This is a genomic window from Alteromonas sp. 5E99-2, assembly GCF_017368475.1.
In the GTDB taxonomy this organism is placed as follows: Bacteria; Pseudomonadota; Gammaproteobacteria; order Enterobacterales; family Alteromonadaceae; genus Alteromonas_F.
On record NZ_JAFNJE010000008.1, the window covers coordinates 1 to 115,343 of the forward strand.

Here is a 115,343-nt window from a genome sequence, read left to right on the forward strand (position 1 = left end):
ACGTTAGCGGCGATGGTAGTGTGGGGTTTCCCCATGTGAGAGTAGCACATCGCCAGACTTCTATTCAGCTCATTTGAGCTACGAGAAAGCCATCCTAAAGGGTGGCTTTTTTTATGCCTGAAATAAACTCCGATATCCAATGAGAGAGCAGAACAGTCTCCTGTGCTGTTCACCAAAACTCCTATTTGCCCTGAAAGGTAAGCTTAAACACCTCAGCTAACGCCGGGGCTTTTTGTTTGTATTGGAAAATAATCCTACCGTTGGGACAATGTTGACACTATTAATTTGTGTCGCTTTCCTTTACCATTCGCTGTCCTAAATTAGTAGAGTGCCCCTGTTAAGGGTAACCAAATAAGCCAACAGATCGCTTATTTGTATTTATAGATATAAAAGGGTTAATCGTTGAGAGCTGAATATATCAAGTCGGTCATTAAGTGTGTGCCGGACTATCCCAAACCAGGTGTAATGTTTCGGGATGTGACCAGTGTTTTGGAAGATCATAAAGCCTTTAGTGGTGCTATTGAGCTTTTATTGGAGCACTATGGCCCAATGGGGTTCGATAAAATAGCGGGAACTGAAGCACGAGGTTTTATCTTTGGTGCACCTTTGGCTATTCAAATGGGTGTAGGATTTATTCCCGTTCGTAAGCCCAGAAAATTGCCTAGAGAAGTGATAAGCGAAGATTATCAACTTGAATACGGTACTGATACATTAGAAATTCATAAAGATTCAGTGAGTGAAGGTAATAAAGTATTACTTATTGATGATTTACTTGCCACTGGTGGAACGATAACCGCTACGGCTAAATTAATTAGAAAACTCGGTGGTGTGGTTGAACATGCCGGATTTGTCATTGATTTACCAGACTTAGGTGGCGCAGATAAAATGAAATTGAACGGAATTACTCCGTTCTCTATTTGTGAATTCGAAGGCGATTAAATTCCTATGGGTTATCAAGTTCTAGCGAGAAAATGGCGGCCAAATAAATTTGCAGAGTTGGTAGGGCAGGAGCATGTGGTTACCGCAATTTCCCATGCGTTAGATAATGACCGCCTACACCATGCTTATTTATTTACCGGTACACGAGGTGTGGGTAAAACCACGATCGCTAGAATTTTCTCTAAGAGCTTAAACTGCGATCAAGGACAAAGTGCTGAACCTTGCGGTGTATGTGATACATGTGTATCCATAGAACAAGGTAACTTTGTCGATCTGCTGGAAATAGATGCGGCATCGAGAACAAAGGTAGAAGATACTCGAGAATTGCTCGACAATGTGCAATATAAACCTACTCGCGGTCGTTTTAAGGTTTATCTCATAGACGAAGTGCACATGCTGTCAAAGCACAGTTTTAATGCATTACTTAAAACCTTAGAAGAGCCACCGCCTCACGTTAAGTTTTTATTGGCTACGACGGATCCACAAAAGCTACCCATCACTATTTTATCTCGTTGTTTGCAATTCAATTTAAAAGCGCTTTCCCGTGAACAAATAGGGAAACAGCTTTCGTTTATTCTAGAGCAAGAATCTATTCCCTTTGAAGCGCCTGCACTATCGTTGTTATCTCGTGCAGCGCAAGGGAGCATGCGTGACGCATTAAGTTTAACCGATCAAGCCATAGCCCAAGGTGACAACAAGGTTATTCAAAGTGTTGTTACAGATATGCTTGGCTTAATGGACAAGCAACTTTTACTGAAGTTACTTAATGGTGTAATTGAAAAGCAAAAAGGTCAAATACTTGAGCTTGTAGATCAACTCGCCCAGCAAGCACCTGATTATAGCCAAGTACTATCTGAGCTAAGTAGCTTACTTCATCAAATTGCACTGACTCAGTGGGAACCAGAAGCCTGTAAATTAGAAACAACCAGTGCTCGTGCTATTTTTACTATGGCGAAACGCTTGCAGCCAGAACATGTTCAACTCTTATACAAACTGACCTTAGAGGGAATTAAAGAGCTTCCTTTATCCGTTGATGGAAGAACCTGTTTGGAAATGACCTTGTTAAGAATGACAAGTTTTGCTCCTAGGGTGCAAACATTAAGCGGAAATCAGGTACAAGAGATTATTGAGAATCCGCCAACGGCCACTGATTCCAGCGACAACCTACCGACTCCTGATACGAGCTCTACTGGGATCCATCACGGTTCTGAACAACAAAGAACTGAACAACACGGGAGTGAACAAAATGTAGCTGAATTACAAGCTTCAGAACATCAAGCGCTTGTTCAAGAAAACCCTGTTCAAGAAAGTGATGTTCAAACAAGCTCAGTTCAGGAAGACTCTGCTCAAGAAAGCGCAGATCAAACAAGCACAGCTCAAGTAAACACAGTTCAGCATAGTTTTGTTGAAGAAGCGTCAGCAGCTATTGAGGAAAATCTAGAAAAAAGCCCTGAGCAAACTCTAGAGCAACCCCCAGAGCAATTCACTGAACAATTCATTGAAAAGAGTTCAGCACCGGAAATACAAAGCGATGTTCATTTAGGACATTCAGTTCAAAGTGAGCCAGTTGAAGTCGCTCGCGATACACAGCCTATGATGGAACAACAAAGTCCTTCTGCTGTGGGTGACCACGCTATGAATGAGCATTTCGCAGCTGAAATTCCCATGGGGTTTGAAGATATAGATGGGGAGAATCATCACAGATTGGATATGGAGCAGGCTCAGCTAGAAGATGAGCGTAATGCGACTTTTTTCCCGCAACAAGACAATGAGTATCAAAACCATGAACACTCTCAAGTTAATGTGGATACTCAGCAATCTGACAGTTCAGCATTAGAAAAGACGCAAGCATTATTAGCGCTACGTGAATCTTTAAGTGCGGCAACAGAAGCCGCAAAAGCGTCTGCACAAGCGGAGAAAAAAAATAGCGTAAAAAAGCCTTTAGAGATTAGCCGGCCGTCAAGACCTGCCCAACCTGTTGAACCTTCGCCCAAATCTTCATCCGAGATTTCATTGGAAGTGCCTCCTGAGCCTGTGAAGGAATTGTCTCCGCCTTGGGAAACTAACGATAGCCAAATTGAAGAAACAGTCAGCGTTAACGAGAATTTTGATTCCGCGCCTATAACACCTGTTGATGAATTACCAGATTTTGACGATGCGCCATACCCCAAAGAGCCTGACATCAAACCCAGTGATGTACCAGTAGGTATTGAGACCGGCGATACGTTGGCCGCTTTTTTAGATAATGGCGATAAGCTAGTTCACGCTAGCCAGATAAATGAGTGGAGTCACATTATCGAGCAAACCTCTTTATCTGGGCTGGATAAACAAATAGCATTAAATGGCACCTTTGAACGAGAAGGTAACCTTGTGAGGTTACTGGTGGATACGTCACAAGAACACTTGATTTCTGATTCATCCAAAGCGCACTTAGCTCAGGCATTACAGGCGGTATTAGGTGATCAGACTAAAACAGAAATTACGCTTGGTTCCCCTGAAGGCACACCGAGTCATATTCAAGAAAAGATTAGAAAGGTGCGTCATGCTCATGCCCATCATGTAGTAGAAACGGATCCTTGTATACAAAACTTAATTAGCGTTTTTGAAGCCAACATTGATGGTGAATCGATAAAAGCGCGGTAACACTTAAACGATTAAACAAAGAGGTAGATTATGTTTAAAGGTGGTATGGGTAATATCATGAAGCAAGCGCAGCAAATGCAAGAGCGCATGCAAAAAACACAAGAAGAATTAGCCAACATTGAAGTTACTGGCGAGTCTGGTGCGGGCATGGTGAAAGTGACGATGACATGTAACCACAATGTGCGTCGTGTCGATATTGACGATAGTCTAATGGACGACGACAAAGACATGCTTGAAGACCTTGTTGCTGCGGCAATGAACGACGCTGTACGTCGTGTTCAAGAAACCAGTAAAGAGAAAATGGGCGACGTAACAGGCGGAATGCCGCTTCCTCCTGGTTTTAAAATGCCGTTCTAGTCACGACGTGTAAAAATACGAATAGGCACCTCAATGTATTTTTTGGTGCCTTTTTATTAAATAGAAGAGTTTTATGCAATACAGTCCGTTACTTTCAGAACTTATCCAAGCCCTTACCTGCTTACCCGGTGTGGGTAAAAAGAGTGCTACCCGTATGGCATTTCAGCTGCTTGAAAGAAACAGAGACGGCGCTTTATCTCTTAGCCATGCGTTGCACAACGCAATGGAACATATTCATCACTGTGAACAATGTAGAACCTTCACGGAATCGAAACTCTGTGATATCTGCGCTCATCCAGCTCGTTCTGAAAGTGGTTTGTTGTGTGTTGTTGAATCGCCACAAGATATCAACGCAATAGAACAAACCGGATCATACAAAGGGTTGTACTTTGTACTCATGGGGCATTTATCTCCTATTGACGGTATAGGTCCTGATGACTTGGGGTTAAATATACTGGCTGATATGCTTACTAATAAAACTTTTACTGAAGTGATTTTAGCTACAAACCCAACGATTGAAGGTGAAGCAACCGCTCACTACATAGCGCAGCTCTGTGCTGAAAAAAACGTCACTGCATCCCGTATTGCTCACGGTGTACCAGTAGGTGGAGAGTTGGAATATATCGACGGCAATACGTTAACCCACGCCTTTGTTGGTAGAAAATCGTTATAAATCTGAAATTTTTCCTTGAAAACGTCTAGCTTGGCCTTACTTAACACTGCATAAAGATATTCACACAGCAGGAGTCACAGAGCCATGGCAGAAGCCGTTAAGACCGAAAAACACGGTTTTCAAACTGAAGTTAAACAACTTTTACAGCTAATGATTCATTCTTTGTATTCAAACAAAGAAATTTTCTTAAGAGAGTTAGTATCGAATGCGGCAGATGCTGCAGATAAACTTCGTTTCAATGCATTAGAAAACGACAGTTTATTTGAAAACGATGGCGACCTACACGTAAGAATTACCTCAGATTCAGAGGCTGGCACTATTACCATTACAGATAACGGTATTGGTATGAGCAAAGATGATGTGGTTGCAAACTTAGGTACCATTGCAAAATCAGGTACAAAAGATTTCTTTAGTAATTTGTCTGGGGATCAAGCGAAAGACTCTCAACTTATCGGTCAATTCGGCGTTGGTTTCTATTCTGCGTTTATTGTTGCCGACAAAGTGACGGTGAAAACACGTGCTGCCGGAGCACCAGCGAGCGAAGGTGTACTTTGGGTATCTGAAGGCGAAGGCGACTTCGAGCTAGGCGATATTGAAAGAGCTGAGCGCGGAACTGAAATTACCTTACACATTCGCGAAGACGAAAAAGAATTTATCGACAGTTGGAAACTACGTTCAATTATTGGTAAATACTCTGATCACATCAGTATTCCAGTAAGAATGTGGAAAGATGAAGTGCCAGAATCAGAAGGTCCAGACGGCGAAAAAGTCCCAGCTCAACCAGGTGAGTGGGAAGCAGTAAACAAAGCAACTGCATTGTGGACCCGTGACAAGTCTGAAATTTCAGACGAAGAATACAACGAATTCTATAAGCATATTTCTCACGACTTTACTGACCCGCTAAATTGGTCACACAATAAAGTTGAAGGGAAAAGCGAATATACCAGCTTGTTGTATATTCCAAGTAAAGCTCCGTTTGATATGTGGAACCGCGAACAAAGTCACGGTTTGAAACTGTATGTTCAACGCGTATTCATTATGGATGACGCAGAACAATTCATGCCCACTTACTTACGCTTTGTAAAAGGTTTGCTTGATTCTAGCGATTTACCTTTGAACGTGTCTCGTGAAATTTTACAAGACAACAAAATTACTCAGACTCTACGCCAAGGTTGTACTAAACGCGTATTGCAAATGCTTGAACGCATGGCAAAGAACGACGCAGAAAAATACCAGTCTTTCTATGCTGAGTTTGGTAACGTGTTAAAAGAAGGTCCAGCAGAAGATTTTGCAAACAAAGAAAAAATTGCAGGTCTATTGCGCTTCGCGTCAACCCATACTGATTCAGAAACTCCAACAGTTTCTTTGCAAGATTACATTGATCGCATGAAAGACGGTCAAGACAAAATCTATTATGTGACTGCTGACAGCTATCAAGCTGCTAAAAATAGCCCTCATTTAGAAATCTTCCGCAAGAAAGGTATCGAAGTTTTACTAATGGGTGAGCGCATTGATGAATGGTTAATGTCTCATCTTACTGAGTTCAGTGAAAAGCAATTGCAGTCTATTTCTCGTGCTGACGCCGATTTAGGTGATATGGACGATGAAGAGACCAAAAAAGCACAAGAAGATGCTGAGAAAGAAGTCGAAGGTTTAACAGAAAGAGTTAAAACAGCCCTAGGCGATAAAGTGGGTGAGGTTAAGTTTACCCATCGCTTGACTGATTCTCCGGCCGTGATCGTTGCTGACGATAACGGAATGACTACGCAAATGATGAAGCTAATGCAATCTGCTGGTCAGCCTGTACCAGAAGTGACATACCACTTCGAGCTTAACCCTGAACATCAACTGGTTAAACACTTAGCTGATGTACAAGATGAAACGGCTTTCACTCAGTGGTCTAAAGTCTTGTTCGATCAAGCTGCTTTGTCTGAACAAGGTAGTTTGAAAGACCCTGCTAGCTTTGTGAAAACATTGAATGGCTTATTGATGTCTTTAAGTAAATAAAATGATTAGTTTCAGTTAATTACTGAAAAAAATAATAAAGATAGAAAAGCGCGTTGTTTAACGCGCTTTTTTTATTTGTAGTAAACTAACCGCCAATAGGCCGCGCCTTAGGCCCCCAGGAAAGCTTTTCATACACGATGTAACCTAAGCGACACTTTATGCGACTTATTAATGTATTCGTTCTTATTAGTTCTATTTATTCTTTGTCTACTGGGCTACAAGCACAAGACAAGGGGTATAGCCTTAGTTATTTTGCTGGAAAAACCCCGTTTAATAATAACAATGTGAGTTTTGATGTTATTAAATTCGGCGTAGAAAAAGAATTACCTTATCTGATTTCAGGTATTAATGTTTCGTTAGGCAAGTACCAAGGCGTGTTTGAGTTTTCAGATACAAACTGGGTTGCTGTTGGGCCTTACTGGGATTTCTGGCAATCCGGAGTTGGCCGTTTTTCTTTCGAATTTGCCCCCACCTATATAGATAACGACTTTATAGCAGGGCATTTCGTTGCAGGGCGTTGGCATTTTACATCGACATTGGAATACACTTTTACACCCCAATTCTCCCAGCCATTTCAGTGGGGTATTCGATATCAGCATACATCAAATGGCGGAACCGGAAGCCCAAATCCTGGAATAGATGGAGTAGGGGCTTTTGTTGAGTTAAAGTGGTAAATCGAACTCTAGAATTTGTTTGCCAGTACTTGCTTAGCTACAAAGGTTATTAAAAATGAAAAAATCTATATCGCTATTATTGTTACTGCTTAGCGCTCAGTCATATGGCCAAGCAATACAACAAGGAAAAATTACCAAGTTATTCGTGAGCAATGATACAAGCGGGAAAGTGGATTCTCAACGGGTTATTGTTCGCCTAGAAAGTGATGTTGAAGGCGGTCTTTGCGAGAAAAAAGTATTCTGGCAAATGTTGCTAGCCACGCCTGCTGAACAAGCCCAATTTGATTTATTACTCGCGAGCTACATGAACGACAAGCCAGTGAAAATTTGGGGCAACAAAGACAAACAATGTGTACACAAAGGTGAACGTATCCGCAATGTGGAAATCGCGTTTTAATTCTCGTGTAGTTTGTCTTTTTTTACTTCTTTTGGTAACGTCAATTTTTTTCATATCCGTTTTATCTAAACTAAGGATTGTTTATGAAATCATCGCGCTATTTCTCTCTTTTTTGTGTATTTTTTTCCGCGCTATCAGCATCAGTATTTGCTCAAGAAGCCAAATTACCCTGTGACGAAATTGAAGAGGAAATTGTTCATACTACACCTAAAGATGAAGTGAAGTTAATTAGTGAGATAAAACCTGCAGAACCACTAAAGCGCCTCCCACCCAAATACCCTATATCGGCAGCAAGAGCTGGAGCTGAGGGGTGGGTCAGAATGAGTTACGTGATAGACACTGAAGGGAAAGTTAAAGATATAGTTATTGATGACTTCGCCGGTAGTGATTCGTTTAAACGAGCTGCCGTTAGAGCCGTAAACAAATGGGAGTTTTCTCCGGCATTAAAAGACGGTAAACCCACTGAAATTTGTCACAATTCAGTTCAGTTAGATTTTGCGATAGAAGGGCAACGTGGAGCTCGTAATAGCTTTATTCATAGTTATAAGAAAATTGATAGTCTTATTAAAGAAGAACAGCTTGATGAAGCTAGAGCTCAACTTACAAAATTACATGGAAAAAAAGATTTTAACCGATATGAAAATGCATGGTTGTGGAATTTAGAATTCGAACTTGCGTCTTTAACTGATGACGTAGATAGGCAAAAAGGGAGCCTTAGACGGATATTGTCAAGTGTTCAAAGCCACAATGGCGAAGACAGAATTTTCTCTGATGAATTTATCACCAGTCTTCGAGCTCAATTGTTTGTTTTGGAAGTGAAACACGGTGAGTATGCAAATGCACTTGATAGTGCTGAGAAGTTAAAACAATCTAAAGATGATGAAACGATTGCCTTTATTACGCCCATACTTGAAAAAATAGATACTCATTTAAAATCGAGTAGCACCTTGTCATTGGATGTGAAACTTAAAGGTGAAACCCATTTTCATAAGTTAGCTCGTCACCAATTTGCTTTTGCCAATGTTGAAGGTGAGTTAGATTCAGTAGAAGTACGTTGTGACGGGAAAAGAGAAAAGTATACCGTTGCTGAAGAGCATATTTGGAGCATTCCTGAAAGTTGGGGGCAGTGTACTGTGTTGATTAAAGGCGAAAAAAACACTAAGTTTAATTTGTTAGAAATGAATAACGCGTAAAAGTACCAAGATAAATTTCGAGCTTATTTTGATAAGCTCGAGTTTTATTATTCTTACGTATTAATCCACGGCTTGTTCTTGTTCATCAATATTTCACTTTTAGTCGTATGGCAATTCAGCTAGGGCTTGCCTCGCGTAGCTATGGTTGGGCTGGCGTACCAGAGCACTATTGAAGCACTGTTTTGCTTTTTCATATTGCTTTTTTTTCAGGTACTTGAGTCCTTTTTGATAATAAAATTCTGCGGGCCGTTCAATAAATAAAATGGCCAACAAAATGAGTAAACCAACGAGTAGCTTACTGAGCAAAGAGATAAAAAAAAGAGTGTTTTCAAGCATGGTCATTTTTCTCTCTAGAAAGATTTAAAAAAGCCCCGTAGAGCAACTTACGGGGCGTTATTCAAAGCAAGACTATGTTTATTGAGCTAGCCTAACTGTGAATCCACTGCTTCGACCTGTTGATACTGTCCAATTGTCGAATTGCACATTGGTAGATGAGATAGAGCCACTGCGCACTGCGCCGTTGTGAGTTAAGTCATAACCAAATGTATCGTCTGCTACGTCGAGGTTAAAAGGGTTGGCATCAGAGATGATAAAGCTTGAACCATTATCTGCATCGTCGACAATACCATCGGCGTTAGTGTCACCGTCAAGGAAGCCATTTAACGCGTTGACATCGGCAAGTAGGCCATTACTGATCCCGCGGATATTGTTTAAATACCAGCTTGCAGTAAAGTTGTTACCTCTTTCAGATAGCTCTCCAGTAAACACAACACCACCATTAGCGCCGTTGTAATAAACCAAGCCGTTTCCGTTTGAATTGTTAGCCGCTACCGTTCCTGCAGGGAAACCTGTGGCATCGTCACGAACAATACCAAAGTTACCATTTGCACCAGCTTCATTAGCACAATGTACGCCGTCTAAATAGTTTGGTCCTGGTACTGTGGTATCAATTGCCGAAAGGTCAGCGCCATCGTCAGCTTCAAAACAACCGTTTCTGAAGTTGGCAATGAGCACGTTAGCCATTCTTATTTGGTCAGTGTTGTCAGCAAACAAAATACCAAATTCATTGTCGCTATCACCGGCAACTAAACTTTGGTTATCACGACCCACTAAAGTGACATTGACGAATCGAGGGTTTGAATCGCCGTCAATGGTTTCTGATGCATATATACCTGAACGACCGGTAGAGCCATCTGTGTCGCGATTATGGATCACCATTAAGTCTTTAACTAATCCGTTGAAGTCGCGATACCAAACGCCGTCTCTCTGTGCGCCGGTAGCGAGTAACCATGACATTCTTGGATCGCCATTTAAGATATGGAACCCATCTCTTGCCGAGTTATGAGACTGTACAAAAGTCAGTTGCGTATTCCCATCAACACCATTTAATACAATATTGTCTTGGTATGTGACGGTCGCGCCATCTATAGTAATTGATGTAGAGGCGCCCGCTTCGGCTACCACAACGTAGTCTAGACTATTGGTACCTTGAGTACCGGTTAGTGACGTTAGCCCGTTAAAGCCGTGAAGGAACAATCCACCCCATTCGCCACTGCCACCAATACCCGCATCTTCTGATGTGAATCGAATAGGGCGAGACGCAGTACCTTGCGCATCAATAGACGAACCAGGATGAACCAGTAAGTAATCTATAGCGTCAACGTTGTCGCCAGCAATACGAGTACCTGCACTTATGGTTAACGTCGCGATGTTTGATGCGTCGCCAACACTTAAACCGCCTTCAAGTTGCCAATCAATACTACTGGTAAGCTCGCCATCAGAAATCATAGTGCCAGATACTTGGCATACATTGCGCCCGCCAACTCTATCTAATGCAACCACACTAGCGCCACCAATATCAGCTGGGCATTCAGAGGTACCTTGCAGAGCCGTATTTTGCTGTACAGCAAAACCATCAGATGAACCCGTTGCCACAGTCCAGTTGTCAAATTGTGACGCTGTATCAGGGTTGCCACTTCTTGATGCGCCGATGTGAGTAAGGTCGAACCCACCGGTGTCACTTGCCACATCTAAGTTGAATGGATTTGCATCAGACATAAAGAAAGCAGACCCATTATCCGCACCATCTACAACACCATCAGTATTTGTATCGCCATCTAGAAATGCATTTAACGAAGTAGAGTCAGCCGTTAGACCATTAGCAATACCGCCAATGTTATTTAAATACCAGCCAGCAGTGAATGCATCGGAACGATCTGCTATTTCACCTGTAAAAGTAACGCCTTGCGCGGCACCGTTGTAATAAACCAGTCCGTTTGCATTGATGCTGTTATTGGCAGCAATAGTCCCCTCAGGGAAACCAACCGCACTATCTGCAACAACACCAAAATTGACATTAGGACCTGCTTCATTTGAACAATGAACACCATCAATGTAATTAGGACCAGGTACGTTGGTATTAATTTCTGATAAATCAGCGCCATCATTGGCTAGGAAACAACCATTTCTAAAATTAGCAATAACGACGTTTGCTAAACGTATTTGATCGGTATTGTCAGCAAACAAAATTCCGAATTCTGTGTCGGAATCACTGGCGCTTTCGCTTGCGCCATCACGGCCTACTAAAGTCGCGTTAACAATTCTTGGGTTAGAATCACCAGTTTCAGTTTCTGACGCGTAAATACCTGAACGGCCAGATTCAGGGCTGTGAATAACCATTAGGTCTTTAATTAAGCCGCTAAAGTCTCGATACCATACGCCGTCTCTGGTAGCCCCTGTAGACAACAACCACGACATACGAGGGTCGCCATTTAGGATATGGAAACCATCTCTGGCCGAGTTATGAGATTGTACAAAGGTTAGGGTCGTTGACGCATCAACACCATTGATTACTATGTTGTCTTGATAGTTAACTGTTGCGCCATCTATGGTTACCTCTACGGCTGCACCCGCCTCACCAACAACAACGTAATCTAGGAGGTTTTCACCTTGCGCTCCCGTTAATGACGTTAAACCGTTGAAGCCTCTTAAAAATAAGCCACCCCATTCGCCGCTACCATCAACATTGTCATCATCAGACAAAAAGTGGATAGGCTGCGCGCTAGTACCATTAGCTTGAAGCGCTGAGCCAGGCCAAACCAATACATGGTCAGTGCCATTTCCGCGAATTTGTGTATCGGCGTCAATCGATAAAATTGAGGTTTGAGCGTCGTTACCTACTTGTAAGCGGTCATTCAAAAACCATGTGATATCTGCAGTTAAGGTGGCATTTTCAGTTAGTACGCCGGAAATTTGGCATTGACCATCGCCTAAATCTTCTGGGGTGATGTTTCCGACTTCAGGGCATGCATTGGCTTCTGGTGCTGGGTCAACCACAACATCCGGTTCTGTAGGTGTATTGTTGTCACTGCCGCCACAGGCAGACAGTACAGCGATAGCAAAGCAGGATAAAGCGAAACGTTTTGTTAATCTATAAGACATAGTTTGTTCTCCGACACAGTTAATTAGGTATTCGAAGAACTAAGAGGAAGTGAGTAAAAGCGAAGGTTCATTTAAATTAAATTTTATTTTTAAAAAAGTTTTTGAACCTCAAATAGCTCTGATAGCCTCTTAGTATACAAATCGAGTCAGTGAGCTTATAAATTTGAATGTAACGGCAAAAGATGATGCTGCATCTCGCAGAGAGTTAATTTGGTTAGAACAAATTGCTCAATCACAAGATAAGCGTGCCATGCAATCGCTTTATGAAGCGTATCGGTCGCGGATTATTCCATTCTTGTTAAGAATGACAAAAGACCAAGGCATGATAGAAGAAATTTATAACGATGTCATGATGACGGTATGGAAGAAAGCAGCGCAATTTAAAGGTGATGCGAAAGTGTCTAGTTGGATTTTCTCTATTGCGTATAGAGCGTGTTTAAAACTGTTGAAAAAGCAAAAAGTAAGGCAGGTTTTGTTTGAGACGTTTTCTAAAAATATTCATGAAGAAAATGAATTAGAAGAACATCAAAGTGATCACAGTGAACTGGAAGCAGCGATGAAAAGCTTACCAGCTAAACAACGTTTGGTGATTGAGTTAAGTTATTTTCAGGGCCATTCGATAGAAGAAATAAGTAGCATAGCGAATTGCCCCGTGAATACAGTGAAAACGCGGTTACACCACGCGCGTAATAAAATTCGCGAAGAAATGAATCAGATAGTATAAGGTTGCAAGATGAAAAATTATGAATATGAAAGTCAAATTATTGATTATCTTAACGGTCATTTAGACGCGCAATCTAAACGTGAATTTGAACATGCTTTGCAAGAAAATTCTGAACTAAAAGCCATGCTTTATTTGGCGCAGCAGCATCAAGAATCAATAAGAGAGCAGAGCCAAAACGATGTGACTGAATCAGTGGTTTCACCTTCTTTCGCTAAGTTTAGCGAAAAGTTGGATCCTCAGAAAAACAGTGCAAGTCATTGGATGAAGTTAGCGGCAGTACCATTCGCATTTGCGTTTGTTGCTGTTGTTTCTTTTACTATGAAACCCGTTGCTGTGAATGAGTTTGAAACCCTCACAAGTGAATTTGAACAGTATAATGTGGCAGCGTTAAGGGTTATTGTTGTTTCCAATGACAGTGTTGAAGGTATTGTGAAAGACTATAATATTCAATTACTCAATCATTATCCGAATGCAAAGGCAATGGATATTACTGGAAGTGGTTCCTTGTTATCTTTGCAAGAAAAATTAGACCAAGATAATCGCATTATTATGGTGAAGGCATTAAATGAGTAATTTACGGCTTACGAAACTGTGCAAATTCTGCTTCATTGTGGTTATTTCAATGGTAGGGCAAAGTTGTGCGACGTCTTCGAAGGTTAAACAAAACAGCGTTGCCTTAGAAAGTTTGAATCATCCAATGTTAGTGGTAATAGACGACCCGCGAAGCGAACGAGACCGTCGAGGGTTAGGTGGCGTATTGTACGGTTCTGCGGGGAGTTATGAAGATGCACCTGTATTAGCGCGAGTCACCAATGAAATCGCTTCTGATTATCAACTCATTGTGGCGTCTCAATGGCCTTTAAAAAGCTTAGGTGTCCACTGTTTTGTCATTGAAATGCCAACGGCTGATGTATTGTCAAAACTAGAGCAAGATGAGCGTATTAAATGGGTACAACCCTTTAATGAATATCAGCTGCAGGGGAGTGCTGTTGACGATCATCAATCGTCTGTAGAAAAATCTAATGGGTTCCCAGTATTACCTCATAAAGGCAAAGGTGTGAATATCTTGGTTATTGATACTGGCGCAGATATCAATCATCCTGCGTTATCAAGCACCAATTTGCGCTACAAGAATTTTGTTAGAAATAAAGGCAATGGTCACGATGAAAGCCACGGAACTGCGGTAACAGGGCTTATTGCGGCAATGCCCTACAATGATAACTCGGTTGTAAAAGGGTTTGCGCCAGAAGCGGACATTCATCATTTCAGAGGGTGTTGGCAAGACGATAAAGGCAAGGGCAAATGCAATACATTAACGCTGGCATTAGCCCTTGATGAAGCAGTGTCTTTAGAACCTGATCTCATTAATTTAAGTTTAACTGGACCCGCAGATCCTATCTTGGATGAAATTCTCAATAAGTTAATTGCTAAAGGGACTTTGGTCATTTCTGCATACGATGAAAGCCGATCGCAAACCGCTCGTTTTCCCAAAGCACAAAAAGGCGTTGTTTTTGCGTTTGGCATTGATCCTGCGAAAAATAAGGTTTTACCTCAAGATTCAATTTTTGCCCCAGCTCATGCGTTATCTTTAGCGCCACAAGGTCAGTACGATGTATTTGTTGGTCATTCTATTGCGACTCCGCAACTTACGGCTATGGCTGCGTGCGTTAAATCGGCCGATCCGAAACTCTCTCATTTAGATATGGTAAATCATATGAAACAGTGGTTTACTGGTCCACCTGTTGAGGAAGCGACTATCCTGTAAAGGCTGAACACTGAAACACCTGCTACTACTCTCATGTTTATTAACGATAACTGTGTTTGCAAAATACGCAGCTGCTAATGAACACCTATCTGTTTATGCAAGGCTTTCGTCGGACTGGATTTATCACGGTCTGAGTGAAACTGGCGAAAACCCTAGTCTCGGAATAAATGCGGAATATCGGCTTTCATCCTCATGGGTATCAGGCATAGCTTTTCGCGATGCAAAAAACGACGGTTTAAGACAAAGACACCGAAATGTCGATGGGTATTTAGGCTGGGAACATCCGATCAATGAAGATTGGTTTACTGGCATTTATATTAAAAGGCGCAGTTTTGTTGGTGCCGCTCGAGAGTGGGATTTTAATGAACTTACCGTCCAATCATCCCATTCATCAGGTTTTGGATTTGGATTTGATGTGTCAGATGATTATTACGCAACTGACAGCCGCTCCATTGCCCTAGAAGCGTCTTACTCTCGCCCAATTTCATCTCAAAGTTTCTGGCGTGCTACCTTGGGACACTTTGATTTAAACAATCAATTCGATTACCAGTACGCAAATATAAAAGCAGGATATCAGTATAAACTGATATCCATTGAATTAGGCTATCATTGGGTAAGTGAATCGATTTCATTTTCAGATGTTGGCCCCATAGAGTCACCAAAATTTGTGTTAGAACTGACTTGTCAGTGCTTTTAATCATTTTTATTGCCCCCATAGCTTGCTAGCTGGTGGTCTAATGTGTAAAGTTCGACAATTTGATAATTAGGACGGAGAACAGTCTGTATGCGTATCATTCTTCTTGGCGCGCCAGGCGCTGGAAAAGGCACCCAAGCGCAATTTTTAATGAAGCAATTCGGTATCCCTCAAATTTCTACGGGCGATATGCTTCGTTCGGCGATAAAAGCCGGAACAGAAATGGGACTTGCAGCTAAAAAAGTAATGGATGCAGGAAATCTGGTCTCTGATGATATTATTATCGGTTTGGTAAAAGAGCGTATTGCGCAAGACGATTGCGAAAACGGTTTTCTACTGGATGGTTTCCCTCGCACTATTCCTCAAGCGGATGCAATGAAAGAAGCCAGTGTTGCGGTAGATCACGTTATTGAATTTGACGTAGCTGATGAAATTATTGTTGAACGCATCGGTGGACGTCGTGTTCACCCAGCCTCTGGTCGAGTTTATCACGTTGTTTACAACCCACCGAAAGCGGAAGGGAAAGACGACGAAACTGGCGAAGATCTTGTATTCAGAGACGACGATAAAGAAGACACAGTACGTTCTCGTCTAGGTGTATACCACGAACAAACAGAGCCCCTTGTTGCTTACTACCAAAAAGAAGCAACGAATGGCGCATGTCAATATCACAAACTTGACGGTACTCAAGCCGTTGAAACTGTGAGCGCACAATTAAAGAGCTTATTAGTTTAAGTATACTGATTACTTAAAGCTTTAAAAATGAAATGCCGTTTACTGAATATAAACGGCATTTTTCGTTTTAGGGCTTTTCTAGCAATTTATCAACAGAACAACACCTTGGCCTTAGATAAAGGTTTTTGCGTTATGCTTTTGGTCGATAGCGAAGTAGGAATGCTTTAAAGAAAACTGGCAAGCCGCACAATTAATAGGTTTGGATTTTGACGTGATAGAAATATTATGACATTAAACGTAAGGGTTTAAATAAGGCAACTAATCTGGATTATGAGTTTTGACAAGGCTTCATTAGATCAGGTTGTGACGAGTTTGTATGTTAGGAGTTTTAAATGAATAGCCCTTTAGCTATAGTTTTATTGTCGCTCGCAATCATTTGTGTTTTTGTTGCAATAGGAAATTTTTCCGAGTTCTGGAAAAAAGGATGGTTTTCCAGAGAGCTTGATGTTAAATCTCTGGTATTAACATTTATTAGTGCTTTTGTATTTTTATCCATTTTTTTCTATATGGAAGAAAATACTTAATCTTTAAAGATCAAAGTAAGTTTTGCTAATTCTGCAAAACAAGTTGATGAAAAATGAATGTTTGGATCATTGTGGCTCATCTGCGCTAAGCAATGCTCGAGGTAGTCGAACACATTAAGGTCATTGGCTTTTGCTCTTTCTGAAAAAACTCATATTGGACACCCACGTTAACCGTTCTTTAGATCACTTTTTATTTCTGCTAGCTAGTTCAAAATCAGGTTATTGGTAGTTTGTCACAGAGAGTAAAGGGAATTATGCCCAGACTAAGGAAAAGACTGAAGTAGTCATGCCTCAGTCAACCAAGGAGACTATATCTATGATTTTTCGAACAAGAATAAAGCTAACTGTTAAGCGCTTATTCTGTTTGCTCGCGTCGTTAATTCTGGCGCTTGGGATTCTCAAATTACTGCCATTTTCTTTTGAGAATGAAAGCGGACTAATGCTCATTTTTATTTGCATAATAGCAACATGGTTCGGCTATTTATATGCTAAAGAAAAAGTCAAAGGAAAAAGTTAATTCTGCTCCGACCAAGGAAATGCCTGATATCTGCTTAAGGCATAATGTATCATCAGCATTGTTCTACCGATTTTTTATATTTATCATTACTTGAAGGGCATGAACGTTAAAGTTTGATTTTGAGATTGTTTGCTGCACTTTAGTGACCATAGCCACAAAACAGCAGTCATTGTTATGTCAAATAAAGTGACTATATCAAATAGCCATCAACATGATTGTACATGTTAATTAAGAATAGTATGACTCTTACCGAGTGTACGCCTTTTAATTCATCACTAGGTTTAGCTGGTTTTGACAAAGCATTGAACAAGGCAATATGCTCTGTCTTTTGAAACTGAGCTTGCTCGACAACTTCTCTAGCCATTTCGAACACCAGTTTAATGGTGAAATTTTTCATGCCAGCACCACAAGAAATACTGCTTGAGCTAGTTTCGGTACAAACTTTTATGAGGACGAAAAAAAGCCCTGCTAATAATTTTATTATTTAGCAGAGCCTTTTGTTATAACCTGTTATAGGTCAATAAGTCAGATGACTAGAATTTAGCTGTTAATCCAACCGAAAATCGTCTTCCTAAAGAATTTAATGTTTCGAATTGGGTAGGGTTAAAATCTCTATCAGCAATATTATTTACCACAAATTGAGCTGTAAGGTTCTCGTTAATCGCATAACGTGCACTGTAGTTTAGTACATTAAATGATGGCCTTCTAAAGTCTGCGGGTAATTCAGAAAACGTCGAAGGATCAGTTTGAACATCGTCTACTGTTGATGATGTAAAGAACCATTGTAGGTTATGAGATAACGCGCCAAATTGGTGGCTCACTGTGAGTACCGTGTTCCACTCTGCATCGCCGTCTTCACCGTCACGAGGATTTGTATTTCCTGCTGCAGTTTCAGAGAACTCTAGCAGTCTATAAGCTGACCCATTTACGCGAAATGCGCCTAAACTTCCAGCATCAAACCCATAATCCGCAGTAAGGTAATATGAACGAACTTTCGTTGAACCTTGGTTAAGGGTTGGAAAAAACGAAAAAGTAGACGTAAGTGCTTGTTGATCCTGAGCTGGTGTACCGGGGTTTGCGACAGGGTTAACTGGCTGTCCATTTACAGGATTAACACTGGGTACAATAAACGATCCTGGGTTATTCGGGTCTTCAACCGCAAAAACCAACGCATTACATGCATCAAACCCACCAACAAGTGCTTCTGGAAAGGTGGGAGAATCGAAACATTCAGTACCTAACCCAGCTAAACCAATTTCTCCGGTTAGTTCCAATTCATAATAATCGAAACTAACGGTTAGTCCTTTAATAAAGGCTGGTGTATAAACAAAGCCTGCTGTCCATGAGTCAGACTCTTCATTTTCTAAACCTGGATTACTAGCGCCAGCTGCAGGTGCTGCACCACCGGGAGCTTGGAAGCCTTCAAGTACCGAAACGTCAAGCCCTAAACTTTCGACAAAAACTTCACAGTTTGTTCTTCTAATCGCAGGACCTGAATCAATAACGTCTTCGTCACAAGGGTTGCCATCCGCTCGCCCTAATGTAGAAAATCCCGTAATACCTGCACCAAATAATTCAACAATTGACGGCGAACGAATTGCACTAGATATACTTCCTCGCAACGTTAAATCGTCGATAGGTTTCCATCTAAGTCCTAGGTTAAATACGTCGTCTTCAGATGAAGACGTTAAATTGAATGGGCCACCTTCACCATCCCTCTCAACTCTTCGCACTGCACCTTCTAAAACTAGGCTTTCGACAAATGGCAATGTAAAGTCGCCACCAAAAATAGGAATAGATAGCTCTAAACCATATTCCACAAACTCGGCTTCACCAACTGAGCCTTGCCCTGTTGTATTTCGCGCCAAGCCACTTGCGAAAGTCTCTCCTGGGGTAAATTCATTTTCTTCTTTACGATATTCAACTTGAGTACTAAATACCGCCCAACCACCAGGTAATTCATAAACGTCACCACCAAACTGAGCATTAAGGTAAAGTTGTTCGCTAACATTAGTTGAATCGCTCGATGTTGTTACGTAATCAATGGCTTCTTGAGAAGGAGCGCCTTCACCAAAAAGGTTTAACGGCTGGCAGGCGTCAACTTGCGCTTGTGTTGGAACTAAGCTCACCGTGGTATTTATAAAAGATAATCCGGGGTTACGAATATCAATCGCTTCTGGAGAGTCTAATGTTTGTTGTCGACACACAGCTTGGCCATTTTGTAATACAACGTCAGTTGCTAGTGCAAACTCAATGTCAAAAAGTTGTTCTGCAAAGTTATCTGTTTCTACGCGGCCATAGGCGCCAGATACGCCCCAATTAAAGAAACGTTCTTTTACTTCAAAGTCACCGGTCACACTCTGGCTGGTACGGAAAAAGTCTGTAGAGCTTCCCTCGAAACTAGGGCCAGAAATGTCTGCTAACGAACGACTTAAATACAACGCGCGTGAGCCGTTAATTTCATCAACAACCAAGCCTTCTCCAACTAGTTCATCGATAACACCTCTCGCTTGGTCATTTAGGAAAGGGTTTTCATCAATGAAAACTGGTATCGCTCGAGTACCGCCGGCTGTGCCTCCCAGAGGCGTATTGTTTAACGGTGCTTGGATAGAAACGTTATCAATTTTGGAATAAAAGTAATCGCCTTTGTAAGTGATATTATCTGTAATATCAAAACGAGTAAGTATATTAACTGAAAATCTTTCTTGCTCTGATTGCAAGTTGTCAAATATACCAATAGGTAAACCATCTCCTCCAATAACTGTATTTTGATCCGCTGCGTTAGGTGGTGTTATGTTGCCGATATTAAAGTTAACTAAATTACCATTGCTATCAAAGCCAAGAGGTACTGCGCGATTGGGTAAAAAAGCACTTGTGTTAGGATCGGTATTAGGTACTGTTAAGAAAGTACCTGTTGGAGAAAAGGTGCCAACGAACAAGTTTGGATCAATAGCTTGACCCGCGGCAGTTTGAGCAAAATCAAACGGTGATCCTAAGCCTGCCGCAGTGAATGCATCATTTAAAGCCGTAGGAAAGAATTGAGTATTGGACGAGCCACCGAGAACTCCGCCACTAACCAATAATCCACCTGGAGCATTTAGAGGATTAGTTGAACCAGGAACAAATACAGTACTGGGAAGCCCATCCTCACCATTGACGTTGAATGGATTTATAATTTCAGCTGCTTGTTGTCCATCCAACCTACTTGGGTTATTAGCTTGAACCAGATTCGTCTTAAAATATTCGAATGAACCTGTAATATTCGCACGGCCATCTTTGAAATTTTTACCTGCAAGAATGTTAAATCGAAAGTTCTCGCCGTCACCTCGGTCAGTTACACCGTAACGTGTTGTTGCTTCCACGCCTTCGTAATCATCTTTTAATATAATATTGACGACACCGGCTACTGCATCTGCGCCATAAGTCGCACTACCGCCGCTACCTATCACTATTTCAGTTCGGTCAATTAACGAAGGGTTGATCAGAGATAAATCAACTTGAGCTCCATTTGCATTCCCAGGTACAAAAACTGTTGCTTGGTTGGAGCTTACAAAACGCTGACCATTAATAAGAGTGAGCGTTCGGTTCGTTTGGAGGTTAAGCAAATCGGGGTTAGCCGTGTTATCACCAAATTGCGTATTGTTTCCTTGAATGTTGGTACCTGCACCTACAAAAGGAAGCTCTTCAAGAGCTTCAATTGGGTTAGTGTATTGGCGGAGTTCTATTTTTTCTGAAGATACTTCTACTACTGGAATAGTGTCATCACCAATACTTCTTCTTAGCAATCGAGAACCAGTAACACTGACCCTTTCAACTGACTTTTCTTCTTCTGCCGACTCTGCTGTGCTTTCTTGAGCTAGAACCGGTGCAGCTAAAATAATTCCACTTGTGATAGCTGAGCTTATTAATATTTTTTCTAATGTTTTTGCTAGTGTAGATTTTTTCATTCTGTCTGCTCCAAAATCCAATTGATGTTGTTTCCTTGACTAATCACCCATGTACTTATTATTAAATTACAATTAAATTTTTATTTCATGGGACTTAAAACGCTATCAGATATCAGAATGGCAGAAAAGGTAACTACAGGAATTAGAAAAACCCCTTGAAATGTTAAGAAAATGCTTTTGGTATGAAGATTAAATGTAACGTTATTTCTGAGGGGAAGGTGAATTCTTATTACAAATAACAGGGTAAGCCTAATAATTAAAGAGCTCTATGACAGTTTAAAAATTCAACGTGGAGTTGAACTAAAGGGTTAATTGATTAACACAAATTAAACAAAAGGATAGTTTTGTTATAGTTTGTAAGTTTACCTTTACATTTGTTTTGTATTTATTTTAAGCATCCAAAGTGATATTGAGAGAAGGAGGTTGTCATTTCTCTGGCTTAAATGGTTTATTGAGAATTGCGAGAGCTTATTTAATCGACTGGTACAAATCACTAAAACGCTTCACGAAAACAGTTAAGTTAAAATGCTGTACAACCCGGTTTCTGGCGTTTTCAGCTAAGCTTTGACGCTGCTTTTCATCCTTAATTAACAAGCTAACTTTATCCGCCAACTCACTTGGTTGATGAGGGTTAACTAATAAGCCTGATTCGCCGTCTATTATTGCTTCTGGAATACCATTAACATTGGTGCTTACAATGGCTTTTTTCATTGCCATGGCTTCTAGGATTGCAATAGGAAACGCTTCTTGATGGGATGCGCACACAAGAATGTCGAGCTGATTTAATTGCGCCAATACATCGGGAATTTGGCCATGGAAGGTGGTGATGTCGGCTAACCCTAACTGTTGTACTTTTTCTTTTAGCAAAGGCTCTCGTGGTGCTTCTAAAATGTCGCCACCGATAATATGAAAATGTAAACTGTGCTTTTTGGTAATTTCACCGCTGTTGGCGAGTATTGCCGCCATATCGATAAAGTCATCGTGGCCTTTTCGTTCTTGCAGGTTTGCCACTATACCAATATGGATGGTATCTGATGGTGCTTTATCTATTGGAGAAAACCGTGTGATATCTACGCCGTTATGAATACATTGTAGGGCAATATTAGGGTTAATTTTGGCAATGTGAGTGCCGACTTCATTTTGTAAATCTTCACTACAAAATGCGCATACATCGGGTTTAGGCAAACCTTTGAATAGCCATTGGAGGTGGTTAAATTGGAAAGGAAAATGGTAATGAGATAACACTTTTACCTTTGCTAATTTGGCAGCAATCACCACGGCACGAGTGCAATAGGGGTCTGCAGTGTGAATAACCGAAATATTATTGCGCCGTAACCATTTTACCCACTGACCAACTTGCTTTAGGGTCGCAATTAGATTGGATAAGCCCGGTTGTTGAATCGGCATTACCATAAAAGGGATGTTTCGTTCTAAAGCCCATTGTTCAAAATCCCCTGATTCAGGACAAACTAAACTAGGTTGGAAAACTTTTTTATCAAGCCCTTCCATTAGCATTTGTGATACACGCTCTGCGCCACCAATTTTTGCGACACTATGAACAAAAGCAATGTTTATCACGGTACGTCCTTTTTATATTTGTATAGGCTTAATGCGTGTTATGGTAACAAATTATCACAGCTAAGCTGAAGCTTGGTGTTAATTTAATTATAAGGAAGAACCATGATATTACCTGTTAGTGCCTTTTACGCTGGACTATTTGGTCTGTGTTACTTTTATTTATCGGTGTTGGTTATTAAAGAAAGAACAAAAGGCGGAATAAGCTTAGGCGATGGTAATATTGATGAACTAAACCGCGCTATTCGCGCCCATTGTAATTTTATTGAATACGTACCCTTATGTTTACTGTTGTTAATTTGCTTAGAATTAAATACGACCTATTCAGCATTTCTTCATGGAACTGCAATTACTTTATTAGTAGGGCGTTTGTTACATGCCTATGGCTTGCGTAAACATGTGTTACCAGGGTGGCAGAGAAAGTGCGGTATGTTATTGACTTTTATTGCGCTAATTACATTAGCAGTGGCGAATTTGTCACTTGTTTATTGGAAGTCGCTGTGATGACAGCTGCTTGTTTTTCTGTTTTTAATTAAGGATTTGTATTTAATACAAATCCTTGTGATAGCGTGAGTCACTAACTAATTGGAGTAACCATTGTTTTGCGTTTGACTCGCTCATAGCGCCGAACTTAATAGCGATATCAGTGAGTTCACTGTCAATACTTTTATCTAACTTTGCTTTACTTCCACAAATGTAGATTTCCGCACCTTGAAGTATGAGCGCCCAAATCAACTCCCCTTGCTCTCGTATTTTATTTTGGACATACATTTTTTGAGTTTGATCTCGAGAAAAAGCCGTATGAATGTGGGTTAAGTGTTTAGTGTCTATAAAATGCTTTAACTCATCTTCATAAAAGAAATCATTTTTTGCATAACGCTCGCCAAAAAATAGGTGAGTGTCTGCCTGTCGCTTACTTGCTAAAAAGCCAATATGAGGTGCAATGCCGACACCAGCGGCTATTAAAATTAGTGGTTTTTTCGTATCATCAGGCAAATGAAAATGCGGGTTAGAGCGGGTGTAAATATTAACACGAGAACCCACTTTACTCTTTGCTAAAAAATGGCTTACCGTACCTGTGTATTGCTGCGCGCCCCGATAGTAATTCACTTCCCTAATACATATCCGCACGGTATCAGCCGATGCTTTACCACAAGATGCAATTGAATAAGCTCTTGGCGATGGTTCTGCCAGCACAGTTAATAGCTCATCAAGAGGGAGTGTCTCAATAGAGCAATAATCTGTTAACAAGTCGGCTAAGTCTCTGCCATAACAATATTCGGTCAGTTGCGATGTGGCGCTCATTTTTGTGAGTGCTTTTAACGCTTTGCTGTTGGTGATTTTTGCTAGGGCTCTTATGAGAGGTTTATTTAGTCGCTTAAGTTCTTTTGTTGCTAACAGCTTACGTTGAGAATCACTGACTACTCCATAAAATAAAACAACGCGTTCTATGGCTAATGGATTTACCGGAGGCAACACATAGAGTAAGTCGCCTGCCAAATAGTTAATGCCGCTGTTGGCAATATCAAAATTGATATCGTATGCGGGGAAGTCACCTTTGTTTAAGGGAGTTATGGATTTTATCTTAGCGGAAAATGCGTGCTTTTCGTCATAGGGTTTGACTTGCAAGGTTAGCTTTTTTAATGGTTCTGGATGACCTGATAGGTGCTTGATAATAGCGTCTGACCATTGCTCAAAAAAAGGTAAGTAATCCACATCGGCATCGACCCGCTGAGCAATAGCAGTTGCGCCACTTTTCGTTAATAACTCATTAAGCTCTATAGAAAAACCACAAAATTTAGGGTACGAAACATCGCCTAATCCAAATACCGCAAATTGGCATTCAACACTAATGTTTGCGAGTAATTGTTGATGAAGAGTCGCGGCATTGGCCGGAGGCTCGCCATCGCCAAAGCTACTCGTCACCAAAAATAAGATGTCGTCTTTAGATAATGTTGAAACGGCACAATCGTTGATTGATGTGATGTCAAAAGTACTCATCCCGTGGGTGGTTAATTTTTCTTTTAGCGTGTGGGCTAAACGAAGTGAGTTACCTGATTCGGAACCATACGCGATATATATATTGGGCATAATGAGCTACGTAAAATTGAGAGAGCTTATTTCTTCTGTATGAAACCCGTTAAAATAAGCAGCCCTAGTTTGAGTTGTCACCGCTTTTTTTGGCGGCAACTGATAATAACTAATCGTAATAGTCGTCAAATTGTTCTTTGGAAAATTCTACGCTATCGTAATCGCCCATTAGGTCGTTGATAACACGACGTACACTAATGTATTCAACAATATCACCTGAATCATTCTTTATGGGTTGCACTGTTGTGTCTACAACATACAACGCCCCACCTTTACCCCTGTTAGGAATAATGCCTGTCCAAATGTCACCTGCTTGAATGGTATCCCACATATGTTTATAAACAGATTTAGGTATTGATGGATCACGCACAATACTGTGTGGTTGTCCAACTAACTCTTCACGAGCAAAACCCGTGAGGGTACAAAATAAGTCGTTTACGTAGGTAATGTTACCTTGTAAGTCAGTTTTAGAAACAACAAAGGCGTCTTCTACGGCTTTGAGTACTTGTGTATTAATATTTTCCATTTCACTTTCCTGAAGGTTAATTAAAGGTGTATTTAAAATGCATCTTTAATCATACATTTAAAATGCATCTTTAAAAATGTTTTTTTTTGTTACAATGAGAGTTATGAAAATGACTAAGCAAACAGATTTCGCGCTGCGTACTTTGATATACCTAGCCAAACAGGACAGTGGAAAGCGAGTTTTAGTACAAGAAATTTCGACGGCATACGCTATTCCACTTAATCACTTAACAAAAATAGTGAATAAGTTGAGCCAGTTAGGTTATATCAAAAGTTACCGAGGGCGCCATGGTGGAGTAGAGCTGGGTAAAGATGCATTTGATATATGTATTCGCCAAGTTATTGAAGATTTTGAGCCATCTTTAAGTCCTGCGGATTGTGATAACTGCGTGCTTGATGGTACCTGTGACTTAAAAGGGCATTTGGAGTTAGCTAATCAGGCGTTTTTGAACGCGCTGGGCAGTAAATCTTTAGCTGATATGGTTTAATAAACTATCAATCGTCATAAGTGATTTTCAAGCATCAACCGTTTCTATTTAACGTAAGTTGCAACACTTACTTACATTTTGAACCATGCCGTAATAGTTAGACACAAGTAGAATAGTGCTAACTCGTTTTCCAATCATAGACTTTCTATATTTGTTTCATTGAGGATGTAATATTGAAAAAGTGGATCACATTAGGTACAGCAGTCATATTGTCTGCGTGCCACAATCAAACCGTAAATGACCCCTCGTTAGTAACCGACGACACAGTTACCAACCAAGCTATAAGTTTGCCGGCAGGTATTACACTGGTTGAGCAGGTTTCTCGCCAAGGCGATGAAATTGTTATTCCCTATTCAAAGTACCGTTTGGCTAATGGCTTAACCGTTGTGTTGAGTGAAGACCAGTCAGATCCTCTTGTACACGTTGATGTAACTTACCATGTAGGCTCGGCAAGAGAAGATTTGGGCAATTCTGGATTTGCACACTTTTTTGAACACATGATGTTTCAAGGCTCAGAAAATGTAGGTGATGAAGAGCACTTTAAAATAGTGTCTGAATCGGGTGGTACATTAAACGGTACAACCAACTCCGACCGCACAAACTATTTTCAAACAGTACCAGCGAACCAACTTGAAAAAATGTTGTGGTTAGAAGCCGATCGCATGGGCTTTTTGTTAAATGCAGTGACTCAAGAGAAGTTCGAAGTTCAACGCGAAACCGTAAAAAATGAGCGAGGACAACGGGTTGATAATGCGCCTTATGGCCGTGTTTTTGAAACTATATCAATGGGGCTATACCCTGAAGGTCATCCTTATTCTTGGCCAACCATAGGTTTTATTGAAGATTTAAATCGCGTTAACGTTAACGACCTTAAAAAATTCTTCTTGCGTTGGTATGGACCCAACAACGCGACATTAACTGTTGGCGGAGCGGTAAACCCAGAGCAAACACTTGCACTTATTAACCACTACTTTGGTTCTATTCCTCGTGGACCAGAAGTGGAAAATGCCCCTAAGCCTTTAGTGACATTAGATAAAAACCGCTATATTTCGATGGAAGACAACATTCACTTACCAGCTGTTGTGATGTCGTTTCCTACGGTTTATGCTCGTCACGAAGATGAACCAGCATTAGATTTGTTAGCTGAAATTTTAGGTGTAGGTAAAACATCATTATTGTATAAAAATCTGGTGAAAAACGGTGTAGCCGTCCAATCTCAGGTTTCCCACTCTTGTCAAGAACTCGCTTGTAACTTCTTTATGTTTGCGCTACCTAATCCGGCTGCGGGTAAGACGTTAGCGGAATTGGAAGCAGTTATTCGTGCCTCATTCAAAGAGTTTGAAGAACGTGGCGTTACCGACGACGACCTTGCAAAAGTGAAGGCAAAACGGGAAGCAAATACGGTATTTGGTTTGCAGTCTGTACGTGGAAAGGTAAGCCAGTTAGCCTTTTATGAAACCTTTACGGGTAATCCTAACTATATTAGCAAAGACATAACCCGTTATAACGAGGTTACTAAAGACGATGTTGTTCGCGTATACAACACCTATTTAAAAGACAAACCTTCGGTTATTCTAAGCGTTGTGCCTAATGGCAAGTTAGATACCATAGCTCACGAAGATACCTTTGTTTTACCGAAAAGAGACTTCACAGAGCAGTCTACAACTGATGCTTCGCAATTGAATGTGCGCGAAGCAACGGATGATTTTGACCGTAGCGTACAGCCTAAAGCCGGTGCTAACCCACTAGTAACTATTCCAGATTTTTGGGAAAAGAGTTTAACTAATGGTATTTCGGTATTAGGTACGCAAAGCTTAGAAACACCTACAACAAGCTTGTTGTTAAAAATACCAGCTGGACATTTAGCCAATACACCTGCGCAAGCAGGTTTGGCGAATATCACTACGTCTTTATTAAATGAAGCGACCACTGTGCGCAGCAATGAAAGCATGAGCTTGGCACTGCAAAAGCTAGGCAGTAGTATTCGCATTAGTGCTGGTGGTGCTTATACCAATGTCTTTGTAAGCACTTTGTCGAAAAACCTCGATGAAACTATGGCCTTAGTGCTAGAAAAGCTGACTAAACCTGCCTTTAACGATGAAGACTTTAATCGAATTAAAGGTCAGACATTACAAAATATTCAAAATGCCCGAAAAGATGCTAATGCGTTGGCAGCAGAAGGGTGGAGTGCCTTATTGTTTGGCAATACGATTGCCGGTGTATCTGAAGCTGGCACATTGTCTAGCGTCACGAATATAACTCAAGACGATGTGAAAGGGTTTTATGCCGATTACATTTTGCCGGAAACCAGCCAATTAATTGTGGTGAGTGATTTACCACAAGCAGACGTTGCAAAATCGTTGTCAGTACTGCAAAGCTGGACAGGCACACCGAAAACCTTTAATCGTAAGTTCGACAGTGTAAAGGTTAACCCAGATACTGTGTATGTGGTGAATAAAGAGGGCGCTGCGCAATCGGTTATTCGTATAGGCAAACAAAGCCTACCTCGTGATTTCACTGGCGAGTTCTTTAAAGCTGACTTGATGAACTTTAACTTGGGTGGTGCGTTCAATAGCCGTATTAATCTTAATTTGCGTGAAGATAAAGGGTATACCTATGGTGCTCGTGCTGGATTCCGTGGTGATAAAGAAGGCGGTATCTTTATGGCATCTGCTGCGGTAAGAGCCGATGTAACAGATGATTCATTTGTTGAATTCAAAAAAGAAATTACGGCATACCAAGCTAAAGGCATGACACAAGACGAGCTAGCATTTATGCAAAATGCGGTAGGTCAACGAGATGCATTAAGCTATGAAACGCCAAATCAAAAGCTAGGTTTTATGGCTGATATTCTTGAATATAATTTGCCAAAAGATTTCACTGAAACTCAAGCTGATATCATTCAAAACACAGCCATTGAAGAATTTAATGCACTTGCTAAAAAGCACTTAGATTTCAACACTATGGCGAAGTTAGTAGTGGGTGATGCAACAACACTAAAACCAGAATTTGAAGCGCTAGGATACAAAGTAGAAATACTAGAGCTGCCTAAATAAGCTTTTAATTACTAGAATGAAAAGCCTACCCCCAATGAGGGTAGGCTTTTTTATATAAAACTTAAAAGTCTTTAAGCTCATAGAATATCAAAAAGTAAGGCCTTGATAACAGATTAGAAGTGAATTTATATCACTTATTTTTGGTGTCTTTGCCTAAGTACGTCGGTAACGTCAGACAGCGACATGTCACTGGCTTGTAGCAGAACCGTTAAGTGGTATAGCAAATCGGCCGCTTCGTTTTTCAACTCTTCGTGGTCGTGTACGGTTGCGGCAAGAGCTGTTTCAACGCCTTCTTCACCCACTTTTTGGGCAATGCGCTTGATGCCTTTGGCATATAAGCTGGCTGTGTAACTGGAATCGGCACTTGCGTTCTTTCTGCCAGCCAATACGGTTTCTAAATCCGCAATAAAAGTCATGTCGGGTACATCACTTTCAAACCAGCAACTTTCCGCACCGGTATGGCACGTCGGGCCAATGGGGTTGGCAAGTATGAGCAAGGAGTCTTTGTCGCAGTCTGTACTCATAGACACGAAGTTTAGCGTATTCCCGCTAGTTTCACCCTTTGTCCATAAGCGCTGCTTTGAACGGCTGAAAAAGGTAACGTGTTTTGTGTCGAGAGTTTTACTGATTGCGGCTTTGTCCATATACCCTTGCATCAGGACTTTTCCGCTCACTGCATTTTGCACAATCGCTGGCAGTAAGTTGTCCATTTTTTCCCACGCTAAGGCATCTATATTGGTACTATTAATTTTCATTTTTTGTCTCTTTTTATTCGCCCAAGGCTTATATAGGACGAGTGGCAATGCCAGCGTCAATAAGATCCTGTTTCAGTTCAGCCATATTGATCACCGCTTTATGGAACACAGATGCTGCCAGTGCGCCGTCTACATCGGCTTGCTGGAATACATCAATAAAGTGTTCGATTGCGCCTGCACCACCAGAAGCGATCAGTGGTAAATTGCAGATGTCGCGTACGGCTTTTAGCTGTTGAATATCATAGCCTTGGCGTACGCCATCTTGATTCATACAGTTGAGTACGATTTCACCCGCGCCCCTAGATTGAACTTCTTTTATCCATTCAAGGGTAGTCCATTTGGTTTGCTGGGTGCGGCTTTCGTCGCCTGTAAACTTATACACTTCGTATTGATTGGTGTCTTTGTTATAAAAACTGTCTACCCCAATAACAACACATTGCTGACCATAAACATCATGCAGTTCGTTTATTAAATCTGGGTTGTTGAGGGCAGGAGAGTTAATGGATATTTTGTCGGCACCCATCTCTAAAATTCGTCCTGCATCTTCGACGGATTTGATGCCGCCAGCCACGCAAAATGGAATATCGATCACTTGTGCAATTCGGCTTACCCAAGATTTGTCGACCACTCTTTGGTCGCTACTGGCGGTAATATCGTAAAAGACCAGCTCGTCGGCTCCGGCTTCAGCATAGCGTTGTGCCAGTGGTACGATATCGCCAACAATTTCGTGATTGCGAAACTGTACGCCTTTCACTACTTTGCCATCGCGAACATCTAAACAGGGGATTATGCGTCTTGCCAGCATGTGATCGCCTCCGACAGTTCAAATTTACCTTCAAGTAATGCACGGCCTAAAATTACGCCAGAAGCACCGGTGGGTTTTAAAGCATCGATATCGCCTAAGCCACCAATACCACCAGAGGCTTGCCATTGAACTGAAGGAAACTGTGCACTCACTTCCTTGTACATTTCAACATTGCTACCTTGTAAGGTGCCATCTCGGCTTATGTCTGTGCATAAAACGTGTTTTGCGCCACTTTCTAGCAATTGGTTAAGCAGAGTTTCAAGCTTTACACCACTGTCTTCTTGCCAGCCGTGAGTGGCTATCATACGTTCGCCTTTGTCATTAATATTGACGTCAAGAGCTAACACAATTTTTTCGCCGCCGTACTTTTTAAGCCATCCAGCTACAAGCTCAGGTTGCTTTGCCGCCAATGAACCGATAACCACACGGGATACACCTAATTCAAGTAGTTGCGCGACTTCTTCTTCGCTGCGAATACCACCGCCTGCTTGAAATTGCATACGTTTGGTGTCGACCATGCGTTTTATTAAAGCGAGTTGACGTTTAGACGGGTCTTTTGCGCCAGTTAAATCGACGATATGTAACCATTCTGCGCCTTCATCTGCATAGTGATGAACTACATCTACAGGGTCTTTTTGATAGGCGGTTTTTTGGTCGTAATCACCTTGATAAAGTCTGACAACTTGACCGTCAATGAGGTCGATAGCGGGAATGATCATACGCGCTCCACAAAATTCTTTAATAGTTGTGCGCCGGCGTCGCCAGAGCGTTCAGGGTGGAACTGTACACCGTAGAAATTATCTTTGTGCAATGCGGCAGAAAATGGTGTGCCATAATCGCAGGTTGCTAAGGTGTGAGGCCCAACGGCAACACTGAAACTATGAACAAAATAAAAATAACTATTTTCGGCAATACCGTGAAATAAAGGATTGTCTTTTTCTGTTTTAACCGTATTCCAGCCCATGTGAGGCAAGCGTAAATCGCCTACTTGCATACGCTCAACCGCGCCAGGAATTAGCGATAAGCACTCAATGCTGTCTTGGCGGGTTTCTTTGGACGTTTCTACCATCAATTGCATGCCCAAACATACACCAAGTACAGGCTGAGTGAGCGAGCGAACGACGTCGATTAGCTGTTTATTTGCAATGCTTGTCATGGCGGCATTAGCAGTCCCCACGCCCGGTAAGAACACCTTGTCAGCTTGCCTAATGACGTCTGGGTCATCGGATACAGTCACGGCAACATCAAGACGCTCTAGTGCAAATTTCACTGAAGAAATGTTGGCGCATCCGGTGTTGACGATAACAATGTTTTTGGTACTCATTACAACACTCCTTTGGTACTGGGAAGTGCATCGCCTTTAATTGCAATTGCTTGACCTATGGCACGGGCAAAGGCTTTAAATAACCCTTCAACCTGATGATGCGCATTGCCATCCGATGCAGATAAATGCAGTGATAGCCCCATAGTCTGGGCAATAGAATAGAAAAAGTGCTCTACCATTTCGGTGGCTAAACCACCCACAAGTTCACGGTCAAAGTTAGCTTTAAACACTAAAACTGGGCGGTTAGAGATATCCAGTACACATTCAGCTCGAATTTCATCCATAGGCAAGACAAAGCCATAGCGACCTATGCCTCGTTTGTTACCTAAGGCTTTTTTCAGCGCTTCGCCTAACGCCAAAGCGGTATCTTCAACACTGTGGTGATCGTCGATATGTAAATCACCGTCTACCGCGACATTGAGGTTAAATCCACCATGAGTGGCTAACGCGTCGAGCATATGGTCGAAAAAGCCAATGCCAGTTTGAATACTGCCTTTTTCTTTACTGTCGAGGTTAACGTCAATTTTAATATCAGTTTCTGAGGTTTTGCGTATCACGGTGGCCGTGCGAGGCGCGGTTAAAATGACATTTGCAATTTCGTCCCAATTCAGTGTGGCACGGTCGTATTTTATACCCGTAATTCCCATGTTTTCTGCAAGCTGAACATCGGTATCGCGGTCGCCAATAACATAGCTTTTGGCAAAATCAACGCGACCTTGCTGCAACAAGGGTTTGACTAGGCCTAAGTGAGGTTTTCTGCACGCGCAGCCGTCAGTTGGAAAGTGAGGGCAAATTAATACGTCGTCAAATTTTACACCTTGGCTTTCGAATATTGCCATCATCATTGCGTGAGGCTTATCGAAGTCTTCTTGGGGGTAACTTGATGTACCCAAACCATCTTGGTTGGTGACCATAATTAAACGGTAACCCGCTTGTTGAAAGCGCAAAAGTACGGGAATAACATTGGGCTCAAAAACAAGCTTTTCTAGTGTATCTAGCTGCTTGTCTATAGGAGGCTCTTCAACGAGTGTACCGTCGCGATCGATAAATAAAATAGGCTCACTCATTAAGCGTTGCTCCGATTTTGATAAAACTGCGTAATCAAATCCATGAGTATGGTTTGTTCTTTTTCATTGCTGACGGTTGCCCGTAAGCAATTGGCTAAATTGACTTGTTTTGACTGATCGCGAATAAGCATGCCATTGTCGACTAAATAGCTCATAAGCTCGTCTTTTTGCTTGCATCGAAACAAGACAAAGTTGGCTTTCGCATCGCCGACTAGCTGAATTTGCGGCAAAGTCTGAAGTGCTTTTTCTAACTCGTTGCGCTGGTTTTTTAGCGTAGTGACGTTTTGCGTCAGGGTCATTAAACCTTTTTTACTGAGCGCTTGAGCTGCAACTTGCGCTACGGGCTCTGGTACAGGGTAGGGGGCAATGACTTTCATCAAACTTTGAATAATTTGCGGTTGCGCTAAGGTGAAGCCACAACGAAGACCCGCTAAGCCAAAGGCTTTTGATAAGGTTCGCAATACAACTAAATTGTCGAATTTAGCGAGTTTACTTGCCCAGCCAGCTGAATCGTCAAACTCAATATAGGCTTCGTCAACCACAACTAATGCCTTTCCTGCAAAGTGCTGTAACAGAATTTCAATTTGTTCTGCATCAACATGTGTCCCCGTTGGGTTGTTGGGAGAACAGACAAACACCAACTTCACATCATCAACTTTTGTGATGGCATCTGTGTCTAAAGAGAAATCTGGCAGTAACGGAATACTAGTAACACCGACATTGCAGGTTTCTGCACTTATGGCATACATGCCATAAGTCGGAGGGCAAATCAGTACTTTGTCATTTCCTGGTTCACAAAATGTGCGGATAAGTAGCTCTATACCTTCATCTGCTCCACGAGTGACTATCAGGTTATTGGTTTGGACGCCTGCGTAGCCCGCGTAACCTTCTACTACGGCTTGGGGCTGACAGTCGGGGTAGCGATTGAGCCTTTCATCATTCAGTGAATAGCTATTAGTGAAAGGGCTTTCATTGGCATTAAGAAAGTAGTTTCCACCAGAAAACAAACGTCGTGCCGACTCATAAGGCTTTAACCCTATAAGGTGGGTATTTATGAGTTTTTCCAACCAGTTAGTCATGCCAGTTGTCCTTGTCTTCTAAGGCGTCGAGTCGTACTTTTACGGCATTTTCGTGGGCAGTTAAACCTTCAGCTTTGGCCAATGTCATGATTGCTGGACCTAAATAACGAAGGCCAGTTTGGCTAAGTGTTTGCACTGTATATCGACGCATAAAGTCGACCAAACCTAAACTATTGTAGTTTTTAGAATAGCCGTAGGTCGGTAATACGTGATTTGTACCACTGGCATAATCACCCGCAGATTCAGGAGACCAAGGCCCAACAAAAATAGACCCTGCGTTTTGAATTAGAGGTAAGAACTCACATACTTGGTCGAGTTGCACAATTAAATGTTCAGGTGCGTATTGATTGCTCACTTGCACCGCTTCAGCAACTGAATCGACTAAAATATAGCGAGCGTGCTGCATAGCTTGGGAAGCAATATCAACCCGTGTTAGCTGAGCTAGTTGAGTGGCAACATGATCCTTCGTTTGCTCAATCAATGCTGCGCTATTCGATACCATAACCGATTGTGAGTCGTGGCCGTGTTCTGCTTGGGACAATAAATCTGCGGCAACAAAAGCAGGGTTTGCATTTTCGTCAGCCAGTACCAGTACTTCAGATGGGCCAGCGGGCATATCAATAGCCGCACCTTGAGGTGTTTGCGACACTTGTTGTTTTGCTTCGGTTACAAAACTGTTACCCGGACCAAAGATTTTGTCTACTTTGGTGATGGTCTCTGTGCCAAAGGCCATAGCTGCAATGGCTTGTGCACCGCCACATAAGAATATTTTTTGTACATTACACAGCTTTGCGGCAAAGGCGATTTCAGGGGCAATTAAGCCTTCTTTATTGGGTGGAGTACACAATACTCGAGTCGCGCATTGAGCGACTTGAGAGGGCACGCCCAACATCAATACTGTGGAAGGAAGTGGTGCAGTCCCCCCTGGAATATATAAGCCAACCGCAGACAAGGATGCAAAATGCTGTTCACATACAACGCCTTGGGTAGTTTCTAATATAACCGACTCAGGCTGCTGGGCTTGGTGAAAAGCTTTAATATTGTCATAAGCTATGACAATCGCCTGTTTTACATCTTCATCAACGCTATTTGCCAGAGTATCCCATTGTTCCTCGGACAAGCACAAGGACGTGGTATCAGGGCAATCAAACTGATGAGTCAGTGACAATACGGCCTTATCGCCCTCGGTTTGTACCTGAGCGATAATATCAGCCACTGTTTTTTGCAATGAAACATTGTCTGCGTTGGCAGGTCTTGCCAACGTAGCGCTTTGTTCTGCTGGGGAAAGAGCTGACCAAGTAATCATAATTGTTAACCCATCATTTTTTCGATAGGCATGACTAAAATTGAACTACAGCCTAACGCTTTGAGTTTTTCCATTGTTTCCCAGAACAAGGTTTCTGAACTAACAACGTGCACAGCGACTACGTCGTCATTACCTGCAAGAGACAATACTGTTGGGTTTTCTGAACCCGGCAATAAGCTTTTAACCTGCTCTACGTAGGCTTTAGGCGCATGTAACATGATGTATTTGCTTTCTTTAGCTTGTATTACACCATCGATACGTGGAATCAAACGGTTGATAAGGTCTTGCTTGTCTTCCTCAAGCGCACCGTTTGCACGTTGAATTAACACGGCTTTTGAACGGAAAATCACGTCTTTTTCAACAAGGCCATTGGCTTCTAACGTTGCGCCAGTAGACACAAGGTCACAAATGGCATCGGCAACGCCAGCACGAGGGGCAACTTCTACCGACCCTGTTAGCATTACGGCTTTGGCGTCGACATTGTTTTCTTTGAAGAAGCGCTCAAGTAAATACGGGTAGGTTGTCGCGACTTCTTTTTTGTCTAAAGAGGTAACACTGGTGTAGTCCATTTCATCTGGAACTGCGATAGATAGGCGGCAACCACCGTAATCAAGGCGTCTTAGTGTGATAAAGTCACTGGGCTTACCTGTTGATTGGCGCTCAAGCATTTTTTCTTCAAGCTCGTTTTCGCCAATAAAGCCTAAATCAACAATACCGTCCATGACTAAACCGGGAATATCGTCATCGCGAACACGCAATAAATCGATAGGCATATTGGTGCTGTGTGCAATAAGCAAGCGATCGCGTATTTGTAATTTGATACCGATAGCTTTAAGCAATGCAATACTTTCGTCGCTTAAACGACCTGACTTTTGTATGGCAATACGTAGCCTTTTTCTATCACTCATTGTTAGTGTCCTTAATGTTTTAAATAGCTAGCACGTTGAATATTCACATAAAAAAAGGCGCAACTAAAAACCCCCCGAAAGTTTCCTTTCGAGGGGTTAGCATGAATTTGCGCGCCGCTGAAAGGAATACAACCTTTCAGCACAAACCTGAAAGGTTATGCTTTATGGTGGTGATGATGTGCGCGTGCTTGATTCATAATATTCTGTCTTGCAAAAGTTGGTCGAACTGTATCGAAAGTTGGGTTTGTTTACAAGTGAAACTACTTATGCGAAAGGAAATAACTAAGAACCTAGAACTATAAGCAAAAAGTTAAAACCTCAAGGATTATAAAGAGAGGAATTGAATGCAAAACCTGCTGTCTAGGGTTCAGTAGTGTATTATCAGTAAAAATATGAAAAAAGAATGAAAAAAAGGATTATCTATGACTTCCGAACCTAGAGATTTATTGGCTGAAGAATGGAAACTTATGCAAGGTCAATTCGATTTATATGAATGCTATTCGTTAATTATCAAATTAATCAGTATTGTATTAGCCGCGTTATCGCTAATCTTTGGGTATACCCATTTTGTGATGGTTTTACTTGTTTGTGTATTATGGCTACAAGACGCCATTTGGAAAACATTTCAAGGGCGAATTGAAGTGCGCCTTCTTGAATTAGAAGCTTTCCTTTCTGATGATGAAGAGACGGAATTAGCATTGCCTTTTCAATTTAACACTCGTTACAGCGAAAGCCGCCCGGGTACGGTTGGTCTTTTGATTGAATACTTGAAACAAGCCGCACGTCCTACCGTAGCTTTTCCTTATTGTGTACTTATTTTGTTGGTTTTAGTGCTGTAAAGCATATTACACGTTAGTTTTTATTTGTTTTCGACTGTGCATATAGCTACTTTTATATAATTTTTAGCCTTTATCTCCATTTTTGCCAGCCTCGTTGCTCCGAAGGCTGGTCCTACGTTACCGCCTTCGCCAAAATTTATTGGAATGCCGAAGGTATTCGCCAAAATTGCAACCAGTACACACTTTTTGCTCCGCCACCAATTACATCAATACTGTCATGAATAGTCTGTATTGAACGAACCGCATCAAAGCCACCGAATAAAAAAGAACTGACTTCTTCTAACACAGCATGTACAAGATCTGCTGATGTGGTTTCATGGGGCATTCCCCAAAATACTCCTTTGGGGTTGGGATCATTAAAACACTACATCCGAATTTAGTGTTACCAAAGGGCTATAGCATTACTGTATTTTACCTGTTCTAATTTTTATTACTTTCATCAATTGTGGTGTATATGTCTGCGTTGGCATTTTCAATTTTATGGTAAAAAACTCCCTTTGCTGATAAGTCAAAGTGATTACTATCTGTCTTCAATAGTTTCTTTATGGGTTGTTTTCCATTCCGTTCGAAGAGTTGAAAATGCCCATAGTTAAACTGTTGCCATGTTATATTTTTGCCGAGTTTTTCAAAGCTGAATACTTTTCCGAATAATAAATCTTGTATATCTGGCATTGTTGAAAGGGGTTGTTGAAACCCTGTTTCGCCAGTAAATACGTGACCATTTTTATCTATCCACAGAGTATCATTTGAGTCCGGTGCAAAATGGACAAATTGCCATCTACTAGATTGTATCTGTGAACTATTTGATTGAAGATCATAAAAAAAGATTCGCCACTGCTCTCCATGTTTTTTGCTAAAAGCAATGGTTTTACTATCTCTGACAGATACCGCTTTAAATTCGTTTTGAGGTAAATCTAACTTTTCATCTATACCTGTCTTCTCATCAATTATGTAAATTTCGTTAAGTGTTACACCAATGAGTTTTGAATCATCTGGGAACCACTGTAAATCAAAATAATGTCGGGTGTCATTTGAACGGGTAAGTTTCCGCTTTTGTTTGCCTTGCAAGGTTGAAAGCCAAATCTCCTCTGTTCCTGATGATAAACTAACGTATGCTATTTGATTCCCATGATTTGATAAAACGGCCAGCCGGTCGTCGACTGAGGCACTCATCAGTGCTTTATATTCTTTCCTGGTATTATCCAAATAGTGAATATTTTGATTCACGTGACCTGAAACAAATAGATAATCAATACCATTCGTGTGTCTATGAGGGGAGCGAAGTTGGTGAATTCCAGAGTAAATTACCTTTGGATCTTTTCCATTTAAGTCATAGCTAACCAATTCAAAAGCTGGATGTTGCCCCATTAACACAACTCTTTTACCGGTGTGATCCCAAATACCGCAGCAAATAAATGCGTCTTGCTTGAATAATAATTTAAGGTTTTTAGTCTCAAGATCTAAACTATAGAAACCTTCCCATTGTTGCTCATCAGGGGAAGAAATTAGAATTTTATTTTCTGTCGGATGTACGTCAAACTGGCTATTTCCCCCCAGCACCAATTCTGGTTGAGGAAGTTTGCGCTTTTCTCCTGAAAGCGTATTTAATTCAAATAATTCATAAGGCGCGTTAGCTTGGGGGGCTTCGGTATAAATAAAGTGAGTATCGCTATGCACGAATTCAATTTTGCCATAACTTCCTTTAGGGCATTGGTGAATAAGAGTTGGAGCACCTATTTTCAACCCATCAATATCTCTAGTGAAATATTCACAACTATTTGGTGTGGTGACTAAATAGACGATTTTTGTGCTATTTTTATTCCAAGATGCGGGCCCAACCCATGTATCGTTGGCATTGCCATGATTAATCTCTACACGGGTCTCGTCATTAAGAGATTTAATCCAAAGATGCATTTTTTGATTTTTTATTTCGGTATAGCTGAGATATTGTTGGTCATGAGAGGCCCTAGGTGAAGATTCCTTTCCACTGTCTCGAGTTAATGCTTTTACTTTTACGAGCGTCTGAGCGGCGTTTTTCTGAATATTTTTAGTAAACCCATTAAACATCAAAAAAATGATCAAAGTTAAGCTGAGTATAAAAAAAATATACTTGGTATTAAACCTACTATGAGTTGCACTATTTATTGCTGCTGGGCTTATTACTTTTTGTGAACTAATATTCAAATCAGGTAATTTGTATGGCGCAACAGATGCAATAAATTTATAACCTTTTTTGGGTTGTGTTGCGATAAATGTCGGGTTTTTGGCATCGTCATTAAACGCTTTGCGTAATTTAGTGACAATGCGATTCACCGCATTGTCACTAACAATTCGCCCAAGCCAGACGTGCTCAATTAGCTGGTCCCTACTTAATATTTTCTCAGGATGCTGGCAAAAATAACTCAGTAACTCTGCCACCATGGGTTCTAGCTGAAGTGTTTTATCACCTGTGTCTAGTTTCTGGTGTTTGTCACAAAAAACATACTGCTCTATTTGCCAACGCATGGAGTTTTACACTTAGTTTAAATTTAGATGGTCATTACTCTGAGAAAGTACCATTTAATATACTCATGGTCATTATAAGTCACAACAAATCACTTTTTTTTCATGTTATTTCAGTCTTGTAAATATAGTCTCGAACGCAAACCAAATAAGAAAAACAAAGAGGCTCTCATGACAAAATTAAAACTGCCGGTGAATTGGCTTATACTCAAAAAAGCTCTCATCATACTTATCTATTTATCAATAAATATTGAATCCGTTAGTGCCCTAGACGAGTTAGATCGAGCCTTAATAGCTCCCGTTAGTTTGCATAATGCTAAGTTAGATGAGCCTGACGATATTAGGGCGCTAATGCAGTCCGATGTATTAAAACAAGAGATGATTTCTCTCGCGAAAAATGTCAATCAACAATTACCTTTAGCTATATCCACTGCTGACAACATGGCGATAATGACGTTACTGGATATTCACGAAAAAACACTGGTACTTGTAAATGCTCAAAAAGAACCTCTGAACTACTTTTACTACCGTATGTATTCGGAATTTTATCTTTCGAAAAAAAGCAACAATAAAAATGAAAAAGAACAGCTAACTTGTCAAATGCAACAAGCATTAAATTCTCTGTCTAACAAAGAACTCAACGAAGCCAACTATAGTCTTGGGTGGAGTTTATCTTTAGGTAGAGACTATCTGCTAGGACTATTTAAACATTATAGGGACAATCCTAATTTGTCTTCAGAGCAAGCTGTCCGTCTAGTGAGTAATTATCAGCTTTATCGGGTTTATGACAAAATACTACCTATTAGTCAGAGATTGTTACCCGAGGTGTTAGCAACACGCTACATTATAGAGCCTGATGTATTAATTAAGACCAAAGATGGTGTAACCTTATCGGCTGTTGTGGTCAGACAAAGAGGGAGTAAAGGTAAACAACCATCGGCATTTCAATTTACTATTTATGCTGATGAAAAATGGCACATTAATAGTGCAGTACGTGCAGCCTCCAATGGTTATGTTGGTGTTATTGCCAATACAAGAGGCAAACGTTCTAGTCTTAGCGAGATTGTACCATGGGAGCATGACGGTAAAGACGCTAATGAGGTTATTGATTGGATATCAAAACAGTCTTGGAGCAATGGTGATGTGGTGATGTATGGTGGAAGTTACAATGGCTTTACTCAATGGGCAGCAACGAAATACATGCACCCAGCATTAAAAGCCATTGCTCCCTATTCTGCAGCTAATCCAATGACTGGTCTTCCAATCCAGAACAATATATTTATAACCCCTAATTACCAATGGGCTTTTCATGTTACAAATAACAAAACTATGGATCATTCTGTTTATGCAGATTGGGAGCATTGGAATAACGTATATAAAGAATTGTTCGAAAGTGGAAGAGCCTTTAAAGATATCGATAAAATTGAGGGGACACCCAACCCGTGGTTCCAGAAATGGCTTAGCCACCCTGAATTTGACGAATACTATCAAGAGATGTTGCCCTATCAACAAGATTACTCAAAAATTAATATCCCAGTTTTAAGTGTTACCGGGTATTTTGATGGGGGCCAAATTTCTGCAATAGACTTTCTTAAAAGGCACTATCAATACAACCCCAATGCCAACCATACTTTACTTATTGGACCCTATAGTCACGGAACCGCCCAGGGCAAACCTCGTAAATTTCATGGTAATTACAAGCTAGATCTTGTTGCTCTGAGTAAAGATACGGAACAAATCACCTTTGAGTGGTTCGATCATATCTTGCGCGGAAAACCAAAGCCGGCTTTGTTGAAAGACAAAATAAACTATCAATTAATGGGCAGCAACACGTGGCAACATGTGCGTTCTTACAATGGGTTAAATTTAGAATCGATCACCTTTACCTTAGCTTCTGATAAAGATAGTAATGGACACTATTTGTTGAAGGAAGGAAGTATCGCCAAATTAGACTATGTTGAACAAACTGTTGATTTGAGCGATCGCATACAACAGCATAATGTTGAACCTAGTAATATTATTGTCGATAACTTAGACCGCCAAACGGGATTAGTTTTTATTACTGAGCCAATGAAACAAACAGTTGAATATGCTGGCGCCGTAACCGGATATTTTTCTATCGCAATTAACAAAAAAGATGTTGATATCGGATTTAATCTATATGAAATAGATAGCCAAGGAAAAGCCTTCCACTTAGCGCATTATATGAGTAGAGCCAGTTATGCAAAAAATATGGGTAAACGAAATTTACTCATACCTGAGGAAAAAACATATATTCCTATTGTTAATGGCCGAATGAGTGCGAAGTTAATTGAAAAAGGAAATCGAATAGCACTAGTTGTAGATGTCAACAAAAACTACGGTGCTCAAGTCAATATGGGTACAGGAAAAGATGTCAGTTACGAGATAATTGAGGACGCAGGTCAACCATTACAATTAAAGTGGTTCAATGATAGCCAAATCAATTTACCACTTAAAGTTTGGAAACTTGATTAATTTAAACACGTAATAAACTAAGTTTTTCAAGCAATTCAGAAATAAAATCCGCTATTCCTCGGTTTATATCTGTATAACTTATTTTTTAGCGATGTTTCAATGAGCCAGCTTCAAATTGATATTATTTCAGATGTATCCTGTCCTTGGTGCATTGTAGGTTACAAAGGGCTTGAAAAAGCACTGACTAATTTGCAGGGTAAACTGGATGCAAGCATTCAATGGCATGCGTTTGAATTAAGCCCTGATATGCCAAAAGAAGGGCAGCTGCTGTCTGATTATATGACTGAGCGCTACGGTGTCACTAAAGAGCAAAGTGATCAAAACAGAGAAGCTTTGCTGAAGCGCGGAAGCGATGTGGGGTTTGAATTTGTTTATTCCGATGAAAAGCGAATTTACAACACCTTTGATGCTCATAGGCTTATTTTTTGGGCGAAAAGTCAGGGCAAACAAACCGAACTGAAATTGGCTTTATTTACCTTGTACTTCCAAAATATGGGTGACCCTAGCGATCACCTTAGTTTGCTTGATACCGTTGAGTCTGTAGGGTTAGATACAACAGAAGCGAAACGCATTTTAGATGGCGATATGTATACACAAGAAGTACGAGAAGAACAGAAGAAGTTCGCTTCTATGGGAATTACATCTGTGCCTTCGGTAGTGGTGAATAACAAGTATCTCATTCAAGGTGGTCAGCCTGCAGACGTGTTTGAAAAAACACTGCTCAAAATTAGCGAAGAATAAAAGAATAACGGAAACTAAAAAGCCAACTGAATGCAGTTGGCTTCCTTTTTATCGCTAGCTACGAATACTAGTAAGCGTAGTCTACAAAACTTGCACGGTGAATATCGACAATTTCCACCGATACAAAAACGCTTTCTAACGACAGTGTTTTTAACGGAGTAATGGTTGCTGTTGATATTTCGGTTTTTTGTTCGTCAGTGCGTCCGCTGAGTATATGAGCATGAACGTGTAAGAAGTCTTTCTGCTTATCGTGAAGGCGATACCCTTTACGAGGCTCAAGTCTTATTTTAATCGCTTCTGGTGGAAAGTGACCACTGGCTTTTGCGCCTTCGAAGACTTTATCCATAAGGGTTTCTTCAGACACTTGCTCAGTAAGGCTTTCGCTGTATTCAATGATAAAATTTGGCACTGTATGCATTCCGTATGTGGTTATAACTTTGGTTAATTATAACCTTGTAAATTAATTATTGTCTTGGCGTGTTTTTTACAAATTACCAAGGGATCATTTCACCATTGGTGTGAAAGAACAAGCCGGTATTTTCCAAGGTGAGTTCACTCATGATTTTTACCAGTCCTTGTGCAGACTCATCGGTATCCATTAAACCTCGTTGGCCCGTCATTTCTGTGCGTACATAGCCGGGATGTAATAGTGCAACGGCAATGCCTTGCGGTGCTAAATCAAGACTGAGGCATTTACCTATCATGTTTGCAGCGCATTTCGAGGTGCGATAAGCGTAGTTAAAAGAGCCGTTGTTGTCGCCAATAGAGCCCACTCGGCTTGTTAATATGCCTATTTTACTGCCTTCAGATAATTGAGGAACAAGGGCTTGTACAATACGCAGAGGGCCTAGGGTGTTCACATCAAAGTGATGTTTCATGCTATCGATATTGATATCGGGGTAAGCATCGGGCACTAACACACCGCTATTGTGAATTAATACATGAATAGGAATAGTGTTGAGTTTGTCTGGCAGCGAAGAAACACTTGCGTCGTTACAGATATCGATACCTTCAATAACGTCACAAGGTAATTGGTTTAACGCCTCAGATGTTTGCCGACATACAGCGTACACCTTTGCTCCAGTTTCGCAGTATTGCTTCGCGAGTTCTAATCCTATGCCTCTATTAGCGCCTATAATAACCACGTTTTGAGACATGTTTATTCCCATATATAAAAAGAAAAGTAGGAAGAAAAGGGTGTAGCGGTTAAGCGCTACACCACAGCGTGATTAGTACTCTTTGTAAGGTAAGAATTTACCAGAAAGTACGATGTTTACACGGTCGCCTTTTTCATTGGGTTCTCTTTGCAAGTCCATAGAGAAATCGATAGCACTCATGATGCCATCGCCAAATTCTTCGTGAATAAGGGCTTTGAATGTGGTTCCGTAAACATTAACTAATTCATAGAAGCGATAAATCAGTGGATCAGTAGGTACGCTTTCAGGTAACGAACCCTTGTATGGAACATCCTGTAACCATTTTTTATCGTCTTCGTCTAAACCAAAGATATCTGCGATTTTATCTGCTTGTTCAGCAGTAAATGTCATTTGTCCTAAGCAACCTGCAGTGGTCCATTCTTTCGATTTGCCAACAGCGTTGGCTACATCTTGCCAATTAATACCTTTAAGTACTTTTGCTTCGATGATTTTATCTGTTACGTCTTGTCTGCTCATTGCTTTACCTTATTATTGTGATTAATTACGTCTGTAATAAAACCATTGTCTTTACGTTTCATCAAGAGGTATAGATTCAAAACTTTATCACTAATTGTTATCATTTATAATGAAGTTGTTTTTCCACACAAATTATCAGTGCAATGGCAATATTTACACTAGACAGTAGAGATTTACGCTTGGTTAGTGAATAATCTGGTCCAACGACTTGGTGCTAAGGCTTATTAATGAAAATCTATACTGTTAGCTTGTTACTGTTTTTAATCTCAATAGTGGGTTGTTCTAAACCCGATGAAGTAACAGATAACGTTGTTGAGCTCAGGCATGTTCGTACCTTGACAGTTACATCGCCAGAACAGAAACGTTTTATAGAATTACCGGGTGTTGTGGCAGCGAATAGAAAAGCTGAATTGTCGTTTCGTGTTGCTGGGAAGATTAAAACCTTAGCCGTAAAAGAAGGCGACCATGTGGTTGAAGGCCAAGTGTTAGCATCTTTAGATAGTACAGACATAGAGATTCAGCTGAAAAGCGATCAAGCAGAGTTTGACAGGGCATTGGCTGACTTTAATCGAGGTCAAGCATTAGTCACAAAAGGGACTATCTCTCAGGCCAATTATAATCAACTTCAATCAACCTTAGCGACAGCAGAAGCGGCTCTTGATACCACTAAGCAAAACTTGTTTTATGGACAACTTAAGGCTCCTTTTGACGGGATTATTGCAAAGCGTAATATCGATAATTTTGAGGAAGTACAAGCTAAGCAAGAAGTTTTAACCTTACAAGATGTATCCAGTATCGATATCAAAGTAGATATTCCTGAAAGGATCATGATTTTAACTAATGAAGATACCAAACCCGAAGTTGAAGCCCTGTTTGACGCCATACCTAATACGTCCTTTCCATTGGCGCTGAAAGAAGTGGCAACCCAAGCCGATTTAGACACCAATACCTATGAAGTTACTTTGAGCATGCCAAAAGTAGAGGGTTTTAATATTCTACCTGGGATGTCGGTGACCACGCGTGCTAGGCAAACTTTAGGGCTTCCGCAATTAACCTCAACTTCAGTGTATGTGCCAGCTCATGCTGTGCTGGAAGACAGTTCTGGGCGATACGCATTTGTGGCAATTCAAAAAGACGAGGCTATTCACACTGTGGAGCGCCGAGATTTAACTACTGGCACATTAAGTAGCTTGGGTTTAGAAATCACCTCGGGGTTAGCGCCTGGCGATACGCTTATTATCGCCGGTATGAGTAAAATGTACCAAGGCTTGGAAGTACTTCGTCTTCAAGAAGCACGCCTATGAACTTAACGCGGTTAGCCATTGATAACAACCGAGTGACACTCGCACTATTTTTGTCGATTTTACTGTTTGGTTACCTTACCTTTTTAACTATGCCAAGGGCATATGATCCGGGGTTTATTATTCGCACCGCGAGAGTGGTTACCTATTTGCCTGGTGCAAGCCCTGAAAGAATAGAAGAATTGGTGTCATCGCAGATTGAAGACACGGTAAAAGACATTACCGAACTTGACTTTGTGGACAGTGAATCCAGAACGGGTATATCTATTGTTAATGTCAATATCAAAGAAAGTTACAAGCAAATGCGTCCAATTTGGGACGATTTACGGCGTAAAGTAGACGACATTCAAGGGGATTTACCCGAAGGTGTTGTTGGCCCCTTTGTGAACGACGAATTCGGTGACGTGTATAACATTGTTTTAGCAATGACGGGAGAAGGCTTTTCGTACAGTGAAATGGAAGACATTGCCGATGATATAAAATCTGATTTGTTGCGCTTACCTGATGCAGCCAAAGTGGAAATATTCGGCGAACAAGAAGAACAGGTTTTTGTGGAGTATGAAAATGCGAGGTTGTCGGAATTAGGCATTTCACCAAATCAACTTGCTACGATTTTACAGTCTCGAAATATTGTTATATCGGGCGGTGCATTTACCTTAGGGCAAGAGCGGATAGCACTAGAGCCCAGTGGCAATTTTGAACAAATTGAAGATATCGAAAAAACCATTATTCAGGCCAATGGCCATTCTGTGTATTTAGGGGATATTGCTAAAATATCCACGAGTTATGTAGATCCTCCCTCGTCATTGGTGCACAGCAGTGGCGCACCGGCGATTGCGTTTGCTGTTTCTATGCGGGAAGGCGGAAACAACATCCGCCTTGGCGAACAGGTAACCCAAATCATTAAGCAATTTGAAAGTACTTACCCCTATGGAATTGATTTTGACCTAGTGGCCTTTATACCTGATGAAGTAGACACGAAAGTTAAGAACTTTGTCAGTAATTTACTGCAAGCCATTGTGATCGTTACCCTAGTGATGTTGTTAACACTAGGAATAAGAACGGGGTTAGTGGTAGCGACATTAATACCTACCACCATTTTGTTTGCGCTGATTGTTATGCGGTTTTTTGATATTGGGTTAGATCAAATATCACTGGCAGCACTGATTATTGCGCTGGGTATGCTGGTGGATAACGGCATTGTCATGTCTGAAAATACCCTAGTCAGAATGGAAAGTGGCGAAACCGCAATGGATGCAGCTATTGGTTCTGCGTCAGAAATGAAGTTACCTTTGTTTGTCGCATCAATGACCACTTCAGCAGCGTTTTTGCCCATTTATTTGGCCGAGTCGAGTATTGGTGAATTTACCTCTTCATTATTTACCGTAGTCACAATCACATTATTGTGTTCATGGCTGATTTCCATGACCCTTATTCCTTTGTTGTGTATTCAGTTTTTACGTATTAAAAAGCACAACAAAGAGAGTTTAAATAACGGGTTTTATCGCATTTATGAAAAGACTTTGGCTTTTTGTTTAAAAGGTAAATTCATTACATTGATTGCTACCTTAGCTCTATTTGTTGGTGTGATGAGTTTGGCTAAATATTTACCCAATATTTTCTTTCCGCCTTCAGATAGGTTGTATTTTAAAGCGGAAATTAACCTGCCTACGGGAACCAGCATTGCAGAAACGCAAAGTACAGTTGCCAGTATTGAAGACTTTATTAAATCTGACCTTCAAATAAAGGGGGCTGATGCGTCAGGTATCACTAATTGGGTGAGTTACATCGGTAACGCAGGCCCCCGTTTTATTCTATCTCATCACCCTAAATCTGATGACGACAATTACGCTTTGATTATCTTAAATGTCACTGATTTAGCTGTAATAGAACCCGCGATGCAAGCGCTGCAACACTTCGCGTTTACCCATCACCCTGATTTAGATTTAACTCTGAGGAAAATTGAAACAGGGCCTGCGGTAGAAAACCCAGTGGAAGTTAGATTAATGGGCAAGGATAAAGAGCAGTTGTTTGCATTGGTGGATGAGCTTAAGCGCACTATGATTGAAATTGGCGGCTTGTCGAACATTTCAGACGACTGGGGACAAAGAATTAAAAAGCTAGAAATTCAAATAGACCAAGCACGAGCACTGCGAGCGGGAATTTCTAGCCAAGACATTGCTATTTCACTTCAAGCTAGCCTGAGCGGAATGGAATTAACCGAATTTAGGCAAGACGAAGACATTATTCCCGTTATTTTACGCTCTAGCGTAGCAAATGAGTCGCAGATAACTAAGCTTGAGTCTTTGTCTGTATATGCGCAATCCACTGGTAAGTCGGTGCCTTTGCAACAAGTGGCTGACGTTAATTTAGTGTGGGATGAAGCGAAAATATTACGCCGAGATGGACTAAAAACAGTCACTGTTGGCGCCCAGCTTCAAGGCGATGCGAATGCCGCAGAAAAGTTTGCAGAATTATTGCCTTGGCTTGATAGTTTAGAAAAACGCTACGGTGGCAGAATTCGCTACGAACTCGGCGGGGAAAGTGAAAGCTCGGGAGACGCCAACCAATCGATTAAAGAAAAGCTAGGGATTGCCGGACTCATTATTCTGGTGTTATTGGTGGGGCAGTTCAATTCGTTTCGCAAGGCCAGTATTGTGCTATTTACTATACCTTTGGGCTTGATTGGCGTGATTTTAGGTTTGTTGTTGGCGAAGTCTTATTTTGGTTTTATGACTTTTTTGGGTGTTATTTCTTTGGCAGGTATTGTGATCAACAATGCCATAGTGCTGTTAGAACGCATTGAGTTGGAATTAAAATTAGGTGTTAGTCATGGCAAGGCCATTGTTCAAGCATCTAAGCAGCGAGCTCGGCCTATTTTATTGACCACGGCGACCACAGTGCTAGGAATTTTACCCTTGTATATTGGTGGTGGTGCTATGTGGGAGCCGATGGCAATAGCCATAATGGCGGGTTTACTGTTTTCTACCTTGATGACCCTTTATGTAATCCCTGTGCTATACGCTATTTTGTTTAGAGTGCGTGTATAGGTTATTTATACACGCGAGGCACTCGGCTACTGATACGAGTTACTAATTCATATCCAATAGTGCCACAGTGGTCTGCTACGTCTTCTACAGGAAGATTATTTCCCCATAGCTCAACTTCGGTATTGAGATCCACATCTTCACAGTCGGTCACGTCAATACTGATCATATCCATAGAAACTTTGCCTACAACATGGGCTATCTTCCCATTTACCCAAACTGGCGCGCCATTACTTCCGTGTCTGGGGTAACCATCCGCATAGCCTATTCCTATCGTTGCAATGGTACTTGTTCTTTTGGCTACCCAAGTTCCACCATAACCCACTTGGGCGCCAGTTGGAATTTCTCGAATTGCCAATACTGGCGCAATCAGTTTCATTACCGGCTTTAGTTCTGCGGGACGCATGGAATATTGACTTGCCGATACGCCGTATAAACATATACCGGCTCGATTCCATGCCACATGGCTACTAGGCCATTGCAAAATTGCGGGTGAATTGGCTAAGCTGGCATCGCACTTTAATCGGCGTTGCACTTGTTGAAATAAAGCCAATTGGTCAGCGATGTCGTCAGGTTTTTCGCTGTCAGCACTGCTAAAGTGACCGCATAACACCACAGGTGTTGGAGAGTGTTTACTTGCTGTATTCCATGCTTTATCTATTTGCTGATGGTTAAAACCGAGTCTGTGCATGCCGATATCCAATTTTAGCCAGCAGGAAGGACGAGATTCAGCAGGTACACGACAATATATGTCCAGTTGTTCTTGGCAGTGTATCACTGGAATAAGGTGCTCTTTACTGCAGACTTCAAACGCCTCTGTTGTATATACGCCTTCTAAAATGACCACAGGCGTTGCAACCTCTGAAGCTCTTAATTTTAATGCTTCTTCAATAAGAGCAACGGCAAAAAAGTGACAGTGTTGCTGAAGGGTTTTTGCCGCAAAAACATCACCATGACCATATGCGTCTGCTTTGATCACAGGCATTAAGGCTCCCGCTTGTAAGCGAGTTTGTAAGTAATGGAAATTGTGCAGTAGGTTTTTACCTAGTATTTCTGCACGAGTCGAGCGATAGTGCTTCAGCGTTCTAATCTCTTTTTGATTTATTCAATAATATATTATCACAAGTTCAAGGCGGTAGAATGGGTACGTCTGTTCTTGTTTATCTTAGTGAGGTCATATAGATTAACAACTTGCTCTTATACCGCAGTAATTCAGATTTCATCAAGAGGAATGATTAATGAAGAGAGAAGACCGTATCCCCCGTTGCGCAAATAACGACCATACAAATGAAATGGCGACAAAGCGCAGGGAATTTCTTCAAGAGAAAACAGGAAGTGATCTGAAATATACGGGAGATTACACGGTCGACCCAAGTGTACTTCCGGGTAATGTAGAGAACTTTATTGGTATTGTACAAATGCCCGTGGGTATTGCCGGCCCTATACAAATTAACGGCGAACATGCGCAAGGCTTGTTTTATGTGCCTTTAGCTACAACGGAAGGAACCTTAGTTGCCAGTTATAGCAGAGGTATGCGGGTTATCAATGAATGCGGTGGGGTAAAGACTACTGTTGTTGAGGGTTTTATGCAGCGCGCTCCAGCCTTTATCTTCGCTGATGCAAGAGAAGCGCGAGATTTTGGTCAGTGGGTCACTGATAATTTTGACAGTATTAAAGCAGCAGCGGAAACGACCACAAGTGTTGGGCAGCTAGAGCACATTCATCAGTGGTCTGTATCAAAAATGCGTTATTTGCGTTTTAACTACACTACAGGTGATGCCGCGGGGCAAAATATGGTAGGTAAAGCCACCCTTGTTGCTTGTGAATGGATTAAGGCGAACTACCCTGTAGAGTGCGAATATTTGCTCTCTGGGAATATGGATACCGATAAAAAACACTCTCACCTAAATATGCTGCATTCTCGTGGTAAACGAGTAGTGGCAGAAATTGTTCTGAAAAAAGACGTATTGGCTAAGATAATGAAAGTCGATACGAAAATGTTGGCTCAAGCTACGACCTTAGCAAATACAGGTGCCTTAATGGCGGGGGCGGCTTATAACGGTCCCCATTCAGCAAATGGTATTGCGTCTTTATTTATTGCCACAGGGCAAGATGAAGCAAATGTGGTAGAGTCTCATGCAGGGCTGTTATCCCACGAGCTATTACCTAATGGTGACTTTTACTTAGCGGTGACTTTACCTTCGCTTATTGTTGCAACCTACGGTGGTGGCACAGCGTTACCGACACAAAAAGAATGCTTAGAAATGTTAGGTTGTTACGGCAAAGGTAAAGTAAACAAGTTTGCTGAAATTGTAGCGGCGACGGTACTTGCGGGTGATATATCTTTGGCCTGCGCAATTATTGCAGGTCATTGGGTTAGCAGCCACGACAAAATGGGACGCAACCGTACTTAACGGTATGTGTGAATTTCTTTTCGCCTCGTTGCCTGACGAGGCATTTACTAAGATGTAGATATGACTTGGACCACGGTTTTACCCCCTTTAATCGCAATTATGTTCGTGCTTTGGAAAAAAGAAGTGGTTTCGGCTTTGTTCATTGCATTGCTTTCATCGGAACTGCTACTTGTTATCAAAGGTGAACAGCCGCTGTTGATGACAGTTATAAATGCAATTGAGCGTATTGTTTCGGTAGCGTCTTCTGCTGGTAATGCGCGAATTCTACTTTTTAGTCTGGGGATTGGTGCGGTACTTGCGTTTATTCGTGATTCAGGCGGTGTTACAGCAACGGTTAATAAGTTAATTAATTCTGGCGCGGCGAGCACGCCTCGACGAGCAGGGGCGTTGACGATGGGAACGGGTATTGCCGTTTTTGTAGAATCGAATTTAAGTGTGTTGACTGCGGGTATTTTGTCTCGCGGTTTATTTGACCGTTTTTCTATGAGTCGAGCAAGACTGGCGTATCTTATTGACAGTACGTCTGCGCCAGTGTGCATACTTATTTTGCTTAACGGTTGGGGGGCTTATATTTTAGCTTTATTGTCGGGATACGAGCTAGAACAAAGCGCTGCATCAGTGTTATGGAGCTCAACTGCTTTTAACTTTTACGCAATACTTACACTGGTTGTAGCTGGATATACGGTTTTCTCTGGCAAGGTTTACGGACCAATGAAGCAAAGTGAAGCAGAGATGCAAAAGCAAACATCAGCGTCTAGTGAAGAAAGTGAAGCTGTGGTTGTGGCAACAAAGTCCCGTTTTATGTTGTTACCTCTAGCCACATTGGTTTTCAGTATGGTGGGCTTCATGCTTTGGACTGGCAATGGTGTGCTTTCCGAAGGTAGCGGCTCTAAATCTGTTCTATATGCGACGGTATTGAGCCTTTTTGTGTGCTTCGTTTTGTCTGTGAGTCACAAAACATACTCTACTCAAGAATTTGTTTCTTTATCCTTTAAGGGAATTGGAGAACTTGTCCCCTTGGTAACCATTGTTTTATTGTCTTTGTGTTTAGGTGCTAGCTTAAAAGAACTCGGTACAGGGGTGTATGTGTCGGGTGTAGTGGGTAGCCATATTCCCGTGTTTGCTATTGCGCCGGTTTTGTTTCTAACTGGTGCGTTTATTTCTTTCACAACAGGTACCTCGTGGGGCACCTTTGCCATATTAATTCCTATCGCTGTTCCTTTAATACAAACAACAGGTTTACCACCCGCATTTTTAGTAGGCGCTGTATTGGGCGGAGGTATTTTTGGTGACCATTGTTCGCCCATTTCAGATACAACGGCGGTGTCGGCGTTAGCGTCTGGGTGTGACTTATTGGAGCACGTGAAAACTCAAATGCCTTATGCATTATCAGTTGGTGGCGTTACCGTGGTTTTATACGCTATATTCGGTTTGATGCTATAGCGGTTTTCGGCTACTATCCGCGTTCATTTTATAGGTAGGCAAAGTAGATATTTATCTATGTTCGAAGTAAACACAATAAACGCAACCTTGGTTGACATTCGAGAGCGCACAGATGCGCTTCGGGGGTATCTTTGACTATGCTGCAAAAGCAGAGCAGTTAGAAGAAGTTAGTCGAGAGTTAGAAAGTCCAGAGGTCTGGAACGATCCCGCGCGAGCACAAGCTTTAGGCAAAGAAAAAGTTAAGTTAGAACAGATTGTCGACACAGTTAACACCCTAGATCAAGGTGTGGAAGATGTCGAAGGTCTAGTAGAGCTTGCAGTAGAAGCTGAAGATGAAGAAACATTTCAAGAAGCCGAATCAGAATTAAGTGAACTGGTTAAGCAATTAGAAGGTTTGGAATTCAGAAGAATGTTCTCTGGTGCAAATGATGCATCGGATTGTTACTTAGATATTCAATCGGGTTCTGGTGGAACCGAGGCCCAAGATTGGGCCAATATGCTTCTTCGTATGTATTTGCGTTGGGGAGAAGCCCATGGTTTTAAAACAGACCTTATTGAAGTCTCTGACGGGGATGTAGCAGGCATAAAAAGTGCGACAATTCGCTTTCAAGGCGAATACGCATTTGGTTGGTTACGCACAGAAACGGGCGTACATCGCTTAGTTAGAAAGTCGCCTTTCGACTCTGGCAGCCGCAGGCATACCTCTTTTGCATCGGCGTTTATTTATCCTGAAATTGATGATGATATTGATATCGACATCAACCCAGCGGATTTACGTATTGATACGTACCGAGCATCCGGTGCAGGTGGTCAGCACGTTAACCGAACTGATTCGGCGGTGCGGATTACCCATTTGCCTACCAATATTGTTGTGCAGTGTCAAAATGATCGATCGCAACATAAGAATAAAGACCAGGCGTTTAAACAGCTTAAAGCTAAGTTGTACGAATACGAATTACAAAAGCAAAATGCCGAGAAACAGGCCCTTGAAGACACTAAGTCTGACATAGGCTGGGGCAGTCAAATTCGCTCTTACGTATTGGATGACTCGCGCATAAAAGATTTGCGGACGAGTGTTGAAACTAGAAATACACAGGCCGTACTTGACGGCGATTTAGATAAGTTTATTGAAGCCAGCTTGAAGTCTGGCTTGTAACGGGAAAATCAGAGAATGACTCAACAAACTCAAGATGAAAATAAGTTAATTGCCGAGCGTCGTTCGAAGCTAGATGCAATTCGAGAAAATTGTCGTGCGAATGGTTTTCCAAATCATTTTCGCCGCGAAAACTATGCGCAAGAATTACAAGACGCATTAGGTGAATTTGACAAAGAAGCGCTGGCTGAAAAAGCGGAAACAGCCAGTATTGCTGGACGTATTATGGCAAAGCGTGGCCCTTTCTTGTTACTGCAGGATATGACCGGCCGTATTCAAGCTTATGCAAGTAAAGATGTACAAAAAGACCTTAAAGCAAAATACGGTGCCTTGGATATTGGTGACATTATTGGTGTCTCTGGCGTAGTGCACAAATCCGGTAAAGGTGATTTGTATGTCGACATGCAAGAGTACGTATTGCTGACTAAATCTTTGCGTCCGTTACCAGAAAAATTCCATGGTTTGGCGGACCAAGAAACTAAATATCGTCAACGTTATGTGGATTTGATCACCAACGAGAACAGCCGTAAGAACTTCAAAATACGCAGCCAGATCGTTAATGGTATTCGTAATTATTTGGCTTCTCGCGACTTTATGGAAGTTGAAACACCAATGCTGCAAGTGATCCCAGGTGGAGCAACGGCAAAACCATTTGAAACTCATCACAATGCGCTAGATATTGATATGTATTTGCGTATTGCGCCTGAGCTATATTTGAAACGTTTGGTTGTTGGCGGCTTTGAGCGCGTGTTTGAAATTAATCGAAACTTTAGAAATGAAGGGCTTTCTACTCGTCATAATCCTGAGTTTACTATGCTTGAGTTTTACCAAGCTTATGCCGATTACCGCGACTTGATGGATTTGACTGAAGATATGTTACGCACCTTAGCGAACGATATTTTAGGTACCACCAAAGTAGTGAACACCATCAAAGATGTTAACGGTGAAGTGACAAGCGAATTACACTTTGATTTTGGCAAGCCATTTGAACGTTTATCTATGGGCGACGCTATTCTTAAATATTGGCCAGAAGCAAACGAAGCGGCGATCCGCGATCCCGAAGCGCATCTGGACGAGTTAAAAGCAATGGCTAAAACCCTGCACATTAAAGAGCCTGAAGTTGATGGTGTTTGGGGCGCGGGTAAATATTTATGTGAAATTTTCGAAGCGACAGCGGAAGAAAAATTAGAACAGCCTACCTTTATTACCGAATACCCATGGGAGGTTTCTCCTCTTGCTCGTCGTAATGATGAAAACGGGTTTATTACCGACAGGTTTGAGTTTTTTGTTGGTGGTCGTGAACTTGCCAATGGCTTTAGCGAGTTAAATGATGCTGAAGATCAAGCTGCTCGTTTTAAAAAGCAAGTGGAAGAGAAAGACGCTGGCGACGACGAAGCAATGCATTTCGATGACGATTATATTCGTGCATTAGAATATGGTTTACCTCCAACTGCTGGGGAAGGCATTGGTATTGACCGTTTGGCCATGTTGTTTACTGATAGCCCAACTATAAAAGACGTTATTTTATTCCCTCACATGCGCCCTGTGGATAGTGCGGAATAATCTAAAAAGTAGAAAACGTGTCTAAACCAGTAGAAGGTTTTCATTATTAAGGGATAACAATGTTATCCCTTTTTTTGTGAATTAAAATCGGCTATTTTCTTTATTTAGGTAATACGAAAACCTTGAAAAGTGGTGGTATTAAACTAAGGCTATTGTTCTTTTAAGCGACTTTTCCTATGAGCGAAGCTGCTTTAAGGGTGACATTGATTTCAATAAATAATCAGTGAATCATAGATTATAAGTGGTAGCATATACCGTTGTTGTCAACAAACGACGAATACCCCAACTTCTAATGTGTATGCTTATTTACGGATAGTGTAATTTGATGGATAAAGCTAAAACTCACTTTTTTTTGATTGACTCGTTCCGTGGTATTGCCAGTGTTTGGATTTTGGCACTGCACATTTTGCCAAGTTATTTACCTGACATTAACTGGCTTCTTTCGTTTATAAAATTTGGCAGAATAGGAACCGATTTTTTCTTTGTTGCCTCAGGGTATGTATCTGCCATCGCCTGCCATAAGATCCTTTCAAGTGACAAGAACAACGGCTTCGCGTTGAAACGATTAAAGAAAATATACTCTATTTATCTGTTTAGTTTATTGTTGGCTTTAATTATTGTCCCTATTTTAACAAGCTGCGTTTCTTTTCTTAAAAGCAAAGAGCTGATTTTTGATTTCAATCTACCTACGATAAGCGACTTCTTTTTATATATTTCTCTTACTAAAGTATTTACAAGTGAAACATGGGCGTTAAACAAGGCGTTTGTAGAAATTAGTGGTGTGTATTGGTTTATCGCGGTAATGGTACAAATATACTTGCTACTGGGTATTGCATTAAAGTTTAAGAATCAATTTTATTACATAATTTCAGTTACCTTTTTCTTATCTTTATTATGCCTATTTGATGACCTTAAAAGTCTAGTGCCAATAGGTTTATTTTTGCCACTCTTTTCAAAATTTTTCATTGGGATGGTACTTTATTTTTGCATCTTAAAAAGAGATGAGTTTAAAAATAAGACTTTTACCTTATTACTTGCTGTCGTCTGTGGCTGCCTATTTGGGGTAATTATATATCTGCATATAAATGCGCTTAATGGCGATGGTTATAGACTTTTATGTGCGTTTACAATTAGTTTGTTACTGTATTTAATGTATCCAATGGATAGCATCATTAAAAATAGTTTGATTGGCAAAGCAACCTTTTGGCTAGGTTCTTTTTCATACAGCACCTATTTGAATCATATTATTTTTTGGCCTTTTATGTACATGTTCGTTAGTAATTTAATACCGCTTCCACTATCCGTGTCAGCTCCTTTGGTACTAGTGCCACTCATTATTTTATGCTGTTTTGTTGCTCACAAACTATTCGATAATCCGGGGTTTTTATATTATGTGAAAAAAGTGGTCAATATAAAAAGAGCCTAAAATTAGACACTATTTGTTTTTATATATTCGTAGTTAAAAGGATTTCACGTTACAGCCATTGAGTAATAAAGTCATTGTGGGCGGTTGATAAAAAGAGGTTCATACGTGTATTCTGTTTGTAACTTTAATTCTACGATGTTGCTTTATGTCTGAAGTACAACCAGTTTCAGAAAATACACTTGTTGCTTATGCTCTTCCTGGAACCTCTACTGATGTTGCCTCATTAATTCGGCCATGCAAGATTACGAGAGAGTGGATGGATCAAACTCCAGCCAGATATGCGTATCGCTGTATTCCTCTCACCGCGGCAAACTCCATGGGCTGGGAGTTACTCAACCCTGTTGACGTAGAAATTACATGGACAGGAAAAGAAAATGGAGATCAGCTTAAATTCAATTTAGCGTCGCGGCACCCTTTTGGCCCAACTCCTCATTTCGGAGGTGGTACGGTTACTTGGTACTTACCTTTTTTGTTTAGAACCCCTGCTGATTACGGATTATTGATCAGTGGCCCTGCTAACCATGATAAGTGTGATGTTACGCCGCTCGATGCTTTTGTTAGAACTGACTGGGTACCTTTTCCGTTTACGATGAACTGGAGAATAACAACTGAGAATAAGCCTGTCGTATTCAAAGCTGGTGAGCCGATCTGCAGAATAATGCCTTTTCCACTTACTTTGTTAAATGATACTAAGTTAGAAATTCGCGATATGAGCGACGATCCTGCTTTTACGGATAGGGTTAATAACTGGATGAAGGAAAGGGAGAATAACTACAAGCAACAAAAGTTGGCAGAGCAGAAGTGGGCTTCTGAGGGGAAAAAACCTGAACTCAAAGAATTGTGGAATTCGCAATACGCAAAAGGTGAGGGCAGTGATATTGGGGAAGTAGCTCATCAAAATATTTATAAATGTGCAGAGCCTACTGACATAAGAAAGACGTAGCAGAAATAATCCAATTTCTAGCTTTACTCTTTTCACTAAATTCAATTATGGTGTATATAATCAAGCACTAAGAAGTAAAAAGGTCATTAATTTGTTATCTCCTCAGTTATTAGCATCGCCTCCATCAGAGTTATATTCGAAAGATAAAAGGCATCGTTTAGAAGATGTTCTTATACATAGCGAAGCTGCGTCGTTGTACACAGCTTTATCGTCTCAAATAGAGTATGAAACTGCATTTGTTAGCAATGGTGATAATTATTCTATTCCTTTTGCGGAATGGAAAAAGTTGTCTACACAGCAACCCGATGTGGTTAATCACATTTATCAGCAAGCGAGTAGAGGTGTTGGTTATATTTATGGGAAGCGTAAAATAGATGAAAGCTCGTCGAATGAAGCGTTACGAAAATTTTATCTATGGTTGAACTCAGAAGAAGCTATTGAGTGGATCAGAAAACTGACGGGACATGGTGATATTGCATCGGCAAGTATGCAGGCTACTCGCTATTTACCCGGACACTTTTTGACGAGGCATAATGATATTCACCATGGTGAGAAGCGAAGAGTTGCGTATGTTATGAGCTTAACAAAAGAATGGCATCCTGATTGGGGAGGCTTACTGCATTTTTTTCAAAACGACGGAACTCCAAGAGATTCTTGGATGCCTGGTTTGAATTCTTTAAGCCTTTTTGATGTTGAGCATGTACATAGCGTAAGCTTTATTGCGCCTTATGCTACTCAAGCTCGATTATCAATTACGGGATGGTTTTCAGCTAAATAGTTCGAAATAAATCACTCCCCTGCAGGCGCAGGGGAGTGATTTTCATTTAAAAAATGTAGTTGACTGCAACTCTAACAATAGTTACATCGTTATTGTCGTTGATGTCATCGTCTATGCGTCTAACATCGGCTTTTATCGCAATGCTGGTATCGAATTCATAGCGAATTGCCGCAGTGATACGACTTTCTTTATTGGACGAACTTGTTTGCAAACCAATATTTACTGCATTCAACGGGTCAAAGAACGGCGTGCCGGCGAATTGATTTACAATTTCTTGGTTAGCTATATTGTCAGCAACACCATCTAGCTCTTCATAGGTTATTGATGGAGTAAACTTGCCGATTCTAGCTCCAGCAGTAATGTAAAAAGCATCATCTGTAGGAACGAATGATGCTGTTTGATCTACTTGAGTGAACTCGGCAGCAATAAACCATTTGTAAAAGTCAGCTTCTAAACCAAGACCAAGGAAGAATCCTGCGTCGTCTTCTACTCTAAGTGCTTCTGTTAATTCAGGAGAAATTGCTTCAATGCTATCGAGGGTTGCATCTATCTCTGGGTTTTCAAAGGTGCCGTCAGCTCTGCCGTACACAGTTCTTATTTTGAACCATTCGTAAGTTGCTTCAGCGGTTAATACGACTAGGTTGTTTCCACTAAGCTCACCGCCGGCAAAATCACTTTCATAGGTACCAAGCGCAGCTTGTAGTGAGTATTCCCAATCACCGATGTAGTTATTGTAATCTAGACGGGCTCCATTTAAATTTGTAAAACCTACGTCATAAACAGTGCCAGGAGCTGTGATCCAGTGGTATGAAAATCCGATATCTGCTGAATCAGAATATCGGAAAAAGGGGGCTCTTAAACGACCTAAATTGACTGAAAGGTTGTCCGTTGCTTTATAGCTAATATATGCCCACTCAAAATTTGCATCGAAATCGTCGCGGCCTCTAGATAAAATTTGTGCAGTAGCTGACACTTTATCACTTAAATCTGTACTTATCTGTAATGCAAACAAACTGTCAGTGTCAAAAACGATATCTTCTTCATAGGCGACGTTGTCGTTAATATCTAAAGTCGTAACGTCAGAATCTAGGGTTGAACCTGCCACAAAGTTAGCAAAACCATTAATTCTAGTTTCCGCACTTGCATTGAAACTTAGTAGCACTGCAGCTGGAATAGGAAGGTATTTGGTTAGTAATTTTTTAGGTAATGTTTTCATATTCGTGTCCTCACAGTTCTATTACTTTAACGGCACCAGTCACTGATGCTCTATCGACATATCCGATAACGCTTGGATTCGCAGATACTAGGTCGATGACTTCTGCATCGCTCCCAAGCTCTTTAGGAGGTATGCCTTTTCCTGTGAAAACAAGCTTGGACCAATAAGCAGCTACCTGAGTAGTGCTTCGCTTTAACACTTCTGAATCAAAGGCTTGTCTTGTTGCAGACGATGCGGCTTGGTTTACAGGAACGGTTTCAGAACCGTCAGCAAACTTTTTTTCTTTCCCTAAAAAAATACGTTTAACTACTTTTGCATCAATAGCGTTAGCGTTACCAGTGTTAACAATGACAACGGGTTCAGCAAGCGCAATGTTGGTAAAGATGAGTAAATTTAGGAGTACTATGATTTTAAACATAAGTGGCCTCTGTAAATGTAAAGTGTTTAAAATGATTAAGTTTATTTAATTATTGTTATTATTAGGTCTTACAAGGTTTAGCGTAGAAGGTATTTCGCGACTGTCAAGGAAGTGAGTAAAGGAAGTTGGCCGCAAGTTTTGCTTGTTACGTCGCAATTATTGATAACTACTGAGATTGTATTAATATGTGTTTATTTCTTTTATATAAGCCTTCTGTGTAAATACTAATCGCTAAGTTAACTGGTTCGTTTGGCAATATTGATAAAATCTTGTAGGTAAGGAACCTCGTCTTCGCCTTTTCTTATTCCTAAGTAAATATCTTTTTGAATTCCCTTTTCTCCAATTTGAACACTGGTTACTGGTAGGTGATTTGTATAGTCATCAACTAGCCATCCAGGTAGGGCGCATACTCCTCGTTTAGCCGCTACCATCTGTAACATTATTTCGGTGGTTTCTATTAATTTGTGTTTTTTCACCGTGCACTTTGCAGGGTGCAAAAATTGACTAAAGATATCTAACCTCTCGGGTTCGACTGGATAAGTAAAAAGAGTTTCTTCGCTAAGGTCTTTGGCTTCTATAAAGGCTTTTTGTGCTAGATCGTGAGAGTTACTGACTACTAAACGGTGCTCGTAATTAAATACAGGAATGTAATTCAATTCCGGTTTAAATAGTGGATCTGGGGTAACCAACATATCAATTTCATAGTTGTATAATGCGCCTAATCCGCCAAATTGAAAGGCTTGTTTAACGTCTATATCAACGCCAGACCATTTTGCTAAGTAGGGGGTAATGACTTTTAATAACCATTGGTAACAGGGGTGACACTCCATACCGATTCTAAGAGATCCGATTTCTCCTTTCGCGACATGGCTAAGCAATAATTCAGTATGTTCGAATTGAGGTAATACGCGCTCTGATAATATTAACACGCGATGTCCCGCATCAGTTAAACGTAAAAGTCTGCCTTCTTTTTGCCAAATTGCTGTGCCTATATGTCCTTCAAGTTTTTTGATACTGTGACTCAAGGCTGATTGAGATAAGTGCAAAGCACTTGCCGCTTGAGTTAAGGTTCCATATTTTTTTACTGCTGCTAATATTTCTAAATGAACCCGTTCTAACATGCTTATGCTCTTAGTTAATCTATGAATCTAATTCATGATTTAGTGTATTTCATTTAATAATTAGGTACAAATTCATCTTTGATGGCAGTAGAAAAAAAGTGTTGCATACATGAGTGAAGTTGAGTTTTCGAATCCCTCAAAGGTTTGTGACTGATAGTTTTACAGTTAAGTAACTAACGTAAACTAAGCCTAGAGTGCAAACCATAAACAAACTTGCAAATAAAAAGGCCATGGAGAGTTTGATTCTTTTTTGAAGTCTAAGTAAAAATTTATCATTTCTTGTTACTGGATCAGGTAAAACAATAAAGCCATTTGCAATCCCGTATAAGCAAAAAAAACAGCCAAATAGTACGACGCTTGCTTGTAAATAGATATCCTGAATAGCGGTATTACTTGTGATAGCGAGTATAAAAAAAACGGCGGCGATGTTCGCCAAAACTAAAAATAAACGTCTAAAAAAATAGATGCGTTTGGCTAATTGATGTAATGCATTAAGCAAGTTGATCCCCCCTTTTTTATGCGCCTTTAGTATTGAAAGAACAATAGTTTAACGTCTTTTATCACGTTTGTTGATTTATAAGGCGTTTTTCGAGGTAAGTACCTTGAGTAATAGGAGAAAAAGAAAAGGGCTGCGAATGCAGCCCTTTTTAGTTTTCAGTTAATAACTTACTCGTCGTTTTCACCTTCAAAAGGTTGCATGATAACTGGGCAGTTAATGACTGCACCAGAAGCACGTAAGCCAGGTAAAAGATTACTTTGGATATCAGGGCTACCAGAGAAGCTGCTAATTAAGCCTTGGCTGATCAACTCATTGAGATCTTGGAAGCTTGTAATTGAACGTCTCTGATCTCCAAGGTCGCCGTTTATCGCTTCGTCAGTCCACATGTTCAAATGTGCGTCCCAAAATGGCGAATAGTTATTGCCATCTTCAACATCATTATTAGGGTCAAATGGGAACACGTTAACCGGGTCTAAGTCATCATCAAGAATAGTTGATGATAGGCTTTGACGGTTCGCTTTAGTTGCTCCATCTTCACTAATAGTTAAACCGTTGGTATTTGGCGAGAAGCCTAATAATACGGAACCTTCTTCACCGTTACTTTGACCAAAAACAGGTAAATTAGCCAGGCGAGGCGCGTAAACACCTAGCTCAATTGCCGCTGGTACTGGATCTGATGCGTCAGTCACTAAGTGATAGTAATAACGATCACCACCTTGCCAGCCATCGAGCAGTTGCATATTTACTGTACGGGCTTCGGTATCGATACTTAAAATACGATCATGTAGACCTGTTCTGTTAGCAATAATTTGCGCATTGATAACTGTGCCAGAAGGTAATACTACCAATGATGAGTATTCATCATCACCAGTTGCGCCAGCTTGAGCTACTGATGGTGGGAACGCAAATTCGCCATCACCTGCTTCTAGAATACGCTCTGGGGAGAAATCAACGTCACCGCGGAAGATAATGCGTCCGTTACCTGCAACTTGAACATATTGAGCTGCATCTCTTGCTGCTTCACTGGCACCAAAACGTAAGTTTGGAGATAATGTTGCACCGTACATTTCAGCAGTTTCACTGGTTGAAGCTTCAGTAATGATGTAATACGTGGGCTCACCATTTGGACCAATACCTTCATGTATCGGTAATGTCACATTTGCAAGTTCATTGTTTCTTAAGTTAGGCTCATCAACATCGATAACGCTAGGTAAGAAAACATTAAGCTCGTCGCGGAATGAGCGATTTGAACCATTGAAGTCTTCTAAATCACGGCCGGCTTCTTGAGCTGACAATGTCATAATAAGCGTTGCTTCTTCTAACGGAGATAAAGGTGCATCGCTAAACACTTCACCCGCTTCCAATTCACCTTCAAAAGGCTGAAGAATAACTGGGCAGTTAATAACGGCATTAGATGCACGTAAACCGAATAAGAATGGATTCTCTGGCCCGGTGCTACCTGCAAAGCTTTCAACTAGGCCTGCTTCCATAAGGTTTTGTAAATCTTCGAAACCACGGATAGCGCGACGTTGACCATTGGCAATTGCCGTTTCTGTCCAACTGTTTAAATGTGCATCCCACATAGGTGAATAGTTGTTGTTTTCTTCGCTTTCGTTGTTTGGATCAAACGGGAAAACATTCACAGGGTCACGGTCGTCATCGACAATCGTTGAACTAAGACCTTGGCGGTTAATATCATCTTCATCTAGACCATCATCAAAAATAGTCAAACCATTAGTATTCGGTGAGAAGCCTAGTAATACGCTTTCTCTACCTTCACTGGTACCTTGTAAGTCTGGTCCAGTTACACCGAAAGTAGGTAAATTAGCCATTCTTGGCGCATGAACACCAAGCTCAATAGTCGCAGGTACTACGTCTGATGCATCGGTAACTAAGTGATAATAGAAAGAATCGCCACCTTGCCAGCCATCAAGCAATTGGAAGGTTACTTCACGAGCATCTAAGTCCGCACCTAATATTCTGTCATGGGTACCGGTTGCGTTCGCTACGATTTGCGCATTTACAACTAGGCCACTAGGCAGAACGACTAACGAAGAATATTCATCATCACCTAAGCCACCAGCTTGAGCTGTGGTTGGAGGGAAAGCTGAACCTTCAAGTATGCGCTCTGGTGCGAAATCTACAGTACCTCTAAATACCATTAAACCTTCGTCGTTAATGGTTACTCGTTGTGCTGCTGCTTCTGCTGCAGGAAGGGCTCCAAAACGCAAGTTAGGCGCTAAGATAGTACCTGCAATATCTGAGGTCTCTAAGGTAGATGTTTCAGTCAGTATGTAATAAACATTTTCACCTTCTGGACCAATACCGCGGAATAGAGGCAATGTGGCATTTGCTGCTTCATTATCACGCAGATTGATAGCATCGATAGAAACTGTGTTACGTAAGAACACATTTAAATCTTCAGAGAAGGTGCGATCAGCACCGGTGAAGTCAGCGACTGTTTTGCCAGCTTCTTCCGCTGCAGCTTCAACTAGTAGGGTGATTTCTTCAGCAGCAGTTAATACTTGCTCATCAGAACCTTCGAACGGCTGCATAATAACTGGGCAGTTAATAACAGCGTTTGATGCTCGTAGTCCGAATACGAAATCGTTTTCTTGACCAGGGCTGCCACCAAAACTCACGATATCGCCTGCAGCAATGAGGTCTTGTAAGTCTTCGAAGCTGCGAATGGCACGACGTCTGCCTGCGGCAATGGCTTCGTCTGTCCAGCTATTTAAGTGAGCATCCCAGAAAGGAGAGTAGTTGTTGTTTTCTTCTGATTCGTTGTTTGGATCAAAAGGAAATACGTTAACAGGGTCTAAATCTTGGTCAAGAATAGTAGAGGTTAAGCTTTGACGGTTAATACCACCAACGCTGTTTTCAGTAACATTTAAGCCATTGGTATTAGGGGAGAAACCAAGTAATACACTTTCGCCGTCTAACGAGCTATCACCAAAAACAGGTAGATTAGCTAAACGCGGTGCATACACACCTAATTCAATAGTCGCTGGAACAGGATCTGACGCATCGGTAACTAAGTGGTAGTAGTAACGGTCACCACCTTGCCAACCGTCAAGTAGTTCCATCTGGACCCAACGCTCTTCAGTGTTGATATCAATGATTCTGTCGTGATTACCAGATGCATTTGCAACGATCTGGATATTCAATACTGCGCCTGATGGCAGAACGGCTAGGGAAGAATACTCGGCATCACCCACAGCTCCTGGTTGTGCAATGGCTGGCGGGAAAGGTGTATCTTCACCTGGGGTCAAAATACGTTCTGGACTGAAATCAACGTCTCCAAGGAATACGACGCGACCATCATCATTAACACTAACGCGCTGAGCTGCATCTGCTGCAGCTGGCAAAGCACCGTAGCGTAGTTTAGGCGCCAGAATTGCACCCAAGGCTTGGGCAGTTTCAATGGTTGACGCTTCTGTAATGATGAAATAGGTTTCTTCACCTGAAGGGCCAATACCTTGATAAAGTGGCAAGGTAACATTAGCACGAGTGTTATCACGTAAGTTTTCTTCATCAACGTCTATTGCGCTTGGTAAGAAAACATTCAACTCGTCTCTGAAGCTACGATCGCTACCGGTAAAATCTTCTAATGTTCTGTTGGCTTCTGCGGCGCCCAGTGCTGCGATGGCGGTAACTTCTGCAACTTGTTGTTCTGTTTCAGATACTCCGGCGTTATCGTCTACTGGTTGCTCTGCAACAACGTCATCTTCTAACACTGTGGCATTGTCGCTGTCACTGCTACAAGCACTAATTATGGCAAGGGATACGGCTACACAAGCATAAGTTTTTGCTTTTTTGAAAAAGAGATTTTTGGGTGAATTTTGAACATGCAGGATCTGTTCTGACTGAGATAAAGGAGTTTTCATGGTCGTTGCTCTCGACGGTAAATTAAAAGTTAAAATCAATTAGTCTTTGATCCGTGTATTAAGAAATACAATTGGATGTACTTAGCATATTGGTTAGTTATCTCGAATCTATAACGAAGTAAAAGCGTTTGTGTCACATTAAAAAGATAAAGTTATAACTTAATTCAGAATGATAAAAAATTTTACGGGATGAGCTAACTATTTGTTATTTAAAATAAATTGAATAGGGACGCCGTGATTCAATATGTGTATAACGATTGAATCACGGAAACATTATGTGAGGAGATATTCGCTTAGCGTTTTGTTCTTTTTAAAAATATTCCGATTAAGAGAAAGAAACTGAAGAATAAGTTTAACGCGCCGCCGCCAGAAGACTCGGAGACTAGTTCAGGTGTGACTTCAGGTGTTGGCTCTGGAGTGGGTTCTGGATTAGGCTCTGGTGCAGGAGCAGGCGTTTCTACCTCAGTGTTATTGATTCTGAATACGCGACCAACATTATTTTCAAAATCTCGTGTGAAGATAAATAGCTGATTGGAGTTATCGTTTCCAAAACCTAAGATCCCTTGTCCTTCAATAGGGTTGTCATTCAAAGCAACTTCTTCAATGTCATTACTTTCATTTAACGAGAAAACACGGCCGAGTATGTCTGCAAAAACGTATCGTCCAGTTAAATTGTCGTCAATATCTCCGCCATAGACTACACCGCCTATAATGGCGATACCTTCGTCATGGTCGTAAGCGGCAATAGGTTCAACAAAATCCGCACTGGCTGCTTGGTCAAATACGAAACCGGCACTTTCGCCATTGTTAAAGAAGCCAAATGGCCCTTCTCGTTGAGGCCAACCAAAATTGTCTCCAGAATTTACAATATTAATTTCTTCAACATTGTTTTGCCCTACATCTGCGGCAAAAAGCGTTGATGTATCGGAATCAAAATATATTTTGAAAGGGTTTCTTAATCCGGTAGTGAATATTTCATTGGGTATGTTTTCGTCATTAATAAAGGGGTTGTCAGCGGGCACACCGTAATTTCCATTGGCAGAATCTACACCAAGGGGATCAATACGTAATATCGAACCGAGAACATTGCTGGAGTCTTGCCCATTACCACCTTCGCTATGGCCAGTGCCTTGGTCGTCAGCACTTCCACCGTCACCAACGGCAATAAGTAAGTTATTACTGTTGTCGAAAACTAAGGCGCCACCGTTATGATTACCTTGAGGTTGACCTATGGTCATTAACGTTGACGCTGAACTCGGATCAATACTAATACCTGTAGCGTCGTTTGTTGATGCTGTCCACTGAGTAATAACAGATATGTTATCGAGCTCATTACTATCTATTGTAGGTAAGAAGTCGATGGTTCCATCTACTACTTGTGATGTTTGGGTGTAAAGTAAGCCGTTCGATGAGAAATCTGGGTGGAATGCTAATCCAATTAACCCACGTTCTACACCGGTTACGATTTGGTCGGCTAATGATATGACTAAACTGATTTCATCGGTTTGTTCGTTAAGAGCCCAAATATTACCGTCTTGCTCTGCGATGAAGAAAAAGCCATCAACGCCAGGTGCAGTAACCCCAATAATGGGAGACGTCAGGGTATCAGCAATGAGTTCCAAATCTAAACTTATACCACTTGAAGGAATAGGATCCGGAATTGGATCGTCCAGAGCTATCGGTGCATCAGGGTCGACGACTTGAGCAAAATCTACAAAGCTAAAGTCATCAATTGCAGCGTATTCATCTGTATTATTAATACCTTGAATTCGTGTTATACCAACGTCTGAAGAAAAAGTTACTTCGGTAAAGGCATCTCTGTTTCCTTGCACTGTTAGAGAAGGAGAGACACTATCGGATTCAAATATGTTTATTGTGCTTTGTACGTCTTCAGTTCTATCTCTTAAGAAAAACGTTACACTTTGAACTGGCTCTTCAAATGTTATCTCTGCACTACCTTGTTGAAACAAAAAGGAGTGAATACCACTTCGGTAAAGAAAGCCTACACTGATAACATCTACTGCTCCACCGGTAAAAGTGACCGTATTACCAGAGTCATTTAAAGTGAACTCGCCACTTCGGTCTACAAATTCAAAGTCAGTAGAAAACGTTTGAGCAGAGGTTGTTGCTGAAAATAGCGCAGTAGTGGCTAGTGCTAGTGCGGTTTTACAGAATGCCTTTTTGTTCATTGTAATTATTTCATATCGGGTAATGTACACTAACTCTAGCGTTAAGCATGGTGAGTTGTTTACCGATTCTATAAAGAATGAAAACGCAAGCTGTTCTTTTTTATAACAAAACTTTCACAGTAGATAAAGAAGTGCTTTATGGTTGGCTGTTAAGTTGGGTTAACATTTCGTCCCATGATAGAGGTTTAGACAAATAAAAACCTTGTAATCTATCGCATCCATGATGTTTTAAATAATCAATTTGAGATTGAGATTCAATCCCTTCGGCAACAGTGAGTAACTTGTAAGACTTAGCAATGGACAATATAGCATTGACCGTGGTTTTAGGAGCCTCAGTGTGACAATTTAAATTGTCTATAAATGATTTATCAATTTTTAAACTATCTACAGGGTAGCGAATAAGCTGACTAAAAGCTGTGTAGCCTGTGCCAAAATCATCTAGCGCTAAAGAGATACCTAACTGCTTTAACTCATTTAATATAGTAATACTGATTTCGTCCACTTCTACGAGACTGGTTTCGGTTACTTCTAATTCGATAAAAGAGGCGGCTAGAGAATATTTTTTTAGCAAGCCGGCAATTGCTTTTGCAAAATGTTTATTTTTTAGTTCTAACGCGGAAATATTAATACAAAATTTAAACGTATTTTGGGCCAGTGCTTGTTGATGTTGGGCGATAAGCTGAATTGTGGATTCTAACACCCATAAATCTATGGTTTGGATCAAATCATATTGTTCAGCAATTGGAATAAACTGATCTGGGCCGATACCTTCAAGGCTTTTGGCTTTGCATCTGATGAGTATTTCACAGCCAACGATAACAAGAGTTTTTGTGTCAAAAATAGGCATAAAATTGAGCGTAAACGCATTGTCTTCAATCGCATTTTTTAGGTTCTCTGCGATTTTTTTTCTAAATAACATCTCGCTTGCCGCTTGTTCATCGAAGAGCTTAAATTGGTTTTTACCATTTTTCTTCGCAAGATACATGGCTGAATCAGCACGTACCATTAACGCATCAAAGGTTTTAGAGGATGCATCTGATGCAGCGATACCTAAACTCACATTGAGTTTGATAATGTGTTGACTGAGTACTAGAGGTGAAGCCAGAGACTGTATCATTTCTTTTGCGATAGGAGCGGTATCAGCTAATCGAATATCTTTTACCAGTAGTGCGAACTCATCACCTGCGAGTCGACAAAATGCATAACTATAGCGTTGTTTTAAATGAGGCTCTATGATTGTTGACATTTTGTCACAAAACCCACGTAGGATCTCATCACCCACTAGGTGACCATAGGTATCATTGATTTTTTTGAAGTCGTCAATGTCGAAGTAAAACATGACTAATTTGGTTTTTTTAGAGAGAAAGTGTTGATACTTTTCGACCCAATTATCTAAGCCCCTTCGATTCAGAAGGCCAGTTAATGCGTCTGTATTTGACATAACATCTAGCTTATTTCGCTGCATAGAAATAAGTAATATGATGATGACTAACCAAAATAAAAGAATGAGTTTAAGCAAGCTACCTTCAGAAACTAGTTGACCATGAAGCTTCGCTTGTTTAACTATCATGCGATAATCGCCTAACTCTGAAAGTGAATTAGAAACCACTTCAATGTAAGCAATATTAGTGAAATCGAGCATGGCATTATCAAACGAAATTCTGTATTGATCGATCCACCAAGATTCAACATGAAACGCTGATAAAGGTACCTTGATAGGGGGCGGGTGGTTTGACGGCGAGTAAACGATGGAATTAAATTTAAGAGAGACAAAATCATCTTCAAATGAATAAGCGTCATTGTAGTTTCTAAAGGACACTCTTAACTTTGGGTTTTCAAATGGAGCTTGGTAAGCAATATTCAGTTCAATAGAGTTGAATGATGATAAGTCGAGGCCATCGCTAATTGACTCACCGAGTGCAAAGCTAATTCCACAGACACTGTACTCGGTTTTGTCTGATAATTTACATTCAACTGATTTGTTTCCTTTAATATCGACAATGGAGCCACTCACGTTTCCAGTAAAAATAGTACTCACTACGTTTTCTGGTTTGGATGCGAACAAATCTTTTTCGATGTCCATATAGCCTAATCTATGGGTAACCCACACGATCATAGATATCACCACCAAAAAAAAAGCAATGCCATGGTTTTGTCTTCTTGTGAACGCACTTTTAAACTTAAACATTAACCTCCTCATAATTTTTTGGGGGTGGAGTTCATAACAATTTGTGAATGGTGTTTTGTATCAAATAGAGGTTAATTGTAGTTGAAAAGACGTGAAATTGTGGAATATAGAGAGATTAAAATAAAAAACGCCATCGTAGAAGATGGCGTTTTGGCGTTAACTTTGTTGTTAGCGAATAATCTTATTTCAGATCAACGCTATAAGTATTTCCTATGGTGCCCATAGGTGCACTAGAAGGTTCAGTGTTTAAGTCTTGAAGTGGTGGTGCAAACTTAGTTAGGTTTATACCTTTCACTGCTGCTTTGTATTCTTCAATACTTGGCGTACGGCCTAATACTGTTGACAGAACAACAAGTGGGGTAGACGCTAGCAGTGATTCACCTTTTTTCTCATCGGTATCTTCAACAACGCGGCCTTGGAAAAGACGGGTAGAAGTTGCAAGAACGGTATCACCTTTCTCTGCTTTTTCTTGGTTACCCATACATAAGTTACATCCAGGACGTTCAAGATACATGATGTTTTCGTATTTGGTACGAGCCGCTTCTTTAGGCTTGCTGTCATCAAATTCGAAACCAGAATACTTCTTAAGAATATCCCAATCACCTTCAGCTTTAAGCTCATCTACAATGTTGTATGTAGGCGGAGCAATAACCAATGGCGCTTTAAATTCAACACTGCCATTTTGTTCTTCGATGTTTCTTAGCATTTGCGAAATGATTTGCATATCGCCTTTGTGAACCATGCAAGAACCAACGAAACCAAGGTCGACTTTCTTCGTTGCGCCATAGAAAGAAACAGGGCGAATAGTATCGTGAGTATAACGCTTGGATACATCTTCGTTGTTTACATCTGGGTCAGCAATCATAGGCTCGTTGATAACGTCTAGGTCAACAACAACTTCAGCAAAGTATTTTGCGTTGTTATCTGGTGCTAGCGCAGGCTGGCTACCCGATTTAACACCGTCTATACGCTTGTTCGCCAAGTCGATAAGGCCTTGAAGAGTTTGTGCTTTGTTATCCATACCTTTGTCAATCATGATTTGGATACGGCTTTTCGCAATTTCTAATGACTCGATTAGGGTATCGTTTTCAGAAATACAGATAGACGCTTTCGCTTTCATTTCTGCAGTCCAGTCAGTAAAGGTAAAGGCTTGGTCAGCTAGCAAAGTACCAATGTGTACTTCAATCACTCGGCCTTGGAATACGTTATCACCAAACTCTTTAAGCATTTGCGCTTGAGTAGCATGTACAACATCACGGAAATCCATGTGTGATGCCATTTTACCTTTAAAGGTCACTTTAACCGATTCAGGGATAGGCATGTTTGCTTCACCTGTGGCTAATGCCAGAGCAACCGTACCTGAGTCAGCACCGAACGCGACACCTTTTGACATACGAGTATGAGAATCACCACCAATAATAATGGCCGAGTCATCTATTGTAATATCGTTAAGTACTTTGTGAATTACGTCTGTCATTGGCGGGTAAACGCCTTCAGGATCACGAGCCGTAATTAGACCAAACTTATTCATAAAGCTCATTAGCTTAGGAATGTTAGCTTGTGCTTTTTTGTCCCAGACTGAAGCTGTGTGACAACCAGACTGGTAAGCACCGTCTAAGATAGGTGATATTACCATTGCAGCCATTGACTCAAGCTCTTGAGAAGTCATTAAGCCCGTGGTGTCTTGTGAACCTACGATGTTAACGTTAACACGTACGTCTGAACCTGCATGTAACGCTGTTTTAGAAGTAACACCAACTGCGTTGTTGTTGAAGATTTTCTCAACAGCCGTTAAGCCTTGACCTTCGTAAGAAATTTCTTTTGATGGTGCAAATACTTCTGGCGCTTCAACACCGAGTGTTTCTGCAGCAAAGGTTTGAAGTTTTTTACCAAATACAATGGCGTATGAACCGCCTGCTTTCATGAACTCTACTTTTTGCGGAGTAAAGGCAGAAGATACATCAACTAATTCTTGGTCGCCGTTGTATAACTTTTTCTCTTTAGTATTAATCGTTAATACCGTACCGGTTGCAACTGAATACGCTTCTTCAAGTACAGGGTCGCCATTGGCGTCTTTTACTGTGTTGCCATTTTCGTCTACTTTCTTAACCCAGTTTTTAAGGTCAAGACCAATACCACCTGTTACACCAACGGTAGTAAGGAAGATTGGCGAAATACCATTAGTACCTGCAACAACAGGGGCAATGTTTACAAATGGAATGTATGGACTTGCTTGTTTACCCGCCCAAAGCGCTACGTTGTTAACACCAGACATACGGGATGAACCAACACCCATAGTGCCTTTTTCAGCGATAAGCATCACTTTTGCATTTGGGTGTTTTGCTTGAAGCGCTTGAATTTCTTGTTGCGCTTCAGGGGTAATCATACACTTGCCGTGTAGCTCTCTGTCTGAACGAGAGTGAGCTTGGTTACCTGGCGATAACAAATCGGTAGAGATATCACCTTCAGCAGCAATATAAGTCACTACATCAATGGTTTCATCGATTTCAGGTAGTTTAGTGAAAAACTCAGCTTGTGCGTAGCTTTCTAAAAGCGCTTTCGCGTTTGCGTTACCTGCTTTAAAGGCTTCTTCTATACGGGCCATATCAGCATCGTACAAGAATACTTGGGTTTTCAACATTTCAACCGCAGGGCTTGATACAGCAGCATCGTCGCTCAAGGCTAAATCAAGAAGCACTTCAATAGAAGGGCCGCCTTTCATATGAGAAAGAAGTTCGAATGCAAATTCAGCTGTGATTTCTGCAACGCTAGCTTCACCAAGAATAATTTCTTTTAGGAACTTAGCTTTAACACCAGCAGCACTGGTTGTGCCAGGAAGCGTGTTGTAAATGAAAAACTTAAGAGAGTCTTCTCTGAATTCATTTGAGGTGTCTTTAATTTGTGCAATAACCTCAGCAAGCAAATCACCACCATCAATTGGCTTAGGGTTTAACCCTTCGGTTTTTCTTACTTTGATTTCTTCGATGTAATCTAAATAAAGGCTCATTTATTTCTCTGACAAAGGACAATTCATGACATCTATAATAGCACTATAAAATGTAGGGGGAAATATACTGACGAACACAGATAATCACTTTTAGGCCAGTAAATACGAGGCTTAACGAGAATGAAAATCATTTAGAATGGTTTTCATTTGCTTGCTCTAGCCGCTTAATTTGGTCTAGTAGGCGTGTATTTTCACTTACGTCAACGCCATTTTCTTTCCCTTTTGAAACAATAAAACCGCTGATGTAGTCTATTTCACTGGGTCTGTGGTTTTTTAAGTCCTGATGCATCGAGGAATAATTGTTTGCCGTGTTTTGAATGACTGATCGCACTAACTCACTCATCACAGTGTATTCTAATTGAACACTAAGGGTACTCGCGACCTCTATACACTCTTGTATTATATTCATTATTACTTTGGTGAATGCGGAATCACCTAATACACCATTTTTTATATTATGGATTGCGGTAAGGGGGTTAATCACCGCATTAACAATCAGCTTTTGCCATAGTATTTGGTCGATATCATCGGAATACGATACCGGAGAGATTAGGCGAGTAAATAATGACTTTATTGATGCTATTTCTGTGCTGATTGCATCCGGCGAATGAGGTGATTTGGCTAGGCCAAATTGGGTAGTTCCGGTGCCTGTTATGTGAATTTGGCTTCCCTCTCGCTTAGCTGCATGAGACGTGGTTGCAAGGTATATACTGTGGTTTGGTAACAGGGCTTTTATTGCCTTTCTATCCAGCATGCCGTTGTGTAAAAGCACAACACTGGCCCGCTTTGGCAATCGAAATGCTAGATCCCTAAGCGCATTTTCAATTTGGTACGCTTTTAATGGCACAATCACAATGGAATCATCAAGGATATTAGGTTGATGGGTAATGATTGCGGGTAATCTCGTTACGGATTTATCTAGGTTTAATACCGTTTTAGGTAAATTGTTTAGTGAACGGACTTCACACGTAAATAACCTATCAAGGTTTACTAATTTAGCAGCAAGTAAGCTGCCGATGGCACCTCTACCGACAATGTGTATTGGATTCATGGCCACTTTAACTGCTCTGGAATGGGGGCGCTATTTAACCAAGTATTGAATTCGTCACCAACAAATAAATGGCCAGTGTTAGGGAGAGCATAGCAGCGTATTAGTTCATTGTTATAAGAAAACTGTATACCCCATGCATGAAGGTATAATCTGTCTGCACTGCTTCCTTTATAGCGGATATCACCAATAATTGCTGCGCCAATACTTTTTAGCGCGACTCGAATTTGGTGGGTTTTTCCTGTTATAGGCTTAACTAGGGCGACTCTAAGTTTAGGCGCAATAGAAAACGTATGAAATTGAGTAATAGCGGGATTTTCAGTTGTTCTCAATAATGCCATTTGACCGCCACGACGGTTTATCATATCGCCCCGTATAGTGCCTTGCTTCTTTCTCGGCTTGTTATCGAGTAGAGCTAAGTAAAACTTAGTTACGCTACGTTCTTGAAACAATTGCGATAGTATCGATGCTGATGTTTTGTTTTTAGCAATGACTAAACAACCGGATGTAGGAGTGTCTAATCGATGAACTAAATATAGTTTTATACTATTTAATTGTTGTTCTAATAAGGTGATTACCCCCATGTCAACATCGTGCATGGGTACGTCAATAGGCTTATTTATAATGATAAAATCAGCGTGATCATAAATTATTTCTATGGAATGTTGCGAGCTATTCAAGAGTTTAATAATTCCAGCGCAAGTGCGTAGTTTAAAGTGTCAATGGCCAGTGTTAATTGCTGTTTTTTTTCATCGTTATATTGAATAGTGGCCAATAATTTTGCTATTTCATCGTGAGAGATGTAAATGTTTTGTTTGAGTATGCAAACCAATTCGGTAACGTCACTTATGAGCTTTTTTTCGAACGCTATTTCTACTGTACCAGCCTTTTCTGCTTGTTGTATTAGCGCGGTTGTGTCGTTTAAGACATTAACAAATATTGGAAACGAATTAGGACATGAAAGTGTTAATTTAAGCTCGTCTTCCATTTGTTTTGATGTGGCGTAAAGTTGTTTACAACCTAAATTTCCTGCTACACCTTTTAGCGTATGGATAAGTGTTTTGGCATCTTCCCATTGTTCGTTATCGAACATTTCTTTTAGCTTGTTATCACAATTAGAATACTCTGTTTTGATTTTTGCCAAAAGCATAATAAGTAGAGATTCATCTCCACTTAATTGTGATAAGCCAAATCCAAAGTCGACTACCATATACCAGCTCCATGATGTTTTATGCTAGTCAGTTTAAGATAAATGCGAAGAAAAACCCAATAATGTAACCAAGTATCTCAACTCACTTGACACCCCTTATACCAATCGATAACACTGCGCCTTCGTATTTTACCGATACGCTACCTAAACAGGGGACTTTATGTTCATAGAGGTTTGCCGCAATTTTGCGTTTTTTGTTGCAATTACATTACTTTCGGCATGTAGCCAAGTTGAAGTGAGTAAAGACAGCGACCTCGATGCAAACATCTCTATCAAATATGAAAAGTTTACATTGGCTAATGGTCTAACGGTTGTCTTACATGAAGACCATTCTGATCCTCTTGTACATGTAGATGTAACCTATCATGTTGGTTCTGCAAGAGAATCAATCGGGCGTTCCGGTTTTGCTCATTTTTTTGAACACATGATGTTTCAAGGTTCTCAGCATATTGCCGACGAGCAACACTTTAAAATTGTTACTCAAGCGGGTGGAGATTTAAGTGGAACAACGAATTCTGATCGAACGAATTATTACCAAACAGTGCCATCGAATCAGCTAGAAAGAATGTTGTGGTTAGAATCTGACCGAATGGGCTTTTTGCTTGAAGCTGTAAACCAAGAGAAATTTGAGATACAAAGAGAAACGGTAAAAAATGAGCGAGGCCAGCGAGTGGACAATCAACCCTACGGGCTGCGTTCAGAGAAAATAGCACAAGCCTTGTATCCAGAACGACACCCGTATTCTTGGCCAACCATAGGCTATGTTGAAGATTTAGACCGAGTTGATGTAAACGATTTAAAGCAATTTTTCCTACGTTGGTATGGGCCTAATAATGCCGTGCTCACCATTGGAGGTGATTTTGACAAAACGCAGCTTAAAACCTGGATAACAAAATATTTTGCCTCTATTCCTCGAGGGCCAGAAGTCGTTGACAGTGAAGTTGTAGAGGTTGATTTAACGGAAACCCGTTACATCACCCTCGAAGACAGTGTGCACTTGCCCTTGATCCAAAAAACCTTACCTACGGTGAAAGCAAGGCACCCCGATGAAGCGGCATTGGATGTCCTTGCTGATATTTTAGGTGGAGGGAAAACATCATTACTATATAAAAATTTAGTTAAAACTGGAGATGCGGTGCAAGCCGTAGTCTCTCACCCGTGTAAAGAGCTGGCTTGTGAGTTCAATATTATTGCCTTAGCGAATCCAGAGCAAACGGCTAATTTGAAACAGTTGGACGATAAAATTAGTACGACATTAGAAGAGTTTGAAAAACGAGGCGTGCTGAAAGATGATTTGCAGCGCACTAAAGCGAACATTGAAAGCTCCACAGTGTTTAACCTGCAAAGTGTTGCTGGAAAAGTGAGTATTCTAGCGGCGAATGAAACCTTCTATGGAAACCCTGATCTCGTTGTTCAAGACCTTGAGCGTTATCGGTCAGTCACTGCAGCGGATGTGTTAAGGGTGTACCAAAAATATATTAAAGATAAAGCCAGTGTTGTTTTGAGTATCGTGCCCCATGGTTCAACTGCTTTGGCTGCCGCGCCGCAAAATTACGTTGCTCCTTCGCGCTCCTTGGGCCAAGACATTGAAATTGTTGATACACGCACTTCGGTTTCAACATTTGATAGACATGTAATGCCGCCCTCAGGGCCGGCACCATTAGTGAAAATACCAGAGCTGTGGCAATCGCTTATTAATGAAAAGATAGGAGTAATGGGAATTGAAGCCTATGACACTCCCACTGTTAACTTGTCTTTTGCGTTTGAAGGTGGGGTACTTCTAGATCCTATTGACAAAGCGGGTCTTGCATCGGTTACAGCCTCATTGATGAATCAATCCACCCAGAGCTTTTCAAATGAATCTATAGCAAATGAATTAGAAAAATTAGGAAGCAATATATCGTTCACAGCAGGTGGGCGTTACACTGTTGTAAGTGTAAGTTCGTTAAAGAAAAACCTGGATAAAACACTAGAGCTAGTACAAGAAAAGTTACTTCAACCTGCTTTCTTGGAAGATGAGTTTAACCGCACTATGACGCGTTTCATTCAGGCTAAAAGCCAACAGAAAAACGACTCAGGCTCTATGTTATCTAGGGCACAAGGCCAAGTATTATTTGGTAGCAACAATCGAGTTAGTTTGCCTGACGATGGCACGCTTTCTACCTTAAAAAATATTACACTCAATGATGTACGTGAATTCTATCGACGCTATTATACCAGTGCGATGGCCAGTGTGGTTGTGGTTGGCGCAGTATCTCAAGAAGAAATAGTGTCTAAACTAGGATTTTTAAAAAACCTCAGCGACGATGAGTACACTATCCCAAAATATTCTTCGTTTCCCGAGTATACAGAACAGTCTATCTTTTGGGTGGATAAACCTGGGGCTGTGCAGTCGTCCATAAAACTAGTCAAGCGAGCAATGCCTTATGATGCTACGGGCGACTACTTTGAAGCACAGTTGATGAATTTTCCTTTGGGCGACGCATTTAACAGCCGGATTAATTTAAACTTAAGGGAAGATAAAAGCATCACTTATGGAGCGGGCAGTCGCTTTGTCGGTGGCAAAACATTGGGGTGGTTTGAGGTTGGCGGTGATATCATTGCTAAAAGTACAGGATTAGCTATTAGCGAAATATTGGAAGAATTAAATACCTATAAAACAGAAGGTATTCTTGCCGAAGAACTTATCTTTATGAAAAACGCCTATACTCAGTCTGACGCCCTTTCTTATGAAACACCGGCAAGTAAAGCAGGGTTTTTGCGTAGATTATCGGCGTATAATTTATCCACTGATTATAAGGCTCAGCAGCTCGATATCATTAAGGGAATGACGATAGAGAAAATCAATCAAGCCGCATTGCGCCATTTACATCCAGATGGGCTTCAAATTATCGTGGTAGGCGATGCCAGTGTAATTGAAAAACAATTGAAAGCTTTTGATTTATCCATAAGAAAACTAGATTTAACAGAATGAAGCGCTTGCGCAGGAACGAATTTTGATAAAACCAAATGAAACATTTTTGAATCGATTAGCCGCCGTAGAGTCTGAGCCTAATGCATTAATGGGTATACAGCATGGGGTTGAGCGAGAAACCTTAAAAATAAATGAAACTGGTGCCATGTCAGTTTCGCCTCATCCTGAAATCTTAGGATCGGCGTTGACTCACGAGAGTATTACCACTGATTTTTCAGAATCCTTACTCGAGTTCATAACACCGCCAGAAAAAAGCATTACTAAGTCAATGAACCAACTTGCGGATATTCATAAGTTTGTTTCGGAAAGTTGTGAGGAACGCTTATGGCCATTAAGCATGCCATGCTTTATTAAAGATGAACACGATATACCCCTAGCGTATTACGGTGAATCTAATTCGGGCAAAATGAAGCGGGTTTATCGGGTTGGCTTAAAAAATCGTTATGGCAGCATGATGCAGGTTATTTCAGGTGTGCATTTCAATTTCTCTTTCCCTGCGGAGTTTTGGGAAAAGAGAGCAGAAATGGAAGGTCAGGAATTTAGTACTGATTTTCAGTCTGAACAGTATTTTTCATTACTTAGAAATTATCGCCGATACAGCTGGCTAATTCCTTATTTGTATGGCTCGTCGCCTGCAATATGCGACTCTTTTATTAAAGATAAAGAAGTAAACTTACCTTTTGAAAAAGTCGGTGATGGCAGTTTGTACCTTCCTTATGCAACGTCTTTAAGACTCAGTGATTTGGGTTATACCAATGTTGATCAGTCAAAAATGCATATTTGTTACAATAGCTTAGATAGCTATGTAGATTTATTACGAAATGCAATGAACACGCCATCAGAATTATATTCTAAGTTTAACGCAGGCGAAAACGGACATTGGCAGCAGTTGAGTAAAAATATTTTACAAATTGAAAATGAATTGTACTCGTCTGTTAGGCCGAAACAGCCCACACTTCCTTTAGAAAAACCCACAGACGCGTTGGTTAATAGGGGAGTAAGCTATATCGAAGTAAGAGCGTTAGACGTAAACCCCTATTCTCCTTACGGAATTAGTGAAGAACAGTTCTACTTTTTGGATGTATTTCTACTGACTTGTGCCCTTAAACCTAGTCAGAAATTAGATGCTGGCGGCGTTCAAGAGGCTCAAGCAAATTTCAAATCTATAGTGCTAGAAGGTAGAAGGCCCAGTTTAATTTTGCAGCGTGATGGTCAGAGCGTGTCTATGCAAGCATGGGCATCACAATTGTTTGATGAGTTTAGACACGCAGCAAACGCCTTAGATAAAGCAAATGGCACGAATAAATACACGCAAGCCGTTGAACGTGAATGGGAAAAAATTCTGGACCCGAATTTAACGTTTTCTGGGCGATGGTTAAACGAATTGTTGGAAAAGAACAAAGACAACGCAGTGTTGGGCCTTGAAAAAGCAGAGCAATACCATAAAGAAATGATGCAGCACAACTATGTTCATACTGATGACGCAGCATTTAGGCAACAGGCGGTAACATCGTTAGAGCAGCAAAAACAGAAAGATAACGTGGAAGATGTGCCATTTGAGGAATTTATTGCACGTTATTTCTCGCAAGCTCCGGCAAAAAAAATGCCTAGCGATAAACGCTAGGCATAAAATAGTTCCAAGGAAACACACAATAGTATAGTAGAACTATAAGGTAAGACACGCGATGCGAAAAAAGTTCACATTTATTTTACTGATTGTAACTATTTTTTTTATGGGGTGTGCAAACAAGCCGCCGAAAAACATCACCAATCTGTGTGACATCTTTTATGAAAAAAATGATTGGTATGACGCTGCTGCAAAAGTAAGAGACAAATGGGGAGTGCCTATACACGTACCTATGTCTATGATGTATCAAGAAAGTTCTTTTCGACATGACGCAAAACCGCCAAAGGATTACGTGTTTTTTGGCTTAATCCCTTGGGGGAGAGTGTCGTCGGCTTATGGTTATTCCCAAGCAAAAACCATCACGTGGAAAGATTATAAAAAAGAAGCCGGTAGAAGAGGCGCTGACAGAGATAATTTTAATGATGCAATAGACTTTATGGGGTGGTTTATTTCGAAAACACATTCTATCAACGGTATTTCTAAATGGGATGCCAACGCACAGTACTTGAATTATCACGAAGGTTGGGGGGGATACCGCCGTGGTAGCCATCATAAAAAACCTTGGTTAATTGCAGTGGCTAAAAAAGTCAAAGCGCGTTCAATCACCTATGCTGCGCAACTTAAAACATGTGAAGCAGATTTAAAAAAGAATTGGTTTCAAAAGTTATTTGGTTTCTAAATGAGCAAGCTTTTGCATGTTCAGAATTTTGGTTCAACTACATCCAACATTACCAATAACGCACCATGGCCACCGTATTCTAGTGGCGCTTGGTGGAACGCTTGTACTTTAGGGTGTTGCACTAAGTAATGAGGAAGGGAGCGTTTTAGCACGCCAGTTCCTACGCCGTGTAAAATACTGATGCACGCAATGTGCTGGCGCTGAGCTAAAAAAATCATAGAAACCAATTCTTGTTTCATTTCGTCTTTACTCATGCCATGGCAATCCAATACCCATTCAGGGGCAAAGTCACCTCTTCGAAGTTGTTTCGTTGTATAAGCGGGAATGTCTTCTCTGGTGTACTTTAGTGGTCCATTTTCGTCAAAATGAGCCTGATAAATATCAGAAAACGTAAAACTGGCGCTGGCTTGCTTACTTAATGAGTTTTCATTCGGCTCGTTACTGTGCGTTTTTTTAACGATTTTGGTTTTAGGCGGCACATATTTATCTTGTTTGTAGGGAGTGATACCGGCAACGGCTTGTTTAAATGCGTCAAAATCGTTGTCGTTCATAATTGGGTCCTACTTAACGGGTGTTTTCAATGCGGGATTTGGGTATGATACCGCCTTAATTTTCTGCTGCACAAGTTTTGCATGATAGACAACCACGATTTAGACGAAGCAATTGAACAGTTAGACTCAATTTTAGACATGGCTCGCTGGGCTGTGAGCCGTTTTATTGAGGCTGATTTATATTTTGGTCACGGCACCGATAACCCTTGGGATGAAGCTGTGACCTTGATATTTCATAGTTTGCAACTTCCTCAAAATATGGTTGAAGTGACAGGCGATGGGTTATTTAGTGCGAAGTTAACTAAGCAAGAAAAAAAAGTCGTTGTCGAAAGTATTCAAAAACGAGTACAAACCCGTTTGCCATTGCCTTACATTACAAATCAGGCATGGTTTAACGGAATGCCATTTTACGTGGATGAAAGGGTACTGATACCTCGTTCACCTTTCGCAGAAATGATAGAGAGCCGTTTTCAACCCTATTTCGATGGAATGCCCAACCGTATTTTAGACATGTGTACCGGTGGTGGCTGTATCGCAATTGCGTTAGCCCATGCATTTGAAAGTGCTAGCATAGATGCGGTTGATATTAGCGCTGACGCGTTAGAGGTTGCAGATTTTAATATTCAAGAATACCAGATGTCAGATCGTGTTTTTCCTATTCAATCTGACTTGTTTGATGCATTACAAGGGCAAATTTACGATTTAATCGTGACGAATCCTCCTTATGTTGATGCAGAAGATATGGCAGATTTGCCTGATGAATTTCAGCACGAGCCTGAACTTGCACTGGCTTCAGGTGAAGATGGATTGGATATTGTTGAGCAAATTTTAAAAAGTGCGACACAACAACTTTCTGATAATGGCTGGTGCTTCGTTGAAGTAGGCAATAGCCAAGTACATATGGAACAGCGCTTTCCCGGACTTGCGGTTGAATGGGTTGAATTACAGCAGGGCGGGCAAGGTATTTTCGCAGTGAGTGCAGCAGCACTTAAACAGTATTTTATAGCTTAAGGCAAGGTAACACATGGCAGGTAATAGCATAGGACAACTTTTTCGCGTCACCACATTTGGTGAAAGTCACGGCCCAGCCATTGGTGGTGTTATTGACGGCTGCCCTCCTGGCTTAGCGTTAACTGAATTGGATATGCAAGGTGATTTAGATCGCCGTAAACCGGGTACATCTCGTTATACAACTGCGCGAAGAGAAGGGGATGAGGTTCAAATTCTGTCTGGCGTGTTTGATGGTGTAACCACGGGAACAAGCATTGGTTTGGTTATCCAGAATACCGATCAGCGCAGTAATGATTACTCAAAAATTGCCGATCGTTTTCGCCCAGGACATGCTGATTATACCTACCAACAAAAGTTTGGTACTCGAGATTATCGTGGTGGCGGTCGCTCAAGTGCCAGAGAAACTGCAATTCGCGTTGCCGCTGGCGCTATAGCTAAAAAGTACCTAAAAGAGACGTTTGGTGTTGAAATTGTCGGTTATCTAGCCCAATTAGGCCCTGTGGAAATGGAATTGAAAAATGAAGCGGAAATTAATAATAACCCGTTATTTTGTCCCGACCCAAGCAAGTTAGATGAACTTGATGCTTATATGCGTGACCTGAAAAAATCAGGAGATTCTATCGGCGCCAAAGTCAATGTTATCGCCAGAAATGTACCAGTAGGCTTAGGTGAGCCTGTGTTCGACCGTTTAGATGCCGATATTGCCCATGCAATGATGGGTATTAACGCCGTAAAAGGCGTTGAAATTGGCGACGGTTTTGGGGTTGTAAATCAACTAGGTAGTGAACATAGAGACACGCTTACTCCAGATGGGTTTGAAACCAATCATGCCGGTGGCGTATTAGGTGGTATTTCCACAGGACAAGATATTGTTGTTAGTACTGCACTTAAGCCAACATCGAGTATTTCAGTACCTGGTGAGACCATCACTGTAGAAGGTGAAACAACGGATATTGTGACCAAAGGTCGTCACGACCCTTGTGTGGGCATTCGAGCCGTTCCTATTGTTGAAGCTATGTTAGCAATTGTACTGATGGATCATTGTTTAAGAAATCGTGCTCAGAATGCAGATGTGGTTTCGGCAACGCCCACTATTGCAGGTAGCATTAATAAATAGTGGAAAAAAACACTAAGGTAGGGCGCAATACCTTTATTTTTATTGGCCTTACCTACCTCTTGTATTTCGGTCAACTTGGTATTTTAACGCCTTATCTAAGTGTGTTTTTGGATGGCAGAGACTTTTCCTCAAAAGACATAGGCACCTTACTCGCGTTTATCACACTCACCCGTATTATTGGCCCTAGCCTTTGGGCTGGTTTAGCGGATAAAAGCGGAAAACCACTCCATATTATGCGCTTAGGCTGCTTTTTGTCAGCCTGTTTATTTGCCGGTGTTTTTTTTGTACATGGCTTCTTTTGGCTTACCCTAGTGTTTGGGGCCATGATGATGTTTTGGACCGCAGTGTTGCCCCAACTTGAGGTCATCACCCTACAACACCTGAAATCATCTAAATTGTCCTACGGCAAAATACGGCTATGGGGAAGTGTGGGCTTTATTCTTTTTACTGTGGTTACAGGAATGGCAATAGACTTGAAGGGGTCAGAAAGTCCAATATGGATTAGTATGTGCTTACTTGTTGTCTTATTTTTGTCGTCGTTAGCGCTTAATGAAGCTTCTGAGCGTCAGCAGAGTGGAGCAACAAAAAGCAAACTTTGGTTACTGGCATTAAAACGGCCTTTTGTTGTTTTCTTAATTGCGTCTTTTTTATTACAAATGAGCTTTGGTACATTCTATGGCTTTTTTGCTCTTTATCTCAGAGACTTAAATTACAGCGGTTCTCAAACAGGCCTTCTGATTGCGTTAGGGGTTGTATCTGAAATAGGTATCTTTCTTATCGCATCGAAAGTCATTAATAAACTGGGTGTTAAATTAACTCTGCTGATTAGTTTTTTCGCCACTGCGCTGCGTTGGTGGTTACTTGGTTTTTTTGGAAATTGGGCCGCTATCGTGTTTGTATCTCAGCTTATTCATGCTCTTAGTTTTGGATTAATTCATGCTACGTCAGTACACTTTATCCATCACTTTTTCCCAGCGAATTTTCAATCACGAGGTCAGGCTATCTACATTAGCGTGTCATTTGGCGTTGGTGGGGCGTTAGGGCATTACGTTTCTGGATCTCTTTGGAACAATGGCAGTGGTGCAGTAATCGCTTATACGTTTGGTGGTGTTTTGGCACTACTAGGAGCTACTTCTTTACTGTTCACCTCATCGCAAAGTATGGATGAGAGGGCTGCAAGCGAACAGACCTAGTAACTAGGCTTTGTTCTTAGGGCTTTTTTAGCGCCAGCTTTCTTTTTGCTATCTAAACGTTTTCTCTTTGCATTTCTTGAGGGTTTCGTTGGCCTACGAATCGCAGGGCGAACAAATGCTGCGTCGATAATCAACTTTAAACGTTCTAGAGCGGCTTGCTTGTTCATTTCTTGTGTTCGGTTGTTTTGCGATTTTAATATAATTTCACCGCTTCTTGTCACTCTATTGTCCGATGATGTAAGCAGTCTTTGTTTGACCTCTTCAGGAAGTTGCGAATCATGAATACGAAACCGTAAATGAATAGCGGAAGACACCTTGTTTACGTTTTGCCCGCCTGCACCTTGAGCGCGTATGGCCGATATATCGATTGCGGGGAGGAGCTGTTCTATATTTGTCATTGAGGCCCACCTGGAAATGCCAGCATGTCACCTAAACCTATGGTAAATAACCAAACACCGTAAGCACTATGTTCTGCTGATACCAGCCAAAGTGAACCGTGTTTTTTATATGACGAAGTAAATAATATTCCGCCAAAAAAGGTAAGTATAAAGACCAAGGTATTGTTTAAGAAAAAATGAGCGAAACTAAAAGTAACAGCGCTTATGGCTGCAAAAATAATGTATGACGATGTGAGGCCTTGGTACCGTTTAAAAAAGAATGAACGATACACAAACTCTTGAGGTATGACTGATACAAAGGTGTACACCAAGCTCATTGTGACCCATAGTTTTGGGGTATTTATGACAACATAAAATAAATTGTCAGGCGCATATTTCCACATTAAAAAGGTCGAGATACAAGCGAAAAGAACAAGGCGAGCCAAAATAACATAAGCTGTAACGGTTGGAACAGAAGGGAGTTTTTTAAAAGAAAATAGTTTTAGTTTAAAGGAAACTACACCTACGTATATTAAGGCCAATACACATGCGCTTAACTTTAGCCAGATAGGGAGGCTTAAACCAAGTAACAAAGGGCAGAATAAAAAAAGGACTATTAGTTCAACAAGTCTTTTCTGTTTTACTGTATCTTGCATCGTGTTTATTCTGCAGAAAATTGAACCATTTGAGGTCGATCATAAGTCGTTCAGCCCTAATATAAAAGAGATTTTTAGATGTAGTCATTAATAGCCTAATTATTTAGGAACAGATAAACAGCTTTGGGTTAGCAATAATATTTGTTTTAGGTTTAGGCCTTGTTGGATAAGAATATTGTGTGGTTCACTTTGGTTTACTCTGTAATCCTCTTGGCCATTAATTTGCGTTGTACTGCTACAACAGCCAACATTGATTAATCGGTTAAATCAATAGTGTGACACACCCTCAATGGGGGGAGCGTTAAAGTGACACTTCCCCATGACCAGCCAACACCGAATCCCGATAATAATAATTTGTTTGAATTAACTTTTAACGTGTTGCTCAATTCCATACATAGAGCCAATGGAATGGAGGCTGAGCTTGTATTTCCGACTGCGTCCATTGCAATGACTAGCTGTTTTTCGTTTAACCCAAATTTATCACCTAATCGCTTAAGCATCATCTTATTCGCTTGATGCATAATGCAATAATCTAGTTCTTCTGATTTCCAGTTTTTTGCGTTTAAACATTCGTACATAGATGCAGGTACCTCCCTTAAGGTGAAGGCAAACACCTGCATTCCATCCATGAATAATTCCGGTTTCTGGTCTGGGAATTTAGCACATGAATTTGGCTGAATTAAATAGGGGGCGCCTGCGCCATCGCTACCTAAAGAAAATATCATATCGTCACAATTTTCACTTTTTTCAATAGCGATAGCACTGACAGCATCACCAAACAATAAAGAGACGGTCTGGTTTGATTCAGAGTATTGTGTACTGGTCGTATCGCCAACAACTAACAATGCTTTATCCTGAGATAGTCCTAATAACAACTGGGACGCTTGCCATAAACCATATACAAAACCTGAACATCCTAAATTGACATCAAATGCTATACTTGTTTTGCTCAAGCCAAGTTTATGCTGGAGTTGTATCGCATTACCGGGAAAAGCGAAATCTGGAGTCTGAGTAACAAAAATGACGAGTGCAATGTCTTCTTTCTGCCACTTCATTTTCTCAATTAAGTTATCGCAGGCTATTAACCCTAAATCTAGCGCGGTTTGCCCTTTATTGACAACTCTACGGGAATGAATTCCTGTTGATGCAACTATCCTCTGCTTTTCTGACTTTTGATATTCTGAGGTGTCATCTATATTGACTTTTATGTGCTTAGGTAGGACAGACTGTATACCTGACATAGTTATATTTTTGATCGTTGTCGTCGTCATCAATTATTCCTAACTAAGTCATGATTTGGGGAGGTTTACCACCCATCAATATGTATAAAAATTCGCTAAAATACGCGTAAGTAAGACGCTTTCAAGCTATATTAATCAATGATATAGTTAAAACCAATTTAATTCTCATTTTTCAACAAAGGCCAAGTATGGAATCTGTCATTAAGTCAGTCAAAGTTACAGGTATGCAGGCTGCTATTCCATCTCACCGGCACTCTTATGTTGAAACTCCAGATATCTTTTCCCAAGAAGAAGCTGATAAAATTTGCGCAAGCACAGGCATACATAGCCGACGTATTTTACCTAACCATTTATGTGCGTCTGATATGTGTATTGCCGCGGCAGAAGAGCTTTTAAATCGATTAGAGTGGGATCCAAATTCGGTTGATGTATTGATTTATGTTTCTCAGGATGCGGACTATGCGCTACCTGCTTCTGCTTGCTTGATGCAAACTCGGCTAGGTTTGCCCAAATCGGCAGCATGTTTAGATGTGAGCTTAGGGTGTTCAGGCTTCGTTTATGGTATGTGGATTGCCAGTCAACTATTGAATAATTCAAATGGTAAGCGAGCGTTAGTTCTCTGTGGTGATACATCAAGCCGGCACTTACTTCCTGACGACCGAGGTACATTGCCATTATTTGGCGATGCTGGCGTGGCTACTGCTATTGAGTATGATGAAAATTGGAGTGATTCATATGCAGTATTTGGGACTGATGGTACCGGTGGTCAACATATTGCGGTTAAAGCTGGAGGGAGGCGTCATCCTACTATTCCTCAAGGTACTCCCAGAGGTGAGAAGGAAGAAAATGAATTATACAAAGATGCTCGACTTTATCTGAATGGTGCGGCTGTATTTTCTTTTACATTAAAAGTGGTACCTAAATTAATTAGAGAAACGCTAGCGTTAGCAAATATAGAAGCAGAACAATTAGATATGGTGGTTATGCATCAAGCAAACCAGTTTATTTTGGAGCATTTACGTAAAAAAGCTAAAATACCTCAAGAAAAATATGTCATCGATATGCATGATTTCGGTAACACTTCTAGTGCATCTGTGCCATTAGCCATTTGCCACAAGCTATCTAGCTATTTTGGTAATGAAGTTAAAAAAGTAATGTTAGGTGGTTTTGGCGTAGGCTGGTCTTGGGGGGGGATTATCACAGATATGTTACCCACTGTTGCTCCTGAAATAATTGAAATTCCAGATGATTTTGAACCTTTGGCTCTAGTGCAAAAATAAACGCTATGGATTTTAAAGATAAATTATATGTGGTGACTGGCGCTTCGGCAGATTCTGATATCGGATTAGCCATTTGCCAATCTCTTGATGAACTGGGGGCGCGTTTGATTTTAGTGGGGCGCCGCGCTCAAGCACTGGAAGAAACTGTAGAGCTAATGAAAAATAAACACCATGTCATGAGTGTTTTTGATCTTAGTCAAACTAATTCAATTGCTTCTTGGGTTAAAGTACTGGTAGAGGATTATGGTGCTGTTGATGGCCTAGTACATAGTGCTAGTTTTCAGGGCTATAGCCCATTAAGGGGAATAACAGCTAAGCAAATTAATCAATATTTTGATGTGAATTTTTCTGCTGCATTGATGTTAGTTTCTGCCTTTTCGAAAGCGAAGCATTTTAATCAAAATGCTAGTTTTGTAATGATTGGTTCGGCTGCAGGGGTACGAGGTTTGAAAGCAAGAACGCTATATGCTGCGTCGAAAGCGGCGTTGTCTTCTATGGTTCAGTCCGCGGCTCTAGAATTAGCAAATAAATCCATTCGCGTAAATTGTGTGGCGCCTGCTGTGGTGAATGGAGCTAAAGCTGAAATTCAGTTCAAAACCTTAGGAGAAACTCAATCTAAGGCGTTGATAGCATCACATCCTCTTGGTTTGAGCGCTCCAAAAGACGTAGCTAACAGCGTGTGTTTTTTACTCAGCCCATTAAGTGCTAAAACAACCGGAATAACTTTGCCTGTTGATGGTGGTTTTCTTGTTGGCTAAACCGTGTATTGCTTTTTACGGGAATAGTAGTCATAACGTTGGAGCTGGGCATATTATGCGCCTGTTTGCTTTGGCTCAAGTCGCATGTAATACGTTCGATGTCTTGTTTCTTTATAAAACCTGCTCACAACATTTACTAACAATGCTTGAAAGTGAAGGGTTTGCCGCTAAAAAGGTTAATGCTTTACTCAATGCCGATGATGTTACCAAACTGAGTATTAGTATAATGGTGGTTGATGACTATCATCTAAGTAAAACTGAATGGAAGAGTTTACAAGACGCCAATGTATACATTGTCGTTCTCGACGATAACCTTAATGCAGATGCGTTATTAGCTGATTTTGTTATCAACCCTGCTGCGGATGCAAATTTAGCTGAATATAAAAAACGTGCTCCTAGCGCAGAGTTTTGTTTAGGGCCTAGGTATAGTTATTTACGCAAAGACTTTAACTCATGTGCATTTGTCCCCTTACAAGCGAGATCAAACATATTAGTTGTGCTTGGCGGTACAGATCCAATGTCTATCGCTCTACCTTTATGTCAATCTTTAGTTAGTCTGAACTTAGGATGCAATATTGAATTGCTGGTAGGAGAAAAACATAATGATCATAAAGCACTGATGCAACTGCATGATCAGAACGAGGGCTTTTCAGTTGTGTTAAATCCAGATTCGGTCGCTCAGCATATGATGCAAGCAGGATTGGCGATTTCAGCCGCTGGAGGAACATTAGGTGAACTTGCTTCACTAGGCGTGCCTACTCTTGCTTTAGTTATAGCGGATAATCAGAGATCCATACTACACACAGTGACTCGTAAACCCTGGTATCGAGCTATTGATATCAGAGGTTGGCAAAAATCTACGGAATCTCATTTTTTGCAGATGAATAATCCATTACTTAATAAAATAGCGAGTATGACAACAGAATTGTGGCGTGATAATTGCTGCAGAGAAAGCATGAGTAACGCGGCTCGCCAATTGGTTGACACCCATGGCTGCCAAAGAATAATAGATAAATTGGCTTCTTGCCTAGAAAAAAGATAGGTGAACAAATGATTGCCAACCAGTCACTTCAACCTAAAGCATATTATGAATCGTCAACTTTTGATTCAGAGCGAGTTGATGTTTTCGAGAATAATTGGATTTTTGCAGGGTTTGAAGAGCAGTTAACTAACGATAATGATTTCATTACTCTCACAATTGGCAATACCCCTGTGGTTGTCCAAAATTTTAAAGGGCAACTGAGCGCATTGCTAAATGTATGTAGTCATCGCCGAGCGCAACTACAAAGTGAACCCCAAGGTAATCGACCGTTGCGTTGTCCTTATCATTGTTGGAGCTTTAAGCGCGATGGTGCTTTAGCTAGTGTGCCTCAAAATAATACTGACTTTAAACTAACTCAAGATGATAAAAAAAGATTATCCTTACGACAGTTTGATTTAGCGTTATGTGGGAGCTTTGTATTTGTTAGGGTATCGAAGAATGGACCGACTCTTGCTGAATTTTTAGGTCCTTACTTTTCTATTCTAAAGGAGTTATCTGCTAACTTTTGTGACTCTGTTGGCAAAGGGAGTTATGACTGGCAAACAAACTGGAAAATTGCCTGCGAGACGGTATTGGAAGTTTATCATGTTGCAGGTGTTCACCCTGAGACTTTTGCTAAATTTGCTAAAGCTGAATGTGAAATACAATTTTTCAATGGGCACTCTACAGGTAATACTCCGTTGCAAAATGCCCCCAAAAAATGGTGGGAAGGGGCTAGGGAATACCTTAAAATCAAACAAAATCAAGAGTATACAGAATATAATCACTTCTTTATTTATCCTAATTTAGCGATAGGATTAACGAATGGAACTTTGATGTCCTTGCAAACTTATGAGCCTATTGGCCCTACTAGGTCGAAATTAAATTTTAATTTGAAAATGGTGCAAAGAACTGACGGTAAAAAAACTAGCGAAGCCGTTAAAGCAGCGATAATGGCAAATTTTAATGAGTTCAATCACACAATATTAGAAGAAGATCGTGTGGTTGCAGAGTCCTGTCAAAAAAGTATGTTAAGTGTGGATACTCCTGGAGTATTAGGGAAATGTGAAGACCGAATATTACATTTTCACTCAGCGTGGAAACAGGATATCAACCAAGATAGTATCCAGGTAAGAGAAGATAGCTAACATGTTTTCTAACTCAATAAAAATAGCCAATCGTGTCATTGGTTCGAATACCGAACCCTATGTTATTGCTGAACTGTCAGGAAATCACAAAGGCAGCTTAGAACAAGCGTTAGCTATGATTGATTCAGCGGCATCAACAGGGGTCGATGCAATTAAAATTCAAACATACAGTGCTGACACTATCACTTTGAAACACAATGCACCTGAATTTCAAATAGAAGGAGGCTTGTGGGCAGGGCGAACTTTGTATGATTTGTACCAAGAAGCGTATACTCCATGGGAATGGCATCAAGCATTATTTGAGCGCGCTAGGGAACGGAATATAACTTTGTTTTCATCGCCATTCGATTTAACAGCTATTGAGTTATTAGAATCGTTGGGCTGTCCGGCATACAAGATTGCTTCGTTTGAAATAAATGATATTGGTTTGATCGCTGCAGCAGCCAAAACCAATAAACCCATCATTATGTCTACTGGCCTTGCCACGCTAGATGAAATTTATGAAGCGGTAAATACCGTTGCTGAATCGGGCGGTACTCAACTGGCATTATTACATTGTATCAGTGGCTATCCGACGCCCATTGAAGATTGCAACTTGCGTACTGTTGCGGATCTTTGTACTCGTTTTGACTTCCCTATAGGTTTGAGTGATCACACCATTGATAGTACCGCATCAACAACGGCTATAGCACTAGGAGCAAGTGTAATTGAAAAACACTTCACTTTGGACAAAAACGACGGTTCTGTAGACGCTGCATTCTCCTTAGAGCCAGACGCATTTAAGCAGTTAAAACTTGAAACAACCAGAGTGCACAAAACCCTTGGTACCGCGGGTTACGAGGTTAAGCCTAGTGAGAAGGGCGGTCGAAATTTCCGTCGCTCTCTTTATGTGAGCCGTGCTATTAGAAAAGGTGAGTGTTTTACAAAAGAAAATGTTCGCTCGGTACGCCCTGCATTGGGGTTACATACACGTTATTTGGAACAAGTCATTGGGCAACAAGCGAGTCAAGATATTGCTTTTGGCGAACCTATGTCAGAAGGTTTTTTGACAAAACCACTCATAACAACACCTAAAAAAACAAGTGTGAAATGAAAGTTATCTGTATCACTCAAGCCAGGATGGGATCTAGTCGCTTACCGGGTAAAGTATTGCAACGAATTCACGGTAGACCAATGCTTGATTATCACTTATTAAGAGTTAAACAAGCGAAATTGATTGACGCTCATATCATTGCTACGACGGCTCATGATATTGACAAACCCATAGTGGAATTTTGTAAACACTATCAACAAAAGTATTTTTGTGGGGACGAACAGGATGTCTTGGGCCGGTTTTATTTCGCAGCGTTAGATGTTGGAGCGCAGCCTGAAGATATTATTGTGCGTTTAACTGGTGACTGCCCACTGATTAGTGCTGAGCTTGTTGATGACGTTATTTCTATTCATAAACGAGGGGTTAAAGGACAATATACACATGTTAGTTTAGATTTTTTCCCGAGAGGGTTTGATTGTGAAGTCTTTACCATGGCAATGCTTGAAGACGCTTATCAGAATGCAACGACTCAGGCGCAAAGAGAACATGTGACGTTATATTTGTATACACAAAGTGCTAATGCGGTGGTTCCTCTTACTACGGGTGATGCGCTATGGAGGCAATTTAGGCTCTGTGTTGATGAACCCAGCGATATGCGCTTAGTTGAAGAAGTATTAAAACAATTAGGTAATAATTGGTTACAAGCTAGCCCAAAAGATATTTGTCAGCTTTTACTGCAAGATGAACAATTGGCTTCTATTAATAAAGAGGTGCGGCAACGCACGACACATTAAAGTGAAGATTTTATTCATTAGGTCGATAAACCGTAAAATACAGTGAATTTTTTCGCGCACCAATAAGAGAGTTGGAATTATGAACAAACAAGAATTTTTAAATAGTTTAGAAGAAGTTTTAGAGTTAGATGAAAACACCTTAAAAGGTGACGAAATTCTAATGAAGATAGAGCAGTGGGACTCTTTAGCCTTTCTTAGCGTGATTGCTATGGCCGATGAAAATTTTGATATTGTTATCGAAGGAAGCCAGCTTGAAGAAATTAAGTCTGTTGCTGATTTGGTTGCCTTGGTTGAAGAGCATTTGTCGGCTTAATTTTAATGATTGAAATAGCATGATTAACAACCCGTTAGATTTTAGTGGTAAACGAGTACTTATAACGGGGGCATCCTCTGGAATTGGTCGGGCTTGCTCTATTCTGCTATCTGAACTTGGTGCAAAACTAGTATTAAATGGCCGTAATCTCGATTCGTTAAAATCAACAATGTCATTACTTGAAGGTAATGGCCATGTGCTTGCGCCTTTTGATATGGCAGATACAAATGGATTGTGCGACTGGGTCAAAACGTTAACGAAAGAGTACGGTTATCTAGATAGTTTTGTTCATTGCGCTGGCATACAAATTACCAAGCCTATACGTATGTTTGAAAAAGGTTTTTTTGATGACACTATGCATGTGAACCTTGCTAGTGCAATGGCCATTAGCCAAGGATTTAGAATCAAACGAGATAGGAGTAAACAAGGCTCTATCGTTTTTGTAGCTTCAATAGCGGGGTTAATTGGCCAAACGGGTAACACTGTTTATGGAGCCAGTAAAGCGGGGCTTATGTCTTTGACAAGAGGGTTATCCATGGAGCTATTGAGAGATAACATTCGGGTTAATTGTGTGGCTCCAGCGCTCGTTGAAACCGATATGGCAGTTCGTACTAAACAAAGTATGACCGATGCTCAGTATCAGCACATCTTGAATCAACACCCTATGGGGGTTGGAGAGCCAAAGGATGTCGCTAATGCAGTAGCATTTTTGTTAAGTGATGCTGCCAAGTGGATCAATTCAGTTCCCCTACCAGTGGAAGGCGGCTATCTAGCTAATTAAGTGTAAATTATGGCGTTATATTTTAAACGAATTGATGTGAATGACGCTGCTTTACTACTTGAATGGCGTACTTCACCTGAAATTACAAAAGGTATGTATACGGATTTAGTCGATCCGACAATAGCAAAGCAAGTCTCGTGGATAGAGTCTTTGCAGGGCCGAGACGATTACCGTGGGTATATGATCTTGGATGATAAAGAACCCGTGGGCTTTTTGTGTTTTGATGATATCAATTATCAACATCAAAGGTGCAGCACTGGTTCATATATTTATTCTCGTGAGGCTAGATTAAAATACGCAGTTACATTACATACCTATATCTGCAACTATGTGTTTTATCAGTTGAAACTGAATAAGATTGTTAACTATATCCTTGATGCAAATGAGAAAGTTGTCAAATTACAATCAATCCATAAAACACGATACGTTGGCTATTTAAGGCAACATATTAGTAAAAATAATGAGCTTCTTGATGTACATATTTTTGAGCAGCTCAAAGAAGATTGGAATAAACAAAAGCAGCATTTTAGCTTAGACACCATAAAAGCTGCATATAATGACTGGGAAAATGCATGAGTAATATATTGCAGTTCATCGTAGATGAAACAAGGCAGATCCTTTTACAAAAGGGCGAAACAGTTACTGACATTACACTTGAAACAGAGTTTTTAACTGACTTACCTATGGATTCTTTAGATCTTGCGACCCTAATTGTGAGTCTTGAAATGCATACCGGTTTGGACCCATTTCGATCCGGCTTTAAAACCTTTTATAATGTTGGTCAGCTTGTTGAACTGTACGAGAGTATTGAAAACTAGTGTTTTTGCAAAGTAGTTCTTTCAAACTTATAGAACAAGGGAAAAGCTATGAAGCTAAAGATTTCTCTTACTCGAAAGAACGCCGTTCCATGGAATATATTGAGTTATCAGGTACGACTCATAACCGTAAACAGAGTCTAGTAGCGCAGATGCTTCAAGCTATAGTTGATGGGATTGCTGCAGATATTCCTGTGATATTTAATCGCAGTGGTCAAACGATGGATATTGAAGAGCTCCCAGCCGAGTTTTGTATTGGTTTGTTCACTTCAGGAACCACAGGCCCAGCAAAATTAGTGTTTCATGTTTTGCATGATTTGATGCCAACCAATAAAAGAAAAAGTGAAGCTGCGAGTTGTTGGTTGTTGTGTTATCACCCAATGAGTTACGCCGGTTTACAGGTTATTTTGCAAGCGATAGCCGCAAGTGATGTCTTAGTAGCAGATGTAAACGCGAATGTTACACAAAAAGCTCAGTTGGCGATTGAGCAACAAGTCACCGCCTTGAGTGCTACGCCTTCTTTTATGCGGGCGTTATTATTGTGTTGGAAAAAAACGAAACCCCTTGTTCGTTTAGTTAGCCTTGGGGGGGAAATTGCCGACCAAGGGACTCTTGACGCTGTTAAGTTGAACTTTCCTGATGCAGCTCTGCGACATATTTACGCAACAACTGAATCAGGTGTTGTTTTTACAGTGAAAGATGGGCTGGCTGGGTTTCCTAAAACATGGTTGCGAGAAGCATTTAGCGGATGGTGTATGCAGCTGAAAGATACGCTTATTTTAGTCAATGGCAAAGGGTATATTGATACAGGGGATTGCGTAGCAGTAACAGAAGACAGAGTGCTATTCACTGGTAGAAAAGACAATATTGTGAATGTAGGTGGGGCCAAAGTTAACTTAGAAGATATTGAACAACAGTTAATTAACCTTGAACATGTAAAAGACGCGCGGGTGTTTGTAAAAGCGAATCCTATTACTGGGGCGTTAGTTTGTGCTGAAATTTGTAGCTCCGAGACTGAATTAGCCAAGCACGCTGTTAACTCTTTTTGCCCACACCTATTGGCTGAAGCTCGCCCAAGAATCATAACGTATTGTGAACAATTGACTTTAACTTCGGCAGGGAAAAAACAAAGATGCCTTTAATGAAACATGTCATCGTGAGTGGTGGTAGCAAAGGTTTAGGACTAGGGATCGTAAAATCTTTACTACAAAATGGCTATCACGTATCGACCTGCAGCCGTACTAAAACTAATGCAATGACCGAACTTGAAGATATTTATTCCTGTTTTCAGTGGTTTCCTTGTCAAATTGGGGACGCGCAGCAAACTGCTGATTTTGTTAAATCTGCATGTGAGTGGGCACAAGATGTCCCCTTATGGGCAGTTATAAATAATGCAGGTGTTGCGAAAGAAGGGGTTTTAGCCTCATTTCCTAACCTCGAATCGGATGACTTATTACAAGTTAATTTAAATGGTGCGTTATATCTTGCGCGAGAAGTACTCAGAGTGTTTCTAAGGCAGAATAGTGCTGGGCGCATTGTGAATATTAGTTCTATTATTGGTACTCGAGGTTATACAGGCTTGGCGGCCTATTCGGCGTCTAAAGCGGGATTAGATGGCTTGACGAGGGCTTTGGCAAGAGAAAATGGACGACGCAATATAACCGTTAACTCCATTGCTCCTGGTTATTTAGACACAGAAATGTCGTCCACATTATCGGATAACAAGCGTCAACAAATTATACGTAGAACTCCCATGCACAGATTAGGCTCGGTGGATGATATTACCCCAGCAGTGACATTTTTATTGTCTGATGGTGCGGCATTTATTACTGGGCAAACCATTACTATTGATGGAGGGATTACGAATTAATAACTCGAATATATCAACCGTACCTTGCCGATTGTGTGAGTCTCAGCAATTGGACCAGTTCTCGTCAATTATTTTTGGTGTATGGCAAGTGAATGGCAATGAAATGTCCCGTGATAGTGGCCATTATCCTATAGCGCAATGCTTACAATGTGGTCATGTACAAGTGGCTATTCAATATACCAGTGAGCTTTTTCAACGCCTGTACTTTCATTCTGAACAAGCACCAATAATGTGGCATGAGTCAAAGCTAAACGATGATACACCTTATCAAGAAATGTATGAGTTTGCTGGTCAAGAAGAGCATATCGACACTATCGTAGATTTTGGTTGCGGGGAAGGGAAGCTACTCGCTGCTGCAAATCGGGCAAATCCTAACGCTAAACTTTTTGGCATTGACTTTAATGATAGGTTTTCTCAACAAGGGATTACGTATTTGTCACACGACCTGAATAAACTTAGCAGTCTTGAGCAATCACACTGGCCTCAAGGTATTAGTTTGGCTATGGCATCTCATGTACTAGAGCATATTGAGAATCCAGTAGTATTCCTTCGAGGGATAAAAGAACTCTTATCTGAGAACGGCAGAATATTTATTGAAGTCCCCGATTTTTCTAATCCTCATAACGAAAAGTCGATAGGAGTGAGTAATCTTATTAATATGCAACATATCCATTACTTTTCAGTGGATACCTTGAGATATACAGCACAGTTAGCGGGTCTTGAAGTAAAAAAATATTCACAGTTTTCAACAGGTGATGTTCCACGTTTACAATTTATTTTGTCTAAACCTTGTCAAGATATAGCAATACAGCACATTAAATCAGATGACGCTCAAAAAAGTGTTTTCCATTTCCAAGCTCATTGTCAACGGATAAGGGAAACATTAACTTTGACCCTTATTGAAGAAGTTGAACAGCAAGGTACTGTTGGTCTTTGGGGAATTGGAGCCGATTTTTATAGTTTATTGTGTGAAAACCGTGAATTAATTGAATTAATAAAGAGCAAAAAAATAAAGTTATTTGATCAACAGTACAGTGACAAATATTTTTTAACTCAGAAAGTATTATCTAGCTCGAAAATATCAAATGTTAGCCACAACATTTACATTAGTGTGTTTTCGGGTCAAACAAGAGTGAAAATGTTGGCTTTAAGCCAAGAGTTTAAAAATGTAATTGATGTTTACGCCATGATGGATTCAAAAATATGACAACATTAGATGTTACGTCTCGCTCTCACTGCCAAGTCTGTGGACAAAAACGATGGCAAGATTTAAACACTCTTACAGGGGGCATATGGAACACGTCCGCAGTAGAGTTGGAAAGACAAGAGATAGACTTCACGATATCACAATGTTTAAGTTGTCAGCATGTACAAATCAGTACAGTCTATACAGAAGACATTTTTAAAGCACTGTACTTTTCGAATACCAGCGAACCCGATATGTGGTGCAATACTCCTACTGGAGCTCGATCACCTTATCAGGAAATGGTTGATTTTTTCGAAGACTATATTCAACCCAATTCGAATGTTGTTGATTTTGGTGCCGGAGCAGGGCTAACACTAAAACAAATAGAAAAGGATTTCCCTCAATTAAATCTGGTGTTAAATAGCGTCGATTTCCATGACAACATTCAATCAAACACTATCAATCATATCTCGGCTGATTTGAACAACTTATCAGAAATCGCTCAGTCATTTAACAGTTCAACAATAGATTTAGCGATTAGTACCCACGTCTTAGAGCACGTTTTATCTCCTGTTGATTTTCTTTTAGATATTGCAAAAAACCTAAGTCATGACGGTACGATATTTATCGAAGTTCCCGATAGTGGAGAGAATGCAACTAGGTTAAATTTAGAGTTTACGAATTTGATCCATGGTCAGCATATTCATTATTACACTCTTGAATCACTTAACGCTATTGCCCATAAAGCCGGACTTAACGTTGTCAAATACAAACATTTGATTACCGGCGATATTCCAAGGCTGATGGTGATCCTAAAAAAATCGACAGAACTAAATAGTTCGCTAACGACGATTGGAAAACATTCAATAACTGAGGTAATCACTCTTCGCTTTAACCAATACAATACATACCTATTAAACAGTCAAAAGAAAATATTGGCCTTATTAGAACAAGGTCATCAAGTAGGGTTATGGGGAATTGGAGGTGACTTTCATTTATTAATTAAAAGTTGTACTAAGCTTCTTGATGCGATTATTCAAGAGGATATTATTTTGTACGACATGAGTTTAGCAGGGCACACTTTTAATGGAAAGACGATCCAGCCCAGCTCTAAGTTAGAAAATAACGAATTAATCGCGCTCATTGTGCCAATATATGGACCAACAAGAGAAAAGATGAATAACATCTCTCAATTGTGGCAAACAAAGCCTATTGATATATATTCGCAGGTCTAACGCTATAATTATCTGTGGGTAATAGCGTTTAACTCTTTCTCTATTTCTTCTAGTGATAAGCCCTTGGTCTCAGGTACGAACTTGTAAACCATCATAAAGCCTACGGCAGCGAACACGCCATACAGGATAAATGTTGTGGCCGAACCTAAATTCTCTAGTTCCCAAGGAAATACCAATGTGATGATAAAACTACACAAACTATTTATAACACTTACGGCTGAAATTGCTAAACCCCTTAAGTGATTGGGGAATATTTCGCTAAACATGACCCACATAACAGGCCCTAATGATACGGCAAAAGACGCCACGAAAAACAGAATACCAAGGAGTATTAGTGTGGCATTAAGCTGTGCTGCAGCTTGTATAATAGCGCCTTGATGAGATTGTAAGTTTACGCTTCCAATGAGATCTGCAACTGCATTTTTGAACTCAACGTCTGAACTGTAAATTACGTCTTGTATTGCGCTAAGCTCCGTATGCTTGTCGATTTGAGTCAAGCTTGCGATGTCGTTAGCGGTTAAAACGTATTGTGCTTCTCGATAACCATAGCTACAGATAAGCATACTTATCACTACGCCAGTTAAACCAAAAAGCAATAAAGGCTTTCTTCCCACTTTGTCAATTAAGGCCATGGCGACTAACGTAAATATGATATTGATCACTCCCACCCAAATGGCTTGCGCAAATGCAGCGTTAGTCCCGATTCCGCTTTGCTCAAAAATGCTAGGTGCATAGAAATAAATCGCATTTACCCCCGTGACTTGTTGAGCTATTCCAACAATCAAACCCACACCGAGCACGAAGCGCATTTTAGAGCCGAACAAAGCGCTCAAACGATTAACTAAAGGTGAGCAAACCTTACCGGTGTTTTCAATGTGCAAAATTTCTCTGCTTTGTTCCTGCTCGCTCATAGCGGGATACAGTTTTGATAACGCTGTTTTAGCCTCATTGTGTCTGCCCGTGACTGTTAACCAACGAGGACTTTTAGGAATAAAAAACAAACCAATGAAATACAAAAGAGCGGGCAAAACTTCTAAGCCCAGCATCCATCGCCATGTATGGGTGTCGATACCAAAATGCGTTACCCATAGCGCATTAGATTGGCTAAAGCCTAGAATGAAATAATTTGCAAAATAGGCCACGGAAAAACCAATGACGATATTGAGTTGGTTTATAGAAACCATTTTTCCTCTGGCCTCTGGACGAGATATTTCGGCAATATACATAGGCGCTATCATTAATGAACAAAATGCGAGACCGCCGATGAATCGAGCGGCTATCAACCAGCTTTCATTTATTGCGATGGCAGAGAGCGCTGCACTTACTAAGTACAAAAATGCAATTATTTTGAGGGTGGTACGGCGATCAAAGGTATCCGCAAGAAAACCCGCAAAAATCGTGGCGACGATAGCACCTAGAGTAGGGGCGCTGACAATGAGCCCTTGCTCTATTGTAGAGAGTTCAAATTCTGTAGTAATTTGTGCGATAGCGCCGGAGATAACCGATGCGTCAAAACCGAATATAAACCCACCTAACGAAACGATAAGAGTGTAAAGTAGAACTTTGTTATTTTTCATTTGTGATTTTTATGTGTCGTTTTTGTTAACAGAACATAAAAATAAAATATTTAAAAGAAAAATCGTAGTTTTAAATGTATATGAGATGAAGGAAAAGTCGTGTTTGATGTAAAAAAATTAGCTTGGTGTTTATTTGTGATGGCTTGTGTAAGCCTTTCGTTTGGCTCCAAAGGCCAAGTCGCCTCAGACTTAATCCTTGTTTCAATAAGTGATATTAAAGACCACCGCCATTTTAGCGTGACCCGTATCACTGACAACGAAGAGTATTCGAACCAACCTTATTTTACCCCATCAGGAGAGGGGGTGTACTTTACTCAAGCACTTGGAAAGGACGCAGCGCAAACCGATATTTTTTATTATAACTTAACCGATAAAACCTCAACGAATTTGACTCATTCTGCTGGTTTATCTGAGTACTCTGCAACACCTACGTCTAAGGGCTTTAGCTCAATTCTTGTTGACGAAGCTGGAAAACAATGGCTTTGGTCGTTCAGTTCAGAAGGTAAATCTTTGGGGAAATTACATCCTGCTGAGCCTGTAGGTTATCATGTGTGGGAAAAACCTGAGACTGCACTGGCCTTTGTATTAGGTGAACCTCACACGTTACAACGCTTATACAGCAATGGAAGTGCGAGTATTATCGATTCTAATATTGGTCCCAGTTTATGGTCTATTCCAAACCAAAATGCAGTGAGTTATACAAAAGAGTTTGGTGGTGATAATAACCTGTGGTTAATGTCACTGGCAGAAGGAAAAGCAAAGGCCAGTAAGCTAACCATTATGCCCAATAATGTCACATATTATACTTGGCTGAAGGATGGTGCGGTATTAACAGCGCAAGGCCCGCAATTATTGTTAAATCACGTTTTTACAGAAAACCCTCGTTGGGTTCCGTGGCTAGATTTGTCAGCCTATTGTGGCTCTGTCAGTCGTATTCATAGCTATCAGCAAGAAAAGGCGTTAAAACTAGCTGTGGTTTGCGAGTCGCCGAGTGATAAACTTAAGGCTGAATAACAAATTGATGTAATGTGTTAATGCTAGCAATAAAGAATCTTTCAAATCGAATTTATCAGGTAGACATTGTACGAGGTATAGCCTGTGTATCTATGCCTATTTTTCATACCGTGTATAACTTGTATGCGCTTGGGCTTATAAGCGAGCCACTGACACGTTCATTGTTTTGGGTTGTATATCAAAAAATAGGTTTAGGTACTTTTGTATTTGTATCCGGAATGTCGTTTATTTTAAGTACTCAAAATGGCGTAAACTGGCCGCAGTTAAATCGGCGGTTACTTAAACTTGGTGGAATTGCCGCAGCAATATCTTTGATAACATGGTTAGTGTTCCCCGATAAATTTGTCAAATTTGGTGTTTTACACTTTTTTACCGCTGCACTTTTGCTCGCGCCATTTTTTAAGCAATTGAAGTATTGGGCGCTGATACCCGCGGCCATTATTTTAATAACTTACGCTATTGTGGGGAAAGGGGGGCTAGTATCAAACCTATGGCTCTATCCATTTGGGTTAATGAGCCATCGCCCCAGTAGCGTAGACTACATTCCGTTGATCCCTTGGTTTGGTGTATTTTTATTGGGAATGGTAAGCGCCTATTCTTTGGTTGGTCGAGTCTCTAAAACCACGCCCGCAACATGGATGAAGCCACTTATTTGGTTAGGGCAACATTCATTGTTTTTTTATATTGCTCATCAAATTGTGGTTTATGGTGTATTAATGGCAATTGCGCTATTGATTAAGTCGTTTTAAACCTTTTACCTTGGATTGCTTGAAAATAACCAATACAATCCCACATACATAAAGACGTGAAACAGACATTAAGAGAGAGAATGTATGGATAGTTCAGAACAAACCACAATTGAACGTATCAAAGAGCAGATTAGCGAAAACCCCATTTTGTTGTATATGAAAGGATCACCTAAGTTGCCTAGCTGTGGTTTTTCATCTCAAGCATCTCAAGCGTTAATGTCTTGCGGAGAAGCCTTTGCTTATGTGGATATTCTACAAAATCCTGATATTCGTTCAGAATTGCCAAAATATGCAGAATGGCCGACCTTCCCTCAGCTTTGGGTAGACGGTGAGCTTGTTGGTGGCTGCGACATCATCATGGAAATGAGCCAGCAAGGTGAGCTGCAAAGCTTGGTAAAAGAAACGGCAGAGAAACATAAAGCCGCAGAATAAAAAAAGCCGACATGATGTCGGCTTTTTCTTTTCAATTATTTGTATTAGCCTACGTTTTTGAACAAGGATTCATCAACAATAGTTTCATCTATAATACTTTGTGCGAGTTGAATGCAGGTTCCACAATTTGAACCTAACTCTACAATTTGTTTTAGTTCACGCATATTCCCAGCACCATGATTAGATACTGCATTTTTTATGTCTTTGTCGGTAACACCGAAACACATACAAACGAACATGCTAAAACTCTTAAAAATAAACTGATAATGATAATAATTGCTATTTGATGTTTTTGCAACTGAAAATAATTTCTGTTTTGACTTGATTCTGGTTAAATTGGACCAATTGATACTGTGTAAACATAGGGTTACAGCTTACTATAATTGGAGTGAATAATGAGTGTACTTGTAGGGCGCCAAGCGCCAGATTTTAAAGCTGCGGCAGTATTAGGTACTGGCGAAATTGTTGATGAATTTGTATTCAGTGAAGCGGTTAAAGGCAAAAAAGCCGTTGTCTTCTTTTACCCTTTAGATTTCACATTTGTTTGTCCTTCAGAACTTATAGCATTTGATAAACGCTATGAAGATTTTAAATCACGTGGTGTAGAGGTGATTGGGGTATCAATCGACTCTCAGTTTTCTCACAATGCATGGAGAAACACACCCGTAAATGAAGGCGGAATTGGTCCAGTACAATATACCCTTGTAGCTGATGTTAAGCATGAAATTTGCCAAGCTTACGATGTTGAGCATCCTGATGCAGGTGTTGCGTTCCGCGGCTCTTTCTTAATTGATGAAACAGGGCTTGTTCGCCACCAAGTTATTAATGACTTACCTCTTGGTAGAGACATTGACGAGATGCTGCGCATGGTTGACGCACTAGCCTTCCACGAAGAGCACGGAGAAGTGTGCCCTGCTGGGTGGCAGCAAGGTAAATCAGGTATGGATGCTAGCCCAGCCGGTGTCGCTAAATACTTAGCGGAAAAATCTGACGAACTTTAATTTTCTTCAGTTATGAGGGGCCAGCCCCCTAATGATTTAAAACGGTTGACCATATAACAAAAAAGGTCAGCCGTTTTTTGTGTGTCATATAAAGCGCTGTGCGCTTCTTTTTGATCAAAACTTATACCTGCCGCCTGACACGCTTTAACTAATACAGTTTGACCAAGAGTTAAAGCAGCAAGACTGGTTGTATCAAAAGAAACAAAGGGGTGAAAAGGTGAGCGCTTTAAATTGACTCGTTCAATGGCCGCATTCATAAACGATTGGTCGAAATGAGCATTGTGGGCAACGATAACTGAGCGCTGGCAATCAGCTGCTTTTTGCGCTTTTCTAACCGCTTTACACAAGCCTTTTATTGCTTCTTCTTCAGACACTGCGCCACGTAACGCGCAGTGAGGGTCAATACCGTTAAACTCAATGGCGGCGGGTTCTATATTTGCGCCTTCGAATGGGATAACATGGTAATGCTCAATAACATCTTTCACTAAAAAACCGTTTTCATCGAATTTCAATGTCACCGCGGCTACTTCAAGTAGGGCGTCAGTTTTAGGGTTAAATCCCGCAGTTTCTACGTCAATAACGACGGGAAAATAACCGCGAAAACGAGTGTTAAATGTGTCGGAAGAATTACTCATGAGATACCAATCAATAGTGCATAAATACAATTATACCATTTGCGGTGACGGGCAACAGCTCTTATATTAAGACTAAAGCTATCTGTTTAAATGACGATAACGAGTAGAGCTAACGGGAAAGAAACGAGCACAATGAAATATCGACTTTTAACACTCGCCATAAGTATCGGTCTTTGCACAACTGCAAATGCTGCAATGCGTCATTACAATGCACCTATAGAATCTTCTCAGTGGGTGTTAAAAACTGACTCAAAACTTCAGTGTGCTTTGGAACACAATGTGCCTGGCTATGGCGTTGCCATTTTTAGTAGTGTTGCGTCGAAACAACTAAATATGTTGTTTGACTTAGATATGAAGTTACTTCCTAAGCATTTTGATACTGCCGCTGTTTACTCGGTACCTCCGTCGTGGATGCCGGGAAAAGCACAGCGTAAAATTGCCGATATGACACTGCGAACACAGTACGATGGCGATCTGCCTGAAAAAGTCGCATGGACTATGCTCTCAGAGTTAGAAAAAGGGTTTCGGCCTACTTTGCATTATCAAGATTGGTACAACGACAACGATAAAGTGGTTGTTAGTTTAAATGCCAGTAATTTCTATGATACCTATACTGCGTTTACCGATTGTATTACTAATTTGCTTCCTTATAGCTTTGAAGATATTGCTTATACGGTGTTAACGTATGAAAGTAATAGTATTGATTTAACACGGTATTCCCAGAAGCAACTCAACCGAATCGGTGAGTATTTAAAAGCAGATAACAACTTAGATTTAGTCCTTGTTGATGGCTATTCAGACGCTTATGGCGCGCGCTACAAAAACCAACAGCTTTCTGTTGAACGGGCTGAAACCATAAAAGGGTATTTTGTAGAAATGGGCGTTGAAGGCGATAGAATTGATGTAACCGGGCACGGTGAACGAAGACACATATCGCCCAATGATACACCTGAAGCGCGAGCAAAAAACCGACGAGTTGTGGTGCAACTTAGTCGTTCTTAGTTTGCTCGGCCCATGCTTTTACTGGTGGTACCTGATCGGTAAATATGCCATGAACGGGAATTTCATTTAAGAGTGACAATAAAGAATGAGCCGTTTGTCCTTCAGGTAGCGCATCGACTCTGAAGGTATAAGGGTGAATAAATAAATTAGTTTTTTTGAGTTTTTGGGTTAATTCAGTGTATTGCCAATTTTGTTCGGACTGAACAATAAGTTGATTAAACCAAGGACCAACACCGTCTACATAACGAGAAAGTTCTGTTAGCCCCGCTTCCGTTTGCAAATAATCATAATCTGTTGAAGACTCATTCCATTCATTTTCGGCGAGTAGCTGAACTAATTTTGTATTGAGGTTTAGCTCAGTTCTTAGTCTTTTTATTTCTTTAAAATCAAAGCATTGCACAATAATGTTGGCATTGTGATTATTCAGTTTATATTGGTTTAGTAGTTGAACGACGGTTGCACTAATATCAAAACCTTCGGCCTTGTGAAACTCAGGTGATTTTATTTCGGGGTACAAACCAATGTTGCTACCTGTGGCTTTATTCAGATACAGTATTGTCGTGATATGTTCTTCAAAAGTGGCAAGAGTGAAATGACCGAGGCCTTGATAACGTGCTGGAAACACTTGAGTTTGATTATTATTTTGCCTTTCATGAACACGAAGCTGTTTGATTTCATTTAACGTGAAATCAATGGCATACCACCTACCATCAGCACGCTTTTTATTTGGGTATTTTGTTTCTACATCAGTCACAGTTTCCAGGTGAATGTCGTGTAGAACAATGGGAATGCCGTCTTTTGTAAGCACTATATCTTGCTCTATATAGTCAGGCTGTTGCCCGTGGGCGAAAACAGTGGACTCTAACGTGTGCTCAGGCAAATAACCGGGTGCGCCGCGGTGAGCAATAATGTCGAAGGCAAACGCTACGGCGGACGGTAAAATAAGACTAAAGAGAGCAGCTAATATTAGCAATGGATGCTGCTTGTGTGCTCTCGTATTTGACCTGGTTTTATTTGTTACCGCTTTTATCAGCATTGAGTTTACCATTATATTCTTTCACCTTTCTTACTACCATAGGCCCTAAAGGTTTCACTTTTTTTGCAAGTAACATTAATTTTAGCGCCATGGATATATCTGATTTTTCATATGAAATGGCTGCACGTATTATTTCATGTACCGTATCTTTTGTGTGCTTTCCAACTTTCGCTGCATTTGCCATATCAACTAACTCATTGAATGGGTATTCATAGGTGTAAAAATTTCGACTATTGAGCATTGCTCTTATATCTGGGTAATGTTCAGAAATTGCTTTCATTTGTTTCGTATTACCGTCTTGTGCATTATGAGTGTTATAAAGCCCAATATCCTGTGTGTCTTCAATAGGTTTCAGTGAGTTCATTACTCTTGATGCTAACACTATGGTTGGGGTGTTGTTTAGCATGGCCATTGCTTTGAACCACAAATCATCAGCATATGGCGCCAATGTATTAAAAAGGTGTGAGTTTGTTACATCGGGATGCAACGAACCGGCAGGGTATAATACGCCGCTGTACCCTATAGGTAGAATAGCGTGTTTTGCTATTACTGGCTGAGTGAGCGATATGCGTTTCCAGCTAGAATAAGACTGTATTTCTTCATCTTGTATATTGATAACTCTTCCACGCCCAGCCACTATATGGTTAGGGTACAAGACGTGTTGAGCGAGTAATTCAGAAAACAGGTTTTTTGGGTATTTAAAGTCGTCGTCAACAGTAATTATTGTTGTATCAGGGTAAAGCGAGAGCGTTGGCACTAGCTTTTTATAGCTACGTAAATTAGTACAGAACTTTACCTCAAAAGCATTGCTGATTAATTTTTTAAGGTCGTCTGGAATAGTGTCAGAAGTAAACTCCATTTCATCAAGCCACAAAATGATTTTGATTGGCTTAATCGTTTGATTTATAAGAGTGTTTATTGTTTCACTCACGGTTTTTATACGCTTTCCATACGTTGTAAGAGATACAACAAACTTTACTTCTTCAATATTTTTCATACGTTTCGTTCTTTTTAAGATGACTTTAACCGATGTTAGAAATTCCCAGAGATTGTAGCGGCTTTAACCAAATGATTGTACTTAAAGTTACTAGATGAAATCACAGTCGTATTAAAAATAGGAATTAGGTTTCAATACATTATAAGATGGCTGCACTCTGATAGGAGTACCCATAGGGCAATACTTTATGGAGGTCTAAGTTACGAGTAGCGCCAGACTATATTTTTTTGAACGGGAAATAATTAGTGTTGAATCAGTTCAATGGCGTAGCCGTCGGGGTCTCTGACAAAGGCAATTAAAGTACTGCCGCCTTTTACTGGCCCAGGTTTACGGTAAACGTCTGCGCCTTTCTCTTCTAAGGTCGAGCATAAACTATAAATATCGTCAGTTTCCAGGGCGATATGACCAAAGGCATTTCCCATATCGTAATCATCTTTTCCCCAGTTGTAAGTCAATTCGATTACGGCTCCGTCTTCTTCACTGCCGTAACCAACGAAGGCCAGTGAATACTCGTACTCTTCGTTGTCTTTCTGCCTGAGTAACTGCATGCCCATGGTATTGATATAGAAATCGAGAGAACGTTGTAAGTCAGCGACTCTAAACATGGTGTGAAGTATTCTCATAAGGGCATCCTAGTTTTTCGACCTTAGCGTTTTTTCTTTAATTTTTTCTTTTCTTCGGCTTTAAGCACTTCATTGATAAAGCTCTTACGACCATATTGGCGAGTGATCATGCATTTTTCTAAAGAAAAGCCACGAGCGGGGCAATATTCACGTCCATAAAAAATAATCTGCAAGTGCAGGTCATTCCACTTTTCTCTGGGGAAAAGCCGTTTTGCATCTCGCTCGGTTTGTTCAACACTTTTGCCGTTAGACAACCCCCAGCGGTACATTAATCGCTGAATATGGGTATCAACAGGGAATGCGGGGACGCCAAAGGCTTGAGCCATAACCACTGAGGCTGTTTTGTGGCCAACACCAGGCATAGCTTCAAGGCTTTCAAAACTCTTCGGAACCTTGCCGTCATGTTGATGAATAATCATATCAGATAAGTGCCAAATTGCGCTGGATTTGCTTGGTGATAAACCACAAGGCTTGATGATTGCACGAATTTCTTCAATGCTAAGCTTAACCATATCATAGGGATTATCGGCTTTTGCAAATAAAGACGGGGTAATTTGGTTTACTCGTTCGTCAGTACATTGTGCCGACAATAATACGGCGACAAGAAGTGTGTAGGGGCTAGTGTGATCCAGTGGAATAGGAACTTCTGGATAAAGGCTTTCTAAAATACCGATTATCGCATCGACTTTTTGCTGTTTACTGAGTGTTTGAGTGTTTACTGTGGTCAAAGTGTTATCTCTAATTAAACTTCAGTGGTGACACGAGCACGTTGGATTGTCACTGTGTTTTTCTTTGTTTGTACTTTTTCTAATTTTGCGTCAATGCTGTTTTTAACGGCAATGATTAATCCCATACCTAAAAATGCACCAGGGGGTAAAATGGCTAATAAAAACGTGGTATCACCTTGATAGAAAGTAATACTCCAACCGGCTGCAATATCACCGAATAAGCGTTCTGCACCCGCAAATAGGGTTCCAGCTCCGATTATTTCTCTTAGTCCACCTAAAAGTACTAGCACTACTGTAAACCCCATTCCCATTGTTAAACCATCAAAGGCAGACAGCAAAACTGAGTTTTTTGATGCAAAGGCTTCGGCGCGGCCAATGATGGCACAATTAGTTACAATCAATGGAATAAAAATACCCAGAGTGAGGTATAAGTTATACGTATAGGCATTCATCAGTAATTCTATTACGGTGACATAGGCGGCGATGATCATTACAAACACTGGGATACGGATTTCATTGGGCACCCACTGTCGAACCACAGAGACAGTAATATTTGAGCCGATTAGCACAATAAGGGTAGCAAGCCCTAAACCTAATCCGTTAATGAATGTCGAGGTCACTGCAAGTAAAGGGCATAAGCCTAACAATTGCACCAAGGCTGGGTTGTTTTTCCATAATCCTTGTATGGCTAAATCTTTGAACATGTCTTTTTGAGAATTGTCTTCATTGCTCATTTGTGTTCACTCCACAATGTGGTGATGCTGCGAAGGTGGTACGTTTTTCGGTCAACTGCTCACTTAGCCATTGCATCGTTTGCGCAACCGTTCCCACCACGGCCCGTGGGGTAATGGTCGCGCCTGTGAATTGATCGAATTGACCTTGATCTTTTTTGACTTTCCATTGGTTTTTCACTGAACTTGAGTAGTGTTTATCGTTAAAAGATAAAATCCAATCAGATACCGAGAGGTCTATTTTATCGCCAAGCCCAGGTGTTTCTTTGTGCTTAAGTACTCTAACACCAAGTACATTACCAGACACATCAGCACCAACAATCATATCAATATCACCTGAGTAGCCATTGGTTGCCGTTGTTTCTATTGCAAAAGCCGATGGAGTACCATTTAGCGAAGCAAGATAAACCGTTTGCTCGCCTCCTAATCTTGGGTCAGTTACAGTGACACAAGATGTAGTTAATTGATTATTGTAATAATCAGACGGGATAACTGCGTTTAATAAAGCCAGTCGCTGTTGTTGTATTTGAACGGCAATTTTGGTTTTTGTGCCTAAATAAGTTAACGACACTAAACCTGTTGTCACGATTGCGAATAATGCGAGCAAACCACCGTGCTTTAAAATCGATTTTTCTATCATCAGTTTGATTTCTTCTTACGTTTTTCTGCACTGTTTTCAGCTCTGTTTTTTGTACTGTGCCCATAGGTTCTAGGCTGGGTGTAGTAATCAATAAGAGGAACACTCATGTTTAAAAACAGAATACTGAATGCAACCGCGTCTGGGTATCCACCAAAGGTGCGAATAATCACGATCCAAAAGCCAATTAGCGCACCAAAGACTACTTTTCCTTTTGCTGTGGTAGAGGCAGAAACAGGATCCGTTGCAATAAAGAACGCACCTACCATCACGGCACCATTGAACCAATGATAAACAGCAGATCCATAGAGGTCACCATTCAATAAATTTAGCACAGTAGCAGTAATAGCAACCCCAACTAATACACTTACAGGAATACGCCAATTAATAATATTTGCCATTATCAATGCAATTCCACCCAGTAAGTAAAAAGCAGATATCCAGCCCCAACCTGCTCCCCAACTTGCCAATAAACCGCCGTTGAATACAGGGCTGTTGATGGCGTCTGAATAGGTATTATTCAGTGTTATAGCCGTTCTTACTGAATCTAATGGTGTGGCCGAGGTAACGCCATCTATGGTGTAGCGCAACTGTTCAATATCGTGCCCAGATACAGTAAACCCAGTGAATATTACCGATAGACTGTCTAATAAACTGGGAGATAACTCAGCAAGACCATTGACGGGCAACCATTGGCTCATCTGTGCTGGAAATGAAATCAGCAAAACCACATAACCAATCATAGCGGGGTTAAATATGTTAAAACCTAAGCCGCCATAAAGCTGTTTGGCAATAACAATGGCAAATACACAGCCTATGACGGTCATCCACCAAGGCAAAAGGGGAGGTAAGCATATTGCTAGTAGCCAGCCAGTTAACACTGCGCTGTAATCATTTAAAACAAAAACAACAGGCTTTTTTCTAAGAGCTAACACTAAGGCCTCGCAGCCTACACAAGTAACAATGGCCAGTGCTAATTGAATGACAACGCCCCAACCGAAAAAATACCACTGCGCCAATAGTCCAGGAATTGCCGCTAACATAACCAATTGCATAATGATTTGGGTTGAGCGACGGGCCGTATGATGAGGAGAGCTTGATGTGCCCAAAATCATTTACGTAACCCCTTGAACGCTAATGCTTGTGTTGTTCTATTCTGCATTCTTTTCCGCCTTTGCTTTGGCTTTTGCTTTAGCCCTTGCTACTGCTGCCGCTACTTTTGCTTTTTTTGCGTCGGCGTCAGTTTGTTGTGTTGTTTCAATAGTGGGGGCGGTTTTTTCATTGGGTTCTACTCCGTTAGATGCTGCTGCTTTTTTTGCCTTAGCTCTTGCCACTGCCGCAGCTATTTTTGCTTTTTTATCATCGACCTCGGTTTGTTGAGGAGCTTCGGTATTAGATTCGAGTTTTTCTTCGGATTCTATTGCGTTAGATGAAGCCGCTTTTTTTGCCTTCGCTCTTGCTACGGCAGCCGCAACTTTGGCTTTTTTGTCATCAACTTGAGCCGGCTCTTTTTGCTCGGTTTCTAATACTGGAGTAGAGGTTTGCTGTTTCTTGGCTTTAGCTCGAGCAATGGCGGCTGCTACTGCAGCGGATTTAGGCGCTGTAGTTGTTTCAGTTGCAGTGTCATTTGCGTTTGCTTTGGCATTTTGACGGGCTTGAGCTGCTTTTTGGTGCTTTTCTTCTCGTTCTTTTTTGTCGTTTTCTAAGCGCTGTGTTCTTGCATCAAAACGAGCTTTGGCTTTTTCGGCTTTCTGCTTTTCGTCTTTTTCGCTACGTACCGCAGATTTTGCTTGGCGGTAGTATTGCACTAGAGGAATATCACTAGGGCAGACATAAGCGCATGCACCACATTCAATGCAATCAAATAAGTTGTAGTCTTGGGCTTTGTCGTATTCTTTCGCTTTTGAATGCCATAACAGTTGTTGGGGAAGCAAACTTGCCGGACACACATCTGAACACGCAGAACAGCGGATACAGGGACGTTCTATGTCTTCTGGCTGTGCGAAACTGGCTTTGGGCATAAGCAAGCAGTTTGTGGTTTTCACTACGGGCACGCGCGGGCTGGTCACCGTAAATCCCATCATAGGCCCGCCCATAATAATACGTTGGCTGTAGCGTTTTGATGATTTTAGTTGCGCGTGTTCGGTTAAAAACGCAATAGGCGTACCAATTAATGCCCATACATTTTGAGGCGCTTTAACGGCTTCTCCGGTCAGAGTGACAACTCGTTCGATTAAGGGTTTACCATTAAATACCGCATCAGCAATAGCAAAACAGGTGCCTATGTTAAACATGGTAATACCGATGTCTGAGGGTAAACCTTTTCCTGGTACTTCCCTGCCTGTGACAACCTGAATGAGTTGTTTCTCTCCACCCATTGGGTAAAGTGTTGGCGTGGAGACTAATGAGCAATCAGGTTTGTCTTTACACGCTATACGTAAAGCTTCCAGTGCTTCGGGTTTGTTATCTTCTACGGCAACAATGATATGTTTCGGATTCAGGGTATGTTGCAGTATGTCTATGCCTTGTCTTATTTGCCATGCATGCTCACGCATAAGCCTATCGTCAGCGGTAATATAGGGTTCGCATTCGATACCGTTAATGATCAGAAACTCAAGCTTTTGTGGATTGTTTGTTTTTATATGAGTAGGAAATCCCGCGCCACCCATACCACTTATTCCCGCATCGCAAATAAGCTCAACTAAAGTGCTTTTATCTAGCTGAGAGTAGTGAGGATTGGGATGTAACTTGATCCATTCGTCTAATCCATCTGGCTCTAGCATTAATGTGGGCTCTGCAATACCACTAGGGTGCGCAGATACGTGCTCGTCAATCGCTTTTACTGTTCCTGAAGTAGAAGCATGAATAGGAACAGAGTATGGGCCTGAGGCCTTTGTCAGTGGTTGGCCCTTTAAAACCCGTTGGCCTACCTCAACAATAAGGGAGCCTTTATTGCCAATATGTTGTTTTAAAGGAATGTATAAGCAATCTGGTAAAGGTAGACGACGAATAGCGTGTGTATTCGATAAGGCCTTTTTATCTTGAGGCTTTACACCTCCAGGAAATTGCCATAAGCGATTTTCACTTAAACGTTTTACGATAGTATCGAAACTTTCCATTAAGATACCACCTTAACAGGAATGAGGGTTTCAGGCTGAATACTCTCTTTCCAGTCCCAGGTTGAAGAGGTTTGCGGGACATTGATCATATCTATGCAATCAACAGGGCAGGGATCCACGCATAAATCACACCCCGTGCATTCATCGGTGATCACGGTGTGCATTTGTTTTGCTGCACCTATTATGGCGTCTACTGGACATGCCTGAATACATTTAGTGCAGCCAATGCATTCATCTTCGCGAATATAAGCAATGGTCTTTGCCGCAGCGTCTTCACCATGAGCTGCATTTAATGGTTTTGCTTCAACCCCCATTAAATCGGCTAATTTTTTTATAGTTGCATCGCCACCGGGAGGGCATTTGTTTATCTCGTCGCCATCATTGGCTATGGCCTCAGCATAAGGTCTGCACCCAGGAAAACCGCATTGCCCGCACTGAGTTTGTGGCAATAGGCTATCGACTTGTTCAACTAACGGGTCGCTTTCTACTTTAAAGCGTATTGCAGCGTAACCAAGTAACAGCCCAAAAAGAAGGGCGAGGGTGCCTGTGATAAAGATTGCTAAAGTCATGTCTAGCCCGTCACCAAGCCGCTAAAGCCCATAAAGGCTAAGGACATAAGACCTGCCGTTATCATGGCTATAGAAGCCCCTCTAAAAGCCTGTGGGACGTCGGCTACTGCTAGTCGCTCTCTTAGTGCAGCAAATAAAATCAGAACAAGTGAGAAACCCAGCGCTGCGCCAAATCCATAAATAAAACTTTGAACTAGAGTGTGTTGTTCAGTCATATTCAACAACGCAACGCCTAGCACTGCACAGTTAGTTGTAATAAGAGGTAAAAATATCCCTAACAAACGGTATAAGGTAGGGCTGGTTTTACGCACGACCATTTCGGTAAATTGTACAACAACAGCAATAACTAGAATAAAACTCAGGGTGCGTAAATAAATTAAGTCGAAGGGGGCGAGTAAATAGGTATTCACGATATAGCTTGAAACTGATGCAAGAGTAAGTACAAAGGTAGTAGCACTTGCCATACCTATTGCTGTTTCTAGTTTACTTGATACACCCATAAATGGGCATAAGCCAAGAAACTTAACCAATACAAAGTTATTTACTAAAACAGTGCTTATGAGAAGTAACAAGAACTCAGTCATTAAGAAATGTAAAACCCTGACACAATTAACACATAGTGCTTTTATACGGCACAATTTTAAAGGAGTTAATTATCGCTGTTTAGCGTGAGAATAACAACAAGGAGTGATCAGTGATTTGGCTCCCCCTCCCCGACTCGAACGGGGGACCTGCGGATTAACAGTCCGTCGCTCTAACCAACTGAGCTAAGGGGGAACAAAATAACACTAATCATTGTAAGTTGGCTCCCCCTCCCCGACTCGAACGGGGGACCTGCGGATTAACAGTCCGTCGCTCTAACCAACTGAGCTAAGGGGGACCTGTCTTACAACGGGCGGCAATATTAATGAGGCATTAAGCTTCTGTCAACATGAAAAGTAGGGTTTTTTTATATAACCATTAATAACGAACGCATTCGTTATTGATATTAAAAACTTATTGAACACTGTTTTTTTAAACAGTTGTGTGTGTTTTTGTGACAGAAAAATGAATAACACGAGGTTAGCCACTACTTACATAAATTCCGAGCTTATTGAAGCCAAATACCGTGGTTATTGACCCTCACACACTTATCCACTAAACCTGTGGATAAGTGTGTGGGAAAAAACGTAAAACTTTTAAATAAATTAGAATAATACTGTCAATAGGCAATGTGAAAATAAACTAAAAAAATAAAAATGCATTTAAAATCAATTTCTTATGCTTGCTTGTTTGTGAGCTAATTAAAAAGTGTGATTTCTTCGTGATTTTTTACTTGCTTGTGTGTTAATTCATTGGTAAAGAAGTTTTTTGCTTTGAGTCAGTACTAAGAAGTAATTTAAACTAACATTCTGTTTACAATGGGGTTGCGGTTAAATCTGCATATTAAATTGCATTGTCTCTGTTAATTAAGTGTCAATTTTTTGACAAAAATATTACACTTTTTTTTCGGTTTTTAGCGACCGCAGTCATAGTAATTTTT

General features: G+C 40.8%; 102 protein-coding genes, 2 tRNA genes and 1 other annotated feature. Of the genes, 54 read left to right on the forward strand and 50 right to left on the reverse strand.

Features of this window, described 5'->3' with window-relative positions:
- Positions 1-402 precede the first annotated feature (402 nt).
- The 8 genes from apt to J3L16_RS09635 all read left to right on the forward strand — a co-directional run bounded on the left by apt (position 403) and on the right by J3L16_RS09635 (position 8,883).
- Entirely contained in the window at positions 403-939 is a 537-nt protein-coding gene (gene apt, locus J3L16_RS09600) for an adenine phosphoribosyltransferase (protein WP_207612761.1), read from the forward strand.
- 6 nt (positions 940-945) lie between these two features.
- The gene (gene dnaX, locus J3L16_RS09605) at positions 946-3,582 is read left to right on the forward strand and encodes a DNA polymerase III subunit gamma/tau (protein ID WP_207612762.1); all 2,637 of its coding nucleotides are present in this window, start codon (positions 946-948) and stop codon (positions 3,580-3,582) included.
- 30 nt (positions 3,583-3,612) lie between these two features.
- On the forward strand, positions 3,613-3,939 hold the full coding sequence (locus J3L16_RS09610) for a YbaB/EbfC family nucleoid-associated protein (RefSeq protein ID WP_207612763.1): 327 nt from the start codon (positions 3,613-3,615) through the stop codon (positions 3,937-3,939).
- A gap of 73 nt (positions 3,940-4,012) precedes the next feature.
- On the forward strand, positions 4,013-4,612 hold the full coding sequence (gene recR / locus J3L16_RS09615) for a recombination mediator RecR (protein ID WP_207612764.1): 600 nt from the start codon (positions 4,013-4,015) through the stop codon (positions 4,610-4,612).
- 84 nt (positions 4,613-4,696) lie between these two features.
- Positions 4,697-6,619 carry a molecular chaperone HtpG gene (htpG, locus tag J3L16_RS09620; protein ID WP_207612765.1) on the forward strand — a complete coding sequence of 641 codons (1,923 nt, stop codon included), beginning with the start codon at positions 4,697-4,699 and terminating at the stop codon, positions 6,617-6,619.
- A gap of 158 nt (positions 6,620-6,777) precedes the next feature.
- The gene (locus J3L16_RS09625; RefSeq protein ID WP_207612766.1) at positions 6,778-7,293 is read left to right on the forward strand and encodes an acyloxyacyl hydrolase; all 516 of its coding nucleotides are present in this window, start codon (positions 6,778-6,780) and stop codon (positions 7,291-7,293) included.
- A gap of 55 nt (positions 7,294-7,348) precedes the next feature.
- On the forward strand, positions 7,349-7,690 hold the full coding sequence (locus J3L16_RS09630; protein WP_207612767.1) for a hypothetical protein: 342 nt from the start codon (positions 7,349-7,351) through the stop codon (positions 7,688-7,690).
- Positions 7,691-7,773: 83 nt separating this feature from the next.
- Entirely contained in the window at positions 7,774-8,883 is a 1,110-nt protein-coding gene (locus tag J3L16_RS09635; RefSeq protein WP_207612768.1) for an energy transducer TonB, read from the forward strand.
- Positions 8,884-8,982: 99 nt separating this feature from the next.
- Here J3L16_RS09635 and J3L16_RS09640 read toward each other — a convergent pair whose 3' ends face one another.
- Entirely contained in the window at positions 8,983-9,219 is a 237-nt protein-coding gene (locus J3L16_RS09640; RefSeq protein WP_207612769.1) for a tetratricopeptide repeat protein, read from the reverse strand.
- 78 nt (positions 9,220-9,297) lie between these two features.
- Positions 9,298-12,324: a hypothetical protein gene (locus tag J3L16_RS09645; protein ID WP_207612770.1), complete on the reverse strand. Its 3,027-nt coding sequence runs from the start codon at positions 12,322-12,324 to the stop codon at positions 9,298-9,300.
- A gap of 163 nt (positions 12,325-12,487) precedes the next feature.
- Between J3L16_RS09645 and J3L16_RS09650 the strand changes: the two genes are divergently transcribed.
- The 6 genes from J3L16_RS09650 (at position 12,488) to J3L16_RS09675 (ending at position 16,766) form a co-directional block, all read left to right on the forward strand.
- Entirely contained in the window at positions 12,488-13,048 is a 561-nt protein-coding gene (locus tag J3L16_RS09650) for an RNA polymerase sigma factor (protein WP_207612771.1), read from the forward strand.
- 9 nt (positions 13,049-13,057) lie between these two features.
- Entirely contained in the window at positions 13,058-13,621 is a 564-nt protein-coding gene (locus tag J3L16_RS09655) for a hypothetical protein (protein ID WP_207612772.1), read from the forward strand.
- Positions 13,614-14,813 carry a S8 family serine peptidase gene (locus tag J3L16_RS09660; RefSeq protein WP_207612773.1) on the forward strand — a complete coding sequence of 400 codons (1,200 nt, stop codon included), beginning with the start codon at positions 13,614-13,616 and terminating at the stop codon, positions 14,811-14,813. The genes J3L16_RS09655 and J3L16_RS09660 overlap by 8 nt, the downstream gene beginning before the upstream one ends.
- A gap of 52 nt (positions 14,814-14,865) precedes the next feature.
- Entirely contained in the window at positions 14,866-15,510 is a 645-nt protein-coding gene (locus J3L16_RS09665) for a hypothetical protein (RefSeq protein WP_207612774.1), read from the forward strand.
- An 87-nt stretch (positions 15,511-15,597) separates the two neighbouring features.
- On the forward strand, positions 15,598-16,242 hold the full coding sequence (adk, locus tag J3L16_RS09670) for an adenylate kinase (RefSeq protein ID WP_207612775.1): 645 nt from the start codon (positions 15,598-15,600) through the stop codon (positions 16,240-16,242).
- Between the two features lie 332 nt (positions 16,243-16,574).
- Complete coding sequence (locus J3L16_RS09675) at positions 16,575-16,766, forward strand: hypothetical protein (RefSeq protein WP_207612776.1); 192 nt, start codon at positions 16,575-16,577, stop codon at positions 16,764-16,766.
- 707 nt (positions 16,767-17,473) lie between these two features.
- Here the strand turns inward: J3L16_RS09675 and J3L16_RS09680 are convergent.
- From J3L16_RS09680 to J3L16_RS09690, 3 genes are all read right to left on the reverse strand, one after another.
- Complete coding sequence (locus tag J3L16_RS09680; RefSeq protein ID WP_207612777.1) at positions 17,474-17,680, reverse strand: hypothetical protein; 207 nt, start codon at positions 17,678-17,680, stop codon at positions 17,474-17,476.
- Between the two features lie 136 nt (positions 17,681-17,816).
- Complete coding sequence (locus tag J3L16_RS09685; RefSeq protein WP_207612778.1) at positions 17,817-21,230, reverse strand: TonB-dependent receptor; 3,414 nt, start codon at positions 21,228-21,230, stop codon at positions 17,817-17,819.
- Positions 21,231-21,698: 468 nt separating this feature from the next.
- Entirely contained in the window at positions 21,699-22,808 is a 1,110-nt protein-coding gene (locus tag J3L16_RS09690; RefSeq protein ID WP_207612779.1) for a glycosyltransferase, read from the reverse strand.
- A 102-nt stretch (positions 22,809-22,910) separates the two neighbouring features.
- On the opposite strand from J3L16_RS09690, the gene J3L16_RS09695 reads away from it, so the two are divergent.
- Positions 22,911-23,309 (forward strand): MAPEG family protein, encoded by a 399-nt coding sequence (locus tag J3L16_RS09695; protein WP_207612780.1) that lies wholly within the window; start codon positions 22,911-22,913, stop codon positions 23,307-23,309.
- A gap of 42 nt (positions 23,310-23,351) precedes the next feature.
- Here J3L16_RS09695 and J3L16_RS09700 read toward each other — a convergent pair whose 3' ends face one another.
- Complete coding sequence (locus J3L16_RS09700) at positions 23,352-24,896, reverse strand: sulfite reductase flavoprotein subunit alpha (protein WP_207612781.1); 1,545 nt, start codon at positions 24,894-24,896, stop codon at positions 23,352-23,354.
- 109 nt (positions 24,897-25,005) lie between these two features.
- On the reverse strand, positions 25,006-25,422 hold the full coding sequence (locus J3L16_RS09705; RefSeq protein ID WP_207612782.1) for a PAS domain-containing protein: 417 nt from the start codon (positions 25,420-25,422) through the stop codon (positions 25,006-25,008).
- Between the two features lie 109 nt (positions 25,423-25,531).
- On the opposite strand from J3L16_RS09705, the gene J3L16_RS09710 reads away from it, so the two are divergent.
- Both J3L16_RS09710 and J3L16_RS09715 read left to right on the forward strand, forming a co-directional pair.
- Positions 25,532-25,909, forward strand: a complete 378-nt coding sequence (locus J3L16_RS09710; protein ID WP_207612783.1) for an Rrf2 family transcriptional regulator — start codon at positions 25,532-25,534, stop codon at positions 25,907-25,909.
- A 173-nt stretch (positions 25,910-26,082) separates the two neighbouring features.
- Positions 26,083-28,965: a pitrilysin family protein gene (locus J3L16_RS09715; protein ID WP_207612784.1), complete on the forward strand. Its 2,883-nt coding sequence runs from the start codon at positions 26,083-26,085 to the stop codon at positions 28,963-28,965.
- Between the two features lie 134 nt (positions 28,966-29,099).
- On the opposite strand, the gene hisIE is transcribed toward J3L16_RS09715, so the two are convergent.
- Genes hisIE through hisG form a run of 8 tightly spaced genes read right to left on the reverse strand, consistent with a single transcriptional unit; the run spans position 29,100 to position 36,209 of the window.
- The gene (gene hisIE, locus J3L16_RS09720) at positions 29,100-29,720 is read right to left on the reverse strand and encodes a bifunctional phosphoribosyl-AMP cyclohydrolase/phosphoribosyl-ATP diphosphatase HisIE (RefSeq protein ID WP_207612785.1); all 621 of its coding nucleotides are present in this window, start codon (positions 29,718-29,720) and stop codon (positions 29,100-29,102) included.
- 28 nt (positions 29,721-29,748) lie between these two features.
- Complete coding sequence (gene hisF, locus J3L16_RS09725) at positions 29,749-30,525, reverse strand: imidazole glycerol phosphate synthase subunit HisF (protein ID WP_207612786.1); 777 nt, start codon at positions 30,523-30,525, stop codon at positions 29,749-29,751.
- A complete protein-coding gene (gene hisA / locus J3L16_RS09730; RefSeq protein WP_207612787.1) occupies positions 30,507-31,244 on the reverse strand; it encodes a 1-(5-phosphoribosyl)-5-[(5-phosphoribosylamino)methylideneamino]imidazole-4-carboxamide isomerase in 738 nt (245 codons plus the stop codon). Before hisA ends, hisF begins: the two co-directional genes overlap by 19 nt.
- Complete coding sequence (gene hisH, locus J3L16_RS09735) at positions 31,241-31,849, reverse strand: imidazole glycerol phosphate synthase subunit HisH (protein WP_207612788.1); 609 nt, start codon at positions 31,847-31,849, stop codon at positions 31,241-31,243. Before hisH ends, hisA begins: the two co-directional genes overlap by 4 nt.
- On the reverse strand, positions 31,849-32,916 hold the full coding sequence (gene hisB, locus J3L16_RS09740; RefSeq protein ID WP_207612789.1) for a bifunctional histidinol-phosphatase/imidazoleglycerol-phosphate dehydratase HisB: 1,068 nt from the start codon (positions 32,914-32,916) through the stop codon (positions 31,849-31,851). Before hisB ends, hisH begins: the two co-directional genes overlap by 1 nt.
- Positions 32,916-33,995 carry a histidinol-phosphate transaminase gene (hisC, locus tag J3L16_RS09745; protein ID WP_207612790.1) on the reverse strand — a complete coding sequence of 360 codons (1,080 nt, stop codon included), beginning with the start codon at positions 33,993-33,995 and terminating at the stop codon, positions 32,916-32,918. The genes hisB and hisC overlap by 1 nt, the downstream gene beginning before the upstream one ends.
- A complete protein-coding gene (gene hisD, locus J3L16_RS09750) occupies positions 33,988-35,301 on the reverse strand; it encodes a histidinol dehydrogenase (protein ID WP_207612791.1) in 1,314 nt (437 codons plus the stop codon). The genes hisC and hisD overlap by 8 nt, the downstream gene beginning before the upstream one ends.
- A 5-nt stretch (positions 35,302-35,306) precedes the next feature.
- Positions 35,307-36,209 (reverse strand): ATP phosphoribosyltransferase, encoded by a 903-nt coding sequence (gene hisG, locus J3L16_RS09755; RefSeq protein WP_207612792.1) that lies wholly within the window; start codon positions 36,207-36,209, stop codon positions 35,307-35,309.
- Positions 36,210-36,271: 62 nt separating this feature from the next.
- Positions 36,272-36,389, reverse strand: a sequence feature (His leader region).
- A 242-nt stretch (positions 36,390-36,631) separates the two neighbouring features.
- Between hisG and J3L16_RS09760 the strand changes: the two genes are divergently transcribed.
- Positions 36,632-37,048: a hypothetical protein gene (locus tag J3L16_RS09760; RefSeq protein WP_207612793.1), complete on the forward strand. Its 417-nt coding sequence runs from the start codon at positions 36,632-36,634 to the stop codon at positions 37,046-37,048.
- A 136-nt stretch (positions 37,049-37,184) separates the two neighbouring features.
- Here J3L16_RS09760 and J3L16_RS09765 read toward each other — a convergent pair whose 3' ends face one another.
- The gene (locus J3L16_RS09765) at positions 37,185-37,373 is read right to left on the reverse strand and encodes a hypothetical protein (protein WP_207612794.1); all 189 of its coding nucleotides are present in this window, start codon (positions 37,371-37,373) and stop codon (positions 37,185-37,187) included.
- A gap of 95 nt (positions 37,374-37,468) precedes the next feature.
- Positions 37,469-39,553, reverse strand: a complete 2,085-nt coding sequence (locus J3L16_RS09770; protein ID WP_207612795.1) for a transcriptional regulator — start codon at positions 39,551-39,553, stop codon at positions 37,469-37,471.
- Positions 39,554-39,721: 168 nt separating this feature from the next.
- Between J3L16_RS09770 and J3L16_RS09775 the strand changes: the two genes are divergently transcribed.
- Both J3L16_RS09775 and J3L16_RS09780 read left to right on the forward strand, forming a co-directional pair.
- The gene (locus tag J3L16_RS09775; RefSeq protein WP_207612796.1) at positions 39,722-42,046 is read left to right on the forward strand and encodes a CocE/NonD family hydrolase; all 2,325 of its coding nucleotides are present in this window, start codon (positions 39,722-39,724) and stop codon (positions 42,044-42,046) included.
- A gap of 99 nt (positions 42,047-42,145) precedes the next feature.
- A complete protein-coding gene (locus J3L16_RS09780) occupies positions 42,146-42,787 on the forward strand; it encodes a DsbA family oxidoreductase (RefSeq protein ID WP_207612797.1) in 642 nt (213 codons plus the stop codon).
- A 67-nt stretch (positions 42,788-42,854) separates the two neighbouring features.
- Here J3L16_RS09780 and J3L16_RS09785 read toward each other — a convergent pair whose 3' ends face one another.
- The 3 genes from J3L16_RS09785 to cynS form a co-directional block, all read right to left on the reverse strand.
- Positions 42,855-43,205: a 5-carboxymethyl-2-hydroxymuconate Delta-isomerase gene (locus J3L16_RS09785; RefSeq protein ID WP_242698783.1), complete on the reverse strand. Its 351-nt coding sequence runs from the start codon at positions 43,203-43,205 to the stop codon at positions 42,855-42,857.
- 73 nt (positions 43,206-43,278) lie between these two features.
- Complete coding sequence (locus J3L16_RS09790; RefSeq protein ID WP_207612799.1) at positions 43,279-43,944, reverse strand: SDR family oxidoreductase; 666 nt, start codon at positions 43,942-43,944, stop codon at positions 43,279-43,281.
- Between the two features lie 72 nt (positions 43,945-44,016).
- Positions 44,017-44,460, reverse strand: a complete 444-nt coding sequence (gene cynS, locus J3L16_RS09795; RefSeq protein WP_207612800.1) for a cyanase — start codon at positions 44,458-44,460, stop codon at positions 44,017-44,019.
- A gap of 227 nt (positions 44,461-44,687) precedes the next feature.
- Between cynS and J3L16_RS09800 the strand changes: the two genes are divergently transcribed.
- Positions 44,688-45,764: an efflux RND transporter periplasmic adaptor subunit gene (locus J3L16_RS09800; protein WP_207612801.1), complete on the forward strand. Its 1,077-nt coding sequence runs from the start codon at positions 44,688-44,690 to the stop codon at positions 45,762-45,764.
- Positions 45,761-48,811 carry an efflux RND transporter permease subunit gene (locus J3L16_RS09805; RefSeq protein ID WP_207612802.1) on the forward strand — a complete coding sequence of 1,017 codons (3,051 nt, stop codon included), beginning with the start codon at positions 45,761-45,763 and terminating at the stop codon, positions 48,809-48,811. The genes J3L16_RS09800 and J3L16_RS09805 overlap by 4 nt, the downstream gene beginning before the upstream one ends.
- A 1-nt stretch (position 48,812) precedes the next feature.
- On the opposite strand, the gene alr is transcribed toward J3L16_RS09805, so the two are convergent.
- Positions 48,813-49,913: an alanine racemase gene (gene alr / locus J3L16_RS09810; RefSeq protein WP_207612899.1), complete on the reverse strand. Its 1,101-nt coding sequence runs from the start codon at positions 49,911-49,913 to the stop codon at positions 48,813-48,815.
- Positions 49,914-50,046: 133 nt separating this feature from the next.
- Here alr and J3L16_RS09815 point away from each other — a divergent pair, with 133 nt between their 5' ends.
- The 7 genes from J3L16_RS09815 (at position 50,047) to J3L16_RS09845 (ending at position 58,528) form a co-directional block, all read left to right on the forward strand.
- Positions 50,047-51,222: a hydroxymethylglutaryl-CoA reductase gene (locus tag J3L16_RS09815; RefSeq protein WP_207612803.1), complete on the forward strand. Its 1,176-nt coding sequence runs from the start codon at positions 50,047-50,049 to the stop codon at positions 51,220-51,222.
- Positions 51,223-51,282: 60 nt separating this feature from the next.
- Entirely contained in the window at positions 51,283-52,665 is a 1,383-nt protein-coding gene (locus J3L16_RS09820) for a Na+/H+ antiporter NhaC family protein (RefSeq protein WP_207612804.1), read from the forward strand.
- Between the two features lie 57 nt (positions 52,666-52,722).
- A protein-coding gene (gene prfB / locus J3L16_RS09825; protein WP_207612805.1) for a peptide chain release factor 2 occupies positions 52,723-53,821 on the forward strand; the annotation gives its coding sequence in 2 pieces (ribosomal slippage) (positions 52,723-52,797 and positions 52,799-53,821; 1,098 coding nt in all).
- Positions 53,822-53,836: 15 nt separating this feature from the next.
- Entirely contained in the window at positions 53,837-55,381 is a 1,545-nt protein-coding gene (gene lysS, locus J3L16_RS09830) for a lysine--tRNA ligase (RefSeq protein WP_207612806.1), read from the forward strand.
- A gap of 325 nt (positions 55,382-55,706) precedes the next feature.
- On the forward strand, positions 55,707-56,807 hold the full coding sequence (locus J3L16_RS09835; protein ID WP_207612807.1) for an acyltransferase: 1,101 nt from the start codon (positions 55,707-55,709) through the stop codon (positions 56,805-56,807).
- Positions 56,808-56,952: 145 nt separating this feature from the next.
- Positions 56,953-57,750, forward strand: coding sequence for a DUF6065 family protein (locus tag J3L16_RS09840; RefSeq protein WP_207612808.1), 798 nt, complete (start codon positions 56,953-56,955; stop codon positions 57,748-57,750).
- Positions 57,751-57,841: 91 nt separating this feature from the next.
- Entirely contained in the window at positions 57,842-58,528 is a 687-nt protein-coding gene (locus J3L16_RS09845; protein WP_207612809.1) for a 2OG-Fe(II) oxygenase family protein, read from the forward strand.
- Positions 58,529-58,574: 46 nt separating this feature from the next.
- Here the strand turns inward: J3L16_RS09845 and J3L16_RS09850 are convergent, their stop codons facing one another.
- From J3L16_RS09850 to J3L16_RS09895, 10 genes are all read right to left on the reverse strand, one after another.
- A complete protein-coding gene (locus tag J3L16_RS09850; RefSeq protein WP_207612810.1) occupies positions 58,575-59,744 on the reverse strand; it encodes a topoisomerase IV in 1,170 nt (389 codons plus the stop codon).
- A 10-nt stretch (positions 59,745-59,754) separates the two neighbouring features.
- Positions 59,755-60,162 (reverse strand): phosphate ABC transporter substrate-binding protein, encoded by a 408-nt coding sequence (locus J3L16_RS09855; protein ID WP_207612811.1) that lies wholly within the window; start codon positions 60,160-60,162, stop codon positions 59,755-59,757.
- A 236-nt stretch (positions 60,163-60,398) separates the two neighbouring features.
- Complete coding sequence (locus J3L16_RS09860; RefSeq protein WP_207612812.1) at positions 60,399-61,283, reverse strand: LysR family transcriptional regulator; 885 nt, start codon at positions 61,281-61,283, stop codon at positions 60,399-60,401.
- Between the two features lie 666 nt (positions 61,284-61,949).
- Positions 61,950-65,669, reverse strand: a complete 3,720-nt coding sequence (locus J3L16_RS09865) for a hypothetical protein (protein ID WP_207612813.1) — start codon at positions 65,667-65,669, stop codon at positions 61,950-61,952.
- A 293-nt stretch (positions 65,670-65,962) separates the two neighbouring features.
- Positions 65,963-67,858: a PQQ-dependent sugar dehydrogenase gene (locus J3L16_RS09870; protein ID WP_207612814.1), complete on the reverse strand. Its 1,896-nt coding sequence runs from the start codon at positions 67,856-67,858 to the stop codon at positions 65,963-65,965.
- Positions 67,859-67,994: 136 nt separating this feature from the next.
- A complete protein-coding gene (locus J3L16_RS09875; protein ID WP_207612815.1) occupies positions 67,995-70,046 on the reverse strand; it encodes a bifunctional diguanylate cyclase/phosphodiesterase in 2,052 nt (683 codons plus the stop codon).
- A gap of 181 nt (positions 70,047-70,227) precedes the next feature.
- Positions 70,228-73,053 carry a bifunctional aconitate hydratase 2/2-methylisocitrate dehydratase gene (locus tag J3L16_RS09880; protein WP_207612816.1) on the reverse strand — a complete coding sequence of 942 codons (2,826 nt, stop codon included), beginning with the start codon at positions 73,051-73,053 and terminating at the stop codon, positions 70,228-70,230.
- A 127-nt stretch (positions 73,054-73,180) separates the two neighbouring features.
- Positions 73,181-74,104, reverse strand: coding sequence for a 2-dehydropantoate 2-reductase (locus J3L16_RS09885; RefSeq protein WP_207612817.1), 924 nt, complete (start codon positions 74,102-74,104; stop codon positions 73,181-73,183).
- Positions 74,101-74,781: a TIGR01621 family pseudouridine synthase gene (locus J3L16_RS09890; protein WP_207612818.1), complete on the reverse strand. Its 681-nt coding sequence runs from the start codon at positions 74,779-74,781 to the stop codon at positions 74,101-74,103. Before J3L16_RS09890 ends, J3L16_RS09885 begins: the two co-directional genes overlap by 4 nt.
- Positions 74,778-75,311: an Hpt domain-containing protein gene (locus J3L16_RS09895; RefSeq protein WP_207612819.1), complete on the reverse strand. Its 534-nt coding sequence runs from the start codon at positions 75,309-75,311 to the stop codon at positions 74,778-74,780. Before J3L16_RS09895 ends, J3L16_RS09890 begins: the two co-directional genes overlap by 4 nt.
- A gap of 160 nt (positions 75,312-75,471) precedes the next feature.
- Here J3L16_RS09895 and J3L16_RS09900 point away from each other — a divergent pair, with 160 nt between their 5' ends.
- The 3 genes from J3L16_RS09900 (at position 75,472) to J3L16_RS09910 (ending at position 80,591) form a co-directional block, all read left to right on the forward strand.
- Positions 75,472-78,285: a pitrilysin family protein gene (locus J3L16_RS09900; protein ID WP_207612820.1), complete on the forward strand. Its 2,814-nt coding sequence runs from the start codon at positions 75,472-75,474 to the stop codon at positions 78,283-78,285.
- A gap of 22 nt (positions 78,286-78,307) precedes the next feature.
- A complete protein-coding gene (gene gshA / locus J3L16_RS09905; RefSeq protein ID WP_207612821.1) occupies positions 78,308-79,909 on the forward strand; it encodes a glutamate--cysteine ligase in 1,602 nt (533 codons plus the stop codon).
- A gap of 61 nt (positions 79,910-79,970) precedes the next feature.
- A complete protein-coding gene (locus J3L16_RS09910) occupies positions 79,971-80,591 on the forward strand; it encodes a hypothetical protein (RefSeq protein WP_207612822.1) in 621 nt (206 codons plus the stop codon).
- A 20-nt stretch (positions 80,592-80,611) separates the two neighbouring features.
- Here J3L16_RS09910 and smrB read toward each other — a convergent pair whose 3' ends face one another.
- Positions 80,612-81,142, reverse strand: a complete 531-nt coding sequence (gene smrB, locus J3L16_RS09915; RefSeq protein ID WP_207612823.1) for an endonuclease SmrB — start codon at positions 81,140-81,142, stop codon at positions 80,612-80,614.
- An 81-nt stretch (positions 81,143-81,223) separates the two neighbouring features.
- On the opposite strand from smrB, the gene prmB reads away from it, so the two are divergent.
- From prmB to J3L16_RS09930, 3 genes are read left to right on the forward strand one after another with little or no spacing between them, the layout of a single operon-like run.
- Positions 81,224-82,153, forward strand: coding sequence for a 50S ribosomal protein L3 N(5)-glutamine methyltransferase (prmB, locus tag J3L16_RS09920; protein ID WP_207612824.1), 930 nt, complete (start codon positions 81,224-81,226; stop codon positions 82,151-82,153).
- 13 nt (positions 82,154-82,166) lie between these two features.
- On the forward strand, positions 82,167-83,270 hold the full coding sequence (gene aroC, locus J3L16_RS09925; RefSeq protein WP_207612825.1) for a chorismate synthase: 1,104 nt from the start codon (positions 82,167-82,169) through the stop codon (positions 83,268-83,270).
- Entirely contained in the window at positions 83,270-84,463 is a 1,194-nt protein-coding gene (locus J3L16_RS09930; RefSeq protein ID WP_347564658.1) for an MFS transporter, read from the forward strand. The genes aroC and J3L16_RS09930 overlap by 1 nt, the downstream gene beginning before the upstream one ends.
- Here J3L16_RS09930 and arfB read toward each other — a convergent pair.
- The 3 genes from arfB to J3L16_RS09945 form a co-directional block, all read right to left on the reverse strand.
- Complete coding sequence (arfB, locus tag J3L16_RS09935) at positions 84,460-84,861, reverse strand: alternative ribosome rescue aminoacyl-tRNA hydrolase ArfB (protein ID WP_207612826.1); 402 nt, start codon at positions 84,859-84,861, stop codon at positions 84,460-84,462. The two genes, J3L16_RS09930 and arfB, sit on opposite strands and share 4 nt — an antisense overlap.
- On the reverse strand, positions 84,858-85,178 hold the full coding sequence (locus J3L16_RS09940) for a CPBP family intramembrane glutamic endopeptidase (protein ID WP_207612827.1): 321 nt from the start codon (positions 85,176-85,178) through the stop codon (positions 84,858-84,860). The genes arfB and J3L16_RS09940 overlap by 4 nt, the downstream gene beginning before the upstream one ends.
- A 572-nt stretch (positions 85,179-85,750) precedes the next feature.
- Entirely contained in the window at positions 85,751-86,767 is a 1,017-nt protein-coding gene (locus J3L16_RS09945) for a ketoacyl-ACP synthase III (RefSeq protein WP_207612828.1), read from the reverse strand.
- Between the two features lie 158 nt (positions 86,768-86,925).
- Between J3L16_RS09945 and J3L16_RS09950 the strand changes: the two genes are divergently transcribed.
- From J3L16_RS09950 to J3L16_RS10015, 14 genes are all read left to right on the forward strand, one after another.
- Positions 86,926-88,017, forward strand: coding sequence for a ketoacyl-ACP synthase III (locus J3L16_RS09950; RefSeq protein ID WP_207612829.1), 1,092 nt, complete (start codon positions 86,926-86,928; stop codon positions 88,015-88,017).
- 5 nt (positions 88,018-88,022) lie between these two features.
- Entirely contained in the window at positions 88,023-88,775 is a 753-nt protein-coding gene (locus J3L16_RS09955) for an SDR family oxidoreductase (protein WP_207612830.1), read from the forward strand.
- Positions 88,753-89,817 carry a UDP-2,4-diacetamido-2,4,6-trideoxy-beta-L-altropyranose hydrolase gene (gene pseG / locus J3L16_RS09960; protein WP_278252837.1) on the forward strand — a complete coding sequence of 355 codons (1,065 nt, stop codon included), beginning with the start codon at positions 88,753-88,755 and terminating at the stop codon, positions 89,815-89,817. The genes J3L16_RS09955 and pseG overlap by 23 nt, the downstream gene beginning before the upstream one ends.
- Positions 89,818-89,825: 8 nt before the next feature.
- Positions 89,826-90,944, forward strand: coding sequence for an aromatic ring-hydroxylating dioxygenase subunit alpha (locus J3L16_RS09965; protein ID WP_207612832.1), 1,119 nt, complete (start codon positions 89,826-89,828; stop codon positions 90,942-90,944).
- A 1-nt stretch (position 90,945) separates the two neighbouring features.
- Positions 90,946-92,037 carry a pseudaminic acid synthase gene (pseI, locus tag J3L16_RS09970; protein ID WP_207612833.1) on the forward strand — a complete coding sequence of 364 codons (1,092 nt, stop codon included), beginning with the start codon at positions 90,946-90,948 and terminating at the stop codon, positions 92,035-92,037.
- On the forward strand, positions 92,034-92,771 hold the full coding sequence (locus J3L16_RS09975; protein WP_207612834.1) for a glycosyltransferase family protein: 738 nt from the start codon (positions 92,034-92,036) through the stop codon (positions 92,769-92,771). The genes pseI and J3L16_RS09975 overlap by 4 nt, the downstream gene beginning before the upstream one ends.
- A 79-nt stretch (positions 92,772-92,850) precedes the next feature.
- Entirely contained in the window at positions 92,851-93,084 is a 234-nt protein-coding gene (locus J3L16_RS09980) for an acyl carrier protein (protein ID WP_207612835.1), read from the forward strand.
- A gap of 19 nt (positions 93,085-93,103) precedes the next feature.
- Positions 93,104-93,865: an SDR family oxidoreductase gene (locus tag J3L16_RS09985; protein WP_207612836.1), complete on the forward strand. Its 762-nt coding sequence runs from the start codon at positions 93,104-93,106 to the stop codon at positions 93,863-93,865.
- A 9-nt stretch (positions 93,866-93,874) separates the two neighbouring features.
- Complete coding sequence (locus tag J3L16_RS09990) at positions 93,875-94,441, forward strand: GNAT family N-acetyltransferase (RefSeq protein ID WP_207612837.1); 567 nt, start codon at positions 93,875-93,877, stop codon at positions 94,439-94,441.
- The gene (locus J3L16_RS09995; protein ID WP_207612838.1) at positions 94,438-94,683 is read left to right on the forward strand and encodes a phosphopantetheine-binding protein; all 246 of its coding nucleotides are present in this window, start codon (positions 94,438-94,440) and stop codon (positions 94,681-94,683) included. Before J3L16_RS09990 ends, J3L16_RS09995 begins: the two co-directional genes overlap by 4 nt.
- 5 nt (positions 94,684-94,688) lie before the next feature.
- The gene (locus J3L16_RS10000; RefSeq protein WP_242698787.1) at positions 94,689-95,822 is read left to right on the forward strand and encodes a class I adenylate-forming enzyme family protein; all 1,134 of its coding nucleotides are present in this window, start codon (positions 94,689-94,691) and stop codon (positions 95,820-95,822) included.
- The gene (locus J3L16_RS10005) at positions 95,822-96,550 is read left to right on the forward strand and encodes an SDR family oxidoreductase (RefSeq protein ID WP_207612839.1); all 729 of its coding nucleotides are present in this window, start codon (positions 95,822-95,824) and stop codon (positions 96,548-96,550) included. The genes J3L16_RS10000 and J3L16_RS10005 overlap by 1 nt, the downstream gene beginning before the upstream one ends.
- A gap of 31 nt (positions 96,551-96,581) precedes the next feature.
- Entirely contained in the window at positions 96,582-97,757 is a 1,176-nt protein-coding gene (locus J3L16_RS10010) for a class I SAM-dependent methyltransferase (RefSeq protein ID WP_242698788.1), read from the forward strand.
- A complete protein-coding gene (locus J3L16_RS10015; protein WP_207612841.1) occupies positions 97,754-98,971 on the forward strand; it encodes a class I SAM-dependent methyltransferase in 1,218 nt (405 codons plus the stop codon). The genes J3L16_RS10010 and J3L16_RS10015 overlap by 4 nt, the downstream gene beginning before the upstream one ends.
- A gap of 8 nt (positions 98,972-98,979) precedes the next feature.
- Here the strand turns inward: J3L16_RS10015 and J3L16_RS10020 are convergent, their stop codons facing one another.
- Positions 98,980-100,548, reverse strand: coding sequence for a sugar porter family MFS transporter (locus J3L16_RS10020; RefSeq protein WP_207612842.1), 1,569 nt, complete (start codon positions 100,546-100,548; stop codon positions 98,980-98,982).
- A gap of 99 nt (positions 100,549-100,647) precedes the next feature.
- On the opposite strand from J3L16_RS10020, the gene J3L16_RS10025 reads away from it, so the two are divergent.
- The 3 genes from J3L16_RS10025 (at position 100,648) to J3L16_RS10035 (ending at position 102,743) form a co-directional block, all read left to right on the forward strand.
- The gene (locus J3L16_RS10025) at positions 100,648-101,562 is read left to right on the forward strand and encodes a hypothetical protein (RefSeq protein WP_207612843.1); all 915 of its coding nucleotides are present in this window, start codon (positions 100,648-100,650) and stop codon (positions 101,560-101,562) included.
- Positions 101,563-101,582: 20 nt separating this feature from the next.
- A complete protein-coding gene (locus J3L16_RS10030) occupies positions 101,583-102,311 on the forward strand; it encodes a heparan-alpha-glucosaminide N-acetyltransferase (RefSeq protein ID WP_207612844.1) in 729 nt (242 codons plus the stop codon).
- Between the two features lie 84 nt (positions 102,312-102,395).
- Positions 102,396-102,743 carry a Grx4 family monothiol glutaredoxin gene (locus tag J3L16_RS10035; RefSeq protein WP_207612845.1) on the forward strand — a complete coding sequence of 116 codons (348 nt, stop codon included), beginning with the start codon at positions 102,396-102,398 and terminating at the stop codon, positions 102,741-102,743.
- Positions 102,744-102,787: 44 nt separating this feature from the next.
- Here the strand turns inward: J3L16_RS10035 and J3L16_RS10040 are convergent, their stop codons facing one another.
- Complete coding sequence (locus tag J3L16_RS10040) at positions 102,788-102,982, reverse strand: (2Fe-2S)-binding protein (protein WP_207612846.1); 195 nt, start codon at positions 102,980-102,982, stop codon at positions 102,788-102,790.
- Between the two features lie 156 nt (positions 102,983-103,138).
- Between J3L16_RS10040 and J3L16_RS10045 the strand changes: the two genes are divergently transcribed.
- Entirely contained in the window at positions 103,139-103,744 is a 606-nt protein-coding gene (locus J3L16_RS10045; RefSeq protein WP_207612847.1) for a peroxiredoxin C, read from the forward strand.
- On the opposite strand, the gene rnt is transcribed toward J3L16_RS10045, so the two are convergent.
- Complete coding sequence (rnt, locus tag J3L16_RS10050; RefSeq protein WP_207612848.1) at positions 103,741-104,379, reverse strand: ribonuclease T; 639 nt, start codon at positions 104,377-104,379, stop codon at positions 103,741-103,743. The two genes, J3L16_RS10045 and rnt, sit on opposite strands and share 4 nt — an antisense overlap.
- Positions 104,380-104,511: 132 nt before the next feature.
- Between rnt and J3L16_RS10055 the strand changes: the two genes are divergently transcribed.
- Positions 104,512-105,381, forward strand: a complete 870-nt coding sequence (locus tag J3L16_RS10055) for an OmpA family protein (RefSeq protein WP_207612849.1) — start codon at positions 104,512-104,514, stop codon at positions 105,379-105,381.
- Here J3L16_RS10055 and glpQ read toward each other — a convergent pair.
- The 12 genes from glpQ to J3L16_RS10115 all read right to left on the reverse strand — a co-directional run bounded on the left by glpQ (position 105,368) and on the right by J3L16_RS10115 (position 114,701).
- Complete coding sequence (gene glpQ, locus J3L16_RS10060; protein WP_242698789.1) at positions 105,368-106,429, reverse strand: glycerophosphodiester phosphodiesterase; 1,062 nt, start codon at positions 106,427-106,429, stop codon at positions 105,368-105,370. The genes J3L16_RS10055 and glpQ overlap by 14 nt on opposite strands.
- Positions 106,392-107,414, reverse strand: coding sequence for a hypothetical protein (locus J3L16_RS10065; protein ID WP_207612850.1), 1,023 nt, complete (start codon positions 107,412-107,414; stop codon positions 106,392-106,394). The genes glpQ and J3L16_RS10065 overlap by 38 nt, the downstream gene beginning before the upstream one ends.
- A 242-nt stretch (positions 107,415-107,656) precedes the next feature.
- Positions 107,657-108,037, reverse strand: a complete 381-nt coding sequence (gene gloA, locus J3L16_RS10070; protein WP_207612851.1) for a lactoylglutathione lyase — start codon at positions 108,035-108,037, stop codon at positions 107,657-107,659.
- Positions 108,038-108,060: 23 nt separating this feature from the next.
- Positions 108,061-108,765 (reverse strand): endonuclease III, encoded by a 705-nt coding sequence (gene nth, locus J3L16_RS10075; protein WP_207612852.1) that lies wholly within the window; start codon positions 108,763-108,765, stop codon positions 108,061-108,063.
- 14 nt (positions 108,766-108,779) lie between these two features.
- The gene (locus J3L16_RS10080; RefSeq protein WP_207612903.1) at positions 108,780-109,469 is read right to left on the reverse strand and encodes an electron transport complex subunit E; all 690 of its coding nucleotides are present in this window, start codon (positions 109,467-109,469) and stop codon (positions 108,780-108,782) included.
- 19 nt (positions 109,470-109,488) lie between these two features.
- The gene (gene rsxG, locus J3L16_RS10085) at positions 109,489-110,136 is read right to left on the reverse strand and encodes an electron transport complex subunit RsxG (RefSeq protein WP_207612853.1); all 648 of its coding nucleotides are present in this window, start codon (positions 110,134-110,136) and stop codon (positions 109,489-109,491) included.
- Positions 110,136-111,248 carry an electron transport complex subunit RsxD gene (gene rsxD, locus J3L16_RS10090; RefSeq protein WP_207612854.1) on the reverse strand — a complete coding sequence of 371 codons (1,113 nt, stop codon included), beginning with the start codon at positions 111,246-111,248 and terminating at the stop codon, positions 110,136-110,138. Before rsxD ends, rsxG begins: the two co-directional genes overlap by 1 nt.
- Positions 111,249-111,284: 36 nt before the next feature.
- Positions 111,285-113,252 carry an electron transport complex subunit RsxC gene (gene rsxC, locus J3L16_RS10095; protein ID WP_207612855.1) on the reverse strand — a complete coding sequence of 656 codons (1,968 nt, stop codon included), beginning with the start codon at positions 113,250-113,252 and terminating at the stop codon, positions 111,285-111,287.
- Positions 113,252-113,821, reverse strand: a complete 570-nt coding sequence (gene rsxB / locus J3L16_RS10100; protein ID WP_207612856.1) for an electron transport complex subunit RsxB — start codon at positions 113,819-113,821, stop codon at positions 113,252-113,254. The genes rsxC and rsxB overlap by 1 nt, the downstream gene beginning before the upstream one ends.
- A gap of 2 nt (positions 113,822-113,823) precedes the next feature.
- Positions 113,824-114,405 (reverse strand): electron transport complex subunit RsxA, encoded by a 582-nt coding sequence (gene rsxA, locus J3L16_RS10105; protein ID WP_207612857.1) that lies wholly within the window; start codon positions 114,403-114,405, stop codon positions 113,824-113,826.
- A gap of 116 nt (positions 114,406-114,521) precedes the next feature.
- Positions 114,522-114,598 (reverse strand) — tRNA-Asn (locus J3L16_RS10110).
- Positions 114,599-114,624: 26 nt separating this feature from the next.
- Positions 114,625-114,701, reverse strand: a tRNA-Asn gene (locus J3L16_RS10115).
- Between the last annotated feature and the right edge of the window lie 642 nt (positions 114,702-115,343).

What these genes read in the sequence shown, in the direction of transcription:
- rsxG (WP_207612853.1), bottom strand. Translation starts at nt 110,136, where the DNA reads ATGATAGAAAAATCGATTTTAAAGCACGGTGGTTTGCTCGCATTATTC.
- J3L16_RS09945 (WP_207612828.1), bottom strand. Translation starts at nt 86,767, where the DNA reads ATGACGACGACAACGATCAAAAATATAACTATGTCAGGTATACAGTCT.
- adk (WP_207612775.1), top strand. Translation starts at nt 15,598, where the DNA reads ATGCGTATCATTCTTCTTGGCGCGCCAGGCGCTGGAAAAGGCACCCAA.
- J3L16_RS09765 (WP_207612794.1), bottom strand. Translation starts at nt 37,373, where the DNA reads ATGCCCCATGAAACCACATCAGCAGATCTTGTACATGCTGTGTTAGAA.
- J3L16_RS09885 (WP_207612817.1), bottom strand. Translation starts at nt 74,104, where the DNA reads ATGAATCCAATACACATTGTCGGTAGAGGTGCCATCGGCAGCTTACTT.
- J3L16_RS09655 (WP_207612772.1), top strand. Translation starts at nt 13,058, where the DNA reads ATGAAAAATTATGAATATGAAAGTCAAATTATTGATTATCTTAACGGT.
- J3L16_RS09700 (WP_207612781.1), bottom strand. Translation starts at nt 24,896, where the DNA reads ATGCCCAATATATATATCGCGTATGGTTCCGAATCAGGTAACTCACTT.
- J3L16_RS09790 (WP_207612799.1), bottom strand. Translation starts at nt 43,944, where the DNA reads ATGTCTCAAAACGTGGTTATTATAGGCGCTAATAGAGGCATAGGATTA.
- J3L16_RS09645 (WP_207612770.1), bottom strand. Translation starts at nt 12,324, where the DNA reads ATGTCTTATAGATTAACAAAACGTTTCGCTTTATCCTGCTTTGCTATC.
- J3L16_RS09990 (WP_207612837.1), top strand. Translation starts at nt 93,875, where the DNA reads ATGGCGTTATATTTTAAACGAATTGATGTGAATGACGCTGCTTTACTA.
- J3L16_RS09780 (WP_207612797.1), top strand. Translation starts at nt 42,146, where the DNA reads ATGAGCCAGCTTCAAATTGATATTATTTCAGATGTATCCTGTCCTTGG.
- rsxB (WP_207612856.1), bottom strand. Translation starts at nt 113,821, where the DNA reads ATGACTTTAGCAATCTTTATCACAGGCACCCTCGCCCTTCTTTTTGGG.
- J3L16_RS09950 (WP_207612829.1), top strand. Translation starts at nt 86,926, where the DNA reads ATGGAATCTGTCATTAAGTCAGTCAAAGTTACAGGTATGCAGGCTGCT.
- gloA (WP_207612851.1), bottom strand. Translation starts at nt 108,037, where the DNA reads ATGAGAATACTTCACACCATGTTTAGAGTCGCTGACTTACAACGTTCT.
- J3L16_RS09815 (WP_207612803.1), top strand. Translation starts at nt 50,047, where the DNA reads ATGAAGAGAGAAGACCGTATCCCCCGTTGCGCAAATAACGACCATACA.
- aroC (WP_207612825.1), top strand. Translation starts at nt 82,167, where the DNA reads ATGGCAGGTAATAGCATAGGACAACTTTTTCGCGTCACCACATTTGGT.
- J3L16_RS09770 (WP_207612795.1), bottom strand. Translation starts at nt 39,553, where the DNA reads ATGCGTTGGCAAATAGAGCAGTATGTTTTTTGTGACAAACACCAGAAA.
- J3L16_RS10080 (WP_207612903.1), bottom strand. Translation starts at nt 109,469, where the DNA reads ATGTTCAAAGATTTAGCCATACAAGGATTATGGAAAAACAACCCAGCC.
- J3L16_RS09940 (WP_207612827.1), bottom strand. Translation starts at nt 85,178, where the DNA reads ATGAGCTTGGTGTACACCTTTGTATCAGTCATACCTCAAGAGTTTGTG.
- J3L16_RS09695 (WP_207612780.1), top strand. Translation starts at nt 22,911, where the DNA reads ATGATATTACCTGTTAGTGCCTTTTACGCTGGACTATTTGGTCTGTGT.
- J3L16_RS09900 (WP_207612820.1), top strand. Translation starts at nt 75,472, where the DNA reads ATGTTCATAGAGGTTTGCCGCAATTTTGCGTTTTTTGTTGCAATTACA.
- J3L16_RS09985 (WP_207612836.1), top strand. Translation starts at nt 93,104, where the DNA reads ATGATTAACAACCCGTTAGATTTTAGTGGTAAACGAGTACTTATAACG.
- hisC (WP_207612790.1), bottom strand. Translation starts at nt 33,995, where the DNA reads ATGACTAACTGGTTGGAAAAACTCATAAATACCCACCTTATAGGGTTA.
- recR (WP_207612764.1), top strand. Translation starts at nt 4,013, where the DNA reads ATGCAATACAGTCCGTTACTTTCAGAACTTATCCAAGCCCTTACCTGC.
- glpQ (WP_242698789.1), bottom strand. Translation starts at nt 106,429, where the DNA reads ATGGTAAACTCAATGCTGATAAAAGCGGTAACAAATAAAACCAGGTCA.
- J3L16_RS10030 (WP_207612844.1), top strand. Translation starts at nt 101,583, where the DNA reads ATGCTAGCAATAAAGAATCTTTCAAATCGAATTTATCAGGTAGACATT.
- J3L16_RS09800 (WP_207612801.1), top strand. Translation starts at nt 44,688, where the DNA reads ATGAAAATCTATACTGTTAGCTTGTTACTGTTTTTAATCTCAATAGTG.
- lysS (WP_207612806.1), top strand. Translation starts at nt 53,837, where the DNA reads ATGACTCAACAAACTCAAGATGAAAATAAGTTAATTGCCGAGCGTCGT.
- J3L16_RS09705 (WP_207612782.1), bottom strand. Translation starts at nt 25,422, where the DNA reads ATGGAAAATATTAATACACAAGTACTCAAAGCCGTAGAAGACGCCTTT.
- J3L16_RS09675 (WP_207612776.1), top strand. Translation starts at nt 16,575, where the DNA reads ATGAATAGCCCTTTAGCTATAGTTTTATTGTCGCTCGCAATCATTTGT.
- J3L16_RS09870 (WP_207612814.1), bottom strand. Translation starts at nt 67,858, where the DNA reads ATGAACAAAAAGGCATTCTGTAAAACCGCACTAGCACTAGCCACTACT.
- J3L16_RS09625 (WP_207612766.1), top strand. Translation starts at nt 6,778, where the DNA reads ATGCGACTTATTAATGTATTCGTTCTTATTAGTTCTATTTATTCTTTG.
- J3L16_RS10005 (WP_207612839.1), top strand. Translation starts at nt 95,822, where the DNA reads ATGAAACATGTCATCGTGAGTGGTGGTAGCAAAGGTTTAGGACTAGGG.
- J3L16_RS09710 (WP_207612783.1), top strand. Translation starts at nt 25,532, where the DNA reads ATGACTAAGCAAACAGATTTCGCGCTGCGTACTTTGATATACCTAGCC.
- J3L16_RS10055 (WP_207612849.1), top strand. Translation starts at nt 104,512, where the DNA reads ATGAAATATCGACTTTTAACACTCGCCATAAGTATCGGTCTTTGCACA.
- rsxA (WP_207612857.1), bottom strand. Translation starts at nt 114,405, where the DNA reads ATGACTGAGTTCTTGTTACTTCTCATAAGCACTGTTTTAGTAAATAAC.
- J3L16_RS09980 (WP_207612835.1), top strand. Translation starts at nt 92,851, where the DNA reads ATGAACAAACAAGAATTTTTAAATAGTTTAGAAGAAGTTTTAGAGTTA.
- J3L16_RS09855 (WP_207612811.1), bottom strand. Translation starts at nt 60,162, where the DNA reads ATGTTTAAAATCATAGTACTCCTAAATTTACTCATCTTTACCAACATT.
- J3L16_RS10020 (WP_207612842.1), bottom strand. Translation starts at nt 100,548, where the DNA reads ATGAAAAATAACAAAGTTCTACTTTACACTCTTATCGTTTCGTTAGGT.
- J3L16_RS09995 (WP_207612838.1), top strand. Translation starts at nt 94,438, where the DNA reads ATGAGTAATATATTGCAGTTCATCGTAGATGAAACAAGGCAGATCCTT.
- J3L16_RS09760 (WP_207612793.1), top strand. Translation starts at nt 36,632, where the DNA reads ATGACTTCCGAACCTAGAGATTTATTGGCTGAAGAATGGAAACTTATG.
- hisB (WP_207612789.1), bottom strand. Translation starts at nt 32,916, where the DNA reads ATGAGTGAGCCTATTTTATTTATCGATCGCGACGGTACACTCGTTGAA.
- rsxC (WP_207612855.1), bottom strand. Translation starts at nt 113,252, where the DNA reads ATGGAAAGTTTCGATACTATCGTAAAACGTTTAAGTGAAAATCGCTTA.
- hisD (WP_207612791.1), bottom strand. Translation starts at nt 35,301, where the DNA reads ATGATTACTTGGTCAGCTCTTTCCCCAGCAGAACAAAGCGCTACGTTG.
- J3L16_RS09635 (WP_207612768.1), top strand. Translation starts at nt 7,774, where the DNA reads ATGAAATCATCGCGCTATTTCTCTCTTTTTTGTGTATTTTTTTCCGCG.
- J3L16_RS09685 (WP_207612778.1), bottom strand. Translation starts at nt 21,230, where the DNA reads ATGAAAAAATCTACACTAGCAAAAACATTAGAAAAAATATTAATAAGC.
- prmB (WP_207612824.1), top strand. Translation starts at nt 81,224, where the DNA reads ATGATAGACAACCACGATTTAGACGAAGCAATTGAACAGTTAGACTCA.
- J3L16_RS09840 (WP_207612808.1), top strand. Translation starts at nt 56,953, where the DNA reads ATGTCTGAAGTACAACCAGTTTCAGAAAATACACTTGTTGCTTATGCT.
- J3L16_RS09875 (WP_207612815.1), bottom strand. Translation starts at nt 70,046, where the DNA reads ATGTTTAAGTTTAAAAGTGCGTTCACAAGAAGACAAAACCATGGCATT.
- smrB (WP_207612823.1), bottom strand. Translation starts at nt 81,142, where the DNA reads ATGAACGACAACGATTTTGACGCATTTAAACAAGCCGTTGCCGGTATC.
- J3L16_RS09610 (WP_207612763.1), top strand. Translation starts at nt 3,613, where the DNA reads ATGTTTAAAGGTGGTATGGGTAATATCATGAAGCAAGCGCAGCAAATG.
- rnt (WP_207612848.1), bottom strand. Translation starts at nt 104,379, where the DNA reads ATGAGTAATTCTTCCGACACATTTAACACTCGTTTTCGCGGTTATTTT.
- hisF (WP_207612786.1), bottom strand. Translation starts at nt 30,525, where the DNA reads ATGCTGGCAAGACGCATAATCCCCTGTTTAGATGTTCGCGATGGCAAA.
- J3L16_RS10065 (WP_207612850.1), bottom strand. Translation starts at nt 107,414, where the DNA reads ATGAAAAATATTGAAGAAGTAAAGTTTGTTGTATCTCTTACAACGTAT.
- htpG (WP_207612765.1), top strand. Translation starts at nt 4,697, where the DNA reads ATGGCAGAAGCCGTTAAGACCGAAAAACACGGTTTTCAAACTGAAGTT.
- J3L16_RS09835 (WP_207612807.1), top strand. Translation starts at nt 55,707, where the DNA reads ATGGATAAAGCTAAAACTCACTTTTTTTTGATTGACTCGTTCCGTGGT.
- J3L16_RS09955 (WP_207612830.1), top strand. Translation starts at nt 88,023, where the DNA reads ATGGATTTTAAAGATAAATTATATGTGGTGACTGGCGCTTCGGCAGAT.
- J3L16_RS09910 (WP_207612822.1), top strand. Translation starts at nt 79,971, where the DNA reads ATGCGAAAAAAGTTCACATTTATTTTACTGATTGTAACTATTTTTTTT.
- J3L16_RS09865 (WP_207612813.1), bottom strand. Translation starts at nt 65,669, where the DNA reads ATGAAAACTCCTTTATCTCAGTCAGAACAGATCCTGCATGTTCAAAAT.
- J3L16_RS10035 (WP_207612845.1), top strand. Translation starts at nt 102,396, where the DNA reads ATGGATAGTTCAGAACAAACCACAATTGAACGTATCAAAGAGCAGATT.
- pseG (WP_278252837.1), top strand. Translation starts at nt 88,753, where the DNA reads ATGGTGGTTTTCTTGTTGGCTAAACCGTGTATTGCTTTTTACGGGAAT.
- J3L16_RS09775 (WP_207612796.1), top strand. Translation starts at nt 39,722, where the DNA reads ATGACAAAATTAAAACTGCCGGTGAATTGGCTTATACTCAAAAAAGCT.
- J3L16_RS09640 (WP_207612769.1), bottom strand. Translation starts at nt 9,219, where the DNA reads ATGCTTGAAAACACTCTTTTTTTTATCTCTTTGCTCAGTAAGCTACTC.
- pseI (WP_207612833.1), top strand. Translation starts at nt 90,946, where the DNA reads ATGTTTTCTAACTCAATAAAAATAGCCAATCGTGTCATTGGTTCGAAT.
- J3L16_RS09965 (WP_207612832.1), top strand. Translation starts at nt 89,826, where the DNA reads ATGATTGCCAACCAGTCACTTCAACCTAAAGCATATTATGAATCGTCA.
- dnaX (WP_207612762.1), top strand. Translation starts at nt 946, where the DNA reads ATGGGTTATCAAGTTCTAGCGAGAAAATGGCGGCCAAATAAATTTGCA.
- J3L16_RS09895 (WP_207612819.1), bottom strand. Translation starts at nt 75,311, where the DNA reads ATGGTAGTCGACTTTGGATTTGGCTTATCACAATTAAGTGGAGATGAA.
- J3L16_RS09880 (WP_207612816.1), bottom strand. Translation starts at nt 73,053, where the DNA reads ATGAGCCTTTATTTAGATTACATCGAAGAAATCAAAGTAAGAAAAACC.
- J3L16_RS09630 (WP_207612767.1), top strand. Translation starts at nt 7,349, where the DNA reads ATGAAAAAATCTATATCGCTATTATTGTTACTGCTTAGCGCTCAGTCA.
- J3L16_RS09850 (WP_207612810.1), bottom strand. Translation starts at nt 59,744, where the DNA reads ATGAAAACATTACCTAAAAAATTACTAACCAAATACCTTCCTATTCCA.
- J3L16_RS09860 (WP_207612812.1), bottom strand. Translation starts at nt 61,283, where the DNA reads ATGTTAGAACGGGTTCATTTAGAAATATTAGCAGCAGTAAAAAAATAT.
- hisA (WP_207612787.1), bottom strand. Translation starts at nt 31,244, where the DNA reads ATGATCATTCCCGCTATCGACCTCATTGACGGTCAAGTTGTCAGACTT.
- hisIE (WP_207612785.1), bottom strand. Translation starts at nt 29,720, where the DNA reads ATGAAAATTAATAGTACCAATATAGATGCCTTAGCGTGGGAAAAAATG.
- J3L16_RS09680 (WP_207612777.1), bottom strand. Translation starts at nt 17,680, where the DNA reads ATGAAAAATTTCACCATTAAACTGGTGTTCGAAATGGCTAGAGAAGTT.
- J3L16_RS10045 (WP_207612847.1), top strand. Translation starts at nt 103,139, where the DNA reads ATGAGTGTACTTGTAGGGCGCCAAGCGCCAGATTTTAAAGCTGCGGCA.
- rsxD (WP_207612854.1), bottom strand. Translation starts at nt 111,248, where the DNA reads ATGATTTTGGGCACATCAAGCTCTCCTCATCATACGGCCCGTCGCTCA.
- J3L16_RS10040 (WP_207612846.1), bottom strand. Translation starts at nt 102,982, where the DNA reads ATGTTCGTTTGTATGTGTTTCGGTGTTACCGACAAAGACATAAAAAAT.
- J3L16_RS09660 (WP_207612773.1), top strand. Translation starts at nt 13,614, where the DNA reads ATGAGTAATTTACGGCTTACGAAACTGTGCAAATTCTGCTTCATTGTG.
- J3L16_RS10015 (WP_207612841.1), top strand. Translation starts at nt 97,754, where the DNA reads ATGACAACATTAGATGTTACGTCTCGCTCTCACTGCCAAGTCTGTGGA.
- J3L16_RS09975 (WP_207612834.1), top strand. Translation starts at nt 92,034, where the DNA reads ATGAAAGTTATCTGTATCACTCAAGCCAGGATGGGATCTAGTCGCTTA.
- hisH (WP_207612788.1), bottom strand. Translation starts at nt 31,849, where the DNA reads ATGAGTACCAAAAACATTGTTATCGTCAACACCGGATGCGCCAACATT.
- J3L16_RS09805 (WP_207612802.1), top strand. Translation starts at nt 45,761, where the DNA reads ATGAACTTAACGCGGTTAGCCATTGATAACAACCGAGTGACACTCGCA.
- arfB (WP_207612826.1), bottom strand. Translation starts at nt 84,861, where the DNA reads ATGACAAATATAGAACAGCTCCTCCCCGCAATCGATATATCGGCCATA.
- J3L16_RS09785 (WP_242698783.1), bottom strand. Translation starts at nt 43,205, where the DNA reads ATGCATACAGTGCCAAATTTTATCATTGAATACAGCGAAAGCCTTACT.
- cynS (WP_207612800.1), bottom strand. Translation starts at nt 44,460, where the DNA reads ATGAGCAGACAAGACGTAACAGATAAAATCATCGAAGCAAAAGTACTT.
- hisG (WP_207612792.1), bottom strand. Translation starts at nt 36,209, where the DNA reads ATGAGTGATAGAAAAAGGCTACGTATTGCCATACAAAAGTCAGGTCGT.
- J3L16_RS09820 (WP_207612804.1), top strand. Translation starts at nt 51,283, where the DNA reads ATGACTTGGACCACGGTTTTACCCCCTTTAATCGCAATTATGTTCGTG.